Annotated in this window: 98 protein-coding genes, 5 tRNA genes and 4 pseudogenes (1 of these 107 running past the window's edge); 32 read left to right on the top strand and 75 right to left on the bottom strand. The window is 57.4% G+C overall.

Going from position 1 to position 115,343, the window contains the following annotated elements; all coding sequences use genetic code 11:
* The 14 genes from PLO63_11440 to PLO63_11375 form a co-directional block, all read right to left on the bottom strand.
* Positions 1-760 carry the 5' portion of a hypothetical protein gene (locus tag PLO63_11440; GenBank protein HOI74745.1) on the bottom strand. 437 nt of this gene lie to the left of the window's left edge, so 760 of the gene's 1,197 nt are visible here — the first part of the coding sequence; the start codon lies at positions 758-760; its stop codon lies beyond the left edge, outside the window.
* Between the two features lie 12 nt (positions 761-772).
* Positions 773-1,909 carry a thiolase family protein gene (locus PLO63_11435; protein HOI74744.1) on the bottom strand — a complete coding sequence of 379 codons (1,137 nt, stop codon included), beginning with the start codon at positions 1,907-1,909 and terminating at the stop codon, positions 773-775.
* A 17-nt stretch (positions 1,910-1,926) separates the two neighbouring features.
* Positions 1,927-2,385 (bottom strand): Zn-ribbon domain-containing OB-fold protein, encoded by a 459-nt coding sequence (locus PLO63_11430; protein HOI74743.1) that lies wholly within the window; start codon positions 2,383-2,385, stop codon positions 1,927-1,929.
* A 134-nt stretch (positions 2,386-2,519) separates the two neighbouring features.
* Positions 2,520-3,482, bottom strand: a complete 963-nt coding sequence (locus PLO63_11425) for a 3-keto-5-aminohexanoate cleavage protein (GenBank protein HOI74742.1) — start codon at positions 3,480-3,482, stop codon at positions 2,520-2,522.
* A 334-nt stretch (positions 3,483-3,816) separates the two neighbouring features.
* The gene (locus PLO63_11420; GenBank protein ID HOI74741.1) at positions 3,817-5,475 is read right to left on the bottom strand and encodes an ATP-binding protein; all 1,659 of its coding nucleotides are present in this window, start codon (positions 5,473-5,475) and stop codon (positions 3,817-3,819) included.
* Between the two features lie 160 nt (positions 5,476-5,635).
* Positions 5,636-7,501 carry an acyl-CoA dehydrogenase gene (locus PLO63_11415; GenBank protein ID HOI74740.1) on the bottom strand — a complete coding sequence of 622 codons (1,866 nt, stop codon included), beginning with the start codon at positions 7,499-7,501 and terminating at the stop codon, positions 5,636-5,638.
* A 205-nt stretch (positions 7,502-7,706) separates the two neighbouring features.
* Complete coding sequence (locus tag PLO63_11410) at positions 7,707-8,159, bottom strand: MaoC/PaaZ C-terminal domain-containing protein (GenBank protein ID HOI74739.1); 453 nt, start codon at positions 8,157-8,159, stop codon at positions 7,707-7,709.
* Between the two features lie 9 nt (positions 8,160-8,168).
* The gene (locus tag PLO63_11405; protein HOI74738.1) at positions 8,169-8,642 is read right to left on the bottom strand and encodes a MaoC family dehydratase N-terminal domain-containing protein; all 474 of its coding nucleotides are present in this window, start codon (positions 8,640-8,642) and stop codon (positions 8,169-8,171) included.
* Positions 8,643-8,725: 83 nt separating this feature from the next.
* A complete protein-coding gene (locus tag PLO63_11400) occupies positions 8,726-9,907 on the bottom strand; it encodes a CaiB/BaiF CoA-transferase family protein (protein HOI74737.1) in 1,182 nt (393 codons plus the stop codon).
* Positions 9,908-9,920: 13 nt separating this feature from the next.
* Positions 9,921-11,063 carry an acyl-CoA dehydrogenase family protein gene (locus tag PLO63_11395; protein ID HOI74736.1) on the bottom strand — a complete coding sequence of 381 codons (1,143 nt, stop codon included), beginning with the start codon at positions 11,061-11,063 and terminating at the stop codon, positions 9,921-9,923.
* 141 nt (positions 11,064-11,204) lie between these two features.
* Entirely contained in the window at positions 11,205-12,413 is a 1,209-nt protein-coding gene (locus PLO63_11390; GenBank protein ID HOI74735.1) for an acetyl-CoA acetyltransferase, read from the bottom strand.
* A 19-nt stretch (positions 12,414-12,432) separates the two neighbouring features.
* Positions 12,433-15,147, bottom strand: a complete 2,715-nt coding sequence (locus PLO63_11385; protein ID HOI74734.1) for an SDR family NAD(P)-dependent oxidoreductase — start codon at positions 15,145-15,147, stop codon at positions 12,433-12,435.
* Between the two features lie 69 nt (positions 15,148-15,216).
* The gene (locus tag PLO63_11380) at positions 15,217-16,488 is read right to left on the bottom strand and encodes an SDR family oxidoreductase (protein HOI74733.1); all 1,272 of its coding nucleotides are present in this window, start codon (positions 16,486-16,488) and stop codon (positions 15,217-15,219) included.
* An 86-nt stretch (positions 16,489-16,574) separates the two neighbouring features.
* On the bottom strand, positions 16,575-17,216 hold the full coding sequence (locus tag PLO63_11375) for a helix-turn-helix domain-containing protein (protein ID HOI74732.1): 642 nt from the start codon (positions 17,214-17,216) through the stop codon (positions 16,575-16,577).
* A gap of 371 nt (positions 17,217-17,587) precedes the next feature.
* Between PLO63_11375 and PLO63_11370 the strand changes: the two genes are divergently transcribed.
* From PLO63_11370 to PLO63_11360, 3 genes are all read left to right on the top strand, one after another.
* Positions 17,588-18,685: a FlgO family outer membrane protein gene (locus PLO63_11370; GenBank protein HOI74731.1), complete on the top strand. Its 1,098-nt coding sequence runs from the start codon at positions 17,588-17,590 to the stop codon at positions 18,683-18,685.
* A 455-nt stretch (positions 18,686-19,140) separates the two neighbouring features.
* Positions 19,141-20,145: a hypothetical protein gene (locus PLO63_11365; protein HOI74730.1), complete on the top strand. Its 1,005-nt coding sequence runs from the start codon at positions 19,141-19,143 to the stop codon at positions 20,143-20,145.
* A 34-nt stretch (positions 20,146-20,179) separates the two neighbouring features.
* Positions 20,180-20,482, top strand: coding sequence for a hypothetical protein (locus PLO63_11360; GenBank protein ID HOI74729.1), 303 nt, complete (start codon positions 20,180-20,182; stop codon positions 20,480-20,482).
* A gap of 165 nt (positions 20,483-20,647) precedes the next feature.
* Here the strand turns inward: PLO63_11360 and PLO63_11355 are convergent.
* The 3 genes and pseudogenes from PLO63_11355 to PLO63_11345 form a co-directional block, all read right to left on the bottom strand.
* A pseudogene (locus PLO63_11355) lies at positions 20,648-20,727 on the bottom strand.
* 216 nt (positions 20,728-20,943) lie between these two features.
* Positions 20,944-21,855 (bottom strand): hypothetical protein, encoded by a 912-nt coding sequence (locus PLO63_11350; protein ID HOI74728.1) that lies wholly within the window; start codon positions 21,853-21,855, stop codon positions 20,944-20,946.
* Between the two features lie 83 nt (positions 21,856-21,938).
* Entirely contained in the window at positions 21,939-23,321 is a 1,383-nt protein-coding gene (locus PLO63_11345) for a hypothetical protein (protein ID HOI74727.1), read from the bottom strand.
* Between the two features lie 1,076 nt (positions 23,322-24,397).
* Between PLO63_11345 and PLO63_11340 the strand changes: the two genes are divergently transcribed.
* Positions 24,398-25,468: a tyrosine-type recombinase/integrase gene (locus PLO63_11340; GenBank protein HOI74726.1), complete on the top strand. Its 1,071-nt coding sequence runs from the start codon at positions 24,398-24,400 to the stop codon at positions 25,466-25,468.
* 25 nt (positions 25,469-25,493) lie between these two features.
* Here the strand turns inward: PLO63_11340 and PLO63_11335 are convergent.
* The 9 genes and pseudogenes from PLO63_11335 to PLO63_11295 all read right to left on the bottom strand — a co-directional run bounded on the left by PLO63_11335 (position 25,494) and on the right by PLO63_11295 (position 33,174).
* Positions 25,494-25,569 (bottom strand) — tRNA-Glu (locus tag PLO63_11335).
* Positions 25,570-26,039: 470 nt separating this feature from the next.
* Entirely contained in the window at positions 26,040-28,289 is a 2,250-nt protein-coding gene (locus tag PLO63_11330) for a hypothetical protein (GenBank protein ID HOI74725.1), read from the bottom strand.
* Positions 28,290-28,311: 22 nt separating this feature from the next.
* The gene (locus tag PLO63_11325; protein ID HOI74724.1) at positions 28,312-28,863 is read right to left on the bottom strand and encodes a prepilin-type N-terminal cleavage/methylation domain-containing protein; all 552 of its coding nucleotides are present in this window, start codon (positions 28,861-28,863) and stop codon (positions 28,312-28,314) included.
* 15 nt (positions 28,864-28,878) lie between these two features.
* Positions 28,879-29,304: a type II secretion system protein gene (locus PLO63_11320; protein ID HOI74723.1), complete on the bottom strand. Its 426-nt coding sequence runs from the start codon at positions 29,302-29,304 to the stop codon at positions 28,879-28,881.
* Complete coding sequence (locus PLO63_11315; GenBank protein HOI74722.1) at positions 29,301-29,780, bottom strand: type II secretion system protein; 480 nt, start codon at positions 29,778-29,780, stop codon at positions 29,301-29,303. Before PLO63_11315 ends, PLO63_11320 begins: the two co-directional genes overlap by 4 nt.
* 409 nt (positions 29,781-30,189) lie before the next feature.
* Complete coding sequence (locus tag PLO63_11310) at positions 30,190-31,287, bottom strand: AAA family ATPase (GenBank protein HOI74721.1); 1,098 nt, start codon at positions 31,285-31,287, stop codon at positions 30,190-30,192.
* 107 nt (positions 31,288-31,394) lie between these two features.
* Positions 31,395-32,219 (bottom strand): type II toxin-antitoxin system HipA family toxin, encoded by an 825-nt coding sequence (locus tag PLO63_11305; protein HOI74720.1) that lies wholly within the window; start codon positions 32,217-32,219, stop codon positions 31,395-31,397.
* Between the two features lie 108 nt (positions 32,220-32,327).
* Positions 32,328-32,636 (bottom strand): annotated as a pseudogene (locus PLO63_11300) (HipA N-terminal domain-containing protein).
* Positions 32,629-33,174: a helix-turn-helix transcriptional regulator gene (locus tag PLO63_11295; GenBank protein ID HOI74719.1), complete on the bottom strand. Its 546-nt coding sequence runs from the start codon at positions 33,172-33,174 to the stop codon at positions 32,629-32,631. The pseudogene PLO63_11300 and the gene PLO63_11295 overlap by 8 nt, the downstream one beginning before the upstream one ends.
* A gap of 105 nt (positions 33,175-33,279) precedes the next feature.
* Between PLO63_11295 and PLO63_11290 the strand changes: the two genes are divergently transcribed.
* Positions 33,280-33,558 (top strand): type II toxin-antitoxin system Phd/YefM family antitoxin, encoded by a 279-nt coding sequence (locus tag PLO63_11290; protein HOI74718.1) that lies wholly within the window; start codon positions 33,280-33,282, stop codon positions 33,556-33,558.
* Between the two features lie 2 nt (positions 33,559-33,560).
* Entirely contained in the window at positions 33,561-33,860 is a 300-nt protein-coding gene (locus PLO63_11285) for a type II toxin-antitoxin system RelE/ParE family toxin (GenBank protein HOI74717.1), read from the top strand.
* 97 nt (positions 33,861-33,957) lie between these two features.
* Here the strand turns inward: PLO63_11285 and PLO63_11280 are convergent.
* The 8 genes from PLO63_11280 to PLO63_11245 form a co-directional block, all read right to left on the bottom strand.
* Positions 33,958-34,044: transfer RNA gene (locus PLO63_11280), tRNA-Leu, on the bottom strand.
* A gap of 129 nt (positions 34,045-34,173) precedes the next feature.
* A complete protein-coding gene (secG, locus tag PLO63_11275; GenBank protein HOI74716.1) occupies positions 34,174-34,545 on the bottom strand; it encodes a preprotein translocase subunit SecG in 372 nt (123 codons plus the stop codon).
* A 15-nt stretch (positions 34,546-34,560) separates the two neighbouring features.
* Positions 34,561-35,319 carry a triose-phosphate isomerase gene (tpiA, locus tag PLO63_11270; protein ID HOI74715.1) on the bottom strand — a complete coding sequence of 253 codons (759 nt, stop codon included), beginning with the start codon at positions 35,317-35,319 and terminating at the stop codon, positions 34,561-34,563.
* Between the two features lie 8 nt (positions 35,320-35,327).
* Entirely contained in the window at positions 35,328-36,338 is a 1,011-nt protein-coding gene (gene gap, locus PLO63_11265; protein HOI74714.1) for a type I glyceraldehyde-3-phosphate dehydrogenase, read from the bottom strand.
* Between the two features lie 163 nt (positions 36,339-36,501).
* Positions 36,502-37,050: an AmmeMemoRadiSam system protein A gene (amrA, locus tag PLO63_11260; protein HOI74713.1), complete on the bottom strand. Its 549-nt coding sequence runs from the start codon at positions 37,048-37,050 to the stop codon at positions 36,502-36,504.
* A 48-nt stretch (positions 37,051-37,098) separates the two neighbouring features.
* Positions 37,099-37,929: an AmmeMemoRadiSam system protein B gene (gene amrB / locus PLO63_11255; protein HOI74712.1), complete on the bottom strand. Its 831-nt coding sequence runs from the start codon at positions 37,927-37,929 to the stop codon at positions 37,099-37,101.
* Between the two features lie 43 nt (positions 37,930-37,972).
* A complete protein-coding gene (gene cysS / locus PLO63_11250) occupies positions 37,973-40,282 on the bottom strand; it encodes a cysteine--tRNA ligase (protein HOI74711.1) in 2,310 nt (769 codons plus the stop codon).
* Between the two features lie 62 nt (positions 40,283-40,344).
* Positions 40,345-40,758 (bottom strand): DUF1178 family protein, encoded by a 414-nt coding sequence (locus tag PLO63_11245; GenBank protein ID HOI74710.1) that lies wholly within the window; start codon positions 40,756-40,758, stop codon positions 40,345-40,347.
* 91 nt (positions 40,759-40,849) lie between these two features.
* On the opposite strand from PLO63_11245, the gene PLO63_11240 reads away from it, so the two are divergent.
* Positions 40,850-40,926: transfer RNA gene (locus tag PLO63_11240), tRNA-Pro, on the top strand.
* Between the two features lie 20 nt (positions 40,927-40,946).
* Here PLO63_11240 and PLO63_11235 read toward each other — a convergent pair.
* The 8 genes from PLO63_11235 to rfaE1 are packed head-to-tail and all read right to left on the bottom strand — an operon-like array spanning position 40,947 to position 47,026.
* A complete protein-coding gene (locus tag PLO63_11235; protein HOI74709.1) occupies positions 40,947-42,158 on the bottom strand; it encodes a type II secretion system F family protein in 1,212 nt (403 codons plus the stop codon).
* A 15-nt stretch (positions 42,159-42,173) separates the two neighbouring features.
* Positions 42,174-42,953 (bottom strand): 23S rRNA (guanosine(2251)-2'-O)-methyltransferase RlmB, encoded by a 780-nt coding sequence (gene rlmB, locus PLO63_11230; protein HOI74708.1) that lies wholly within the window; start codon positions 42,951-42,953, stop codon positions 42,174-42,176.
* 23 nt (positions 42,954-42,976) lie between these two features.
* On the bottom strand, positions 42,977-43,735 hold the full coding sequence (pyrF, locus tag PLO63_11225; GenBank protein ID HOI74707.1) for an orotidine-5'-phosphate decarboxylase: 759 nt from the start codon (positions 43,733-43,735) through the stop codon (positions 42,977-42,979).
* Complete coding sequence (gene rpoZ / locus PLO63_11220) at positions 43,716-43,991, bottom strand: DNA-directed RNA polymerase subunit omega (protein HOI74706.1); 276 nt, start codon at positions 43,989-43,991, stop codon at positions 43,716-43,718. The genes pyrF and rpoZ overlap by 20 nt, the downstream gene beginning before the upstream one ends.
* Positions 43,992-44,009: 18 nt before the next feature.
* The gene (gene gmk / locus PLO63_11215) at positions 44,010-44,630 is read right to left on the bottom strand and encodes a guanylate kinase (protein HOI74705.1); all 621 of its coding nucleotides are present in this window, start codon (positions 44,628-44,630) and stop codon (positions 44,010-44,012) included.
* Entirely contained in the window at positions 44,623-45,504 is an 882-nt protein-coding gene (locus PLO63_11210) for a YicC family protein (protein HOI74704.1), read from the bottom strand. Before PLO63_11210 ends, gmk begins: the two co-directional genes overlap by 8 nt.
* Positions 45,501-46,040: a DUF4416 family protein gene (locus tag PLO63_11205; GenBank protein HOI74703.1), complete on the bottom strand. Its 540-nt coding sequence runs from the start codon at positions 46,038-46,040 to the stop codon at positions 45,501-45,503. The genes PLO63_11210 and PLO63_11205 overlap by 4 nt, the downstream gene beginning before the upstream one ends.
* Positions 46,037-47,026 (bottom strand): D-glycero-beta-D-manno-heptose-7-phosphate kinase, encoded by a 990-nt coding sequence (gene rfaE1, locus PLO63_11200; GenBank protein ID HOI74702.1) that lies wholly within the window; start codon positions 47,024-47,026, stop codon positions 46,037-46,039. The genes PLO63_11205 and rfaE1 overlap by 4 nt, the downstream gene beginning before the upstream one ends.
* A gap of 236 nt (positions 47,027-47,262) precedes the next feature.
* On the opposite strand from rfaE1, the gene PLO63_11195 reads away from it, so the two are divergent.
* From PLO63_11195 to rimO, 3 genes are read left to right on the top strand one after another with little or no spacing between them, the layout of a single operon-like run.
* A complete protein-coding gene (locus tag PLO63_11195) occupies positions 47,263-48,012 on the top strand; it encodes a lysophospholipid acyltransferase family protein (protein ID HOI74701.1) in 750 nt (249 codons plus the stop codon).
* Between the two features lie 4 nt (positions 48,013-48,016).
* Positions 48,017-50,296 (top strand): DNA translocase FtsK 4TM domain-containing protein, encoded by a 2,280-nt coding sequence (locus PLO63_11190; GenBank protein ID HOI74700.1) that lies wholly within the window; start codon positions 48,017-48,019, stop codon positions 50,294-50,296.
* A gap of 45 nt (positions 50,297-50,341) precedes the next feature.
* Positions 50,342-51,688 (top strand): 30S ribosomal protein S12 methylthiotransferase RimO, encoded by a 1,347-nt coding sequence (gene rimO / locus PLO63_11185; protein HOI74699.1) that lies wholly within the window; start codon positions 50,342-50,344, stop codon positions 51,686-51,688.
* 66 nt (positions 51,689-51,754) lie between these two features.
* Here the strand turns inward: rimO and PLO63_11180 are convergent, their stop codons facing one another.
* Positions 51,755-52,132, bottom strand: coding sequence for a prepilin-type N-terminal cleavage/methylation domain-containing protein (locus tag PLO63_11180; protein HOI74698.1), 378 nt, complete (start codon positions 52,130-52,132; stop codon positions 51,755-51,757).
* Positions 52,133-52,189: 57 nt separating this feature from the next.
* Positions 52,190-52,573 carry a PilZ domain-containing protein gene (locus PLO63_11175; protein ID HOI74697.1) on the bottom strand — a complete coding sequence of 128 codons (384 nt, stop codon included), beginning with the start codon at positions 52,571-52,573 and terminating at the stop codon, positions 52,190-52,192.
* 195 nt (positions 52,574-52,768) lie between these two features.
* Between PLO63_11175 and PLO63_11170 the strand changes: the two genes are divergently transcribed.
* Complete coding sequence (locus PLO63_11170; GenBank protein ID HOI74696.1) at positions 52,769-53,452, top strand: glycosyltransferase family 2 protein; 684 nt, start codon at positions 52,769-52,771, stop codon at positions 53,450-53,452.
* 71 nt (positions 53,453-53,523) lie between these two features.
* Positions 53,524-54,378, top strand: a complete 855-nt coding sequence (locus PLO63_11165; GenBank protein HOI74695.1) for a UbiA family prenyltransferase — start codon at positions 53,524-53,526, stop codon at positions 54,376-54,378.
* A gap of 101 nt (positions 54,379-54,479) precedes the next feature.
* Here the strand turns inward: PLO63_11165 and PLO63_11160 are convergent, their stop codons facing one another.
* The 11 genes and pseudogenes from PLO63_11160 to PLO63_11110 all read right to left on the bottom strand — a co-directional run bounded on the left by PLO63_11160 (position 54,480) and on the right by PLO63_11110 (position 67,157).
* A complete protein-coding gene (locus tag PLO63_11160) occupies positions 54,480-57,857 on the bottom strand; it encodes a type II secretion system protein (GenBank protein HOI74694.1) in 3,378 nt (1,125 codons plus the stop codon).
* A gap of 6 nt (positions 57,858-57,863) precedes the next feature.
* The gene (locus PLO63_11155; GenBank protein ID HOI74693.1) at positions 57,864-58,304 is read right to left on the bottom strand and encodes a type II secretion system protein; all 441 of its coding nucleotides are present in this window, start codon (positions 58,302-58,304) and stop codon (positions 57,864-57,866) included.
* A 46-nt stretch (positions 58,305-58,350) separates the two neighbouring features.
* Complete coding sequence (locus PLO63_11150; protein ID HOI74692.1) at positions 58,351-58,833, bottom strand: prepilin-type N-terminal cleavage/methylation domain-containing protein; 483 nt, start codon at positions 58,831-58,833, stop codon at positions 58,351-58,353.
* A 20-nt stretch (positions 58,834-58,853) separates the two neighbouring features.
* Complete coding sequence (locus PLO63_11145; protein HOI74691.1) at positions 58,854-59,462, bottom strand: hypothetical protein; 609 nt, start codon at positions 59,460-59,462, stop codon at positions 58,854-58,856.
* A gap of 290 nt (positions 59,463-59,752) precedes the next feature.
* Complete coding sequence (locus PLO63_11140) at positions 59,753-61,348, bottom strand: hypothetical protein (protein ID HOI74690.1); 1,596 nt, start codon at positions 61,346-61,348, stop codon at positions 59,753-59,755.
* Entirely contained in the window at positions 61,338-62,483 is a 1,146-nt protein-coding gene (gene rffA, locus PLO63_11135) for a dTDP-4-amino-4,6-dideoxygalactose transaminase (protein ID HOI74689.1), read from the bottom strand. The genes PLO63_11140 and rffA overlap by 11 nt, the downstream gene beginning before the upstream one ends.
* A gap of 250 nt (positions 62,484-62,733) precedes the next feature.
* Positions 62,734-63,207 carry a class I SAM-dependent methyltransferase gene (locus tag PLO63_11130; protein ID HOI74688.1) on the bottom strand — a complete coding sequence of 158 codons (474 nt, stop codon included), beginning with the start codon at positions 63,205-63,207 and terminating at the stop codon, positions 62,734-62,736.
* 119 nt (positions 63,208-63,326) lie between these two features.
* The gene (locus PLO63_11125) at positions 63,327-64,238 is read right to left on the bottom strand and encodes a lysylphosphatidylglycerol synthase transmembrane domain-containing protein (protein HOI74687.1); all 912 of its coding nucleotides are present in this window, start codon (positions 64,236-64,238) and stop codon (positions 63,327-63,329) included.
* A gap of 103 nt (positions 64,239-64,341) precedes the next feature.
* Positions 64,342-65,685 (bottom strand): 3-deoxy-7-phosphoheptulonate synthase class II, encoded by a 1,344-nt coding sequence (locus PLO63_11120; GenBank protein HOI74686.1) that lies wholly within the window; start codon positions 65,683-65,685, stop codon positions 64,342-64,344.
* Positions 65,686-65,694: 9 nt separating this feature from the next.
* Complete coding sequence (locus PLO63_11115; GenBank protein HOI74685.1) at positions 65,695-66,747, bottom strand: 3-dehydroquinate synthase family protein; 1,053 nt, start codon at positions 66,745-66,747, stop codon at positions 65,695-65,697.
* Positions 66,748-66,876: 129 nt separating this feature from the next.
* Positions 66,877-67,157, bottom strand: a pseudogene (locus PLO63_11110) (transposase).
* Between the two features lie 79 nt (positions 67,158-67,236).
* Here PLO63_11110 and istA point away from each other — a divergent pair.
* Entirely contained in the window at positions 67,237-68,529 is a 1,293-nt protein-coding gene (istA, locus tag PLO63_11105) for an IS21 family transposase (GenBank protein HOI74684.1), read from the top strand.
* Positions 68,526-69,305, top strand: coding sequence for an IS21-like element helper ATPase IstB (istB, locus tag PLO63_11100; protein ID HOI74683.1), 780 nt, complete (start codon positions 68,526-68,528; stop codon positions 69,303-69,305). Before istA ends, istB begins: the two co-directional genes overlap by 4 nt.
* Before the next feature lie 62 nt (positions 69,306-69,367).
* On the opposite strand, the pseudogene PLO63_11095 reads toward istB, so the two are convergent.
* From PLO63_11095 to PLO63_11030, 14 genes and pseudogenes are all read right to left on the bottom strand, one after another.
* Positions 69,368-70,338 (bottom strand): annotated as a pseudogene (locus PLO63_11095) (IS5 family transposase).
* 135 nt (positions 70,339-70,473) lie between these two features.
* A complete protein-coding gene (locus PLO63_11090) occupies positions 70,474-71,217 on the bottom strand; it encodes an SDR family NAD(P)-dependent oxidoreductase (GenBank protein ID HOI74682.1) in 744 nt (247 codons plus the stop codon).
* 30 nt (positions 71,218-71,247) lie between these two features.
* The gene (locus PLO63_11085; GenBank protein ID HOI74681.1) at positions 71,248-72,432 is read right to left on the bottom strand and encodes an ATP-grasp domain-containing protein; all 1,185 of its coding nucleotides are present in this window, start codon (positions 72,430-72,432) and stop codon (positions 71,248-71,250) included.
* Entirely contained in the window at positions 72,416-73,396 is a 981-nt protein-coding gene (locus PLO63_11080; GenBank protein HOI74680.1) for a glycosyltransferase family 2 protein, read from the bottom strand. The genes PLO63_11085 and PLO63_11080 overlap by 17 nt, the downstream gene beginning before the upstream one ends.
* 114 nt (positions 73,397-73,510) lie before the next feature.
* Positions 73,511-74,791 carry a tetratricopeptide repeat protein gene (locus PLO63_11075; GenBank protein ID HOI74679.1) on the bottom strand — a complete coding sequence of 427 codons (1,281 nt, stop codon included), beginning with the start codon at positions 74,789-74,791 and terminating at the stop codon, positions 73,511-73,513.
* A gap of 1,683 nt (positions 74,792-76,474) precedes the next feature.
* A complete protein-coding gene (locus PLO63_11070; protein ID HOI74678.1) occupies positions 76,475-76,849 on the bottom strand; it encodes a type II secretion system protein in 375 nt (124 codons plus the stop codon).
* A 236-nt stretch (positions 76,850-77,085) separates the two neighbouring features.
* The gene (locus tag PLO63_11065; GenBank protein ID HOI74677.1) at positions 77,086-78,423 is read right to left on the bottom strand and encodes a sigma-54 dependent transcriptional regulator; all 1,338 of its coding nucleotides are present in this window, start codon (positions 78,421-78,423) and stop codon (positions 77,086-77,088) included.
* 19 nt (positions 78,424-78,442) lie between these two features.
* On the bottom strand, positions 78,443-79,663 hold the full coding sequence (locus tag PLO63_11060; protein ID HOI74676.1) for a type II secretion system F family protein: 1,221 nt from the start codon (positions 79,661-79,663) through the stop codon (positions 78,443-78,445).
* A 19-nt stretch (positions 79,664-79,682) separates the two neighbouring features.
* Positions 79,683-81,386: a GspE/PulE family protein gene (locus PLO63_11055; GenBank protein ID HOI74675.1), complete on the bottom strand. Its 1,704-nt coding sequence runs from the start codon at positions 81,384-81,386 to the stop codon at positions 79,683-79,685.
* Positions 81,387-81,404: 18 nt separating this feature from the next.
* Positions 81,405-82,967 (bottom strand): AAA family ATPase, encoded by a 1,563-nt coding sequence (locus tag PLO63_11050; protein HOI74674.1) that lies wholly within the window; start codon positions 82,965-82,967, stop codon positions 81,405-81,407.
* Positions 82,968-83,048: 81 nt separating this feature from the next.
* A complete protein-coding gene (pilQ, locus tag PLO63_11045; GenBank protein ID HOI74673.1) occupies positions 83,049-84,692 on the bottom strand; it encodes a type IV pilus secretin PilQ in 1,644 nt (547 codons plus the stop codon).
* Between the two features lie 40 nt (positions 84,693-84,732).
* The gene (locus PLO63_11040) at positions 84,733-85,248 is read right to left on the bottom strand and encodes a hypothetical protein (GenBank protein HOI74672.1); all 516 of its coding nucleotides are present in this window, start codon (positions 85,246-85,248) and stop codon (positions 84,733-84,735) included.
* A 38-nt stretch (positions 85,249-85,286) separates the two neighbouring features.
* The gene (locus tag PLO63_11035) at positions 85,287-85,829 is read right to left on the bottom strand and encodes a hypothetical protein (GenBank protein HOI74671.1); all 543 of its coding nucleotides are present in this window, start codon (positions 85,827-85,829) and stop codon (positions 85,287-85,289) included.
* A gap of 4 nt (positions 85,830-85,833) precedes the next feature.
* Entirely contained in the window at positions 85,834-87,738 is a 1,905-nt protein-coding gene (locus PLO63_11030; GenBank protein ID HOI74670.1) for a hypothetical protein, read from the bottom strand.
* A 50-nt stretch (positions 87,739-87,788) separates the two neighbouring features.
* Between PLO63_11030 and PLO63_11025 the strand changes: the two genes are divergently transcribed.
* From PLO63_11025 to PLO63_10995, 7 genes are all read left to right on the top strand, one after another.
* Positions 87,789-88,187, top strand: coding sequence for a hypothetical protein (locus PLO63_11025; protein HOI74669.1), 399 nt, complete (start codon positions 87,789-87,791; stop codon positions 88,185-88,187).
* A 240-nt stretch (positions 88,188-88,427) separates the two neighbouring features.
* On the top strand, positions 88,428-89,144 hold the full coding sequence (locus tag PLO63_11020; protein HOI74668.1) for a cytochrome c biogenesis protein CcdA: 717 nt from the start codon (positions 88,428-88,430) through the stop codon (positions 89,142-89,144).
* Positions 89,145-89,181: 37 nt separating this feature from the next.
* Entirely contained in the window at positions 89,182-89,685 is a 504-nt protein-coding gene (locus PLO63_11015) for a TlpA disulfide reductase family protein (GenBank protein ID HOI74667.1), read from the top strand.
* Between the two features lie 14 nt (positions 89,686-89,699).
* Positions 89,700-90,662: a methionyl-tRNA formyltransferase gene (gene fmt / locus PLO63_11010; GenBank protein ID HOI74666.1), complete on the top strand. Its 963-nt coding sequence runs from the start codon at positions 89,700-89,702 to the stop codon at positions 90,660-90,662.
* Positions 90,659-92,005: a 16S rRNA (cytosine(967)-C(5))-methyltransferase RsmB gene (rsmB, locus tag PLO63_11005; GenBank protein HOI74665.1), complete on the top strand. Its 1,347-nt coding sequence runs from the start codon at positions 90,659-90,661 to the stop codon at positions 92,003-92,005. The genes fmt and rsmB overlap by 4 nt, the downstream gene beginning before the upstream one ends.
* A 59-nt stretch (positions 92,006-92,064) precedes the next feature.
* Positions 92,065-92,138: transfer RNA gene (locus PLO63_11000), tRNA-Gln, on the top strand.
* Positions 92,139-92,144: 6 nt separating this feature from the next.
* Positions 92,145-92,219, top strand: a tRNA-Glu gene (locus tag PLO63_10995).
* Between the two features lie 89 nt (positions 92,220-92,308).
* On the opposite strand, the gene PLO63_10990 is transcribed toward PLO63_10995, so the two are convergent.
* The 4 genes from PLO63_10990 to PLO63_10975 all read right to left on the bottom strand — a co-directional run bounded on the left by PLO63_10990 (position 92,309) and on the right by PLO63_10975 (position 99,572).
* Positions 92,309-93,085, bottom strand: coding sequence for a FecR domain-containing protein (locus tag PLO63_10990; GenBank protein ID HOI74664.1), 777 nt, complete (start codon positions 93,083-93,085; stop codon positions 92,309-92,311).
* Positions 92,988-95,744: a filamentous hemagglutinin N-terminal domain-containing protein gene (locus PLO63_10985; protein HOI74663.1), complete on the bottom strand. Its 2,757-nt coding sequence runs from the start codon at positions 95,742-95,744 to the stop codon at positions 92,988-92,990. The genes PLO63_10990 and PLO63_10985 overlap by 98 nt, the downstream gene beginning before the upstream one ends.
* 25 nt (positions 95,745-95,769) lie before the next feature.
* Positions 95,770-97,368: a ShlB/FhaC/HecB family hemolysin secretion/activation protein gene (locus PLO63_10980; protein ID HOI74662.1), complete on the bottom strand. Its 1,599-nt coding sequence runs from the start codon at positions 97,366-97,368 to the stop codon at positions 95,770-95,772.
* A 215-nt stretch (positions 97,369-97,583) separates the two neighbouring features.
* Positions 97,584-99,572, bottom strand: coding sequence for a DEAD/DEAH box helicase (locus PLO63_10975; GenBank protein HOI74661.1), 1,989 nt, complete (start codon positions 99,570-99,572; stop codon positions 97,584-97,586).
* 268 nt (positions 99,573-99,840) lie between these two features.
* Between PLO63_10975 and PLO63_10970 the strand changes: the two genes are divergently transcribed.
* The 8 genes from PLO63_10970 (at position 99,841) to alaS (ending at position 110,194) form a co-directional block, all read left to right on the top strand.
* Positions 99,841-101,088 (top strand): MFS transporter, encoded by a 1,248-nt coding sequence (locus PLO63_10970; GenBank protein HOI74660.1) that lies wholly within the window; start codon positions 99,841-99,843, stop codon positions 101,086-101,088.
* Positions 101,089-101,201: 113 nt separating this feature from the next.
* A complete protein-coding gene (gene feoB / locus PLO63_10965) occupies positions 101,202-103,475 on the top strand; it encodes a ferrous iron transport protein B (GenBank protein HOI74659.1) in 2,274 nt (757 codons plus the stop codon).
* Positions 103,476-103,538: 63 nt separating this feature from the next.
* The gene (locus tag PLO63_10960) at positions 103,539-104,033 is read left to right on the top strand and encodes a phosphatidylglycerophosphatase A (protein ID HOI74658.1); all 495 of its coding nucleotides are present in this window, start codon (positions 103,539-103,541) and stop codon (positions 104,031-104,033) included.
* Between the two features lie 51 nt (positions 104,034-104,084).
* Positions 104,085-105,341 (top strand): competence/damage-inducible protein A, encoded by a 1,257-nt coding sequence (locus PLO63_10955; protein ID HOI74657.1) that lies wholly within the window; start codon positions 104,085-104,087, stop codon positions 105,339-105,341.
* Entirely contained in the window at positions 105,334-105,936 is a 603-nt protein-coding gene (thpR, locus tag PLO63_10950; protein ID HOI74656.1) for an RNA 2',3'-cyclic phosphodiesterase, read from the top strand. The genes PLO63_10955 and thpR overlap by 8 nt, the downstream gene beginning before the upstream one ends.
* A gap of 69 nt (positions 105,937-106,005) precedes the next feature.
* Complete coding sequence (recA, locus tag PLO63_10945) at positions 106,006-107,079, top strand: recombinase RecA (GenBank protein HOI74655.1); 1,074 nt, start codon at positions 106,006-106,008, stop codon at positions 107,077-107,079.
* Entirely contained in the window at positions 107,076-107,567 is a 492-nt protein-coding gene (locus PLO63_10940) for a RecX family transcriptional regulator (protein HOI74654.1), read from the top strand. The genes recA and PLO63_10940 overlap by 4 nt, the downstream gene beginning before the upstream one ends.
* Complete coding sequence (alaS, locus tag PLO63_10935; GenBank protein HOI74653.1) at positions 107,564-110,194, top strand: alanine--tRNA ligase; 2,631 nt, start codon at positions 107,564-107,566, stop codon at positions 110,192-110,194. Before PLO63_10940 ends, alaS begins: the two co-directional genes overlap by 4 nt.
* Positions 110,195-110,405: 211 nt before the next feature.
* On the opposite strand, the gene PLO63_10930 is transcribed toward alaS, so the two are convergent.
* Together PLO63_10930 and PLO63_10925 are read right to left on the bottom strand one after the other, a co-directional pair.
* Positions 110,406-110,897, bottom strand: coding sequence for a flavodoxin family protein (locus PLO63_10930; GenBank protein ID HOI74652.1), 492 nt, complete (start codon positions 110,895-110,897; stop codon positions 110,406-110,408).
* A 108-nt stretch (positions 110,898-111,005) separates the two neighbouring features.
* Positions 111,006-111,971: an MBL fold metallo-hydrolase gene (locus tag PLO63_10925; protein HOI74651.1), complete on the bottom strand. Its 966-nt coding sequence runs from the start codon at positions 111,969-111,971 to the stop codon at positions 111,006-111,008.
* A 354-nt stretch (positions 111,972-112,325) separates the two neighbouring features.
* Here PLO63_10925 and PLO63_10920 point away from each other — a divergent pair, with 354 nt between their 5' ends.
* The 3 genes from PLO63_10920 to PLO63_10910 form a co-directional block, all read left to right on the top strand.
* Positions 112,326-113,663: a response regulator gene (locus tag PLO63_10920; protein HOI74650.1), complete on the top strand. Its 1,338-nt coding sequence runs from the start codon at positions 112,326-112,328 to the stop codon at positions 113,661-113,663.
* A 413-nt stretch (positions 113,664-114,076) separates the two neighbouring features.
* A complete protein-coding gene (locus tag PLO63_10915) occupies positions 114,077-114,892 on the top strand; it encodes a mechanosensitive ion channel (protein ID HOI74649.1) in 816 nt (271 codons plus the stop codon).
* A gap of 140 nt (positions 114,893-115,032) precedes the next feature.
* Positions 115,033-115,343: hypothetical protein (locus PLO63_10910; protein HOI74648.1), on the top strand; the 311-nt coding region annotated here is incomplete at its 3' end.

The raw sequence follows: 115,343 nt of genomic DNA, 5'->3' as shown, positions 1-115,343 counted from the left end.
CGAAATTGTGCCGGTTCGCCGTGGCGTGAACCCAGGCCGGGACGGGGGCGATCTTCTCCGCCTTCCCTTCCGCGGCAAAGATGACCGCCGCGGCTCCGTCGGTCCGGGGGCACATGTCGCTCATCCGGAGCGGATAGGCGAGCATGGCGTTCTGCTCCGAGCCGACGATCAGGTCGACCAGCTTCTCCGGCGGGATTCCCTTCATCCACTCCTGGTGAAGGTGCGCATACGGATTGTTCAGGGCATGGAGCCGCTCCCTGACGGCGACCCGCGCCCCGTCGCGCTCCGTGGCGCCGTAGTTGTGCATGTACTTGCTGGCCTCGATGGCCAGGCCGGCGACGGCGCCGCCGAGGGTCGGCCGCTCCCAGACCGGATGAAAGGCGGTGATGATCGCACCGGTCGTATCCGATTCGGAATTCTTCTCCCAGCCGATTGCCAGGACCCTGTCGAACATGCCCGATGCAACGTGATAATAGGCGCACATGGCGACGGTCGTCCCCGTCGTGCCTCCCGTGCATACCTTGATGACCGGCTTCATCACGGCGCCGGATCCTTCCGCGGACCACATGTCGACGTAGTTGATCCCCTCGAAGTGGTCCATGTTGCCGATGACGATGGCGTCGATATCCCGAATGGTCAGTTCCGCTTCCGCGAGCGCGGTGACGACGGCCTCGTTGATCAGCTCCACGCCGTTGACGTCTTTCCGTGAACTTCGCTGATAGGTCTGACCAAAACCGACAATGGCTACCCGTTTGCCCATAAAATATCCTCCTTACGCTCCCACGACATACACGCAGTGAGCCTGGCCACAGGGACCGTTGACCCCGTGGGCAAGTGCCGTCTTTGCTCCCTTCACCTGCCGCTTTCCCGCTTCTCCCCGGACCTGAAGGGTTGCTTCGATCAGCCTCACCATCCCGGCCACGAACACCGGATGGCTGGAGATGACGCCGCCGGACGGATTCACCGGCAGATCTCCCTTCATTCCCGTGACGTTCTCCCGGATGAGCTCGTAGCCCTTTCCCTCGGGTGCGAACCCCAGTCCCTCGTACCACATGAGTTCCATATAGGAGTAAGCGTCATAGAGCTCCGCCACGTCCAGGTCCTTGAGCGGCTTCTTGATGCCGGCCATCTTGTAGGCCTTCTTCGCCGCCTCTTTCAGGGCCCTGGACTTCGCCAGATCGCGGTAGCCCAGTGTGAAGGAATCCGAGCAGTGTGCCACACCCTGGATCCAGACGGGATCTTTCTTGAACCGCTTCAGCCCCTTCTTGTTGGACAGGACCACGGCCGCGGCCCCGTCGCCGATGGGCGAGCAGTCGAAGAGCTTCAGCGGCTCGGCGATCTTCCGGGAGGCCATGACGTCCCCCACGGAGATCTTCATCGGCAGCTGGGCGTAGGGATTGTTCTTCGCGTTGCCGTGATTCTTGACGGAGACGCGGGCGAAGTCCTCCTCGGTCGCCCCGCTCATGTCCATGTAGCAGCGCGCCTGCAGGGCGGCGGCCGACGTTGCATCGATCCCCAGGCCACGCTGGTAGATGGGATCGAACATGGCGTTCGTGATCAGGTTCATGATGCTCTCGGATCCCTTCATGTGGGAGACGACCAGCGTCGTGTCGAACGAACCGGACAGCGCGCGCATCATGCCGTAGAGAACGCCGAATGTCCCGTCGCCCTCCACCGTGGAGACGTCCTTTCCCCAGGAACCGGCCGCTTCCTGGACGGCCATGGACGAGATGGTCCGGCCGTCCCAGAAGTCGTTGGACACGGTGACCACGTTATCGATGTCGCCGACCTCCGCACCGGCATCGGCCAGCGCCCTGGAGGCCGCTTCAAACACCATTTCCTCGAACGTATCGATCTTTCTGCGGGTGCAGGTGGTCTGACCTACACCGACAATTGCGATTTTGCTCATATCTCCTCCATGACTCCCTATGCCGGCGTAAAGTGTTTGATATCGGCGATTGTGCCTTCACGCTGCTCGGCAAAGACCGCCTTCACCTTCATGCCTGTTTTCAGCTTCGCAAAGTCCGTGTCGCCGATCAGGTGAAGAATGGCGCCGTCGGCCCCGTCGAGCTTGATGAGCCCGTAGGCCAGCGGGGCTTTCCGAGGCTGCATTTCATGCTCGTAATGGACCACCGTGAAGGACTCCAGGACTCCCGTGTCGCCGACCTTGACCCACTCTTCCGTCGGGACGAAGCAATCTCCGCATGATTTCACCGGGGGAACGTAAACCCGGCCGCAGCCGGGGCACCTGGTGCCCCAGATTTCCTTGTTATCCCGGATGGCGACGAGGAAACGGCTGCCCGTTTTCCCGACGTTCCAGAGATAGGGAACCTTGATGCGGCCCGAATAGACCATGTTTTGAACGTTGTCTTTCCTGTCGGTCATAAAAAACCTCCATCCTGCGGCGCGGCCGGGGTTCCGGGGAACCCGGGCGGCCGCATCAACTGAGTATGAATACGGCGCTCGCGGACCCGTGCGACGCTTCAAGCCCGCGAAGGCGCGCCTTCACCGCATCGCTGTCACTTCTTGGGCAGGCCGAGCATCTCCCGGGCCTGGGCGACCGTCGCCACCTCGCGGTTCATGATCTCGGCCATCTGCTTGACCCGCGCGACGAGTTGGGCATTGCTCTTCACCCTCTCGCCCTTCCTGAAATGCAGGTTGTCCTCCATGCCGACACGCACATGGCCGCCCAGCATGATGCCCATGGCGTTCATGGGGATCTGGAAAACTCCCGTCCCGATCACGGCGAACATCGAGTCGGAGGGCATCTCGTTGATGAAAGACAGGACGTTGGCGGGGGTCGGATAGGACGACGTCTGGAACCCCATGACGAACTGGATCATGAAGGGGGGATCGATGTTGCCCTCGCGGATCAGGTCCTGCAGGACCCAGTACTGCCCCGGATGGTAGATCTCCACCTCCGGCTTGATCCCCTTCTCCTTCATCGTTTTGGCGTAGAGATTGACGTCGGTGTAGGAGCAGGGAATGCAGGCGTCGAACATGTAGCCGTCGCGCGGATTGGCGAGGGGCGGCTTCCGGTCCTTCAGCGGGATCTTGAGCATGAACGGTCCCAGGTTCAGGCTCGCCATGTCCGGGGGCTCGGACGCGAAGAGGCAGCACATCCGCTGTTCCGTCGTCAGCCAGGGCCCGCCGCCCGTCGTGTTGTTGATGATGATGTCGGGGCAGCGCTCCCGGATCAGCTTGTTGACCCGCGCATAGTCCTCGGCATTGGACGAGGTCATCGAGAGATTATCCGGTACGCGGGCATGGAGGTGGACGGAGACGGCCCCGGCCTTGTACGCCTCGTAAACCGCATCGGCCTGCTCTTCCGCCGTCTCCGGCAGGTTCTCGTTCATCTCCTTGCCCTGTACGCCGCCCGTCATGGCGCAGGTGATGATCATCGGGGGCAGTTTCCCCATGGCGGTCCTGGTCATCCACTCGTACGGATTCCGATAATCCCAGATGTAATCCTCCTTCTTCATACGGCACCTCCGGTCGTTTGATTTGGTCGAGCACGCTCCGTCGGCTGGCGCCCGGAGCCTTGCGGGATACACCTTGACGACCCTTTGAAGAGCAAGGGGCATGCCGTTGACAAGAAGAGGCCCGCGATGCGCTTCGTTCCGCGGATGCTCGAGTGGATGCGGGTTTGCAGAACCGGTCCTTTCGGGAATCGGAAAGGCGGTGCTGTATGAAATTAACCCAGCCGCACCGGCTTCAGGCTGGGCGGCACCGGCCAGACAACTGCAACGAATCGATTATACTGGAATTTGGTTTGCTCGGATGAATACGGCCCAGAAAGTGGATGAAAACGGATCGCTATGCCACAGGAAGGGTGATCCGGAAATTCGTCCCCCTTTTCTCGTGGCTTTCGACCTCGATCATGCCGTTGTGATCCTGGATGATCCGGTGGGAGACGGCAAGGCCGAGACCGGTGCCGATTTTCTTGGTGGTGAAGAACGGATCGAAGATCTTGTTGAGGTGGCTGACGGGGATGCCGACACCGGTGTCCTTGAAATTGATCACGATCCGCCTGTTTCGCTCGGGATGGGTCTGCACGGCCGCCGTGCTGACGACGATCTCGCCCTGCCCGCCGATCGCCTCGATGGCGTTGAGCGTCAGATTCAGGAACACCTGCCGGAGCCGCTGCGGATCCGCATTGATCGTCATGGAGCGGCAATCGAAGTCCTTCCGGATCGTGATCTTTCTCTTCACCGCCTCCTTGTTCAGGAGTGCGATCGTGGAGGCCAGGAGGTCCACGACTTCCACTTCCTCCATCTGCAGCGGCAGGGGCCTCGCGAGATCGAGGACCTCCCGGAGCATCTTTTCCAGCCGGTCGACCTCCCCGATGATGCTCTGCAGGTCCTTTTTCTGGGGACTGTCATCCTCGTATTCCATCTCCAGATTCTGAACCGTCGTGGCGATCCCCGACAGGGGGTTGCGGATCTCGTGGGCGATCACGGAGGCGACGTGGCCGAGGGCGGCGAACTTCTCCACCCGCACCAGGTAGTCGTCCATCCGTTTCTTTTCCGTGACGTCGGTGACTTCGGAGACGACACCGAGCGTTCCGCGGTTCTCGTCCACGATGGCGAAGCAGCTCAGGTTCAAGACCAGCCGTTTGCCGTCTTTGCGCTGGTAGGTCCGTTCGTAATGGCTGATGTGCTCCTGGCGCTTGAAGACGTTGTAGAGACGGGTTCGTTCGTCATCGTCGAGATCCGACAACTCCTGCGCGAGAATCTTGCGGGCATCGTCCTCCGAGATCCCCAGGATCTCCTCCGCCCGGGGATTGAAGTGGAGAATGTTGCCCCTGATGTCGCTGATGACGATGCCGTCGACGGAGCACTTGATCACGCCTTCGAGAAGGACCTGCTTCTCGTGCAGCTTGTTGTAGAGGCGGGCGTTTTCGATGACGATGGAGGCCTGGTTGGCGAAGATGACGAGGGCCTCGATTTCGTCCTGGGTGATCTCGATGCGCGTCCGGTAGCGGTCCGCGCCGATGAAGCCCAGGATTTTCCCCTTGTGCTTCAGGGGCACATAGATGAGGCTCTGCCGCTCCTGACCCTGGCGGATATGAATCTGGTTGATGGCCTGATCCAGGGCCGTGGCATCGGGATCGTCCGAGGCGTTCTGGATGAACAGGGGAACACCCGACCGGATGACCCTTGTTTCATAACAGTCGTGGCGGTCCATGCTCAGGGGGGTTCTCCGGGCGTGCCGCTCCCCGTCTTCCGTGAAGCCCTTCACGCACTGGCACCTGAGCTTTGCCCCGTCCTCGCTCAGGAGCATGATGACCGCCCGGTCGAAATGGAGGGCCGCCATCGCGCGATCCAGGATCTCGTGAAACACCTGGTCGAGATCGGGGGCTTCGGTCAACAGGGAGGTGAGATCGTGGATATGGCTGAGGAGGGTGTTTTTCAGGTTCAGCTGGTCGGATAATCCATGGTTTTGAGCCGCGCGCTCCGTCTTCAATCCCCTCATGGCACACCTCGACAGGGAAGACGCTGAAAACGAATGCAGAGCGGGAAGCCTTCACCGGGAAGGCTTCCCGCCCTCTCTGAAACCTGGAACTGCCGTTAAACCGATACCTCACTGTGGACCGGACGGCAACCCCTGAGAACAGATGAACACTGTATGCGGGTTAGACCGCAAAGCTTTCCTCCGGAATGTCGAGCATGGAGAGATCTTCACTCTTGATCGCCTTCACGGTCGCATCCACTTCCGGCAGGACGTGGTTGATGAAGTATTTTGCCTCCTCGACCTTGCCGATGTAGAAAGCCGCCTCGGAGTCGCTCCCGGCCAGGGCCGCAAGCTTCGCTTTATCTTTGACATCGACCTTCTTCGCGGCACAGATGGACTCCAGCTTTTCCTCGGCAATGCCGGCTCCCCACAGAAGGAACCAGGCCATGACGATCTTGCTCATCGCCATCATAAACGGGTAGGCGTTGCTGATGGGGACCATGAATTTCCCCGATTTGACGCTGCCCCCGAAATACATGGCCATCTCGGCCAGGGTGTTCACCGCCTGCTGCACGTCGGCGGCCAGCGGCTTCAAGGTTTCATTCGCCTGGTACTTCGCCACGGTCGCGTTCATCTCGCCGAGGAGGCTCATGAAGTAGAGGCCCTTCTTCTGGCCGAGCTTGCGCCCGACCAGGTCCAGTGCCTGGATGCCGTTCGTCCCCTCATAGATCGAGGCGATCTTGATGTCCCGCATGAGCTGCTCCACGGGATACTCGGCGCAGTAACCGTAACCGCCGTAGGTCTGGATGGCGATTTCGGTGACCCGGAAGGCGATATCCGAGCAGTAGGCCTTGCAGAGAGGCGTCAGGACCTCCATGATGCCCTTGTACTTCTCGCGGTCCGCCTCCGATTCCATGCCCTCCTCGCGGTCCAGGCAGTAGGCCGTATAGTACAGCATGGCGCGCATCCCGTCGACGTGCGCCTTCATCCACAGGAGCATCCGCCGGACGTCGGCGTGCTGGATGATCGGGACCCTGGGGGCCTCCGGATTCTTCATGTTGAGAAGCGAAGAGCCCTGCAGCCGCTCTTTCGAATACTGGAGGGCGTGCAGGTAGGCCATGGATGCGGCGGCCAGTGACTGGAGTCCCACGCCGATGCGGGCCTCGTTCATCATCTGGAACATGACCTTGATTCCTTCGCGCTCCTTGCCCAGGAGCTCCGCGTAGCAGTCTCCGTTATCGCCGAAATTCATGACGCAGGTGGAGCTGCCGTGCAGTCCCATCTTGTGCTCGATGCCGCCGATCGAATAGTCGTTCCGGCGTCCCATCGTCCCGTCGTCGTTGACGATGTACTTGGGTACCAGGAAAATGGAGATTCCGCCCGTCCCCGGGGGATCTCCTTCAATCCGGGCCAGGACGGGATGGATGATGTTTTCCGTCAGGTCATGATCGCCCCCGGTGATGAACTGCTTCGTCCCCTGGAGACGGAACGTGCCGTCGGGCTTCCGGATGGCCTTGCACTTCAGGTTGCCCACGTCGGACCCTGCGGAGGGCTCCGTCAGGGCCATCGTGCCGCCCCAGATCCCGGCGTACATCTTTTCCATGTACTTCTTCTTCTGGGCGTCCGTGCCGAAAACTTCAATCAGGTGAGCGGCCGCTTGTGCCGGCTCCGGATAGACGAAAAAGGAGAAGTTATGGATGAACCACTCCTTGGCCGCCACCGTGATCGAATAGGGAAATCCCTGGCCGCCGGCGTCCTGTGACACCCCCATGTTGATCCAGCCGCCATCCCGGTATACGTCGAAGCAGCGCTGGAAGGACGGTGGCACATGGACCTGGCCGTCTTCCAGCCGGCAGCCTTCCCGATCTCCCGACACCAGGGTCGGGAAAACGACGTCCAGCGCCAGGCGCTCCGCTTCCTTCAGCACCATCTCGAACGTTTCCTGCGAAAAATCCGCCCACTTCGACATCCCGCACAGGTCTTCCGTCTTGAGCATCTCCTGCAGGACAAATATCTGATCCCGTCGATCCAAAATCAAACTCGCCATATTACCTCCACAATACAACAGGCTTCCCGGCCGTCGGCAATTTGCTCCCGTTCCGTTCCGCAGCCGCGGACGGCCGCCGGGCGAATCCATTCTCCGGATACGGCATACGGCGGTTGAAAATCAAATTGCTCCCGGGATCGTCGTATCTGAATAAAAAGGCGTCACCGCTCCCGGATGCGGCACGGGAGCAGTGACAAGGGGGTTCTCAGGAAACGGCCGCCACGAACGATCCCATGATCTTGACGTTGCCGGTGGCATCCGCCGACTGGATCTCGCAGCGGATTCTCTTCTCGCCGGCTTCCTCGAATTTTTCGACGACCGTCCCGGTCACGATGATCGTCGCCCTGTCCTTGGAGCCCGGGTCATCCAGGTCCATGGGTTCCGTCATGGCGGAGAACCGGACGCCGAACTTGCGCAGGTTCTTGTCGTCGATCCACTCCGTGATGGCGCGCCCCGTGATGCCCATCACGAGCATCCCGTGGGAGATGATCCGCGGCATGCCGAACATCTTGGCGAACGTCTCGTCGTGGTGCAGGGGATTGAAGTCTCCCGAGGCGCCGGCATAGCGGACGATATGCGTGCGCGTAATGGGGTCCGATGTGAACGTCGGCATCGCGTCGCCGACATTGATGCTCTCGTACGTCAATGCTTTCGTCATAGCCTCCTCCTATCTCTCAACCAGGGTCGTACGATTCCGGATCACGACCTCGCCCCGCTGATTCTTGATTTCCGTCTCCAGAACCGTGAATTCCATGAATTTCCCGGGCTTGCCCTTCTTTTCCTTGTCGTACATGTCCACCACCTTGGTGACTCCCGTCATGACATCGCCCGGGTAGATCGGCGCCAGGTATTCATACTCCTCTTCGCCGTGAAGCAGCCGGCCCAGGTTGATGTTGATCGCCTGGATCATGGGCATCAGTCCCTCCCCACCCCACAGAGCGAAGCACGTCTGGAAGGTAGGTGAGGGAATCACGTCCTTGTAGCCCGCCGCTTTTGCCGCCGCGCTGTCAGCATAGATCTGCTTGATCTGGCTCTTACTTTCCTTCTGCGAGATGGCGATGGCGAACTCGGCGATCTTCCCCCTTTCCACTTCGTAGACGTAGGGTGGAAACTCCAGTCCCAACTTCGATTTGTCTGCCATGTGAACCTCCCATTCTGTTTGATCTTCTTGGGTGTTTTGTTACCGACGGGAATGGGAGGGCGAGGACGCCCTCCTTCCCCTCGCTATGAGAAGAGTCCCGTCTTTTCGAATCCGTCGATCTCCTCCTCGCCGTACCCCAGGCCGAGAAGGACTTCCCTGTTGTTTGTTCCCGCCTTCACCCCGGAACGGCGGTAATGGGGCGGCGTTTCAGAAAACTTGATGGGACAGGCGGGCTGCCTCACGGCGCGGCCGTCGGGCAGGGCGACCTCGGCCACCCAACCCCGATCCCTTGCCAGGTCGCTGTCGAATGCCTCCGACAGGGACCGGACGGGCTCCATGCAGGCGTCCGTCTCCGCGAAAATCGCTTCCCATTCCGACAGCGTCTTTTTTGCAAAGATCGCCCGGATCTCTTCCTTTACCTTTGCACAATCCGGCGGCACGACACCGCCGGCAACCAGGTCCGGACGGCCGATGGCCCGGCAGAAGGCGCTGAAGAACTGGGGCTCGATGCCCCCGAAACCGAGATAGCCGCCGTCCGCCGTCCGGTAGAAATCGTAGAGGGACCCGCCGTTCAAGATGAAGCCCTCCCTCCCGACCTCCTCTCCCACCGCCAGGCAGGCCGCGGCGGCCATGGCATTGAAGGCGGCCGCCCCGTCCGTCATGGAGATGTCCAGATACTGGCCTTTCCCGGTCTTCAACCGGTGGATGACCGCGGCCAGGATCGCAATGATGGAGTGATTGGAGCCCGACGCCACATCGGCGATCTGCATGGGCATCGGAACGGGTCCTTCTTCCTTTCGTCCCGCGTAGCCCATGAGTCCCGAGAGGGCCAGGTAGTTGATGTCGTGGCCGGCCCTGTCCTTGAACGGGCCCGTCTGTCCGTATCCCGTCAGGGAGCAGTAGATCAGGGCGGGGAACTTCTCCGCCAACTGACCGTAGGCCAGTCCGAATTTCGCCATGACCCCGGGACGGAACTGCTCGATCATGATGTCATGGCTTTCCAGCAGGCGATGGACAACCTCGATTGCCCGGGGATCCTTGAGGTTCAGTGTCAGGGACCGCTTGCCCCGCCCCAGGTAGGCCGAGGCGACGGACAGGTCCGTTCCCGGCAGGAACGGCGGCAGGAAGGCCGTCAGGTCCGGCCGGCTCCCGGAGACAACGGACAGGACATCCGCCCCCAGGTCGGCGAGGGTCATCGTGGCGTACGGCCCCGGCAACAGCGTCGTAAAATCCAGAATTTTAAGGCCTTCCAGGGGTCCCGACATGGAATCGCGCCTCCTACAGGCCCATGAACCGGGCGATGATGGTCTTCATGATCTCGTTGGTGCCGGCAAAGATCCGGGTCACCCGGAGATCCCGCCAAGAGCGGGAGATGGGGTATTCGTCGCAGTAGCCATATCCTCCGTGAAGCTGGAGGCATCGATCCGCGACGCGGTTGGCCATGTCGCTGATCCAGTACTTGGCCATGGACGTCTCGATGATGATCTGCTTCCCTTCCATGTGGTCGGCCACGAGCTTGTCAACGAAGGTCCGGCCGATCTTGATTTCCGTGGCCATCTCCACAAGCTCGAACTGGTTGTGCTGGAACTTGGAGATCGGCTTTCCGAACACCGGCCGCTCCTGGCAGTACTTGATGGTGTATTCCAGCATGAACTCGGCGGCGGCAACGGCGCCGATCGACAGGACCAGGCGCTCCTGCTGGAGCTTCTGCATCAGCTTCAGGAAGCCCGTACCCTTGTCTCCCAGCCGGTTGCTCTTCGGGATCCGGCAGTCCGTGAAATACAGCTCCGACGTATCCTGGCTGTGCCAGCCCGCCTTCTTGATCTGCCGGCCCTTCTCGAACCCGGGCGTTCCGGCTTCGACGAGGAAGAGGTCGACCGCCTTGTGGGGGTTGCTTTCCGCCGGGTCCTTGGCGGCCACGACGCACAGGTCACAGTTGATCCCGTTCGAGATGAAGGTCTTCTGCCCGTTCAGGATGAAGGAGTCCCCGCTCTCCGCTGCGGTCATCTTCATGGCCGCCAGGTCGCTCCCCGCGTTGGGCTCCGTCATGGCCACGGCGGTGATGCAGTCTCCGGTAACGCAGCCGGGGAGATATTTATGCTTGTGATCCTCGGATCCAAAGGAAAGGATGTAGGGAACGATGATGTCGCTGTGCAGGGAGGCGGTGAGCCCCCAGAAATTCGCCCGGGCCATTTCCTCGTTGACGATCACCGAGTACAGGAAATCCGCCCCCGGTCCGCCGTACTCCATGGGAACCGACGTACCCAGGAATCCCTGCTGCCCCATCTTCTGCCAGGCGCTCCGGGGAACAATGCCGGCCTCCTCCCACTCCTCGACATGCGGAATCAGCTCGTTCGCAACAAACTTCCGCAGGGTGTCGCGGAACATCTTGTGTTCATCCGTGTAATTGAGAATGTCCATACGTTGTCTCCTTGACGAAATGCCGATGATTCAGAAAGCAATGTGGATTGCTGCGGATACCGTGTCTTTCGTGTCCGGGTTGCCTGCCCGGGGCTCGGGGACGGACCCCTTCACCCCGGGCAGGGTGTAACGGATGGGAACTTATTTACCGAGCTTGCCGATGATGGAGATGGCGCACACGTTCTGGTGGGGGAATCCGCCCAGATTGTGCGTCAGGCCGTAACGGGGATCCTTCAGCTGGCGCTCCCCTGCCTTTCCCTGCAGCTGCAGGTACATCTCGTAGATCATCCGGAGTCCCGAGGCACCGATCGGATGGCCGAAACACTTGAGGCCGCCGTCGATCTGCGCCGGAACCTTGCCGTCCCGGTCGTACATGCCGTCCAGGGCGTCCTTCCAGGCCTGGCCCGGCTCGGAGATGTGGAGATCTTCGTAGCTGACCAGTTCCGTGATGGAAAAACAGTCGTGGAGCTCGATCATGCTGATCTCTTCCTTCGGATTGGTAATACCGGCCTCTTTGTATGCAGCGGTGCTGCACTTGCTCGCCGTGACGAAATGGTCACCGGCCCACTCGTTGAAGCCGCCTTCATAACCGTTGCTGACGGATAACTGGACCGCCTTGACGGTGATAATGTCCTTCTTCCCGAGTTTCTTGGCGATTTCCGGGGTCGTGACGATCGCACAGGCCGATCCGTCGGAGACACCGCAGCAGTCAAACAGGCCCAGGGGCCAGGCAATGATCGGGGCACCCAGGACCTGGTCCATCGTAACCGCCTTCCGCAGGTGGGCCTTGGGATTCAGGGCACCGTTGGCATGGCTTTTCACCGACACGTGGGCAATGGCCCGCTTGATGTCGTCGTTCTTGATCCGGTTCTTGGCCACATAAGCCGATGCGAGCTGGGCGAACAGGCCCGGCGCCGTCGCATTGGGAAACCACTGCCAGACCAGGCTCCCCGCCGTAGCACCCCACGCGGGAAGTCCACCGTACCCCGTGTCCTTGAGCTTTTCGACGCCCAGCGCCAGGCAGATGTCATAGGCACCCGAGGCGACACCGTACACCGCCCCGCGGAAAGCCTCTGTTCCCGTGGCGCAATAGTTCTCCATCCTGGAAACGGGGATGTTGGGCAGGCGAAGGGCAACGCTCATGGACGGCGAGCCCTTGCCGACATTGACCTCGTCCATACAGACGCCGAACCAGGCCGACTGGATTTCCTTCTTCTCGATCCCGGCATCGGCGATCGCTTCCTGAAAGGCCTCGACCATCAGGCCCTCCGCTCCCATATCCCATCGCTCTCCAAACCGGCTGCAACCCATACCGATGATCGCGACTTTGTCTCTAATTCCCGTAGCCATGGTAGTACCTCCCCAATCGTTAGAATTTGAACAGTTTGCCGATGAGCTGGGATTTCATCATGTCGCCGCTCACCTTCAGTTTGCCGGCGGAGAAGGCCTTCATGCCGTCCAGCTTGCCGGTGATGAGGTCGACGAAGTCCGCGTCGGCCATGCCGATGGTAGTGGTAGCGCCGTCGACCTTTCCCGCCGATACCGTGCAGGCACCGTCCTTCACGGTGACGAACCAATCACCGCCCGTCGGGCCGGAGATGTTGAACTGGAAGACCACATCCTTACCGGCAGCCGCGGCTGCGTTGAATGCGGACGGCATCTTGTCGAAGATCCCCTTGACGTCCATGGCACCACCAGCCTTGGGCGCCTCGCTGCCAGCCGGTGCCGGCGGCATGAGGAACGTCATGATGGCCGCATTCAGCTCTCCGTAGTACTTCGCACCGGCCATGTTGTTGATCTTGTCCCAGTTGTCGCGGATGTCCTCCGGCGTCGGCACTTTCCCGGCTTCGCCCAGTGTGACCCCGGGGCCGGTCATGATGGCCGCGCGGCTGTAGTATCCGGCGCCCACGTTGAAAATGCTTCCGTTCTCCTTGCAGTCCTCGGAGCAGAGATAAATCGTGAGACCGGCAACATAATCGGGGCTCATCTTCTTGAACATCTCCGGCGGCATGACGTCTTCCGTCAACCGGGATGCCGCGATCGGCGCGACCGTGTTGACAAAAATGTTGTACTTCCCGCCCTCTGCCTTAAGCGTGTTCATGAAGCCGACCAGCCCCAGCTTGGCCGAGGAGTAGTTCGTCTGGCCGAAATTGCCGTACAGGCCCGCCGCGGACGTCGTCATGACGATCCGGCCGTACCCGTTCTCCCGCATGACCTTGAAGGCGGGACGCGTCACGTTGTAGGCGCCGTTCAGGTGGACCGCCAGGACGGCCGCCCAGTTTTCCGGCTCCATCTTGAGAAGACCCTTGTCGCGCAGGATCCCCGCATTGTTGATCAGGATGTCGACCTTGCCGAAAGCATCGAGGGCCGTCTTCACGATTCCCTCGCCACCCTGAGGCGTGGCCACATTGTCGTAATTGGCAACGGCTTCGCCGCCCAATGCCTTGATTTCATTGACGACCAAGTCTGCAGGCCCTGCCGCACCCGCACCAGAGCCGTCCCGGGCGCCGCCGAAGTCGTTCACCACGACCTTCGCACCACGGCGACCCAGTTCCAGTGCATAGGCCCGTCCCAAACCGGCGCCGGCGCCCGTCACGATGGCTACCCGGCCCTGGAAGTCGACCTCGGGAATCCAGTCGGTCTGGGGCACAGGCTTCCAGAAATACTGGGAGAAGCCTCGCGCCTTGTCGGCAACCCTTCTGCGGAAGGACAGCGTCACGGGCATTCCGACCTTGAGGTCGTTCAGCTCGCAGTCGGTGAAGTCGGCCACGAAGCGGCCGCCGCCCTCAAACTGCACCAGGCCGTAGATCGCCGGCGGGTCGACCGACACCGCCAGAAGGTCGCCGGTGAAGCTCTTGATTCGCGCCGGAACACCTGCGAACTCGTAATCGTCCATGGGCCCCACGTGGCCGCAGGCGGGGTTTACGCAGATGTCCGCCGGCGGGAACTGGGGCGTCCCGCAGGCCGTACACTTGCCGCCGACCATGCCGAGGATCATCTTGCGGTTCCGCCACAGGGCCGTCATGGCCGTCTGGACCGGCGCCTCCGCCCGAATGCCCGTCTCCGGATCGATCAGCTCGCGGAACTTGAGGAACTTCATGTAGTTATCAGTCGTCTTCTTCTTGGCCAGCGAACCCTTCACGCCCGCCCTCGCGGCGAGCTTCGTGATGTTCTCCGTCACCTTGAAGTACATGGCGTCGCATCCCTGGCCGAAGCCGGCCACCAGGATTCCGTCGCCCGGCTTGGCCGTTTCGAGGGCCGATACGAACATCAGAAGGGCATGGGCCGTGCCGGTTTCCCCGCAGACCTCATGCATCGTGTCGACGAGCTTGTCTGCCGAGGCGCCGAGCTTCTTCGCGATGGACCGGTGCTCAGCCTTGAAGATGCACGGGAAGACGAGTTTCTGGACGTCGTCCATGGTGATCTTCAGCTTCTTCATGAGGCCGCCGACCGCCTCGGGGATGAACTTGGAGTAGCCTTCCTCACGGAGCCAGCGCTCTTCCCAGGTGTAGTCGAACTCAGACCAGGAACCGCGGAAATGGTCCACGAAGTCGTACGTGACGCTGTAGGAACCCTTGAATTCTGCCACGACATCGTCGCTGCCGACCATCAGGGCCGCCGCGCCGTCGCCGAACCACATTTCATAGAAGCCGGCCGTCCTGGTGTGGCGCTTGTCCGAAGCGGCGACCAGGATGGTCTTCCTGTTGCCCGCTTTCGCAACGTCAAGAGCCGTCAGGAGGCCTGTGGTCCCTGCCCGCTGGGAGGACGTGAAGTCCGCCGTGTTGATGTCGCTCCGCAGATTCAGTGCCGTCACCAGGATTCCCGCATTCTGCCGGTCACTGAAGGGGAGAGTCGTCGAGCAGAGATAACCCGCGTCGATTTTCTTCTTGTCCTTGCCGATCAGGCAGTCCTGAGCCGCCGCGACCGCCATGGTGAGGCTGTCTTCATCGTAATTGCACATGGAGCGCTCGCCCTGGGCGACGCTGATCAGCGCCGGCGCGAACCAGCCCATGGCCTGGTAGATTGCCATCCGGTCCAATCTCAGGCGGGGGATATAGGCTCCAAATGATGTAATACCGACCATTGTCTTACCTCCTTCATTCACGTGTATTGCGTTCGCATTTTCGAATCGTTCGTCCCGAAGGATCCCGCCTCAGAATTTGAACAGCTTCTCCAGGAGCTGCGATTTCATCAGGTCGCCTTCAATCTTCAGCTTGCCGGAGGTGTAGGCCTTCATGGCGTTCATCTTCCCGTTCATGAGATCGATATAGTCGCCGGCGGCCATCTTCAGCGTGCAGCCGGGGCTCGCATGGGTTCCAGCCGCCACGGTCAGGGCACCGCCCTTGATCTCCGCGTACCAGTCGCCGCCGCCGTCGCCGGAGATGCAGTACTGGAACACCACGTCTGTTGTGGCCGCACCCGCCTGGAAGGCACCGGGCATGGCAGCGAAGACATCTTTCACCGCGGCAAATCCACTGCTGCTCTTCGGGGCTTCCTTCTTCCCCTCCAGGGCCGCGAGGACGTCACCGAGAACGAGTTCGTTCAGGTTGCTGTATTCCCTGGCACCCTTCAGATCGGCGATCTTCGCCCAGTTGACGGAGATGTCTTCAACGGAGGGGATCTTCGTTCCGCCGCCGAGAACAACGCCCGGGGCCGTCATGATGGCGGCGCGATTGTAGAAGCCGGCGCCGCAGTTGTAGACGTGGCCGGTGTCCCCACACTCTTCCGAGCAGAGGTACAGGACGATGGGGGACACGTACTCCGGTTTCAGCTTGTCCAGCATGTCCGGCGGCAGGATGTCTTCCGTCAGCCGCGAAGCGGCGATCGGGGCAATGGTGTTGACCTTGAAGTTGAACTTCCCGCCTTCCAGCTTCAGGGTGTTCATGAAGCCTACGAGACCCAGTTTGGCCGAGCTGTAGTTCGTCTGGCCGAAATTGCCGTACAGTCCCGCTGCGGAGGTCGTCATGACGATCCGCCCGAATCCGTTGTCTTTCATGGCGCCGAAGGCCGGGCGGGTCACGTTGTAGGCGCCGGTCAGATGAACGTCGAGCACGATCTGCCAGTTCTCCGGCTCCAGCTTGAGGAGACCCTTGTCCCGAAGAATGCCTGCATTGTTGATAAGGATGTCCAATTTCCCGAAGGCGTCGATGGCCGTCTTGACAATGTTCGCACCGCCCTCTGCGGTGGCGACGCTGTCGTAATTGGCCACGGCTTCTCCGCCCAGTGCCTTGATCTCATCGACGACCTTGTCCGCCGGACCCGCGGCGCCTGCGCCGGAGCCGTCACGAGCCCCGCCGAAGTCGTTGACGACCACCTTGGCCCCGCGCTTGGCGAGCTCCAGGGCGTACACGCGGCCCAGGCCGCCGCCCGCGCCGGTTACGATGGCCACGCGGCCATCAAAACGAATTGCGCTCTTTTCTCCCATAATCAGTCTCCCTTCTGTGGAATACGTGCTGCAAGAGTTCTGTTATATCTTCCGAGCGGCCCGTCCGGAGGGCGGGTCCGCCCTTGTCATTCCACTGCGTAGTCCACCTCATGGGCGAACGCCGACAGGTGGATAAACTTCAGGGTCTGCTTGACCAGCTGGATGTAGCCCTCCCGTTCCATGCTCACCATGGGACGGAACAGGTTCTCTCCCGAGACGAAATTGTGGATGGAATTCATCAGGGCCAGAATCTCCATCCTCACCTGGGGGGAGAGATTCCGCTTGTCTTTCGCCAATCCCATGGACCGGGCTACATCCGCCGTGAATTCGGGGATCTTGAAGTCGAGGCCGTCGCCTTCCCGGGTCTTGCCGAAATAGCGGAACAGGATCAGGTTGGAGCATTCGGGGTGATCGAAGAGATAGTCCGTCATCATCTCGATGGAGATGGCAAGGCGGTCGTTGCGGGGCAGGCCGTGGATGATCTTTTCGACCTCGATCAGCTTCCGGCTGAGGTCGCTGCAGATATCGAGGACGACGGCCTCGTAGAGATCGCCCTTCTCCCCCCAGTGATAGTGAAGCGTGGACATGTCGATGGCGACTTCCTGGGCGATCATGCGGGTCGTCGTGCCATGGAAGCCATACTGCCCGAAGAGCCGGCGGGCCACCGCCAGAATCCTCCCCTTCATCGACTGGGGGTCTTTCCGGGCCTTCTCCAGGATTGTGGCCATTTCAGGCTCCCATCAACAGTTTCCAGCGGACCGTTCCATTGGCATGTTCCATCTGGCTATTCCATATGCTTGTTCCATCAAATGATGGGCAGACTATGACGAAAGAAATTTCTTGTCAAGGGATTTGTGGGGGAATGTGTGGCGGAATTTCGTCAACGATCGATCTGTTTGTATTCATTACTGTATTATGAAATGTGTTGGATGGAGCACCCATGGGACTCCTCCCGATCGAGGCGCCCCTCGGGGAGGCGATTCATCACTTTTCCATGGGATCCGGCGCAAATGAGGCTCAAAACGCCGCCTTATGCGGTTGACAATCCCCGCAGCCTTTCATATTGTGCTGCAAATTCCACACGACAGGAGCGGACCCCATGAAAAACCGTTTTAAAGGCTGCCGTCGTATCCTTCTTATTTTCGTTTTGCTGGCCCTCGTTTTCCCGACCCTCCCTGCGCTCTCATACGAGCGGGAGATCGCCAACCTCTCGTCGATCCTGTCGGCTGAAATCGCGAAGTCCGGGAAGAAGAGCATTGCGGTGGTCGACTTCACCGACCTCCAGGGGCGGGTGAACGAACTGGGGAGATTCATCGCGGAAGAGATGTCGGGAAACCTGACGTCCCATTCCCAGGGCTTCGACGTCCTCGACCGGAATCACATGAAACGGATTCTCGAAGAGCAGAAGCTCTCCCTGACCGGCCTGATGGATCCCGAGGCGATCAAGAAGATCGGCAAGCTGGCGGGAGCGGAAATCATTGTCACCGGGACGATAACCCCGTTCGGCGACAGCATTCGCGTATCCTGCAAGGCCATCGACACGGAAACGGCAAGAGTGACCGGGTCCGCCCGCGGGGACATCGCCAAGACCGTGACCATCGCCGACCTCCTGAAACTCGGTGTTACCGACGGCTCACAGCCTTCCGGACGTTCCGACCGACCGGCCGGAAGGACGGACAGAACCGTCCGTCCCGCCGAGGAAAGGAAGAAGGTACCGGCGGGGAAAATCACATGGGATTTCGAAGCGGGCGACCTGCGGGGATGGCAGAGCACGGGAACCGCCTTCAGCACCCAGCCGACGTACGGCGACAACCCGACAGCCCGCCATCGCGGCCAGCCTTCCAACCACCAGGGAGACTACTGGATCGGCGGATATGAAAACCGGCGCTTCCCCTCCGATCCGCCCGGTCGCACGCAGGGAGACGGACCCCAGGGGACCCTGACCTCCGATCCATTCACCATCGACACGCCCACCATCAACTTTCTCATCGGCGGCGGGTGCGACATCAACACGGTGAGGGTCGAGCTCGTCGTGAACGACCAGGTCGTCCAGAGAGCAACGGGACGATGCACGGAGACCATGGAGCGCATGACCTGGGACGTCCGGGCATACCAGGGCCAGGCCGCGCAGTTCCGGCTGATCGACCACTCCAGTGGCGGCTGGGGGCACATCAACTTCGACGACGTGAGATTCTGACGGCATGACCGGCCCGTTTCCGATTGTGAAGGCATAGCCTGGAACGGCCGCCCCATACGGATCGGGACGGGAGGAGACCCCTCTCCTCTTTTAAAGGCCGGTGTTGAGAATCCGGGTGGGAGAAGGGTGCAAAGGGGTCAGCAAGGACAGCACGGAATCACTGTGCCTTTGAACCATAGCCATCTTCTCGCTTGAGGGTTGCAGGGATAAATCTTACCGGGGGGCCAGCCGAAAGGTTGGCCCCTTTTTCTATAGGGTCATAGAATATAAATTCTTAATATGTTTAGGGATATAACAAACATTTATGCCATCTTTGCCATATTGACAAAGTGAATGGTGTTCCGTAACCTGAATACGGATCATTCCACTAATTCTTTTCGTAGGTCAAGAAGGGATCCTTCTTGACTGACCCTGAACGGAACGGGCCAGCCCAGAATAAAAGAAAGGATCTCACCATGACAGCCCTGCTATCGCCGTCTTACCTTCTGAGCTTTTCAATGTCTGTCACATCGCGGGTTGCCGGTTGGGGAATGTTCATTATCCTTACTCTCGTCGCCTTCTCCATGGCTTCTCCCTATGTGAAAGTCGATAAAGAAAAACAACGCTACGTCAAAGCCGTTTTATCCTTGGAAAATAAGATAACCAAGCCCGTCCGCACAACCCTTCCAATTAAGTTCGAAGGCCATGATGTGACAGGATGGATCATTCTCGCAGGCTCGCTCGGTCTCAGCCTCTGGTTCAACGGCCTGTCCTACCGCTTTCGGAATCAGGCCGAATATCTCCAATACAAGCAAAGCATGGAGGAGATAAAGAAGAAGAGGCACGTCTCCGAATTCGCCATGCAATCGTCCTCCATCGGCGAGAAGCTGGATCAGCTCAAGACGGCGACAAAAAAAGACCGGGAACAGATCATTCGGGAATTTGCCGAGACGAAGCGCAAGCTCGATGAAATGGGCCGGGACCTTGCATTTCTGGCCATTGACATCGTCGATTCGACGGGCATGAAGGTGGATGAGGAGAAGGCCGTTGTGCAGCACGATTTCATGCAATACAGGAATTTCGTCAGTCAGATTCTGGAAGAAAACAAGTGCCTGAAGTCGGCCTGGACGCCTGACGGTGTCATGACCTGCTTCCCCACGGTTGACGGAGCCGTTCAGACCGCAACAGCCGTTATCAGCGGCCTGGAAGAATTCAACCGGGACGTGAAGCAGATGAAGCGTGATTTTATGGTTCGGTGCGGCGTGAATGCGGGCTTCGTTATCTTTGATGACTCCATGCCACTCGAGATGATCAGCGATCGTGCCATCGACATCGCGGGCCACATGCAGAAATATGCCGAACCCAACACAGTGAATATCGCAAAACCGGCCATCGAGCCGCTCATGGAGCGTGGAGGCTTCTCAGCGTCGGGTAAGGTGGTTGATGGTTATGAAGTCTACTCATGGCAGAAGTCGAACTGATCAGGGCCTGACAAAAAGGAGACAAATAACGGAGATGGAGGCACAGGTCCCGAAAGAGGTAGATTTGTCTATAAATCAGGCTATTTCCATGAAGAAACTTCAGCAGATCCTTTTTATCAGAGAATCCGTGGAACAGATAATCTCGGGACTGACAGCCATACATAACTGGCGGAAGTTCATAGAACATAATGAAACGTATGCGAATATGGTATTACAGTTCTTCACTCTGAATGCGGACTGGATGGCTCGTGAACAGTACGAGGCGGCGAAGGTGGATGCACAATATTTCATGAGATTAGTAAACTTGGCAATGGCACATTGGAGTAAAGATAATTAACATAATAAAACCACTCTGGATTTTACGAGTCCCCTTGAAAATGCCAGGGGCCAGCCGAAAGGTTGGCCCTTTTTTTCCTTCTTGGTGTGGGACTCGTGTGGGGACAAGATGGAACCAACAAAAAATGGGTTGCGAAAACCACCCGCAACCCATTGATTTTGTTATTGGCGTCCCCACAGGGAGTCGAACCCTGGTTACCGGCGTGAAAGTTCGTCGGGAACGCCTTATTCCGCCATTTTATTGACCTTTTAACCCCGCCTATACCCCTTAAAACCGATCAATTCCCGACCAGATTCACGACCATTTCTTTTAGTACAATCAATACTTTCAAGATTCATTATAATAATGAGAAACACAATTCTTATACCAAGTATAATGCTAAAGCTCTGGTGCGACCAGACCACTTAACTGTCCCCTATTGCGAGTTGTTTATCATCGATTCTTTTAACTTATTCAGTTACCTATCCAATGTTATCAATACGATCATCGTCTTTCAATGTGCCTAGTACAACGATATAGCTTGGAGTGCCTACATATGAGAACAGTTGCACGGTCGAATATAGTAGTCTTTGTTCTGGCATCACGTGGATAGAGATCTTGTGTTGCAGGTTTGGGTGCAGTTTGTAAGGCTCGTCAGCAGTACCAACATAGCGACCTAAAGTATTTGGTTCATACATCATTGCGCGAACCAGCTCATCTTTGTTCTTGAGTCGTTGTAATTGGTCCTGTGCATAGCTGTTTGCGTAAGCAATTTTAGCTATCATTCGTGCAAAGGCAACAGCATCATTGTTAGTCACTTTAAGTTCTATTCTTTGTGCACTGTGCTTTTTACCGAACTTTTTAGGGTCTGCACCAAAGCTTGCGGTGGCTAGGCCAGCTAATTTAATTGGAGACATTGCTGGGTCCGGGTAGCTCGGGGATTCAAAAATAGGAAACGGTAACAAGATAGGCGCCTCATTTCTTGGAGCATCAATAACCACATCTTTGCCGTTTATTGTTAGCTTTACTGGGATCGTTTCTGGAACATCCTTGTGCTTTGTTCTAGATGGCATACCTATGATGTAGCGGACCATCTGCATGGGGCCGCGCAGTACAATCGTTTCAAAATCATGGGTTATTTTGCGACATCCCTCACACGAACCTCCTGGAATAGTAATGGTTCCACCGAGAGCATATGCCAGAATATGCTCTCGACTCAACTGCTCTGTAGATCCGCAGTAAATGCAAGCATTAGTTGGTTTCGTCCTCAGCATTGAGAAGTCAGCTATGCCTTCAGAATCGACTATTTCCACATTTGGGGTTTCTGACTTTGTGATAGATTCCCAATTCACCTGCCCATCACGGATTAATTCAACTTTGGTAGTATTGCTCATCGATGCCTATGTCTCCGCTCATCTTAATTAATATTATCGTGAAAAAATATAATTTTTTCATGGGGAAGTTATGGAATGAGAAACTAGTTCCTGAATTCCCCAATAGATAATTTTTGAAACTGAATAAGCCCTCCTGTTTGGGGGCTAGCTTTAAAGCAAATTCCGACGGGTCCTGGCACTGGTTCTTTGCTTTTGATAAATGTTGTGACATATAAACCATTTAGAAATACTTTAACATTCCTTCCGTTCTGATCGATGATCAAACTATTAATATTGGGGTCTCTCTCTATTGTCAATTTTCTCCATGTCGTCCAATTTTCTTCTGATTCATAAACAAAATACAAATTCTGAGAAGTATTGATGGCAAACCATACTCCTATTCCTTGAAGTTCCAAGACTTCAGCTCCTTGCAGGCCAGCAATACGAGCCGATACTAGATAATTAGTGCCATATTTGCTGTTTGTTACGGCGCATGCATATGAATAACGGCTAGGAGAAGGAGAAGCTTTTAGCTCAAAATAACCTGGAATGTTATTGCTCACATCAATTAATCCAGATACATTCGTAAATTGCCCTTTTGAAATGATCGACATTGTCTTTTTGGCTTGACTTATATCTCTAGGTATTTCTTTGGAATCGCGTCGCAAAGGGACAATTTCAACTGTAGGTCCTGACGATTCTGATATTATCAACACTCTATTGTTTTGCGATATAGGTTCTAGAGATGTTGTAGTGTTCTTATCAAATAACGTTTTCGACCACCCACTAATCAGTGTATATAATTGTGGTACAGTGAATATTGTAGAAATAAGAATAACAAACAAGAGGATAGTAGCTATCAGTTTATTTTCTTTAACCCATCTTTTCCCATCTTTACGAAACCATACGACATATTTGACGAGTGGAGGTGGCTCACCGATTATCAATCCGTCATTTTTTCTTTCAAACTCATCCTTATTATGATCGGGAAATGCCGATACTGGAGCACTTTTCATTTTGCCAGCTTTCAACAGCGAATATTGCAAACACTCCGTATAATGTATAGGCTCAACATACTGCCAAGACCACCTCCAATCATCAGGTGATGCACCTTCGTTTGAGAGTTCATTATGAGCTAAGTTCCTGTCGATATCATCAGAATATTTATATAGTCCTGTTGCAAAAAGACCAAAACGATCAAACAATACTTCGGGGCAAAAATTTGAAAAGTGTTTATTTTCACCTTCGGGGCCAGACACAGAAGTTTCTTGCTCTTGAGTAGTCGGCCAAACGTCTGTTTTTTGCCATCGTTCATTTAGCAGCTTGTCTTCTTTTGGGTCGATTTTGGTACTCCCTGCTTCTCCAAGCAAAGACAGACTTTGATAATATCGAGGGCATCGATAAACAGACGCAAAAGGGCAACGTGGATCTAACCCTTTTGGGTCGCTGATTCCTATATACCATTTTAGGTTTGGTTGTATGATCATCTAACAATTAAATATTTCATTGAATTATCCAAAGCTATTCCTGCGGCTCGTAGGAAGGACCGGGCGAGCGTGGCTTTGATTAACTTCTGGCATTAAATCTTGGTGATGGGCGTAGGCTCTCGTTTCATTAACACGGGACCTATAGCTAGTTGCAATAAAAATATTAGTTAATAAGTGTGTTGTCAATAGAGAAAACAATCTACTCAGTAGATATTGAATGCCGCTTGAAGGAAAGTATCCCTTCAAAATGATCAGGTGATCAATTCCAGCAAGTGCATTTCACTCATATGCGCCCCTTTCATCTGAACCATCTTTTAGCGCCTACCTCCTGGCACATCTGATGCCTGCCAGACAAAAAAAAATTCAATTTCTGTCCGGTTCTTTTTCAACTTCCTGTGGGAAAATTCCATCCCATGAACGGGAGCAATCACACTTCATTCAAACAGGCAATCAAGACACATCCACCGCAAATGCAGTACCACAGCGAACGGATAAACCTTGCCTGATGATCAATTCATGCCTGCGCGATGGCTCGCCGGTAGAGCGAGCGCGAGCGCAGGCAAGCGCATGCACAGGCGGGCGAACGCCACCAAGGTTGGGGGCAATCTACAATGCTCGTCAGAGGGAAAGGAAGAATGGATTCCGCACCGAACAGCATCGCTCAATCGGTTGATAAAGGCAGCATGGCGGAACCTGTAACACGCCATGCTCCAGACCCAGGGACAGGGATGTTCCGACCATTGCTCCTCATAAAGGTAGAGAGTCAGGCAGAAAGCATTCAAAACCCCACCAACTCTCTACGCGAAATAGATGAGAATAATCAATACGTTTTGAGAGTGGTAGAGAGTTGTAGAGAGTGTGCACAGTGTATAGGGGGGCCTATTAGTAGGATCACGCAATGGATGCATTGAACGAGAATCTAGGCAAGCGATTGACCGCCCAGGAGGTGGCTGACTACCTGGGCGTTGACGCGGAGACGGTGAGGCGATATTATCGCAGCCTTGGCGGAATAAGGCTAGGACGCCTTATCTTGTTCTTTGAAAACTTGGTGATCCAAGAGATAAGGGAAAATAGCCATGCCTTACAAGAGGAAGAAGAAAAACAAGGTGGAGTGGATAGCCGATGTGATGCGCCACGGAAAGAGGTATTATCGGGTGTTCAATACCAAGGCCGAGGCGTTGGCTTGGGAGTCCGAAGTAAGAAAGGCTCCCGAAAAAGACTTGATGACCCCTTCGGAATCCTTGACGCTTCTTGAATGGGCGACGAAATACCTGGAATATGCAAAGGCCAAATTCACACACAAGACCTTTGACGAGAAGAAGAGAATCTTCCGCAGATTCTTCAAACAGGTGAATCCATCGTTACCCGTTGAGAGTCTAAAACCCGTCCTGGTCCTGAATTACCTGAGGATGCAGGCGACAAAGCGTTCCGGCTATGCGGCTAATAAGGAACGGAAGAACCTCCTGGCCGCCTGGAATTGGGGCGTCAAATATCTCGATCTCCCTTCACCGAATCCCTGTTCGACGGAGCGTTTCCCGGAGGAGAGGCATACCCGCTACATCCCCCCGGAGAACGATTTCTGGAAGGTCTATGAGGCTATGGACGAGGGGCAGGATAAGGTTATGCTCCTTGCCTATCTTCATTTGGCTGCCAGGAGATCGGAGTTGTACCGGCTTCGATGGGAGGATGTGGATTTTACCGGTCAGAGGGTCAGGATCGGGACGAGGAAGCGATCAGGAGGCAGTCTTGAATACGATTGGCTTCCTATGACCGATGAGCTTTTTAACGCCCTGGTCCGTCATCGGCAATCGGCAAAGACTGAGTGGGTTTTCCCGAATCCGGAAAGGGGAGTTCCGTTCATTGTCCGTCAGCATTACATGAGGCGGATTTGTCTCAAGGCTGGTGTGAAGCCGTTCGGGTTGCACGCTATCCGGCATTTGACGGCCAGCATCCTGGCGCAGGAGGATGTCCCGATGGTGACGATTCAGCGGATTCTAAGGCACAAGCAGCTGACGACCACGGAGCGATACATCCGGGGGCTTGAGCCGGTCCGGCCGGCCCTGGAAATTCTGTCGAACAGAAATTCACGACCAACGGTCCCGACCATCGTTCACATCCCACAAAAACAAAAATCTGAGGCCATGTAACCGCCTCAGATTCCTTAAGAAATATTGGCGTCCCCACAGGGAGTCGAACCCTGGTTACCGGCGTGAAAGGCCGGTGTCCTAGGCCACTAGACGATGGGGACATCCTTTCCGGTAAGAGGCGCCATATATCCGGATGGACTGAGGTTGTCAAGAAGCAATTGATCGGCCTTTCGGGAGTCCACAGAGTCAGTGGATTGATCTGAAATCTATGCCTAATCCTCACCAACATCTCTGATTATGATATTCATGACTCAACGATCAATTGTATGGAATAAAGACAAAATCAACTTCACGGTGGGGGCGCGATCATGGCAGATCGGCATACCGATCGTATTGAGGAAATAATCAATCGATCCCGTATGTCCGATTCGGAGGTCTTCTCGAACAGGGTCATGAACAAAAGGTTATCCGTCCGGCCGACAAAATCATGAAGTTAAAAAAAAGGATCCATACCAAATGGACCCCTTTTCATGGAGATACCCTGACCAAAAGGCAGTTTATCAAGCTTGATGTGAAAAAACAGAATCGCGTAGTTGGTCTGCCAATCCGTTCAATGGACGACCGCCCAGTGTCACTGCTCGACAACGCCGGGATAGAAGCCTGTCTGTCCTCCTCCGCTCAGGGATCCGAAGAGATAAAAAGCGATGTCGTCGAAGTAGGTATTGATCGCCAGTGTCCCCAGGGCATGAAGACCGAACTCCGGCGGGAAGGTCGTCGCTGTGTAGGGGCCCGCATCCGTCCATTTGTTTGTTCGGATGATGCCGTAGGCCTCGTTTCCGGTCGTGCCCCCCATGAGGCGAATGTTCGGATCCCCGTTCTGCGACGTGTTTAGCGTCGCGTTCCACTGGACGATCGTGAAGTAGTCCGTAGCGGCCGTCCAGTCGGTGCCGACATTTGTCACGGGCCAGTACAGGGCATAGCTGGGATCGCTCAGGAGCACGGTATTTCTCGGGTTGCCGAGCCTCGCGTTGTCCGTCGCGCTGGTGCTTGCGGTGCCGTAGGCCGATTCATCCCCAAAAAATACCCATATGTAATTGTCCCGGTCCCGGAAACCCCATGACGCGTCCGTCGAGGCTCCCTTGACGGTCGCCGGCAGAGAAAACCCGGCCTCGATGTTGTTCAGGAGAAGAACAATATTGTTGTCGCTGTCCTTGATCTGACGAATCACAACGGCCTTCCCGCTACCCCCGGTGATGGTCTCTCCGATGCTGATCGCCGTGGCAGGCGTGCCGGTCAGCTTGATGGACCCCGCCTCCAGGATCCGGACCAGGATGGTGGACCAGGGCTTCAAGAGCAGCGTGTTGTCAACCACGCGGTCGCTGCCCGTCTCGCTCAGGGTCTTGTAGGCGAGCCAGTAATCCGCCCCGTTCGCCTGGTTGCCGTTGCGGGTCCAGAGAACGATCATCGGCTTATCCGCAAGTGTTTTTTCATCGGGAAGCATATAGTCGGATATTCCGTCGGACTTGTTCCCGGTATTTGTGTTCGTCCGGACAAACGAAACACCGTAATAGGTCTCCTGCTGGCCGGGATTCTTGGCGCGCATAATCACACCCGTCGCATAGGTTGCCGGCCGGTCGGTGAACGCGCTCCCGGTTGCGGTGCCTGTCGCGATCTTGACCTGGGCATCATAGCTCAGGTAACCGCCCGCCGCACTCCAGGCCGTATAGAAGGGACTCGGATTACTCGGGGCGGACACGTAGGCCTCCACCGTGGGCTGGTTTCCCTTGCTGGACCCCCCCGTGGTCTGGGTCACGTTCAGGGCGTCGTTGCCGTTCACGTCGACGACATCGAACTGTCCCGACGCCGTGGCTCCCGTCTTGATGAAGTCGTCGGGTGGGATCTTGTTCAGCGGGTTGATCCCCGTGTAGCCGCCGCCCGGCAGGGCCTCGACGGGCAGGGTGTAAGTCAGCAACCGGCGCGCAAAGATATTCGAAGAGGTATCCCCTACTGTCCCGGTGGATTTCAACCGGATCACCCTCTGGAGGACGACCCTTTCGCTGGCCCCCAGATTTACAACGGTCGTCCCCGTGTTGTTCAATTTCACAATACCCGACAGGGTGCGCGTGTTCCGGTCGAGGGTCTTGTAATAATACAGGTCAGAAGACAGGATCGTTCCCTGTGTCCCGGACACGGTCATGATCCGGAAAGCGCCTCCCTTAGCCGGAAAGAGGGCAAGATCGTCCGCCGCCCCCAACACCAGGGTCGCCGGCATGGGCTGGCCCGTTACCGTGGTTGTCAAAGACGCCATCGGGAAAATCCGGCCGTTCATCGGCGTCAGGGCGGCGCCTGTGAAGCCGATACTCGAGCGGTCCGTTGCGACCGTGTAGCCCGTACAGGTCGTTATGTTGTAGTTCAGCGCGGCGCTGTTGTAGACGGCCAGTTTGCCGGTGGTTCCGGAAGCCGTCGCCGCCGTCATGATATCCAGCGGCACGGTGCCGAAGGGCGTTCCCGTGGAGCCGCTATCGGTCTTGTAGTAGAAGGATTCAATCGCAAGGCCGAAGCCCCCGGACTGTCCGCTCAAGTTGAACGACTTGCCGTTCAGGGCCGTCAGTGTATCGTCCCTCGCCTCGCCGGTCGCGTCATGGAGATACCGGCTGGCCACATAGCGGAGGCCGGATTCCGCCATGTAGTAGGCCTTGTGGTCCAGGTTGGCCGAGACCTCGTTGAGGGTGGCCGATGAGAACATGGGCAGGATGGCGGCAGCCAGGATGGCCATGACAATCATGGTCAGCACGAGTCCCACCAGGATGAAGCCGGACCGGTTGCCCACCGGGCGCCGTTTCGAGGCTGCTTTTCTCTTAATATGATTCAGGAAGCTCATGGTCCGCTCCTTTGCATTTCCGTTAACCGACCGGGGCGTTGACATTCCCCGTGTTCCTGGGATTGACCGTCGTTGTGAATTCCAGGTAACCACCCCCGACATCCTGCCGGGTCAATCGGAGCAAGATGTCGATGCGGGCCAGCAGGTTGACCGCATCCGTTCCCAATACCCAGGCCGATCCGTCGGATTTCGAATAGGTCATCGCAAGGCTGGCAACGTTATCCACCAGGGTATCACCCGATGCCAGGGCCGTTGCCCCCTCGGCAAGCTTCACGGTCGTCCCGACGAGGCCGATGGTCCGGGTATCCGAAACGGCTCCCATCGGAGCCGTAAACATGATGCTCGATCCGCCCGCTGTCGTCACACCCTGGATCTCGATCATCTCCCGGGTCATCCGCGACAGGGCCAATTGAGCCTTCTGGGTCATCGAGCTGTTATCACGGGCGAACACATATCCTTCCACAGCCCGGACGATACCCATCCCTGCAACGGCGGAAACGATCCCAACCAGAAGCAGGACCAGGATCACCTCCAGGAGCGTGAAGCCGCTTTCCCTTTTCTGCTCTTTCTTCAAGGCCTCATCTCCTTGTCACTGGGTGAAAAGGGCCGTAACCGATTGATCTCCCTTGCGAAGGGTCACCTTGATGATATTCGGGTCGGTCCCGGTCTCCGTTCCGCCGTCTGCCGGAAATGCCGTGCTGACCACGGTCGAGCTGTCGATATCGGAGCCGTACCTGGCATTGACTTTCGTGGCGGTGTCGATCTGCGACGCGAAGGTGGCCAGGTTGAACGGTGTCGTTTTCAGGGCCGCCTGGTAGTCGGCCGTGACTCGCTCCATAACCTTGAAGACGGTAAACTCCTGTTTCACCCATATGACCGGGATGCCGCTCTTGGTGATTCCCGTCCCCATATAGACAACCAGGAGAGTGCCAAGGATCGCCGCTATGACGAGGGTTACGATCAGCTCGACCAGCGAGAACCCGTCCTCTCCATGAAATCGCCTGAAGCCGCTCATGGTATGAACCCCGTATTCTTCGTGATGGTGATGTCTTCCGATCCTCCGTAGGAAACCGTGATCGTCCGGTTCACGCCCTGGAGGGCGGTTGCAGCGGCATCCGTATAGGGCCTTCCGAATTTGTCGAAGCTGACGATGACACCGCTCGTCACGGATGGACCGTTGGCCGCAAAGGTGGCGCTGTCCGCATCCTGGCCGGGAAGAACAACCCGGTTTGCAACCGATCCGTTTTTGAACATGTAGTAGCTCTTCGAACTGTCAAAATGAATGCCCCAGACGGCGTTGGTGCTCATGGCCCGGGTCTGGGCCAAACGGATGTGGGTCTTGATGCTCTCGGTGGTGCCATTAAGGCTGTACGCGTCCGTCGAGAAGCCCCTGACAGCCACAACCGCTGCGATAATACCAAGGAGCATCAAGACAGCGATGATTTCTATCATCGTGAATCCCTTGGCTATTATCTTCGTTGAGCCATTCATCTTGCGCCTCATGAGGACTATACCTTTAGTTATAGGTACAATATGTAAAGGCAAAAAGTAACAGTTTTTTATTAGGTGGCATAATTTTCTGCTTGAATCAATTTATGATCATGAAAGGTCATGTCGAGGATCTGTCCAGCCGTTCGTCCCATGGCAGTTTTTCTGAAGAGTGGTACTTCTTTCCTGTGATGCCGTGTCGGGCAATATAGCGAACAAAAGGCGGTACATTCTGAATCCGCATCCTGACCTGTTTTGGGGTGGTGATAGCCGGGATGGAAAAAAGGACCGGAGATACCCAAAATCCTCAGCGCATGTCTGCAACATGCTCCGATGATCTGCCCCCCACGGCCCGCTCTTTACAGTGGATGATGCAACGGAGTTAACGGGGAGTCCATGAACCGGTGGAACCTTATCGGGTGAGGTGATTTGCCACGGTGTTCCTGTCGATGGTCAGGACGGGCTTTTCTTCCTCGTTCTTTATGATTCCTTCCGCCCGGTAGGGATCGAACTCATAGCCTGCGATGATCCGCCCGAACACTTCCCGCAGGGCCCGCGCGCCGATGCGCAGATCGTCCAGAGCGTGGGTAGCGATCAGGTCAAGGGCGTCGTCGGTAATCCGGAGGTCGATGCCCATGGAACCGAAGTATTCCCGGGCATACCGAAACGGGGAATCGTCAGCCTGTAGCATGATCTGCTTCAGGTCGCTCTTGCCGAGGTTGTCCAGGACGGCGATGGTACTAAAGCGGGAGATGAACTGCGGATACATCCCGTACGTGAACAGGTCGGAAAGCTTCAGGGAGTCCTTCAGGGTAAAGCTGACTTTGTAGCGGATGCCTTGGGCTCCGAGCTGCGCGGTCTCCTTGAATACCCTCTCGTCGCCGTGTTTCGCGATCAGGTCGTAAACTTGATCATAGAGCTCCTCGAAGGCACCGCCGCAGATGAAGAGCATCCGGGAGGTATCGATGGGCAGCTTGATCTTGCGCTTGCCTTCTTCATCGTACAGTCCCGTTTCCAGGAGAATCGTCTCCCCCTCGAGAAGGGTCAGCAGGGACTGCTGGATGCTGATTCCCGTCGGATTGACCTTCCCCGATATCTTGGACGATATCTTGTCGATCTCGTCGATGCAGACCGTCGAGTTTTCGATGTATTCCTTCATTTCCTCCGCCGTGGCCTTAAACCCCGTTGCGGCCATCACCTCGTTTTCGAGATTCTTGAACAGGCGGATGGTGTTGATCGCCCCTTCCTGGTCCAGCAGCATGTTGGCGTTGGTAATGGTCATGATCTTGAACGGATCGAGTCCTTCATGGTCGTTGTAGAACTGTTGAATCGACTTCATGATGGTCGTCTTCCCGGTGCCGCTGTTGCCGATCATCAGCACGCTTCCCGACCGGAGCCCTTCGATGTGCTTGTAGACCGCCACGGAGACCTTCCGGAGAACGTCTTCCTGCCCCAGTACCTTGCCGGACAAATACTGAAAGATATCAACAGGGAGATATGCTTTTGCCATGAATGCTCTTCCTTTCCGATCGTGAAGAAATGGATTCTTTGGGCGGATGAAAACCATAGGCGAATCCTTCCGACAAGTCAATTCTGCCAACCCGGACAGCATACGCTTTATGGAATCCTGCCCGCTCTCTTCCGGATCAGGTCAACGATTTTCTCAACGATCGCCTTGCCCTCCCGTGCCTTCCGATAACCTTCGGCAAGCTTTTCCGCCTCCAGAGCAGTCCTCCCGGCCACTCGCCGGACCTCACCCAGAACAAACCGCCTCTTGATTTCGAGGCTGTCGGCCATGCGCTCCCAATGACGAACCTGAAGCCAGTCCGGTCTGTTCTCTCCTCCGATCTTCATGGCATACTTATCCGCCAGGTCCGGATAAACCTGTGTAGAAAGCAGGTCATAAAACGGAGCCAGTTGCGGCCCTTTTTCCAGGTGCAGAATGGCCAGATTCTTGGCGTGGGCGTCGGCGTTTCCAATAACGGTGTTAAAGACAATCCACGACAGCAGGGCTTTCATATCGGCCGCCGGTTGCACGCTTCTGGCGCGAACCAGGGAAGAACACTCCGCCAGGGACGGGCCGCCTTCCGCTTCGTATTTCTGGTCTGGAAGATAACCAAGCGCCTGGCAGAAATCCTCCTGGTGCAGTCTTGTTACGGTGCCGTCCGGCTCTTTGATCCGGTCGTAACGATCGACCACCAGAAGAATGTCCGCTTCCCGACGGATCGAGACGGCGGGAACCGGCAGGCCGATTTGGGCGGCAAGGGTCATGCAAAATGCTTCATTATCGACGGTACCTTCCAATCCCGGAATCGGCGGCTTCAGGATGTGCGTACTGGGGCTGCTTCCCGTGGCAATGGATATCCCTTCGCCGCTAATGAAAACGGGAAGCTTGCTCTGCGCGCCGGCGAGGGAAAGACGGATTCCCTTTTCGCCAGCCAACAGCGGTTTCCGAGGCAGTTCCTGGATGATCCGTTGCAACGCTCCGGCATCCAATTCCTCATACCCGGGAGCATCCGGAGGTTTTTCGCCTGAAGGCACGAGGGATACGGCCCCGGCACACTCCCCGCCGATTCTCTCCAAGAGGCCGTAATCATTTGCTTCCGAAATACCGAGTCGACGGGCAATCAGCCTGCGAATCTCTCCCTCCGGCAGGAGATTTGCGAAGAACGGCCTGCTCGCGTCATCGGCATAGACTTCTGTTCGAAGCGGCATAGACAGCGATATCGGAATTGCGAGAGGATCCCTGACCCAATCGTCTGCATACATGAATGCAAACCTGTGGCTCCCATCGAGCCAGAGCCGGCCGATCAGACGATTCCGGAAATAGACATCCAGGCCGGGTTCCCATTCAGGCATTGGTCCGTATCCTGTCCGTCAGATGGATCTCGATGCCAAGACAATGGAGCACCTGGAGGACCTTTCCAAGTTGCACCGTTTCTTTTCCGTTTTCGAGGTCGGAAAGAAACCGGTAATTCACGTTACAGAGCCCCGCGGCATCGACGAGAGTCAAGCCATCCCCCTTTCTTTTTTTCCGGATGGCAGCCCCAATATCGGCGGTGAACATTATAACAGTCTTCATAGACACCTCGCGCATGATTCCCGTACGGGAATATTTCATGGAGTGATGAGGCCTGTCAAGAGTAATATTCCCGTTCGGGAATTTATACCAGAATTCAGCCTGAAACAATGTAGAATATTCCCGATCGGGTATAATACTCTTGAATTGACACCAAACGACACCTCTGATGTCGAGGCGGTGGCGAGACGGAAACGGCGAGCGTCTGCTCCTGTCAAGCGACATTGGATTTTGATCCTCCATCGGCATCCGGTTTTGACCCATCCTCCCGCATAGAAGCTTTCTGTTCAGAACATTCCGAACCTGAAAATTCTTCAATACACGGCCTACCTCCTATTCACCCTGGTCTAAATTAAACCAGTTGACGGACCATTTTAGAGGTGCTATTTACGGGGAAAATAACGGACCACTCAGGAGGTTTCCATGAGTCCCAATGTGAAGTATTCGGAAGACATCGTGCCGATCAGCGATCTGAAGATGAATCCAGGTCGGATCGTCAACCAGGTGGACAAGACAAGCCGACCTGTCCTTCTGACCAGCCGCGGCAGGGGCATTGCCGTCGTCCAATCGCTCAAAGACTATGAAGCTCAATCCGAGGAACAGGCGTTTCTGCGAGGGGTTGTACAGGGCTTGATGGACCTGGAAGAAGGTCGGGAAATGAGCCTGGAAGATGTTAAGAAGCGCCTTGATCTTGGCAAATAACCATGCCGCACAAGAAACGAATCACCTTCGCTGCATCTGCGGTCAGGGATCTGGAATCCATTTCGTCCTGGTATACCAATCAACAAGTCCCCGCCGTGGGCGAAAAGCTTCTCAAGGAAATCATCTCAAAAATTGAGAGGCTTGCCGACTTCCCGGAGAGTGGTCGCATCGTACCGGAGTTTGGCATTGCCAACCTGAGGGAAATCGTCTTTCCACCTTTTCGAATTGTTTATCGCCTCGATGAAAACAGGGTAAGAGTTGTTCGCGTCTGGCGGAGCGAAAGGCTTCTCAAAATGCCTTAAAATGGATGACTAAAGTGTTGACCAAAACGTTGACCAAACACCCTCAAAAGAAAAGAGGGTCAACCCCTAACATGAGTCAACCCTCCGTTTTCATTCATGGTGCCGAAGGCGGGATTTGAACCCGCACGGGCGTGGCCCACTACCCCCTCAAGATAGCGTGTCTACCAGGTTCCACCACTTCGGCATGATTCGCATTTTCACTTCTTCTCCGGGCTGTTATCCCGCCCGGAGCCTTTGTTTGACAGGGTCGCAACACTACAGGGTCCGCCGGTTTTTGTCAACCCGAAAACCGGTTCGCGGACACGCAAGCCGGCTACTTCGCGGCCGGTGCAGACGCGGGCGGAGCCGCCGGTACTGCCGGTGCCTGGGCTCCCTGTGTCGCGGGCGGCGCCGGAAGCACCGGGGCCGGCTGGGCCTTCTCCGCGGCCGGCCGGGCACCCTTCACAACGGAAGTGGCTCCCTGAAAAGCCGGGTGGGAAAGCACGAGGGACGTCAGCATGAAGACGACGGCCACGGCGGTGGTCATCTTGCTCAGGAATGTCCCCGGCCCGCTGCTGCCGAAAACGGTCTGGCTGGACCCCCCGAAGGCGGCTCCCATGTTGGCTCCCTTCCCCGCCTGAAGAAGCACGACGGCGATGAGAACGAAGCACATCACGATGTGAATGACGCTGATCAAGGTCTGCACGGAAGAAAACTCCTTTTATCCTCTTTGATAACGCACGATCCGCGAGAAGGAATCGATATTCAGGCTCGCCCCCCCGACGAGGGCTCCGTTGATCTGCCTGCTTTCCATCAGCCGGTCGATGTTCTCCGGCGTGACGCTCCCGCCATAAAGAATCCTGAGACCGGCGGATTGTTCCTCGCCAAAAAGCGCCGCAACACGGCATCGAATGAAGGAGTGAACCTCCTCCGCCTGATCCGGAGTGGCCGTCCGCCCGGTTCCGATGGCCCATACGGGCTCATAGGCGACAACGCAACGGCCTATATCACCGGCTTCCAAATTCTTCAACCCCGCATTTATCTGCCCGACAATAACAGGGAACGCGTTCCCCGCCTCCCGCTGGGCCAGGGTCTCGCCGACGCACAGGATGGGGGTCAGTCCCGCCTTCAGGACCGCGATCAGTTTCCGGTTGATCCAGGCATCCTCTTCGCCGAAGAGCTTCCTCCGCTCTGAGTGGCCCACAATGACGTATCGGCAGCCCGCATCGGCCAGCATCGCGGCGGACACCTCCCCCGTGAAGGCGCCCTTCGGCTCATCACTGACGTTCTGGGCGCCCAGGCCGACGGGGGAACCCTCCAGTTCGCGGGAGACGGGCCAGAGGGCCGTGAAGGGCGGTGCAATGACGACATCCCGGTCCATCGGCTCCGGAAGCCGTTCCCGGAGCCGCCGGGCATACTCCACCGCCTCGCCCACGGTCATGTGCATCTTCCAGTTCCCGGCGATCAGCGGTCTCGGCATCCCATCCCTCACATTTTTTTACCGATGTAGACGGCCAGGTCCCGCATGCGGCAGGCATAGCCGCTTTCGTTGTCGTACCAGGAGAAGACCTTGACGAAGTTCCCGTCGACGACGTTCGTCAGCGGGGCATCCACGATGGACGAATAGGGGCTGCTGGTGAAGTCCACGGAGACAAGCTCTTCTTCGCAATAGAGCAGGATCCCCTTCAGCGGGCCCTCGGCGGCCTCCTTCAGGGCTCCGTTCACCTCGTTGACCGTGACGTTCCGTCCCAGCTCCGCCACGAAATCCACCACCGAGACGTTCGGCGTGGGAACGCGCATGGCCAGGCCGTCCATCTTGCCTTTCAGGTCCGGGATCACCTCGGTGACCGCCTTGGCGGCGCCGGTCGTCGTGGGCACGATGGACATGGCGGCCGCCCTGCCCCGCCGCAGGTCCTTGTGGGAGCCGTCCAGCAGGCGCTGGTCCATGGTGTAGGCATGGACCGTCGTCATGAGTCCCCGTTTGATCGTGAACCGGTCGTGGAGGACCTTCACCACGGGGGCCAGGCAGTTGGTCGTACAGGAGGCGTTGGAGATGATGTGGTGCTTCGCCGGATCGTAGGAGGCCTCGTTGACGCCCATGACGAAGGTTCCGTCGATCCCTTTGCCCGGAACGGCAAGGATGACCTTTTTCGCGCCCGCATCGAGATGCCCGGAGACCTCGTCCTTCTTGCGGAACTTGCCCGTCGACTCGAGAACGATGTCCACACCGAGCTCTTTCCAGGGAAGATCCGACAGAGGGGACGTTACGTTGGTGACAACGATCTTCCGGCCGTTGATCACCAGGTCTTTTCCATCCACAACAACATCGGCCCCGAACCTGCCGTGGACCGAATCGTACTTCAGGAGATGCGCCAGGTTTTCCGGCTTGGCCCGGGAGTTGATTGCTACGATTTCAATGTCGTCTTCATACCCGAGACAGGCCCGGACGAGGTAACGCCCGACCCTGCCGAATCCATTGATCGCTGCCTTTACCGCCATGATCGCTCCTCTCCAATCGTTCGTATTGCCCGGCAATCCGGATCGGGGCCAGGATTGCAGGCGTCCGGGTTTCCCAACGGCCCCTTCTCGCCCGGCGGGCGGATGATACCCGCCGGAGCGGGCCAAGTCAACCCGTTTCTTCCGGATTGGCAATCGAGCAAAATCAGGACAAATCTCCAAAGATTTCCGCAGAGAACACAAAAATGCGGGTCGATTCGTCCCGCCAGGCGTCGGCCGGAAGACCGGCTTTATGGCAGGTCTCCCTAAGGAATGTTTCCGTATCCCACCGGTACTCCACGGCCACCTGGGGCAAGAGCAGTCCGGACCTGGGTCCCCGAACGATGTAGAGCCCGTGGACCCCCACGCGGATCTCGCCGGCGTCGCGGATCTCCCGGAGCGGCGTCAGGACGGAGATCTCCACGGACAGGTCCTTCAACTCCTCCTTTTTGAGTGCGGGGAAGCGCGGGTCTTCAAAGGCCGCCGCCAGGGCCATCCGCTCGATCGTCTCGTGCAGGGGCTTGACCGGCTGGATGTAACCGATGCACCCCCGGAGCCGGCCCCGCTTCTTCAGGGTCACGAAGGCCCCCCGTTTCTCCCGGAGGATCGGGGTCGGCTGCTTCATCCCGGGCAGTTCTTTTCCCTCCAGTTCGGCCTTGATGGTCGAGAGGGCCAGATGGAGGAGATCCTTCTTTTCCTGCTCTGTCAGTTCCATGGTCTTCCCGCTTTCCGGGGATTCTCCAACAGCCCCTTCCATGATGGATCAGGAAGCGGCATAGAAGACCGCCGAGGCGTACCCGACCACCTCCCGCCGGTCTCCCGTCACATCCCCCGAATTGGCATATTTCAAAAGTTCTGCCCGTTCGGCCCCCAAGGCCCGGGCGGCCATCATCGTCGCCGCTGCCGGCCCGCCACCGCAGGCCTCGCAGCTCCGGCGGGCCAGATCCCTGAGGAGCCCGTCCGGGTTGAAGTTCTTCAGGTGTTCGAGCATGACGGAATCGAGACGGACGGCCTCGCTATGCGAATGAAAATGGGAGAGATCGGAGCTGCCGACAACCAGGGTCCGCCGGCCCGCGACGGCTCCGGCGATCACCTCCGCCAGCCGCCGGCACGTCCGCTCGTCCTGGGTGCCCATGACCAGCGGCACGAACGAGAACTCCCCGAGGGCCACCTGCAGAAAGGGAAGCTGGATTTCCAGGGAGTGTTCCCCGGCGTGTGCTGCGGGGATCTCGGCGACCGGCCCGTCCGCGTCCAGGACCGACTCCGCCAGTTCCTGGTCCACCGGTACCACCCCCAGGGGGGTCTCGTAACCGGCTCCCCGCCAAAGGGCGACACCGTCGAAGTGCATGCGATGGGAAGGGGAAATGACGATCACCTTTTCGTAGGGCGCATTCCGGATCAGTTTGTACGCGTGGGCCGCTACCTGGCCGGAATAGACGTATCCCGCGTGCGGGGCCACGAGGCCGACGATGCGGCCCGGGATCTCCCGTTCGGGTACGTTCCGGAAGTACGTCTCGATGTCTCCCCGCAGGGTCTCGGGCCGGCCGGGGTACCAGGAACCGGCCAGGATCGACCGCCGGACTTCCTTTTTCATGGCAATATCCTCCCGAAGGGACGGCTCCGGGCGCCGCCCCCGATCACCTGAGCCGCCAGACCACACCGTCGGGCGTGTCGGAGACCTCCACCCCCATCTCCAGGAGAAGCCCGCGGATCCGGTCCGCCTCCGCCCACTGCGAGGCCCTGCGCAGGGTCTCGCGCTCCTGGATCATCCGGTAGGCCTCCTCGGGGAGCAGCTCTTCCTCGTATTTCATGACCCCCAGAACGCCGTCCACCTTCCGGAGGACCTCCAGCACCCGGTCCCTCTCCTTTTCGGTCAGCAGCCCCTGGGAGAGGGGAATGTTCATCCGGCGGACGAACTCGAAGAGGACTGCCGTCGCGACGGAGATGTTCAGGTCGTCGTCCATGGCGGCGGCAAAGCCTTCCTTGATGTCGTAGATGTTCTGGTCCGTGTCCGGGAAACCCGCCCCCGGCGTGAACCGGAGGAGCCGCTGGATGAATCCGTCGAGGCGGCGTACGGTGTTCCGCGCCGTGTCGAGGGCTCCGTAGGAGAAATTCAGGGGCTTCCGGTAGTGGGAGCCAAGGAGGAAAAGCCGGATCTCCCGGCCGCCGTATCCCCGCGCCTCCAGCTCTTCGAGCGTCACGATGTTTCCCTGGGACCGGGACATCTTCTTCGCCTCCACCATCACCAGCTCCGTGTTCAGCCAGTAATTCGCCGGCGCCTTGCCCGTAAAGGCGCGGCCGATGGCGTAGACATTCTCGCAGTGGGGAAAGACAATGTCGGAGCCGCTGGCGTGGATATCGAAGGTCTCCGCCAGGTACTTCAGCGAGATCGCCGCACACTCCAGGTGCCAGCTGGGCCGGACGTTCCCCCAGCGGGTCTTGTAGTAGATCCCTCGTTTCAACTCGCCCAGGGTGGACCGCTTCAGGAGGGTGAAGTCCACCGGGCTGTCCTTCTCGTACTCGTCCAGGTCCACCGTCTTGCCCTGCTTGACCTTGCCCAGGTCGATGTTGGACAGGCGGCCGTAGGCATCGAGCTTGGAGATGTCGAAGTAGACGGAGCGCAGTTTTTCGTAGGCATATCCGCGCTCCACCAGCTTCTCGACGAGCTGGATCATGGCGTCCACGTTTTCGCTGGCCCTGGGGAAGGCCTCGTCGCGGGTGATCCCGAGCCGGTCGAGCCCCTGGAGAAACGCCTGCATGCACCGCTCCGTGTAGGTCGCCAGCTCCATGCCCGCCCGCTCGGCCCCCCGGATGGACCGGTCCGCCAGGTCCACGATGTTCATGACGTGCTTGACCTGGTACCCCTTGTACGCCAGGTAGCGGCGGATCAGATCGGAGACGACGAAGCGGCGGTAGCTCCCGATGTGGGGCACGTCGTGCACGGTGGGACCGCAGGAGTGCATCAGGACGAGGTCCGGCCGGATCGGCCGGAAGAATTCCTTCTCCCGTGTCAGGGTGTTGTAGAATTTCAGCGTCGTCTCTTCCCGGTCCACGAACAGGCTGGTGCTTAAATACCGCTCCCCCCCGTCGGGGACAATGACGACGACGACTCCCTCCTCCATCTCCCGGGCCTTTTCCAGGGCCACGAAAACGGCGGCGCCGGAGCTCATGCCGCAGAAGATCCCCTCTTCCCGGGCCAGCCGGCGGGCCGTCTCGAAGGCGTCCTCGTCGAGGATGTTTACCTTCTCGTCCAGCATCTTCCGGTCGTAGATGCCCGGCGTGTAGGACTCCTTCATGTTTTTGAGCCCCTGGATCTTGTGCTGGAGATAGGGTTCGACGCCGACGATGCGGACGGCGGGATTCAGCTCCTTGAGGCGCCGGGACAGCCCCATGGCCGTGCCGCTCGTCCCCAGGGTGCACACCACCGTTGTTACGGAACCCTCCGTCTGGCTCCAGATCTCTTCGGCGGTGCCCTGGTAGTGCGCCAGGATGTTGTCGGGATTGTTGAACTGGTCGGGGGCGTAATATTTGCCCGGGTTGTCGCGGACCATCTGGTAGCCCCGCTCGATGGCCCCGTCCGTCCCCAGGCCGGCCGGGGTGAACATCAGCTCGGCCCCCATGGCCTTGAGGATCCGCTTTCGCTCCTCGCTCACCGCCTCGGACATGACCAGGCAGATCCGGTAACCCTTGATGGCGGCGATCAGGGCCAGGCCGATCCCGGTGTTGCCGCTGGTGGCCTCGAGGATGATCTTGTCGCGGGTCAGCTCGCCGCGCCTCTCCGCCCCCTCGATCATGGCCAGGGCGGTGCGGTCCTTGATGGAGCCGCCGGGATTGAAACTCTCCAGTTTCGCCAGGATACGGACCCTGGGGTTGGGGTTCAGGCGCCGGATTTCGACGAGCGGAGTATTGCCGATGAGATTGAGAATGTCAGGATAGGATCGGTCCATGGGGATTTCCGGTGATGGCGATAGCGCCCGGACCGGCGGACGGCCCGGTGCGGGCGGGACTCTCAACTGTCGAGCTTCGGCACCGGGATCTTCAGGAATTCGATGCCCTCTTCCCGGAGGGTGTCCTCTTCCTGGGGGGTTGTGGTGCCCTTGATATTCCGCTTCTCCTCGTCGCCGTGATGGATCTTCAGGGCCACTTCCGCGAACCGGTTCCCCACGTCGTCGAAGTTCTTGTTGAGAAATTCATGAAACATGCGGAAGGCCTGCGCCGGTGTGATCTCCCGCGAGTCGCGTGTTTCCGGCCGTGATTCCTTCCCGACGAAGGCACGGCTGGACGGAACAATGGAGACCTCCACATCCCCGCAGACCGGGCAGGTGATGAAGTTCCCGTCTTTCTGCTTTTCGAAGGCCGTCCGGTCCTGGAACCAGCCTTCGAAGGTGTGGTTGTTTTTGCAGCGCAGGTCGTAAATGATCACGGTTGATTCCTAACTTACCGGGATTACCGGAATCCGGGCGGAAAAAAGGGGTGGACATTTATACCCGGATTGTATATGGTGCCGCCCGTGTCGGGATGTGGCCCAGCCTGGTAGGGCACTGCATTCGGGATGCAGGAGTCGCGCGTTCAAATCGCGCCATCCCGACCATTTCTTTTCTCTTCCTTCTCCTAACCCCCCACCACCGAGGCCATCTTGAAGATCGGCAGGTACATGGCGATGATCATGCCGCCGCACACCCCGCCGAGGAAGACCATCATGAAGGGCTCCAGGAGGGCGGTCAGGGCCTCCACCGCAGCATCGACCTCATCGTCGTAGAAATCCGCGATCTTTGCCAGCATCGTGTCGAGGGCGCCCGTCGCCTCTCCGACGGCGATCATCTGGACCACCATGGGCGGGAAGATGTTCGCCTCCTCCAGGGGCTCGGCGATGGTCTTGCCCTCGCTGATGCTGTGCCGGACCTTGACCAGGGCGTTTTCGATGATCTTGTTGCCCGCCGTCTTGCTCACGATGCTCAGGCCTTCCAGGATGGGCACACCGCTGGACATCATGGTGGAGAGCGTGCGGGTGAACTTGGCCACGGCTACCTTCTTGATCAGCGGTCCGAAGACGGGAGCCTTGAGAAGCATGGCGTCGATGGTGAGGGTCCCCTTCTCGGTTGCGTAGAACCGCTTGAAGGCGTATCCGATCGCCACGATGATCGCCACACCGACCCACCAATAGTTCTGGGTGAACTGGCTGGCGTTGACAAGAAACTGGGTCGGTCCGGGGAGTTCCCCCCCCATGCCCTCGAACATCTTCTGGAAGACCGGGATGACCTTGATGAGCAGAAGCGCCACGACGCCGACGGCGATGACGAGAACGGAGGCGGGGTACGTCATGGCCCCCTTCACCTTCGCCTTCAGCTTCATCGACTTTTCCATGTAACTCGAAAGCCGCTGGAGAATCACGTCGAGGATACCGCCGCTCTCCCCGGCCGCGACGAGGTTGACGAAGAGCTGGTCGAAAATTTCCGGGTATTTCTTCAGGGCGTCCGTCAGGGTCATGCCGCCCTCGATGTCCTCCTTGATGGCCCGGATGATCGTCTGGAAGGTCTTGTTCGCCTCCTGCTGCGCCAGAAGATCGAGGCACTGCATCAGCGGAAGGCCGGCATTGATCATGGTGGCGAAGATCCGGCAGAAGACCACGACCTCCTTTTCCTTCACCTTCTGTTTCAGGAAAGGCAGGTACTCCAGCAGGTCCTTGGGCTTCGCCTTGACGGTAATGGACTTGAAGCCCTGGCGCCGCAGCAGGGTTCGGACAGCCGCCGGATCGACCGCTTCCAGTTCCCCCTTCTTGACGGCACCCGCCCTGGTCGTCCCCTCCCAAACATACGCAGGCATAGTCCCTTCCTTTCTTCAGATGGTTGGTGTACCGACCTGCCTCCGGCAGGGATTCCGCCGGCGCGAGACCTCGTACAGTAAGATCCCCGCCGCCACGGAAACATTCAACGAATCGAAGTCCCCCGTCATGGGTATCGACAGCAGGAAGTCGCATTTCCTGCGAATCAGGGGCCGCAGTCCCGATCCTTCACTTCCCATGACTACTGCCGCATCCCCTTCAAAGGACGCGGCATCCAGCTCTCTGCCGCCCGTTGCATCCGTCCCGTAGATCCAGAAGCCCATCTCCTTGAGGGCATCCAGGACCTGGGCCAGGTTCCCGATGCGGGCCACGCGAATTCTCCCCGCCGCCCCGGCGGATGCCTTCATCACCGCCGGCGTGACCGGCGCCGCCCGATGCTCCGGGATCACGATGCCGGAAGCCCCGAAACAGCAGGCCGTCCGGATGATGGCGCCCAGGTTCTGGGGGTCGGTGATGCCGTCCAGAACCACCACGAGCCGGTGTCCCCGGTTGTCTTCCCCTCCGGCCGCCTCCTCCAGGGAGGCGTATCGAAAAGGGCGGCACAGGGCCGCCACGCCCTGATGGCCTGTCCGTCCCGCGAGCCGGTCGAGCTCCTGCCGATCCGCAAAACCCGTTGCGATGCCGCGCTCTCTTGTCAGCTTCAGCACCGGCTCCACAGCCTTTGCACCGCGGCCTTTCGCGATCAGGACCCGCTCGATGGCCGGCTCCCCGGAGCGAAGCGCTTCCAGGACGGGATTCACCCCGTAAATCACCTCGATGTCCCGCGGCAGCGCCATCCCCGCTCCAAATCCGGCATGCTCTACGCCGGCCGTTTCGACAACCCCTCCCCGATCTGCTGGACGATTCGATCCGCCTCGGCGGCCGGGTCCCGGGCCAGCCGGATGGGCCTCCCGACGACGACAAAGTCGGCTCCCGCCCGGACGGCCTCCTCCGCGGACCAGGCACGCTTCTGGTCGTCCCCGGAAACCGCGTCGGCCCCCCGGATTCCCGGGGTGACAATGACAAAATCCTTTCCACAGGCCTTCCGGATCGCCGCCGCATCGTGGGGCGACGCCACCACGCCGCCCGCCCCGGCATCCCGGGCCATCCCGGCCAGGCGGAGAACCATGCCCTCCACGCCGAGGGAGAAGCCGATCTCCTCGAGGTCCTTCCCGTCCAGGCTCGTCAGTACCGTCACCGCGAGGACGACCGGGGGATCCTCTCCCCGCTCGCCGGACCAGCGGCGGACGGCCTCCGCGGCATCGGCGATCATCCGCCTGCCCCCGGAGGCGTGGACGTTGAACATGGACACTCCCAGGCCGCAGGCCGCTTCGGCCGCCCGGGCCACCGTATTGGGGATGTCGTGGAACTTCAGATCCAGAAAGACCTCCGCCCCCTCCTGCCGGATCCGGTGGACAATCTCCGGCCCCAGGGACGTGAAGGCCTCCTTGCCGACCTTGAACAGGCCCACGTGGTCCCGGAGACGGCGGACCCACGACAGGGCCTCGTCGATCCCGTCTCCGACGTCGAGGGCAAAGATCAGCCGGCGCCTTGCCGGGTCACTCGGAGTAGTCGTCATCTCCGATAAATTCCGTCTGGTGATCCATCGGGATCTTGAAAGATTCCTTCAGGGCCTGCATCAATTCCGGGTGGGCGAACATCACCTTGCCCGCCGCAATCTCCCGCAGGGCCGCCACGATCTCCCGGTTGTTGCGGATGTCCGCCAGCGGCGCGGAGCCCTTCAGGAGCTGCCGGGAGCGCTTCGCCGCCAGGATCACCAGGGCGAACCGGTTGCCGGCGTTCTGAAGCGCGTCTTCAACGGTTATTCTTGCCATGAATCTCTATTTCCTCCGTTATTCTGGGATGAGTTTTTCAATTCTGCCGGTCCAGCGGGCCGTCCGGCACTGCTCGGCCCTGTAGATGGACCGGATGTTCTCCACCGCGTTTTCCACCAGGTCGTTGCAGACGACGTAATCATAGCCGTATGCCTCCCGGATCTCTTCGACGGCACGGCTGAACCGCCGCTCCATCGTTTCCCTTGCTTCGCTTCCCCTCCGGGAGAGGCGTGACCGCAATGCGTCCAAATCCGGCGGCAGAATGAAGACATAGATACCACCGGGGAAGTTTTTTTTCAATGCCCGAGCCCCACGGGTGTCGACGTCCAGCAGGAGGTCTTCCCCCTTCTCCAGAAACTCCCGCATCGTCTTCGCCGATGTGCCGTAAAGGTTGCCGTAGTTCTCCTCCCACTCGGCGAACTCACCCTCGGCGATGCGGCGCCGGAATTCCTCCTCCGGGATGAAATGGTAGTCCCTGCCGTCCACCTCGCCCCGGCGGGGCGGACGGGTCGTATAGGACACGGAAAAGCGCACCCCCGGGGTCTGCTTCAGGAATTCCCGGCAGACCGTCGTCTTCCCCGCTCCCGAGGGGGCGGAGACCACCAGGAAGATCCCGGATGTCCCGGTCCCGTCACTCAATGTTCTGCACCTGCTCCCGGATCTTCGCCAGCTCCGTCTTGATCTCGATGACCTGCCGGGCGATCTCCGAATCGCCGCTCTTGGAGCCGATCGTGTTGGCCTCCCGGTTCATCTCCTGGATCAGGAAGTCGATCTTGCGGCCCACGGCATCGCCCGCGGCCAGCATCTCCCGGAACTGGTCCATGTGGCCGCGGAAGCGGACGATCTCCTCGGTGATGTCGGTCTTCTCCGCCAGGATGGCCACCTCCTGCACCAGGCGGGCCTCATCGGTGATGACCCCTCCCGCCAGCTCGCGAACCCTCTCGGAGAGCCGTTTCTGGTATTCCGCGACCAGGACGGGCCCCTTGGCGGCAATGGTGTCCAGCCAGCCGGCCAGCAGTTCGAGCCGGTTTCTCAGGTCGCTGCAGAGGATCTCTCCCTCCCGGTCGCGCATCTCCAGCGTCGAGGCGACCGCCTTTTCCACCACCTCCGACACGGCTTCCCCCGCCTCGGTCCAGGCATCCGTGTCGTCCTCCCGCGTGAAGGCGTCCCGGAACGAGGCGATCATCTCCAGCGTCACCGGCCCCTCCAGGCCCATCTTCTCCCGGATCTCCTCCAGCATGCGCCGGTAGCCCTGCACGGCGGGCCAATTGACCCGCAGGTTTCCGTTTTCGGGATCCGTCTCCCCGTTCACCCGGATCGTGACCTCGACCCGTCCCCGGACGAAGCGCTCGCCGACCTTGCGCCGGATCTCCAGTTCCAGGGCCGACAGGGCCGAGGGGAAACGGACCGTCACCTCCAGGTAGCGGTGATTCAGGGACTTGATCTCCGCCGTGATCTTTCGGCCGCCGCGGACGATTTCCGCCCGGCCGTACCCCGTCATGCTTCGAATCATGAGGATGCTCCCATCTGTTTAAGTTGCAGGACATACCGCTCGCGGAGGGTCCGGAACATCTCCCGGGTCTCCTCCGACGCGTAGTCCGGATACGTCCAGGGCAGGGTCTGGAACCGGCGGTCCCGGTACATCAGGGTCAGGTCGGCGTAAACGCCGTCCCGCAGGTAAGGCCGGTGCGTGTAGCCCTTACAGGTGGCCAGGATCAGGTGCGCCAGCGAGATGTATCCCGGATCGATGTTGACGGTTCGCCGGTCTCCCTCGGCCAGCCGCTCCTCCAGGGAGTTGGACCGGAGCTTGACATCCGGAAGGCTCTCCGGGGCAGCCAGGCGCTCAAAGGATACGAAGCGCCTCTTGAGGGGCGACCCGAATTCCTCCTGGTAATATTCGGTAAACGAGAAGGTATGGCAGGGTCCGATGAAATCGGGAGTGCCGCAGACCTCGGCGAGGCCCCGGATCGCCTCCGCGATCCTCTCGTCCTGCGTGGAGAAAAAGCTCGCCACCAGCTTCACCGGTTCCGCGCTCCTGGGCCGGCTCATAGGACTCTTTTCAGCTCCTGCTGGGAGACCGTGGCGGTTCCGACCTTGCCGACCACGATTCCAGCCGCATAATTCGCCAGGAAGGCCGCTTCCCTGAAGGTGGCCCCCGAGGCCACGGCCAGGGCGAACACGCCGATGACCGTATCTCCCGCACCCGTCACGTCGAAGACTTCCTTGGCCTGGGTCGGGAAAAACGTGTGGCGAATCCGGCCGTCCCGCTCAAAGAGGCTCATCCCCGCCTCGCCCCGGGTTACGAGAAGCGCCTGGAAACCGTAGCGCTCCAGCAGGGCGTTGCCCACGTTCACGAGATCGGAGCCGTGGATATGCTCGGTCCCGAAGGCACGGGCGGCCTCATGATGATTCGGCGTGATCACGTCGAAGCCCCGGTAGAGGCTGAAATCGTTCTGCTTTGGATCCACGCAGACCACTGTGTGTCCGCCCGCGAGGGCCTGCCGGATGCCGTCCAGGAGCTCCCTGGTCACGACTCCCTTGTTGTAGTCGGAAATGACGACCGCCCCCAGCTCTCCGCGGAGGCTCCGGATATAGGAAAGAATCCGCTCGATGCTGGCCGCCGCCACGGACCGTCGACTCTCCCGGTCGAAACGCACCACCTGCTGGGAATGGGCCACGATCCGCGTCTTCAGCGTCGTCGGCCGCTCGTCTTCCTGGACGACACCGCCGATATCGATCCCTCGCTTCCGGAATTCATCCACCACCCGGTCGCCCATGGGATCCCTGCCGACCACGCCGGCACCGAATACCTGCCCCCCCATGGCATAAACGTTGTTCAGGACGTTGGCGCATCCCCCCAGGAGAAGGTTGTCCGACTGGACCTCCACGACCGGCACGGGGGCCTCCGGGGAGATGCGGGACACGCGCCCCCAGATGAAATGGTCCACCATGATGTCGCCCACCACCAGGACTTTCGCCCTGGGGAAGCCCTCGATGATCGATACCGCCCTTTTTTTCGTCAGGATGCCCTTCACACTGAACCTCGGGAATCGCCGGGAACTGCGCCGGCCCGGCTTGAACCGACGGATGCTATGTTTCCGGAGCCGGTTTGTCAATTCTTTTATTCTGTTCCATGGTTTCCGCCGACGGTTCCCGGCCGCAAAACCAATTCCGTATTGACTTCACAATGGGAGTAGGTCATAATGCTAAAGTATTCGAGTAATAAAATCAAGTAAATACACATCTTCTTCAAACGGGATCCTTGCAGACCATGACCTCCAACATCTTGCGTTCCGCAATCCTTGTAGCACTCGGCGTTGCCGTAACCGGGTTTTTCTCCACCTGTGCCGTCGTCTTCTCCCTGCTGTCACCGGGAGAGAACATGGTCCACCGCCTGGCCCGGATGTGGTCCCGGACGCTCCTGGCCATGTCCAGCGTCAAGGTCCGGATCATCGGTACGGAAAACGTTCTCGAGGACAGGCCGCAGATTTTCATGGCCAACCACCAGAGCGACTACGACATCTTCGTCGTCCTCGGCCACATCCCAAGCCAGTTCCGCTGGATCGCCAAGAAAGAGCTCTTCAAGATCCCCGTCTTCGGCAAGGCCATGCGCAACGCCGGTTACATCGAGATCGACCGCCAACACCACGAAAAGGCCCTGCGCAGTATCGACGAGGCGGCGGAAAAGATTCGGGAGGGGAAATCGGTCATGTCGTTCCCGGAAGGGACCCGCAGCCGGGACATGACGCTCAAGCCCTTCAAGCAGGGGGCGTTCCACCTGGCCATCCGGTCGGGCGTCCCGATCATCCCCGTCTCCCTGGTCGGCACGGGCCGTGTCATGCAGAAGCGGTCCCTGCAGATCAACCCGGGAAACGTCATCATGGTGATCGACAAGCCCATTGAAACAAAGGACTACACCATCGAGACCCGGCACGAACTCATCGAGCGGGTCCGGAACACGATCCTGCGCAACTACGAAACCTACAACGCCTCCGAGGACACGACGAGGGGGGCGGCCTGAATCCATGACGGGCAAAGCTCGGGATAACAACCGCAGAAAGAGGGAAATCTTAGGCGTTGTCGGCCTCGCCCTTTCGTTCTTTCTCTTTCTTTCGCTCATCTCCTATTCCCCGGCGGACCCATCCCTGACCCAGTACGTATCGGACGATCCGGCGGTGCGGAACATATTCGGGGCCGCCGGCTCCTATACCGCCGATGCCCTCATCCGTCTCCTGGGATTCGGGGCCTTCCTGATCCCCATCCTGGCGCTCGTCGCCTCGTTCCGGTTCTTCCTGGATGAAGCCTTCCGGATCCGGGCCGTTCCGGCCCTGGGGGCGGCGGCCCTGCTCCTGGTTTGCTCCGGCCTCTCGAGCCTGCTCCTGTCGAAGATCAGCGTCTTCGGCATAAGGCTGCAGGCCGGCGGCCTCCTGGGAGGAGTCCTCACGGATGTCCTGATTTCGGTGCTCAACCGGGCGGGAACGTTCCTTCTCTATCTTTTGGTTCTCCTCATTTCCCTGATGGTCGTCGCGGACGTCTCCGTGGCGACCCTCTGGCGAGGCCTGAAATCCGCCTCCCTGGCCGTGTGGAACATCCTGCGCCGCACCGGCCGGGAAACGTCCGCCTCCCCCGTGGTGAAGGAAGCGGAGCCCGTTGAAGAAAAGAAGGTCAGCGACCTGCCGGAGCCGATCATCGAAGCGCCGCTGCCGGCGGAAAAACCGAAGCAGAAAAAGACCGAGCAGACCCATTTCGATTTTCTCGAACGGGTGGGAGACTACCAGCTTCCCCCGCTCTCCCTCCTCGACCAGGCGGACAAGCGGGACTCCCGGGTCAAGCGGGACAGCCTGATCGCCAACGCCCGGATCCTCGAAAAGAAGCTGGCCGACTTCGGCGTCGAGGGCCGCGTCGTGGAGGTGAAGCCGGGGCCGGTCGTCACGATGTACGAGCTGGAGCCCGCACCCGGGGTGAAGATCAACCGGATCACCAACCTGACCGACGACCTGGCGCTGGCACTCCGGGCCCCCAGCATCCGCATCATCGCGCCCATTCCCGGCAAGGGGGCCATCGGCATCGAGATCCCGAACCACGAGCGGGAACCGGTCCGCCTCCGGAACGTGCTGGACACGGAGGCTTTCCGGGAGGCGAAGCTCCGCCTGCCCATCGCCCTCGGGGATGACATCGTCGGCGCCCCCGTTATGGCCGACCTGGCCCGGATGCCCCACCTCCTCATCGCCGGCACGACGGGCTCCGGGAAGAGCGTCTCGCTGAACGCCATGATCTGCAGCATCCTCTTCCGGGCGACCCCCGACGAGGTCAAGTTCCTCCTGATCGACCCGAAGCGCCTGGAGCTGTCGGCCTACGAGGGGATCCCCCACCTGCTCCACCCCGTCGTGGTGGACCCGAAGAAGGCGTCCATGGTCCTGAAGTGGGCCGTCGAGGAGATGGAGCGGCGCTACCGCGTCATGGGCGAAGTGGGCGCCAAGGGCGTGGACGGCTACAACCGGATGATCGAGAAGGCAAAGAACGAGAAGGCGAAGCGGCAGGCCTTCGGGCTGGAGTCCGCCAAGGCAAAGCCGGAAGCCGCTCCCGAGATGGAGGAAGCCATGCCCCCGGAGGCGGAGGGCCAGGCCCTGGCCGCCATCGCGAAGGCCCCGGAGGAGCACGTCCGCCTCTCCTACATCGTCATCGTCATTGACGAGCTTGCGGACCTGATGATGGTGGCCCAGCGATACGTGGAGGAATCGCTGGCCCGGCTGGCCCAGATGGCCCGCGCCGCCGGCATCCACCTGATCCTGGCCACCCAGCGGCCCTCGGTGGACGTCATCACCGGCGTCATCAAAGCCAACTTCCCCACGCGCATCTCCTTCCAGGTCTCCTCGAAGGTGGACTCCAGGACGATCCTCGACCAGCTCGGAGCGGAGAGCCTGCTCGGGGCCGGCGACATGCTCTTCATGCCGCCGGGGACCTCCAAGCTGGCCCGCATCCACGGACCCTTTGTCTCGGAGAAGGAGATCGACCGCATCGTCATGTTCATCAAGAAGCAGGGGCAGCCCAGCTTCGATCCCTCCATCACGGAATACCGGCCCGAGACGTCCTCCGTCGAGAGCGACGAGGACGTGGACGAGAAGTACGACGAGGCGGTGGCCCTCGTGGCGGACCTCGGGCAGGCCTCGATCTCCCTGGTCCAGCGCTACCTGAAGGTGGGCTACAACCGGGCCGCCCGGATGATCGAGCGCATGGAGGCCGAAGGCATCGTGGGACCCGCCGACGGCGCCAAGCCCCGCAAGGTCCTCGTCAAGAAGCTCTAACAATCAAGACGGATTCTCTTGCCCTCCCGAGAAGGAAAAGACGAATTGGATTTGCATAAAAAGGAGTCCACCCCCTTTTTCCTCCTGAGCCTCGGCTGCCCGAAGAACGAGATCGATGCCGAGGTCATGGCGGGGCTCCTCCGGGAGGCGGGATACCGGCCGGTGGAGCGGCCTGAGGACGCCCGCCTGATCCTCATCAACACCTGCGCCTTCATCCTCCCGGCAAGAGAGGAGTCCATCGAGGCGATCCTGACCCTGGCGCAGTACAAACAGAAGGGAACCTGCCGCCACCTGGTCGTCACGGGCTGCCTTCCCCAGCGCTACGGCCCGGAGCTGGCGCGGGACCTGCCGGAGGTGGACCTCTTCCTGGGAATCGACGAGATCCCCCGGATCGCCCGGCATATCGAAAAACTCGTCGCCCGGACCTCGCCTGACCGCCTCGCGGCCTCCCGGCGCCCGTCCTTCCTGATGGACGCGGCTCTTCCCCGCATGGTTTCGGGACCGAGACACACCGCCTACCTGAAGATCGCCGACGGCTGTTCCAACTGTTGCGCCTACTGCGCCATTCCGCAGATCCGCGGGCCCTACCGGAGCCGCCGCCTGGACGACGTCCTCCGTGAAGCGGAGCACCTGGTTCAAAATGGCACCCGGGAGATCATCCTCACCGCCCAGGACACGACGGCCTGGGGCAAAGACCGCAAAAGCGGGGAGCGCCTGCCCCGCCTGCTCCGGGAGCTGTCCCGCATCAGCGACCTGCACTGGCTCCGCCTCCTTTATACCTACCCGGCAGGCCTCACGGACGGCATCTTAGAGGCGGTGGCAGAGGAAGAGAAAATCTGCGAATACCTGGACATCCCGATCCAGCACATCGACGACGGGATCCTGGCCGCCATGAACCGCCGGGGCGGGAGCGCGGAAATCCGGAAGGTAATCCGGCAGGCCCGGGAGATCATCCCCGGGGTCGCCTTGCGGACCTCCCTCATCGTCGGCTTCCCCGGCGAGACGATCCGCAGGTTCAACGCCCTCGTGGATTTCGTCCGGGAGACCCGGTTCGACCACCTGGGCGTCTTCGTCTATTCAAAGGAGGAGGGAACGCCGGCGGCGGAGATGCCCCAGCGGATATCGAAGAAGGAGAAGGAGAGGAGATGGCAGGTCCTGATGGAGGAGCAGGCGGAAATCTCTGCTGAGATCAACGCCTCGCTCGTCGGGACCATGCAGGAAGTGCTGGTGGAGGGACCGGGCGAGAACCCCGATTATCCCCTGGTCGGCCGCTGCCGCCGGCAGGCACCGGAGATCGACGGGGTGACCTGCCTCAAGAAGAAGGGCATGAAGACCGGGCAGTTCCGGACGTTCCGGATCACCGGCTCGGATGTGTATGATCTCTTCGCATAAGCAAGGGGGAACAGGCTTTCCTGTTCCCCCTTGCTCCCGGCAAACGTAAGAACTTCTGCCCTCTTTTCAGGGCCTGTTCCATGTGCCCGTTGCCGTCGTGCCGTCGTAATTAGCGGTGATGCTGCTTGATACTACGTCCCAGTCGTCGCCGTCGCAGGTGACCGTATAGACGACTCCCGTGGCACCGCTCAACGCCACCTTGGTGCACGCCTCCGCCGGGCCGGCAACATGATTCGGGGAGGAAGGATTGACCAGATGTTGCGAAAAGCCCATGGATATTGCGGATTGTGCGCTGGCCACAGCGGCCTGGGCAGCTTTTGTTTTTGCCTCCGTCTGCATGTTAAAAAACTTGGCAGTTGCCACCGCCGCAAGAATCCCCAGCACCACCAAGACCACAATCATTTCGATCAGGGTGAAACCTTTCCGCTTTTCCAATAACGTCATCTTTTCGCTCCTGATTCAGGACAAGGGAACAACTTGAAATGAACTCTCTTCCCCCTGTTAGAGTTTGAACGTTCCGACTTCACGGATGAAATCGTCCAGCTTCCCGTGGTCCAAGACTCCCATCCACTTGAATCTCACCCCCCGGCGGCGATATCGCTCCTCGCTCTCCTGCAGTGCAACGTCAGATGCCGTCTCGAAATGGACCTTCTCCAGAAAAACGACATTGTGAGCCAGGAGTTGAAGAATCCCCGAATCCTCCAGGTCTTCCTTCGGCCCGTCGTAAACAAAGGCCAACCCGCCCCGGCTGATGTCCAGGACCTGCACCTTCCGTTCACTGTCCTCCCCCGGAGCAATAAGGACCATCGCCCTGCCCGTCACGGAGAACCGGCTTTGCAAGCGCCTCTTGAAAATTCTCCGGATGCCGTCCGACAAACCTCTCATTGGCGCTCCCTCTTTTGTATGGTTTTCTGCAAGAATTGGAGATATCAACATCAATACGGCGATTGACAAGAACAAAAGCACCCTGTAGGTGTTTTTCACAGCAACCGGGCATCGATTCAGCAAGAATCAAGATTGGATTACAAATCCTCCCATTTTTCTCATGTTACAACACAAAACCCTACATCAGGAGAATCCATGAAACTGTCCGTCATTGTCCCCTGCTTCAATGAGACCCATACAATAGAAAGCATAATTGATGCCATATGGAGTTCACCGCATCCGGATAAAGAGATCATCGTCGTGGACGACTGCTCGACCGATGGAACCAGGGAGAAGCTGAAACAGATCGAGGATCGCATCGACCGGATCATCCTCCAGCCGGCCAACCGCGGGAAAGGCGCCGCCATCCGGGAGGGAATCAAGACCGCGACGGGGGATATCGTCCTCATCCAAGATGCCGACCTGGAATACGACCCCCAGGAATACCCGAAACTCCTGAAACCGATCCTGGATGGTAAAGCCGATGTCGTCTACGGCTCCCGCTTCCTCGGCGGCGAGGCACACCGGGTCCTCTATTTCTGGCACCGGATGGGCAACGGCTTCCTCACCCTGCTCTCCAACATGCTGACTGACCTGAACCTGACGGACATGGAGACCTGCTACAAGGCCTTCCGCCGCGAGATCATCCAGTCGATCGCCATCGAGGAGAATCGCTTCGGGTTCGAACCGGAAATCACCGCCAAGATTGCCAGACTCGACTGCCGCATCTATGAAGTCGGCATTTCCTATTACGGGAGGACGTACAAGGAAGGGAAAAAGATCAACTGGAAGGACGGCTTGCGGGCGCTTTACTGCATTGTAAAGTACAATCTGCGTTGATAACGGCAAGAGAAGATCAGGGCAGAAGCCTGCTCGCCCTTCCTTTTCATGCTTCCCTCGAAGAGGCAGCCATGTGGCCGAAAATCATCCTCCTGCTGAAGATCAGCCGTCCCCCCTTGTGGATCGCACTGCCCCTGGTCTTCTGCATGGGCCTCGTGTACGGAAAGCACGGGCCGGCATCCGATCCCGCCTTCCGGTGCACAGCCCTGACGATCCTCCAGATGATTCTGCTTTCGTTTCCCGCCTGCTTGTTCACCTTCGGGCTGAACGATGTCCACGATTACGCCTCCGATCTTGGAAATCCACGAAAGGGTGGAGTCGAGGGAGCCCTGGCAGATCCGCGCCACCACAGGCTGGTCGTCCGCACCGCCATCACGGCGGGCCTTGCCATCCTGCTCGCTTCCGCCGCCACGGCAAATCCCGCGAACATCTTCTTCACCATGGCGTTCCTCGTCCTGGCCTACACCTATTCAACGCCCCCCTGGCGCCTGAAGGTTCGACCGCCTCTGGATGTGATCTCCGCCGGTATCATCGGCTTCATGGCCCCCTTCGCCCTTGGATTCAGCTTCGTGGACAACGCCCTGGCCCTTCCACTCCAGGCATACTACTTCACCTTCTGCGTCATGGGTTTTCACGCCTTCAGCACGATCATGGACTACAGCGTGGACAAGGGCATCGGCGACAGGACCTTTGCCGTCGCCTACGGGAAGCGGACTGCCGCCCTGTTCCCGGCCGTGATCTTTCTTTGCAGCCTGTTCATGGTCAGTGTTCCCTACGTCAAAGGCTTTTTCATCGCCTGTTCGGCCATCTCCGTCTTCGTGACGGTGTTCCCGTCGGAGAAGCTCGCCAGGTATTCCTTCCTGGCCATGTTTCTGGCCGTCGCCGCATCGGTTGTCCTCTGGGTTACGCCTTTCCTCTTCAAATAGTTGAAAAAACGAAGAAAGGGGGATGGAATTGAATTCCATCCCCCTTCTCTCTATGTTCCGATTACAGGGGCCTGTTTTCCAACCTGCCTCAGTCTTTAATGCTACTGCTGGATCGGCGGCAGGAAGCCTGTCCCGGACTTCATGTCTATCTGAACCGCAAAGTCGTCGTAATAAGTCGAGGTACCGGCGCTGCTGGAAGTGATCAGGGTTATATGATCGCCGGGGTTAGCGAAATCGGCCGCCGTACTCGAACTGGTCCAGTTCGGTGAAATCAGAGCCCATGTCTTGATGATGGAGTGGTAGAGATCTGAACCGGCCACTCCATCGAAGAAACTGGGGCCGAGGCCGCCATAGTAGTTTGCAGAATTGGTATCCAGGGCAGTCCAGGGTACAGTGACCGAGGCGCTGCTGTTATTCCCAATCAATGCAAAGTAGTCATTGCCTCCTGCCGCGGGAAGACCTGCTTTTCTGGTGGACCAGTCATCCGGCGGCCAGCTTACGCTGTTCCTCTTGTTGCCGATGCGATTTGGCGAGCCGTCAGCTTGTATTGTATTCCCTGCGACCGGGTCTTTGCTGTCACTGTAATAGATCATGATATAGTTGCTTTTCTGCAGGCTCGTACTCCCGTTTGCCCTCGCAACGGCGTCACTGCCCCCCCCAACCAAGTACAGATCATCGTTATTAAATTGTCCGACCACATTGGTCAAGATCAAGTATCCCTGCGTGGTGGTCGTTCCTGCGGCACCCCAGTTTGTCGTGATCACGGGCGTCCCGATGACACGGGCTGTCTTTAGACCGGTAATGTCCTTGATTTCATCACCATACTTGAGGTGACTGCCATCTGCATTCACCCTTCCATTTAGAAACCTAACCTCATAACCCTCGATCAGGCGAACCATGAGGGTGGTCCATGGTTTTAAACGCAAAGACGTTCCAGAACCGGTCGTAATGCCATCTGCACTCGTTATTGTTCGATAAGCTATCACTTTAAAACTACCGATTTGCGTTGGATGGCCGTTACGCTGCCAAAGGACAATAGCCGGATCAGAATAACGAGCTTCAGTCCTCCATAAAAGCCCAGATTCTATCGTCTCAGAAGTCGGATAGGTAGTGAGTGGCCGCAAGTCAGGATTGATTCCATCATTCTGTCCCCAACCACCACAATTCCACCCGAAAAACCACACACATGATCTTGTTTGCCTTTGCCTGAGGAATGAAGCACCATATGTATGCACATCTCTGTCAGCTTCTTGTGTTCCCTGATTGTTCCTCACTCGGAATCCGAGGCCGGCCATGAAATACGGCTGCTGATTGTTCACTTTCACCTGGAGGTCGTAACTGAGACAACCGCCGGCATCGTGCCATGCCTGCGCGAGGTTTACATCGGTCGTCGTCCAGTCCCAGGCGTTAACGGCCCAGAGGCCATCGTTGCCCCAACCGATGAGCCCCATCAACCAATCCAGGATGCCGCTACCTGTCGTGGTCGGATCAATCACGGAACTGACCCTCATCGCCCCGTCTTCATAGACATGCGTGCCCATCTGCCCGTTCGTGAAGGAGAAACGGGTTACGTCGCTAGCGCTGTTAAAGGTATTAATCTCTTGTTTTTTAACAAATTTCCCGCCCCCATCCAACCAGCCAATGGGAACGCTGTATGTGATCTGCCTCGTACTCCCGCTGTAATTGCCCGTAGAGGTGAGAAGCAGGTATTTTGCGAGGATAATCTTCGACGCGGCAGTTATGTCATTAGTAGCATTATTCAATGAAAAGGTCGGCCATTCTTTGGACGGGTCTGCCAAGGTGATTGTGTACAGCGTATTGCCTACCCGTTTTTCATAGTTGAAAACCACTGAACCGGTTGCCGAAGTCGTGAAATTGCCGTTCAACAAAGGAAAAACGTCGGCTCCCTTCGACTGCAGAACCAAATTGCCACCACTGGCGAATGAAGTGCTGGAAGGCAGGGCCACCGGCAGAACTTCATTATTCCCGCTCATGGCAGGCGTACCCGAGAGGGTGCTAAACGTTACCGTTGTCCCCGAGCTGGCCCGGGATCCATAGGAATGGAAGGTGTTGGTTCCTAACAGCAAATAACCGCCACCGGCGCCTGTCTTCAGTTGGTCTGGTGCCGTCCCGCTGATTTGGGTTGTCAGGGTGCTGCCAGACACGGATTGGGCAACCGTCCAAAAGGGGGAGACAACCGTTGTGAACGAACCGCGATTGTTCAGGAGTGTGTAAGTCTTGTTGTTTATGTTGGATAAGACGGTTTCTCCCGCCGCTGTATTGTCGGCAGCGAGATACTGTCCCGCGGCATAACGGAATCCCGATTCTGCGAGAAAGTATGCCTTCCGCCCATGATCCGAGCCTGCCTGATTCATATAGGAAGCGGAAAACATGGGAACCATGGCGGCCCCCAGCGTGGCCATGACCACCATCGCGGTAATCAGGCCGATCAACACGCTGCCCTTCTGGTGAGCTCGCAGCAAACGCGTGGATGCCCCCTCCGTCCACCCTGCCCTGCGTACGGCAGCAACTACTACCAGCGAACTCAAGAGAAGAAACGGAATGGCCCAGGGAGCATAGACAATCAGGAATGTCAGGGCCGCAACAGGAAGCAGGATCATCCTCACTGCCCACATTGCAAAGGGGCGATCCTTGATCATACCGGCCGCCGCCGGGCCGTGGATATAATACTGATCCGCCAGCCATTTTCCCCCGCTCCAGGTCAGCAGGAAGCGGTCCCGGAAATCCCTGAGCAGCATGACCATGGGATGTGCCGCATTCCCGAATGCCGCCGTGGCGACAAAGCACCCGTAATTTGTTTTCAGTGCGAGGGGTTCGACACCCGGCGCCGCCCCACCCTGATTCTTGTTGTTTCTTGGACTCACGCGATTCATGAAACTAAGGACAGTGCCATCCGGCCGCGCAATCTGAACATTGATGTCGATGGCCGATAGATTGCGGATGTCGCTGGAGGTTCCCGGTACCGGAAGCGGCCAACTGCTTGCCGGAGTGGCACCGGTGTAATAGGTGAGAGTCAAGCTGTTGACGTTATCAACAAGGATATCGCCGCCTGTCACGTCGGTTCCGCCGGTGGCTGATATTTTTATCGCCTTGGCTGATGCATCCAAGCCGATCGTAACGTTTCTATCCACATTTTTCACGGGCAGCAATATCGAGCTCGCAGCCGCAGTCAGTCCCGTCATTTCGACGATTTCCCGTGTTACTCTGGCCATGGCCAACTGAGCCTTTTGTGTCATTTCCGCGTTGTCCTTCACGATCATGTATCCCTGAACGGCCTGAACCATTCCCAGCCCGCCGACGGCAGCGAGAATTCCCACCAGAATCAGGGACACGATGACCTCGATCAGGGTGAATCCGCGCATCCCTCTTCTCCCTCCGCACCATCGTGCCTGCTTCAACGAATCTATTGCACCATGAAGCATGCCGCTCACAGGATTTTCTTTTCTTGTCGTCGCCATGATTCATCACTCCGTAAATAGAGCCGTTAAAGTAAGGCCCCTATAGTCAATGGTTACCTTCAATAATTTATCGCTGGCAGCACCAGTCGTTTCCTGACCACCTGCCTGCGGTAATGAAATCCAGTCATTCTCTACAATTGTATATGCGTGGCCTGAAGCGGAATACAGTGTTTGCTGCGAATTTTTAGCCCCGATGCGCTCTTTGAATGTGTTCAGAGGAGAACCGCTCTGTGCCTCTGACAATGTTTTCTTGTAGTCGGCCGTCATGTTCTCCATGATCTGATTGATATAGGCACCGTTCTGAGCCAAGAGAACCGGGTTGGCGCTCTGCACCACCCCCGTTCCCATAAAGGATACCAGCAACGCCGCCATGATCGAAAGTACGACGAGCCCAATAATCACTTCAAGCAGTGTAAATCCTTTACTTTTCTTCCTTCGCTCCTTCATATTTGTCTCTCCCTCGCATGGCGCCCATTAAATTCATCATGAGTAATCAAGGAATAAATCCCGTATTTTTCGTAATTTGGAAATTTCCGCCGTTGGTCGTTAACGTGATCGTTGATGCAATCAAATTTCCTGATGTATCAACGGGACTTCCATAAGCATTGAACCTGATGTTCTGAGGCGCCGATGTGATCGTTAGCTTTGATTTCTTGTCATCCAGGTTCACCGTCGGATCCTTCTCACCGAGAAACAATACCGGTGTTGAAGGAGATGCCCCATCGTATAAATAATATGTCGTCGTTGTAGAGAAATTCACCCCCCATATCGTACCGGTGCTCATCGCCCTTGATTGGGCATACCGGAGATGGTTCTTGATCACTTGAATTTGGGAAGTAAGGTCCGCATCGCTCGTTGTGTTCATCCTGACAATGACGAAAGCAAGGAGAATGCCAAGAATAATGAGAACCGCGATAATTTCAATCAACGTGAATCCCTTATCTGACGCTTTGTTTCCTCTTTTCATAGCACCCATCCAAACCCTCCATTCAGCATTCAAGCGGTAACTCCATGATTATTCTTCCCGCCATTTTCCTTCGAAAAATCCTTCACTTGAAAATATAGCAGCCCCCCCATGAATACCGCCGTAAGCGACAGCATGACTGATAAATATGCGAAGGGAGACCATGCAGATTTCATGAAAGGCAGGATAGCGGTCAGAACTGCTATAATGAAGAGTGCCGTTCCAGCTTTGGCACATATCACTGCCCTTTGTCCTCCGATCATCATGATGACAGCAAGCCCCAGAAGCCAGGTACCGGCAAGAATGCTCATCCATGGAAGCATCTTAATCCCATGATTGATCAGTGCGTCGGCACCAAGAAGTCTCAGGCCTGCCAGCAGGACGAGACCCAAGATCCAGTAGAAAGCACCCGTCAGCCCATAGCATGCAGCGCAATCCTCATTCGTTTTCGGTTTGGACGTTATCCCCGCAAGCTGCCCTATTCCTCCCTGATTCCACAAGAGATGCCTTAAAATCCGCACTGGAATTGAGAGGCTTTCTTCACGTACCTTCTTCATAACCCGGTTGGTAAAATCTCCTTGGACCTCAATAATGCGAGACCTGCTTGTTTGGATAAGTTGAAGAAGCCTATCATTATCCATTTGAGAATTACCTCACAAATAATTATTTAACGTATATACAACTACTAAATGAAAAAAGTCACACACTCCATAAATTTAAATGATCATCTAACGTTATCCCGTAAGCCTTTTTTCAACGGCTCTCTAATGTCCCAACTTTCATTTAAAAAAGTGCGTGTGAGATGATTGTTGAAAGTATGATCGAATCACCTCTGAATAGCCCATATACTACAACGGAATGCCTTGAAATATTTTGATTCTTGCTTTCAACAAACATCACTTCTCGCTTGTCATGCATTTTAACGCATGCTCTATCTCTTTCTTCTGACCTCTATGACATGCCCATGGAAGGCCCCCCTGCTAAACTGACCCAAAAACTCCACAGACAAGTCTTTCCTTTGTGTAACATCCCGGAACATGCTCAAGATGTACTGCCCCCCAAGCCAAGGATAACTGTAGACAAGGACGAAATGGTCCGGGTACTCGAAACCAAGCCTCTCTACTCTCAGCACATTCCCGATGTATCTCACATTAGACAGGGGTTTGGTGACGTACCGGTTCACAGGATACTGAGTCAGGAAATAATCCGGCAAGCTGACGAAAACCGGAACATCACGAGGCACTCTCTTTTCAAGCAAATCGATATATTCCTGCGCAACCAAGTACCCGTCGATGTACTCCTCGGACCGCTCAGCCATGGCGATATTTGGGAAGTGCAGCGAAGGATACAGAGCACCGCTCCTGTTGACCAGAAACACGGAGATTATGAGGACCAAGATGATTATTAGAATGCCCTCGTTGCGCAGGACTCTATCAATCATATAAAATATAATGAATAACATGGAAGGTATCGCATAGGCAAAATACCGTGTTAAAAAACTGCTATCATCCTGCTGTATTAGATTGTAAAGCACGAAATAAAAAAAGAAAAAAACAATAATGAGAAAAGAATGGAAGTAGATAATCTGCTTCTGTTGGCCATTTATACGAGCGTTCTTGTTGAGAAGTTTCAAAATCAACATGAATGAAATGAAAATACTTGCCCCATAAATAATAATCATATCAGGGACTATTGATATGTACGCTTGATAGATTAAGATGCTTTTATTTATCATGCCTGAAACAATATCTGAATGACTCTGGTGGTAGGTCATCGAAAGCCTGCTGTCACTAACGACCATAATGGCCTTGACCGCTACAAGAGAAGGGGCCGTGAGAATAAGAGCGTCCAGAAAACGCCTGCAGAGATTTTTCTCCTGACAACACAAAACCGTCAGGACCAACGCCCCGACGCCGATCAACGCGCTGCCCTTGATCAGGCAAGCCACGACGAGAAACAGGGTGGAAGGCAAGATTCGGCTCTTGAAAAAAAGGGTAAATGCCAGAAGAGTAAAAAAGAGTACCGGTACTTCCAAATACATGAACCCAAGTTGGGCCAATACTATGGGATAGACAAGACAGGCGAGTGACAGGAGCAGGGCAGAATATTTTCCAATAAGGGCGCTGAGCATCCGCGTCAACATGACCGCGATAGACGCAGCCATGAGCCATTGCATGACTCTCAAGATAACCCAGGCCGGGGTGCCGCCACCTGTGACCTTCAAAACCAAGGCAGTGACCAGGGTCATTAAAGAAAGGGCATGCGCCGTCGGCCCCCCATCATGGTAGCGGGGCTGCTCCATGAGATGCACATAATCGAAGCCGTTATCGACCAGAAATTGAGCTGCGGGAAAAATGCTGAACGCCTCGTCCCAGACCGGCTGGATGCCAAGAAAAGGCCATTTCAATGCCAAGATAAGAAGAAAGAAAGTCGAGAAAAGACGTCCGTTCGACTTGAGTGCCCCGTCAGCAATGCTCGAAGCCAAGTTGCCCAGTTTGTTACCTGCGGAGGACAACTTAGCGTCCATAAAAGCCCCTCACTGCGTCGACCACCCGGGAGACCTGTGCAGGCTGCATTTCATAAAACATCGGCAGACGGAGCAGGCACTCACTAGTGCGGTCTGTAACCGCCATGCTTCCGTGGGTGCGACAGTGCCTCATCCCCATGGGCGAAGAATGCAGCGGGATATAGTGGAATACGGAAATGATGGAGCGCTCCTCCAGCCAAGTAATCAGTCTGGCCCTTTCCGCCAAGGATCTTGTGATAATGTACATGATGTGACCGTTACAGGTGCTATCGCCGTCTACTGAGGGTAGCCGTATAGCACCACTTTCTTCCAGATCGCGCAGGCCTTCCATGTACTGCTCCAGCAACCTGCACCTGGCGGCTATGATCTGTTCGGCCATCTCCAGTTGGGCGAACAGGAACGCGGCGATGATATCGCTTGGCAGGTAAGAGGAACCTATGTCCGCCCATGTATACTTGTCTACTTGCCCCCGGAAAAAGCGTCTTCTGTCGGTGCCTTTTTCCCATATCATCTCAGCGCGATCCGCAAGTTCTGGGTCGTTGACCAGCAAGGCCCCGCCCTCACCACTGATGATGTTCTTCGTCTCATGGAAGCTCAGGCACCCCAAGTCACCCAAAGTACCAAGACACTTTCCCTCATACGTGGACAAAAGGCCTTGGGCCGCGTCCTCCACGACACGCAATCCCTTTTCGTTAGCCAAGGCCAGTATTGCGTTCATGTCACAGGGTGTACCTGCATAGTGTACGGGCACGATGGCTTTTGTCTTCTCCGTTAGCGCATCGTTCAGCAGGCATTCATCCATATTTAAAGTATCTTCACGGATGTCCACAAACACCGGAACTGCTCCACGCAGGACAAAAGCGTTGGCCGTGGAAACGAAAGTGAACGAGGGCATGATCACCTCGTCTCCCTCGCCTATACCGCAGAGCATGGCACTCATCTCCAGGGCTGCGGTGCAGGAATGAGTCAAAAGTGCCTTGTGTGACCCGATTGCTTTTTCAAGCCACGCTTGGCACTTCTTTGTGAAATACCCGTCTCCGGATATGTGGCCGTGAGTGATGACGGCTTGAGCTACATAGAAAAGTTCCTTGCCGACGATGTAGGGTCTGTTGAATGGTATCTTGTCGTTTTCCATATATCGCCTCATAGATCATACATCTGAGATTTGCTCTAAATATTATCTCGAAGATCAAAAGGATTTCGCTCTATTCAGCAGCTTTTCGTTGAAATGTATGATCACTTTTTTTGACATTCCATTATGTGGTGAGTATAGGGCACTCTCAGCAGATCATGTCGCAACGTTTGAGATAAACGCTTAAAATGTGGTAGTGCCAAGGCCGCGTATTCATTAGCTTTTCTAACATTTAGGCCCCTGTCCTGTCCAATCATCCACCGAGCAAAGAAGTGCTGGTCCCTGATTTTGCATGGATCAATTGTAAGGCATCGCCCCTGTCATTTATTGCTGCAGCTGCAAAAGAAAAAAATGCCGAAGCATTTACATCGTCAAGATGATGGAGAACACCAAGCCCCATCACCAAGTCAAATCCACTTAATTCTTTATTGTATATGGATTCCAAAGGCATGCAATAAAAATATGCTCTATCTCCATACTTTTCTCTTGCAGCATCTATATATCTTTGATCGATATCAATGCCATAATATTCAACATACTGAGGTAAATACTTTAGAATAGATGCGGGACCGCACCCTATGTCCAAAATACGCATCTTTAATTTTGGTTTTATATAGCCATAAACAATCTCATAATTTGCTTTTTTGCTTCCTAGTAGTCCTACGCCTAAATTATAAACCTTAGGCAATGACAGTAACGAACGCCAACCGGATGTCAACTGTGTCATAGCTAATAATCCATATATTTATGACATAGTACTAATAAATGATTTATACCTGTTTTATGAAAGAACATTCTGTAAAACGTTTTTATCAAATCTAATACTCCACATATCGATCAATTATTTTATTTTTCATTCTTTTTTGTGATTCTAGTTATATTATAGAACAGAAAGTGAATTATTCCTAGAATAATAATCATTAATCCATATAACCTGATTATCAAAGCGCCAGATTGAGCTTCAACTATAGACATTTGTTTTGCCATCCCCAAATATAGAGAAATGCTAACTTCAGAAATACCGATGGCCCCTGGTATTAAGCTTAAGATGTTGATAATTGATACAACAGCAACCATAGCCAATGTTTCAAAAAAGCCAATTTCAATTTTAATGCTATTTAGAGTTATCTGCCAGCCAAACCCTATAATGAACCAACCTGCGATCGTCAACAACATAATAATGGATAGAGATTTAAGAGAACCGACACTATTAATAATCGTATTAATTACATAATACTTTCTGATGCGCCTTATTTTCATCATCGCAACAATACCAACAACCATGATAAATATAATCAATAGACATCCCGCAATTAGTAAATATTTATAATTACCAGAATAATTATTATATATAGCCAGCATGGCTATCATCGATACTACAAGAAGATCCATTGTACGCTCAGTCAATAAAGTACTATAGCCTACTGTTCTGTTTATAAATCCATCGTTTTTTAACCATTCAACCTTAATGGCCTCACCAGACAATAAAGGTGTCATCGTTGATATGCTTAATGATATTGCATTATAAAAATACAACTCACCGGCTGGTACTTTCATGTTAAGATTTCCCAGTAATATTGACCAACGATAACTTCTAATCAGCCAAAATATCATTACAGATAACACACCAGCAAAAAAATATGTTGATCTAACATTTTGCATAATTCTACCAATGTCGTACCAATAAAAATTTTCTGCGATATACCACAGACACAATAGCAGTATCGTTACACTAAATAGTAGTGTCAATCTCTTCATTGTTTGGGATTTAAATCGTTTTCCTTTTGTCTCCAATGTTGCATACCTTGATAAAAAAAGGATCCAATAATTCACTTATACAATCATATATTATTATTTCGCCTCACAGGTTTAGAAGATCTGCAATTTCAAATGCGAGTTCAACCGCCTGTTCAGCGTTAAGCCGAGGGTCGCAGTTGGTTAGATAATTAAGATCCAGATCTGAATCGCTGATTTGCCTACTTCCACCAATGCATTCAGAAACATCTTCACCCGTCAACTCCAGATGCACACCTCCCGCGATGCTCCCTTCTGCGTGGTGAATATGAAAAAATTTGCGAACTTCAGTTAATATATCATCAAATTTCCTTGTTTTTTTAAAATGATTATTAACGTAAGTGTTACCATGCATTGGATCACAGCACCACAATACTTGAAATCCTTCTCTTCTGATTGCACGAACAAGTGGCGGAAGCAATACATCAATTTCATCGGCACCGAATCTGGTTATAAGAGTGAGTCGACCCGGATCATTGTTCGGATTCAGTATTCTTATAATCGTTCGTATTTCGTCAATCTCATAGTTTGGGCCAATTTTCACGCCGACAGGATTACATATACCTCGCATAAACTCTACATGAGCCCCATCTAATTGACGCGTACGATCACCAATCCAGAGCATATGCGCACTGGTGTCGTACCAATTACCGGTGGTTGTATCAATTCGCGTCATAGCCTCCTCATATTCAAGCAGAAGACCTTCATGCGAGGTATAAAGAATTATTTGGTTCAACTGAGGGGCATTGCTGTCGATTCCAATCGCAGACATGAATTTAATAGCCTTTTGAATTCCTTTAATCAAACCGACATATTTATTATTTGGCGGAAACGTGTACCAGGTTTCCCGGTGCCATGCATTTGCCCTATCTATCGCCGCATATCCACCGCGAGTGAACGCCCTGACTAGATTTAAAGTTGCTACTGCCCTAAAATAGCCTTCTAATAGCCTGTGAGGATCTGGGGTTCTTGCATCTAGGGTGGGTTCGCGACTGTTTACCATATCTCCACGGTAAACTGGTATCTCCTGATCACCAATTTTTTCTATATCAGAAGATCTAGGCTTTGCATATTGGCCCGAAATTCTGCCAATGTTAACAATCCTTTTTTCACCAGCATATGCTAATATTATAGACATCTGTAGGATAACTCTGAGGAGATTATGAATAACTGGACCGTTACATTTGTCGAAATCCTCTGAGCAATCACCACACTGCAATACAAACACTTTCCCTTCAACAGCATCAGCTAATTGACGGATCAATGTCCTCGTCTCTCCGGCGAACACAACGGCTGGAAGGCGAGAAAGCGTTTCAAGCGTTTCTTCAAGTACATGCACATCTGGCCACCGGGGTTGCTGCCTAGCAGTATATGAACGCCAACTTGACTTGCTCCACACCGGAACGCTCATAAAAAGACCTCACTTATTGTAAATACTCTGATAGTATTTCCAAGATTCCCAACACGCTTCTTTCGACACGGGAACATCTGTAATACTGATTCCTGGGGCTCTTACAAGAGCGGCTCGGATCTCCCGTCCTCTGCTTTTCTTATCTTGCACTAATAGATTTAAAAATATAGTCTTTTTAATGTTGTTATAATGAATATTCGGATAATAACGTGATACATAGTTACAAATACTTTTTAATAGGCCTTCTTCCATGCCGATGTATTTATAACTTAGATAGGCTTCTGCAACTATACCAGCTGCAATGGCATCACCATGGGTTATCATGCTTTCTTGGTCAGACAAAAGAATGCTTTCAATAACATGACCAATTGTATGACCAAAATTGAGTGCTTTACGATATCCCCCTTCTTTAGGATCAATACATACAATTTTGCTTTTTATCATTATTGACTGCTTAATTAGCTCTTCTGAAGGTATTTTTGTAGGATCCGTCTTTTCTAGTCTATCCCACTCGTTAACACCGCTAATTAAAGCATGCTTCATCATCTCAGCATATCCAGATCTAAGTTCTCGCTTCGACAACGTATTAAGAAAAGATGACGATATTATTACACAGTATGGCATTTTAAATATTCCAATATTGTTTTTTATGTTTTCATAGTTTACCCCCAACTTTCCTCCATATCCCGCATCAACTTGTGCAAGTAGTGTTGTTGGGCAGTTAATAAATCGAACACCTCTTTTAAACGTTGTCGCACAAAATCCACCCATATCGCATATAACCCCACCTCCCAGATTGACTGTTAAGGCATTGCGATCTAAACCGCCATTTGTCATTTCATGCCATATTCTTAGACAGTTATTAATATTTTTATTATTTTCTCCGGCGGGAACTGATGCGACAATATGTCGCGGCAGGTAGGGGGCGATTTTCGGATAGCATACAGTATTCGTGTTTTCATCGGTGATAACAATAATATTATTTGCATGTGTCTCGTCTATTATTTTTTTTAATAATAATCCTGGTTCGTTTGTAATTCTAATGTATTCAGGAATGTACATAGCGAATTAGTCGTCCCTGAAAAAAGATTCAATTAGCCCAGACAGGGCTTAAGCATACCGCTCTTTGACAAGTCTGTCCCTCTCTCCGGCCAAAATCAGGCAGAAGAAAAAGGATAAAAAGAAAGCTCCAAGGAGCTTCATCAGGTTGAACCCACAGCCGGACAGGATGGCGTTCATCCGATCCCCATCTTTCCCTTTCAGGTGGTTGCGTTCGAGGCGGTGATCCGATTTCAGGTGGCCGAAGATCGGCTCGATGGCGGATCGCCGGGCGTACCATCGCCAGATGCCAGGCTTCATGCTCCGTTTCTTCTTGCCGGCCAGGTGCACTGTCGCGTGTCGGTGATTTCTTTGTCGGCACCTCGATACCCTCGGCCGCAATAAGCATGCAGCGGCTGCCAGCCGGTGATGCGTTTGACTGTCAGCGGTCATGCAATAATGACCCCCTACGGTCACTGAAAAATGACCCCCCAACCGAAAGGGGGATCGCAAATGAGCATTGCCGAAGTCATAATCCTCCCGATGACGGCATCGGGAGGGGACGAGATGATCAAGGGGGACCAGTGGCACGAGATCCACACGCGGCACAGGCTTCATGAGTCCAAGAAGTCGATTGCCCGGACAATGGGTCTGGACGTGCGGACGGTGAGGAAGATTCTCAGCCAGAAGGAACCGGTTGCCTACACGAGAACGAACGTCATGAGCAGCATCCTGAACCCCTGGAAGGAGCACATTCGGCAGAGGGTCGCCGCCGTCGGGTATTGCGCGCAATCCATGTACGAAGAGCTTCAGGGGATGGGCTACTCCGGCGCCTACGAAGCGGTGAAGCGGTTTGTCCGGCCTCTCCGGCAGGAAGCCAACCTGGAAGCGACGATGCGCTTCGAGACGCCGCCGGGCCGCCAGGGACAGGCAGACTGGGGACAGTGCTGGACGCTCCTGGACGGGAAGCGTGTCAGGGCCCACCTGTTCGTCCTGACCCTGAGCTACAGCCGCGGGATGTTTGTCCAAGCCGCCACGGACGAGAAGCTTCCCACGTTCATCCGCTGTCACCTTGCCGCATTCGATCACTTCGGCGGTATTCCCCACGAGATCCTTTACGACAACCCGAAGACGGTCGTCGTGTCCCGGGATTTCGAAGGCCGCTCCATCCGCTGGAATGCCGCCTTCTGGGATTTTGCCCGGTATTACGGGTTCCGTCCCCGGCTTCATCGGCCCTACCGCCCCCAGACCAAGGGCAAGGTGGAGTCGGGCGTCAAGTACGTCAAACGGTTCCTCAGGGGGAAGGCCTTTGCTTCTCTCGATCACCTCAACGAGTCGCTCCTGAACTGGATTACAACCGCTGCGGATCAACGGATCCACGGGACCACCCACAGGAAACCGGCGGAGTTGTTCCTGGAAGAGCGGGACCTGCTGCTCGACCACCACGGGAAGCCGCCCTACACGATCCAGGAACGGGTCGTCCGGCAGGTTTCCCGGGACTGCATGGTCGCCTTCGAGACGAACCGGTACTCTGTTCCTTTCCGGTATGCCGGCAAGCAGGTGGATGTTCAAGCTGTCGATGACCGGATCCATGTCTATCATGACGGTCAGCTCGTCGTTTCCCATCTCCGCTGCGAAGGCTCCTTTCAGAACCGGATCAACAAGGAACACTACTGGGGCCTCTTCCGGCGAAATCGTTTGCCGGCCACGCCGGCCTGGCACCCCTTCCGTCCTTCTCCAGAAGAAGAGGTGGAGATCCGGGACATGGCCTTCTATGAGGCCGTTGCCGAAGGAGGTGCCCGATGACTCCGCTCGCCCGCATTCAGGAGAACCTGCGGCACCTGAGGCTTCACCGGATCCAGAACCTTCTGGAGAACAGCCTGGAGGAGGCCTCCCGGAACAATCTCTCCTACACGGACTTCCTGGATCAGATGCTGTCCCAGGAGGTCGCCGCCAAGATGGAGAAGAACGTGTCCATGCGCACCACCATGGCCCGGTTCCCCTTCGTCAAGACCCTGGAGAGCTTCGACTTTGCCTTTCAGCCCTCGATCGACAAGAAGAAGATCAAAGAGCTGGCTTCCTGTCGCTTCATCGCCAACGGCGAGAACATCATCCTGCTGGGACCGCCGGGTGTCGGGAAGACCCATCTGGCCGTTGCCCTCGGACTCAAAGCCGTCTCGGAAGGATACCGGACCTACTTCACCCAGGCGACGCCCCTGGTGGCCTCGTTGACCAAGGCCTATGCCGAGAACCGCTTCGAGGAGAAGCTCAAGCTCTACTGCCAGTCCAAGCTCCTGATCATCGACGAGATCGGCTACATCCCCATCGACCGCCACGGTGCCCACCTGTTCTTCCAGCTCATCTCTCGCCGCTATGAGAAAGGGGCCCTGATCCTGACTTCCAACCGGAGTTTCAGTCAGTGGAACGAGATCTTCGGGGATTCTGTCATCGCCACGGCCATCCTGGACCGGATCCTCCATCACTCCACTACCGTCAACATCAAGGGAAACTCCTACCGCCTGAAGGAAAAGGTCAAGGCGGGGCTCATCCAGCAGCCTCCGCCCAACGAGGAACCATCATAAACCAGGGGGTCATTTTTCGATGACCACAAAGGGTCATTTTTCGGTGACCATTGACATTTGACCTGATCAAGCGACTGTTTCAGGGTGTGGCCGTCAAAGGGATTCCCGTGAAGGGCATCGATCGCCAGAACCCAGTTTTTGATGGAACTGGTGACCATGGCCACCTTGCAGCCGAACTCGTAGCGCTTGTGGGCCTTGCCCTTGGCGATGCATTCCACCTCCGGGGCATGAACACTGTAGACTTTGTGGGTGTCGTTCCTCTTCTGGGTGAAGATCTGCTCCGCAAGAGTCAGCAGGCGGGAAAGATCCTCATCGGGAACCTGGCACTTGCGCCGGATGTCCCGGATGACCCGGCCCAGGAAAGTTTGCAGCTTCCGAGTTTGCTTTCTTGCTCGCTTGAACTGGCGGGCATGGGCGTAGCGGCCCTGCTTGATGAAGGCCTCCTTGCCCAACCGCTCGTAGTTTTGCCGGAGATCGATGTCTCTCTCCTTAGCAGCTCGAACCAAGGCTCGTCGGGTCTTTTGATAAAGCCGGGCATCATTGGGAAAGGCGACGGCTTTTTCCTGAACCGTCGTATCGTCGTTGACTCGTTCCACACCACATGACGCGGCGTGAGCAGTTTGCCCCGTTTGGCCGTCTCCAGGGTTTCCACGTGCAGCTTCTCCAGCGTGTCCGGCCCCAGACGCTTCCGCCAGCGAACCATGGAAGAGGGATCCAGAGGTAATCTGTGCTGGAAGTACTCGAAACCGCAAAAGTATTGCCAGTATGAATTCTCCAGGAAGCGTTCCACCACCGACTCATCGCTCTCGTTGAAGGTGTGCTTCAGGTAGTGCAGTCCGACGATCAGCCGGGTCGGAAGTCCGGGGCGGCCGACGTTCTCCACGAACAACTGCCCGAACTCGGTGTCAAAGAACGACCAGTCGATCTGACGGGCAAGCTGGAACAGAGGGTGCCCGTTGTCGAGAATCTGGTCCAGGCGCGATTGGAACAGATCGCCTTGAGCCTCTTGGGCGGACAGATTTTTCTGTTGCATAAAATCACCAGCTTTTGAGGGATTTGTTTTAATTTCTGGTGATTTTATCATAGAACAACCAATTAATAAAGCATTAATTACAATATATTACAGTTTTTCAGGGACGACTAAATTATATCATTTGTAATTAGCATTCTAGTCCATCAACGATCCACCACTAATATTAATTGTAGCACCCGTAATATAATCTGATCTATTAGATGCTAAGAATACCGCTAGTTCACCAACCTCCTCTGGTTCACCTAATCGTCCTAACGGAATCGCTTTCCTTAATCTTTGTCTTGCTTCAATGGTCATACTCTTTGGCAAATCAGTATCTATTGAACCAGGCGCAATAGCATTCACACAAATATTATACCTTGCGTAATGGAAAGCGAGGTGCCGCGTTAACGATACCAGTCCTGCTTTTGATACTTCATAGCTCGGTGACGCATTTGGGTGTGGGAGTTTCGCCATTTGTGATGTGATATTTATTATCTTCCCGGCCTTTTTTGCACAAAAGATGGGCAGTACGGCTTGTGAGAGATAAAATGCACCATGCAGATTAACATTGATCACACGATGCCACTCCTCCAAGCCAAGATGATCAACAGGAGTTCTGGTTATTATTCCAGCGCAATTCACTAACACATCTATTGTACCAAATAGTTCGATGGTACGTGTAACGATACTTTGAGAAAAGGATGGTTCAGCTATATCTCCTGGTAATATGTCGACATATTTGCTAATTTTGCAAATTTCTTCTTGCGCACGCAGAAGTCGCTCCCGATGTAAAGCAACAAGGAGTAGCGAGGCGCCATTCTCAGCATATTTTCTCGCTATAGCACGTCCAATTCCCCGTGATCCTCCTGTAATAATAGCAACTTTATTCTTTATCATTACATATATCCCCACATAGTCAATAAATAATCAATTTATTACTGCAATAATTAGCTCCGGAAGATATTCAGCCGTTCTTATCATTTCTTCTTTAGAGCTTAATTGAATGAATACGATTCCAAATTTTGTTGTGTTCACATCAGTAACCAAATCGCCAGGTTTCCACCACATTTGCTTATCGATAATCATATTTCGAATCGAAGAATGAATTAATATGTTTTTGAGTGTGCCCGTGCGAGACGCCATGACACAATGTCGAATAAAGAAACCTTTAGGTTCGGAGTGCGTCAACCCGGAACAATCCAATCCAGATGAAGCCCTTACTATCCATGATGGGTAATCTATACCCGTTGCATGTTCGACAAGCTTAATATATAGGTCTCCCGGTGCACGGCGACAGATTTCGATAATTATAGGGTCATCACCACGAAGAATATATTGCATGTGAAATATGCCCGTCTTTAATGACAAAATAGATGATATTTTCTCCGCCACAGCACATAATTTCTTTTCTACTTCCTTTGGAACAATGCTTGGAACAGACGCAGCAGAAACCAAATATGGATTTAAATAATAATGTTCATTGTCCGAAAAGAAAAATACTACTCGTCCATCTACCAAAAAAACAGAAAAGCCATGTCGAGTACCAACAATGAATTCCTCAATAACAATTCGCTTTATTTTTGATATTTTAAATGCGCTATCAATTGCCTTTTCTGCATCATCCATTTGCCTAATCTCTGATATACCTTTACCCCCTGTCAAGTCCACAGGTTTAACAATAACTGGGAGCGTTAGTGTTTCAGTCCATAATAAAGCATCCTTCTTCCTTTTAAAACCCTTTGCAAGAGGTGTCGTGATACCAGCTTTTTTTGCAAATTCTCGATATCGATCTTTGTGATGAATTATTTTCGCAACGTTATATGTATCATGGCCTGGCAATCCCAATTTTTCTGCAGCATATGATGATGAGAGAGCTGAAAAGTCATTGCAGCAAGCGCAGATAGCGGACACATTTAAACTAGCTGCCAATCGAAGGATTGCCTCACGATCAGAAAAATCGGCAGAATAGTATTCATCCGAATATTTATGTCCTAATTCGTCTGGACGATTACCACTGGTAATGACATAATAACCGAGTTTCTTTGCAGATAGTATTAATGGAATATCGGCGTAACCACCACCAGCAATTAGTAGTTTATTTTTTCTCATCATTAAACACATTACATAGAAACGATAATGTAGTCCGTTCATTCACCACATACGGTGGTCTTCCCTTGACTTGATTGAGTATTTTCCCAATATATACGCCTACTACGCCCATTCCAAACAGGATTACGCCCGATAAGAAAAACATTGATACCATAACACTAGTCCACCCAGCGATAATCTGCCCGAGTATAAAGTATCGAATAACGAGCCACACCCCATAGCAGAAAGCTGCGAAAGACATTACAAATCCACTCTTAATAAATAGTATAAGTGGTTTTTCAGAGTAAGAGACAATCGTATCGATTGCAAGGGATAAACGTCTGTCGTAATTATAGCTAGACTTTCCCTCTGTACGTTCGTCATGTTGTATCTCGATTGCTGTCGTTTTAAAAGCAAACCAACGAACGAGTAGTGGAAATATTCGTGGTTGTTCAGGTAATGATTTAACGGCATCTACCGCTCTTCGAGAGTAAATGCCAAAGGATGATTGAGTTTCATCACTTTTTTGATTGGTCATATAGCCGAAAAGGCGATGATATGCTCTTGAGAATAATCGTTTAAAATAACTGTCACGTCTATTTATCCTCTGACCAGCAACGATATCATATCCTTCCTGAGCTTTTTTAAAAAGACGTGGAATTTCTTCAGGTCTATCTTGTAGGTCGCAATCCATTATCACAAGCCAACTACCTCGTGCCACATCGACACCCGCCATTATTGCATTGTGTTGTCCAAAGTTTTTCGTAAGTCTTATGCCAATGACTCTTGAATCATTTCTCGCCATTTCGCTTATTAGATCCCACGGGTTTCCAGGACCACAATCGTCAACAAATATTATTTCAAATGATGCTGGAATTATTACCATAGAAGCCACAAGCCGCACATATAGGTTGATTAAAGTGCTATCGGACCCATATACGGGAATCACAATAGATATATCTGGATTATTGATTTTCTTCTCTGTCATCCAACATCCTCCTCATTAAACATCATATCATATACGGAGTCTCATTTTACTTCAAGCAACTGTAACTTGACATTCTTTTCTGTGATCGAATCCATAATAACATAAATGCCGTTCTCACTTATCATCATTGGTAAGCTGCTTTATATAATCATCAACCTTGACCTTTAGTATATTTTCATTATCTGGGATTTTCATACTAGCTATTTTGAAAAATAGTAATGCCTCATTCTTCTTGCCTAATAAGGCAGCAGAGATTGCTAATTGATATATTTCTTCGTATGTGGCTTCTGGCGAGAAAGGATTAACGTATTTCATTAGAACAATATAAGCCTTTTTATATTCTCTAATATTATAATATGATGCATACAGATTCCAATATACTTTGTCAGATTGCTTTTGGGCCCCCATAGCAAGTGCCATTTTATAATGTACAATAGCTTCATGATATTCTTTCGTACCAAATAATGCATCACCCATCAATGCATATCCCTGATATTGCTCTGGGTAATACTTAATTATCTGTTTTGCGTACTCCAACGCTTCTCTATACTCGCCGCGTGTAACCGAAAGACTTGAAAGAATGTGATTAACTCTAAAATTAGATGGATCTTCAGAGCGCATTCTTTTAGCCTCGTTAGATATTTCTAAAATGCTAGTTGCAGATTCGTTTGCGTAAAGAGTTTTCCAGTAAATAAATGGATCGATGAGTTTCAATTCGTATTTATCCGCGACTTCTCTATAATGGTTCCTATTGACATATAGTACTTCAGCGTGATCAAAAAAAACTGGGCAGTATTGTTCCTGAGTATTAATGATATCCTTAAAAGATGTCCTGTTGAGTGAAACCGTTATGAATGAAGGATCGTACTTCTTAATAAATGACGCAAATGCATGTTTATCAGTAAATGAGTGTTCAACGAGTGCCAAATCAAGATCATTAAAAATCGACATTTGCATATCCATATATATTCGATATCTATCACTTAAGGTCCATTGTAAATAACCACCTGTATTGGGATCATTGAGTATATTACCACTGAGAGAATGCTGATTTAAAAAACGACTTACACCTGTAGGAAGATTTGACGGTGATAGAGGGTAGTGTGGACGATCTCCTAAAACACCATGATAAATGCAATAAGGCATAATTACTAATACTACAGGAAGTAAGACACAAATGACCCTGCTTGGAATAACAAATGCTTTTGATAACAAAGGGATTATATGGCGAAGTAGTGGTAAGGACAATAATGTGAATTCACATGTGAATCTCGAATGCCTAGTCAACAAGAAAATTGCACCAACAACGAGAATTGCATGACTAATGCGCAGTTCCCTTTTATAAATTCCAAAAAGCAGAAAACCAATAGTGGTAATAACAATCAGGTTTTGCATGGTCGTCAATAGCCCCTGCGCTGAAATAGGAGCAAAGACTAACAAAGATTTTAACGGAATCCTGAAAAGTTCCCTTACGTACAGGTGTTGGTAGGCAGCACCTTCATAAGTAACACTGAAGGGGATGTGCACCAACTCAAATATTCCAGGAGTAATGAATATAGAATAGTATACGGCTATTAAATACCATTTATATTTTCTTTCGTCTGATGATATGATCGATTTCGATTTTACCTGCGTCCAGTAAACCTCCACTACATATGCAGTAACTATCAGAAACATCACTGGATATTCGATACCGTGAACATTTGACCAGATGATTCCAATTAAAGGGAGACAAACACACATTCTTTTATAATACTCAATGATGGATATGAATAATACTATAAATAGATAAGAAAAAAGATGTGGACGTACTGCCAATTCTCGGTTCATCAGAACGATAGTGCAGCACACGAAAGCAAGAAGACCGAGAAATAGAGTTGTTCTATCCTGCTGATTAAAGAACAGGATCTTAAAAATTAAGAATGCCGTTAATGAATAGAGTAAGCACCGGAGAACAATCAATCCATAATAATCCACAAACTGATAAACAGAATAAACAATTACCTGAAATAACCAATAGTAGTTGTAGTATTCTTTGCTTGGTGAAATGTACGAAAAGAATGAATTATGAGCAATTGATCCATTATTACAGAAAAATCTGCCTCCAGACAAATGATACCACAAATCTGAATCATACATCACAATTGGCCAAGCAATGAAATGGCATATTAAGAGTAGAAAAAATAGAACAATTATTAAAGCTAAATAGTATTTAAAATACTTCATATCCCAAATCGCAAGAGAGTGTCAGATAACTTAACTAAATGACACTATACATTTTCAACAGGGCATCTGATCGCAGTAGAGGATAGCATGCTGGATTATAGTATTGCCCCCGTTTCTGGCCTGCATAATCCACTTTTTCTGAATGTTTTTGCAATGACAGATAGAACCGCTTGACGGTGGGCTCGTCCATTGGGAACGATGCCCGGCTTTCGATCTTCTTCTTTAGGGTGTTATTCAGGGATTCAATAGTATTGATCGTATAGATGATTCTCCGGATTTCATCCGGGACGGAAATAATGGGAACCATTCTAAACCATTGGTCCGCCAGGATTTCAATACTGTGGGATATCGGTTGTCACATTTCTCTGTAAAGCTCTCAGGATTCACTCGTGCCTGTACTTCTGCAGTAACTCGGTAGATAGTTTCAAAATCGCCGTCAACAGCATTGCGGTCTTTCAGCAATTCAACGCGGAGGGCGCCCCAGACCATGTGAATGATGCAGGGTTGGTCCTCTGTTCGGTGTGATGTAGCCTCCATGACTTCGAGAAAGCCCTTGGGCCCGTCTGCGAAGGTAATAATAATGTTACGGGAGCCTCGCTTTGTTAGATCTGTCACGATATAAAGTCATATATTAGCACCTTTGCTCTGCACATGTGTCGATGTCATCACCATGAGCAATTCTCCTGTGCAATTGGCATCTCATCCTAACTCAAGCCATTTACACAAAATTACCTTCACCCTCAAATGCACCCCCCTAAAAAAAGAGTCGGTCGATTTGACCGACTCTTTTTTTATCGCCTCAATGTAGCAGAAACGAAATCATTTGGACATCCCTGCTACTCATTGATTAGACTACGGCTTCGTCCATGTTCCAGTTGCACTTTTAGTATCATAATTAGCGGTAATGTTGCTGGAACTTATATCCCAATTTCCACCTGTACATGATACGTTATAAGGTACGCTTGATGGAGCATCCAATTGCACTGACTGGCATGCAGCAGACGGACTTGCTGAATTCGGTGCACTTGAATTCAGCAGGTAATTGGCATAAGCCATCGATATTGCCGACTGTGCGCTAGCGACAGCCGCTTGGGCGTTTTTCAACTTCGCCTCATCCTGCATGTCGAAGAACTTGGGAATCGCCACCGCCGCCAAGATTCCGAGGATCACCAAGACAGCGATGATCTCGATCAGGGTGAAACCTTTCTGATTTCTCTTTTTCAGCATCTTCATTCCTCCTTGGTTGTTTTTTTATGACACTTGGAACTGCCTTTCGTTTTGTTTTCCTTCCGCATCTGGATGTGCCGCTCCGTCACCCCCTTTCGCAGGCTTTCTCAATATAAAAAGTGTTCGCATACAGTGTGCCAGTGCAGGTGTATTGCCGAATCGGTCACATATCGACCAGTTCTGCATCCCTATGTTCAATGACCCTCTCGCTCCCCCTCAATCATTGAAACGGGCATCTACAAATTTTGTTGTTTCTTCATGGAGGCTACGTCGATTCCGTATTTCCTGACACGGTGCCACAGGCTGCGCTGGTTGATGCCCAAGAGTTCTGCCGCCCGCACCTGAACACCTCCCGTCCGGGTCATGGCCTCGATGATCATTCCCTTCTCGATCTCTGCCAACCGGTCATCGAGGGATTCACTTCCGTCTTGACGTGAAGTGATCATTACCTCCCCCTTCAATTCCACGGGAAGGTGAAATGGCTCAATGTCCCCCTCGGCAATGACCACCGCCCGCTCAATTGCATTCTGCAACTCCCGGACATTGCCCGGCCATGAATACCCGAGGAGCTTTTGCATTGCCTCCTGGGAAACGTGGATGGTTCGACCCGCCCGTTCCAGAAAGTAGTCAACCAAGGCGGGAATTTCCTCCAGCCTCTCGCGGAGCGACGGGAGGCGGATCGAGAACACGTTGATCCGGTAGTAGAGATCCTCCCGGAAGGTTCCGGCCCGGACCATCTCCGGAAGGTCCTTGTTCGTGGCGGCGATGAAGCGGACGTCCACTTCTATTGGCTTCGTTCCGCCTACCCGTTCAAACATCCTCTCCTGGAGGACCCGTAGCAACTTTGCCTGGGTAGCCAAGGGCATGTCGCCGATCTCGTCCAGAAAGATCGTCCCTCCGGTGGCCAGTTCGAACTTTCCCTTCTTTTGAGAGACGGCACCGGTGAAGGAACCCTTCTCGTGTCCGAAGAGTTCGCTCTCCAGGAGCCCCTCCGGAATGGCCACACAGTTGATCGTGACAAAGGGCTTGTCTCTCCGGGCGCTGTGCTCGTAGATGGACGCGGCGATGAGTTCCTTTCCCGTGCCGCTTTCCCCGGAGATTAGGACAGTGGAGTCGGTGGGGGCAACCTTCAGGACTTGGCCAAATACTTCACGCATGACTGCACTCTGGCCTATTATGCCGGGAAAACGCTCCCTCGCCTCGACCTTGGACAACAGGTTCGTGACTTGAGAAAGAACTTGTTTGTACCGGTGGACTTCGTCTTTCGATTTCTCTTCTTGTTCTGTGCTTGCCGACGGGCCTGGAATGATGTCGAGCTTTTCCGTATTCCTTACAAACTCCTCCAAGGGCTTGAGCAGTATCCAAAGGATAAGGAACGCACAAAAATAAGCAAGGCAACCAATCGTGGCAGCCCATGCAACAATGGATATGAGCGTAACGGATTCGCCCCCGATTCCTCGCATCATCAACCGATAGGTCACGATGATGCCGATGACCGAGATGCCGCTGAATATCAAAGGGATCAGGACATATAAGCTGACATGGATCCTCGCTTTTCCGTCCGGTTTCTCCATGAATAATAACGTATAGGGCTTATTTGACCATCTTCGTCAGGTCCCACATGGGGAGGAAGATCGCTAGGGCAAAGAAACCAACAACGGCGGCCAGGCCGACAACGAGAATTGGCCCGATGAGATCGGAAAGGCGCTTCACCTGGTAGGCCACCTCCTCGTCATAATGGACGGAAATGACTTTCATCATCTCCTCAATGTTGCCCGATTCCTCGCCGATGGCCACCATGTCGACCACCATTGGTGGAAAATACTTCGCTTTGCGAAGAGGGCCGGCGATTCCCTGACCCTTTTGCATCATATCCTGAATGTTCTCGAATTCCCTGGCGATGGCTGTGTTTCCGATTGTCCCGATGAGGACCTTCATGGTGGTCATGATCTGAACGCCGCTTGACTGGAGGATGGAGAAGATGCTCGCGAAGCGCGACATGGCCGCTTTGTTGAAAAGAGGACCAAAGAGTGGAATCCTGAGCAGAAATGCATCTCTCGCCAGACTTCCCTTCTCTGTTCTAAAGTACTGGCGAAGCCCGACGATGATCGCGATCACGGCAACAATCACGATGTACCAGTAGTTGTGCAAGAACTGGTAAAGCATCATGGCGACTTTCGTCGGAAACGGAAGCGCGACCCCTGCTTTTGCAAATATGCCGACGAATTTCGGGATGACAAAGGTGAGAAGGACAACGAAGGCTACGCTCAACGCGATGAGGACGATGACCGGGTACTGCAGCGCAGCCTTGACGTCCGATTTCACCTTGAATTCGTGTTCCAGGATGTAACTCAGGCGCTCCAGGACGTCCGGGACGGTCCCGCTGACCTCGCCGGCGTTGATCATGCTCCGGTAGAGGGGCGAAAAGATCTTGGGCTGTTTCTCCAGAGCATCGACCAGCGTGGAACCCTGCTTGATGTCCATGGCCATCTGGGCGATGGCCTTCTTCAGGTTCGGATTCTGGGTTTGGGCTTCCAGAACCTGGAGCAGGCGGATGATGGGGATTCCTGCCAGGAGCATGGTTCTGAACTGCTTGGTGAAGAGGATCAACTCAGGGGCAGACACGGAACCGAATTGGCTCTTCAGGCGGGCCAGGAACCCTTCCTCGGAGAACGTGTCCGCTTTGCTGATTCGGGCTGGGATGTATCCCCCAGCAACCAGCATGTTGTTGGCCGACTCCGGGGATTCGGCCTCGATGACTCCCGAGACGGTGGCCCCGTTCTCGTTGATCGCCTGGTAGGCGAATTTGGGCATGACGCTCCTCCCTTGCTGCTTACACCATAACCGAAGAGGCGGCCTCTTCGAGGGTCGTGATTCCCGCCAGAACCTTGGCGGCGGCGTCTTCCTTCAGGGTCCGCAGCTTTCCCGCCTCCATGGCGGCCCGGGTGATGTCCTGACTGGACTCCTTCCTCAGGATCATGTCCTGGACCATGTCGTCGTTCGCCAGGACCTCGAAGACGCCGGTACGGCCTTTATAGCCCGTGTTCATGCACTGGTAGCAGCCGCGGCCTCTCATGAAGTTTGCATTCTGGATGTTCTCCAGCCCCCAGGCTGCCAGGGCCTTCTGGGTGGGCTGATAGGGCTCCTTACAGTAGGGGCAGACAGTCCGGACGAGGCGCTGGGCGAAGGACACCAGGAGCACCGAGGCCACGAGGAACGGCTCGATGCCCATGTCGATGAACCGGGTGATGGCCCCGGCGGCGTCGTTCGTGTGGACGGTGCTGAGGACCCGGTGCCCCGTCTGGGCGGCCTGGACGCCGATGGAGGCCGTCTCGGAGTCGCGGATCTCGCCGACCATGATGACGTCCGGGTCCTGCCGCAGGATGGAGCGGAGGCCGCTGGCGAAGGTCATGCCGGCCTTGCGGTTGAGCTGCACCTGGCGGATGTTGTTGACCCGGTATTCGACGGGGTCCTCCAGGGTAACGATGTTGATGTCGGGCTGATTGATGTCATTCAGGATCGCATAGAGGCTGGTGCTCTTCCCGCTTCCTGTTGGCCCCGTGCTGAGGATCATCCCGTAGGGCTTGCGGCTCATGCTCTCGATCTTCAGGCGGTCGTCGTCGCTCATGCCCAGTCGGTTGAGGGTGTAGACCCCGGCGCTCATGTCCAGGAGGCGGAGCACCACGTTTTCCCCATAGATCGTCGGCATGGCGGAGGCCCGGACGTTGATCTCGCGGTTTTCCATCTTCAGCGTGAAGCGCCCATCCTGGGGAACGCGCGTCACGGTGATGTCCATTCCGGCAAGGATCTTGATTCGTGCCGAAATGGGAAGAGACAGCGACTTGGGCGGTGAGGGGACCTCCTGCAGTTTTCCGTCGATGCGGAAGCGGAGAGAGACATTGTTTTGCTGGGGACTGATGTGAATATCGCTGGCTCCCTCACGGACAGCCTGGCTGAAAATGGAGTTCACCAGGCGGATGACCGGGGCCTCCACGGCCATGTCCTGGAGGGAGGCCACCCTGACGTCCGACTGGTCCGGCTCTCTCTCTGCCTGTATCTCCTCCGATTCCGTGTCGATGGTCTCCAGCACGGTGCTGAGGCCGGTTTGTGAGCCGTACACATTGTTGAAGAGCTGGTTGTATTCCCGCTCCGAGCAGATGACGGGCTCCACTTCCGAGTTCGTCATGACTTCCAGGGAGTCCAGCACGTTGATGTCGAGGGGATCCGTCAGGGCGACCGTCAGGAGACGGCCCCGTTTTCGAAGCGGAATGACCTGGTTCTTCTGGGCGAAATCCGACGGGATCTGGGAGGAGAGGGCCGGCTCGACGGGATACTGGTCGGGGCGGTACTGCTCGATCTTCAACTGCCGGCTCAGGACGTCGATCACCTGGCTCTCGTTCACGATCCCCTGGCGGATCAGGTACTGGCCCAGCTTCATCCCCGTCCGCTTGTGCGCCGCAAGGGCGGTGGCAAGCTGCTCCGCCGTGAGGATGTTGTTCTCAACCAGCAATTCACCCAATTTCTTTTTCACTCTCATGTCGGACCCCTTTTCCTTTTATAGCTGAGAGAAAAATACCGTATCGGATTCCCACTTCCCGCTCAACACCTTGGCATGTGACCGGAGCGGGGTGGGGAGTTTCCGGATCTGTGCGATCGCCGCCGCCTCGTCGATGAACCGCTCTCCCAGAACGATCGAGAAGACGGTTCCCTCGCGGCTGTTCCAGTGGGCGATCATCCTCAGGCTGGGAACCTGTCTCTGGCGTTCCCGCATGATCCCGTAGGCCTGCTCCAGGGTCGAGGCGCTTGCAACCTGGACCCAGACGCCCCTGGCCGTGGTCGGGTTCGCCGCCTGCACGGCCGGGAAGAGAAGGACTTTCCCGGCGGGTACCTTGTTCAGATTCTCGATATCCGGGTTTGCCTTCTGAAAAGCATGATAGAGGCTGAGATTCCACTGGCCGTAGACATCGCTCAGGATCCACCAGACCGTCCCGCCCTGGCTGATGGCGATCCGGCCGAGGGTCTCCGGCAATTTCTTCTTTACAGCGGGAGCGGGGGAAGGAACGGCCGGTTCGGCGGGCCCCACCTTTTGTGCCGGGGCGGGCGGATGGACGGCCACCACGGCTTGCGCCGGCTGCGACACCTCCGGCAGGCGGACGGCAGCCTGCTTCTTTGCGGCGCCGAACGTTCCGACGAGGTCGGGAGCCTGAATCAGGAGGCCGCCCAGAACCAGCAGCACTAAGACAGCCAAGGCCGCCTTCAGCGGCTTCCCCCGGAACCGGTCATACATGGCCAGCCGCCGGGCACAGGCCCAGACGAGGGGCCAGTTCGCCTTCTCCCGGTTCTGGATAATGAGCGCCAGGAGAACCTCGTGGCAGAGCGTAATGATCTTCCGGGGAAACCCTCCCGTGGCAAAATGCACGGCCCAGAGGGCCGGCCTGCTGAAGAGCTTTGGCGCCCCCTCCTCGCCGCCGGCTCTGGCGATCCGGAAGGCGACCATGGCCTGGGTCTGGCGGAACCCGAGGGGCTGCAGGCGGTAGAGCAGGTTGATGCGGTCCGTGAAGTTGGGATGATTCTTCAGGATCTCTTCAAACTCCCGCTGGGCGAAGATGACGGTCTGCAGGAGCTTGAACTCGTTGGTCTCGTAGTTGAGAAACTCCCGGAGAATCTCGATGGAGGTGGACGACAGCTTCTGTCCCTCGTCGATGATCAGGACGGTGATTTTCTCTTGGTCCACTCCCTGCCGGTACAGGTAATTCTTGATGTTTTCCCGGAGCTGCCATTCCGTGACCGGCCCGTCGGGAATTTCAAGCCCGAACGACGCGGAGATCGTGGACAGGCACTCGACGGCGGTTCCGAACGCGGGATCGAGCACAAGATGCGTGGTGATCCTGTCCCTGTCTTCCTCGGACGATCCCAGCCTCTGGATCATGCGCCGGCAGAGGGTGGTCTTCCCCGTCCCGACATCCCCGATGACTACGTTCAGGCCGCGGCGCAGGCGGATGGACAGCTCCAGCCGCTGGAGGCACCCCAGGTGCTGGTCGGACTCGAAAAAAAAATCCGGCTCCGGCGAATTGGAGAAGGGCTCTCTCTTGAGATGCAGGATCCTGAAGTAGTCCATAGTGCAATACCGCCCGTACATTGCGGTACGAGCGGTCCCTGGTTGATCATTGGTTGAATGGCGATGCCGATCTGCTATGCATTACTTGCCGACCGGGGTTGCATCCTTGACGTCCACCTTGACGGATCCCTTTGCGTCGGCCGCCTGGTACTGCGGCAGGATCCTCGGCGTGATGAAGACGAGCAGCTCTTCCATGGCATTGGTCTTGTTATCTCCCTTGAAGAGCCATCCTAGGACCGGAACGTCCTTCACCCAGGGAAGCCCCTCGTCCGAATGGGTGATCCGCTGCTTGCTCAGCCCCGAGATGACGATGGTCTCCTCGTTGCGGACGATCAGGTTCGTCTCGGTCTGCTTCTTGATGATAAAGGGGTAGCCCGATTTCGTGGTCCGGGTGAGGTCCACCTCGTTCTTCTTCACGTTGATGGACATCTTCAGGTGGACGTCATCGATGACGTGGGGGGTGATCTCCAGCCGGAGCACTGCGTCCTCCCAGTTGATGTTGGTGGTCGTGCTGCCGCCGCTGGTGGTTGTCGTCTCGTAGGGGACTCGCTCGCCGCTCTCTGTGTATGCCTTCTGGTTGTCCAGGGTGGTGATGGACGGGCTCGAGAGGATGTTGACCTTGCCGTCCGTCTGGAGAGCGTTGAGCTGAAGCTCCAGGATGTTGCCGCCGATGGTACCATAAAGCAACCCCAGGGCGCCGTAGCCGGAAGCGTTGGCGAGTGCCGAGCCGGGGAAGTTGAGGCCGAGTCCCTGCCCGGAAAGCCCGTAACTGCCGACGTCGCCGCCAGGACCGCCGACTCCGAGGGGATTGTACCCTCCATCGATTGGGTTAAAAGGCGCCGTGCCCGTTGTGTTTGTTCCGCCGGGCGTCACCCACATGCTCCTGCTTCCCAGTCCGCCCGTGTATCCGCCGCCCCACTGCACGCCCAGCCTCCGGGCCGCGTCCTTGGTGGCCTCCACGATGTGGGCCTTGATCAGGATCTGCGGGGTCGGCTTGTCGAGCCGCTTGATGATGGGGATCATCTTGGTCAGGTCGTCCCGGATGGCCTGGATGATGAGGGAATTCGTGTGGCTGTCCACCTTCACGGAGCCGCGGAACGTCTTGCCGTCCTTTTCCCTGGTCAGGAAGGTCTCGAGGTTGTCCTTCAGGTCCTTCGGCGACGCATAATCAACCGGCACGACGACGTTGAGGAGCGGCTCGACCCGCCGGATGTCGCTCTCCTGGGTCTTGCGCTTCAGGTCCTGCTCCTTGTCCGCCTCCGTCATGACCCGGATGACGTCCCCTTCCCAGACATAGCTCAATCCATGTGTGTTGATGATGCTCTCGAAGGCCCGGTCCCAGGGGGTGTTCTGGAAGTCGACGGTGATGTCGCCCTTGATGTCGTTCTTGACAAGGATGTTCTTGTTGGCCGCCTTGGCCAGCGACCGGATGACCGCCTTGATCTCCGCCTGGCGCATCTTCAGGTTGACCTTCATCGTCGGGAGATGGCGTCCCGCCGTCGAGCGCACCCGCTCGTCCGCGAGACGTGCCTCCTCCTTCGCCACCAGGGCGTTGAGATCGAACTCGCGTGCCCTCTGCGTCGGCGAGTTCCCCGTCGACTGGTCCGACAGGGTCCGCCACTTGTCGAAGAAGGGATCCTGCTTGACTTGAATATCTTTCGAGCAGGCCGACAAGGCAAAAGCGGCAAGCAGGATGAAGGCGAACCCGAACAAGGAGCTTCTCATCCCGGGAGCAAGGCTCCTCGGAGCTTTTTCCGCGATCCGATCATTCCTGTATGAGAACATCAAACTTCACTCCTTCCAGTTTTTTTTCGATGACCACTTTGGACTTGTCGATTGCCCTCAATACGTATCCTTCTTCCACCAGCGGTTCACCCGCAATATATTCAACCCCGTTGATGATGGCCACCCGCCTCCTGCCCGAGTCCAGGTAGCCGGTGTAGGCGAAGGTGATCGCCTTGCCGGCCGTCGCCGCCTTGTTCTTCATGATGCCTTCCTGGAGAGAGGCATACTCGGTATAGAGCCCCCGGTCCATGAAGGGATCCCGGCCCCACGGCGTCTCGGCCCGGACGGCGGCGTATACCTCGAGCTCGCCGGCTGCCTGGGCCGCCATTCCGGTGGTGGTCTCCGTCACGAACTTCTGGATGTCCGCCGTTGTGGCTGCTTGTTTCGCGGGACCTTTCATGCCCAGCCTGGGACCCAGGATCTCGTATGCTGCATAGAGAATCGCCAGAGCCATGACGGCCAGGATAACGATCTGTCTCGTATTCAGTTTCGGCATCGTCCGACTGCTCGCTTCCTTTGAAGGTTAAAAGGTTGTCAATTCAACGCCACCATCAGGTTCATCTTGAGCTCCAGGGCCGTCTGGGCCGGCCGGACCTCAATTGCGTCGAACCGCTCCACGTAGGACAGGCCTCCCAGGGCCGTGAAGAAATTCCGGAACTGGCTCATCCCCCCGCGGACCACGACGACCACCGGGGCGATCTTCGCGTCACCCGCAACGGCACCCAACTCCGGGTTCACCGACATGACCTCGAGCTGGGCGGCCCGGGCCAGCCCGCGGATGGTAACCGGAACCTGGTCCACCTGCTCCTTCGACAGCCGGGTCCGGCCCGGCAACGGCAGGGTCGTGGGGACCTTCTTCTCCGCCAGTTGCTTCTCAAGCGTCTTGTAGATCGGCCCCAACTGCTCCTGCTCCTCGACCTTCAGCTTCAGGGCCTGCTCCTTCTTGTCCAGGGAAGTTACGGCGTACCCCATGGGAAAGAGGCCGGCGACAATGAAGAGAATGACGACCCCGAGGCAGATCAGAAGGAACCGGATGCTGCTCTTGGGAATGCGGAAGGATTTCTTTGTTTCGTCCATGCGATCACCCGATCTGCATATTGATGATGAAATGGAGGACCCGCCCTTTTCGGAAAGGCTCGAGATCCTGCTTCTTGACCGACACGTTCTTGAAAAGCGGCGAGTTCTCCAGGGCCACCCGGTAGCGGAACAACTGCGACTCGAAGGTTGAGGGATCTCCGAAGACCACTCCCTCAAGAATCATATCCTGCCCCGATGCAGCCGAAGCGGCCGGGGCGCCCGCCGGGGGCGGGGGAGGAGGCGGAGCCGGCTGGGCCGGTGCCTGTCCGGCCGCGGTAGGCGCGGCGGCCGCCGGAAGCACCAGACCCGACTTCACGGAGACGAGACGGATTTCTTCCGGTGTCAGGGCCGTCAGCTCACCCAGAACGGCCATCCCGAGATAGCGCTCCGAATAACCGCGGAGGACCTCCCGGCGCTGTTTCATGGCACCCAGCATATCCGTCACCCTGGCCTGGTCGACAACGGGGGAATACTGGGCCAGCTTGGCTTCCATCTTGGCGACGGCGTCCCGTTTCTGGCTCATCTGCTGGAACTGAAAGCCGAAAACGATGGCGCAGACGACCAGGGCGGCGACGAACCCGATCAGGACAACCCGGTTGATCCTCACCACCTGCTCGGCTTCCTCCCGCTCCCGGAAGGTGAACATCGCATTCGGGGTGTGGGCGTTGTCGGAGAGGGCCGCGCCGAGGGCCGGCACAAAGGCCATCTGCTCGGAGAGGCTGAGTTTCATGCTGGAGGGAATGTCGGCGACTTTCGGGTTCAGCGGATCGAAGATGTCCCGCTCGATGGCGAGCTGGTTGCCGAGATAGTCCAGCATCGTCCTGTCGATGTTGATGACGCCGGAGATGAGGACCTGCTCGATCCGTTCGCTACTGACGTTGCTGACGAAGTGCTCGAACGTCCGCTCGACCTGCCTGGCCAGCCGCTCAAGCGCCGGCTCGAGCATCTTGAACACATCCTGTTCGGTCAGCCCCGCCCCGGCCAGGTCCCCGGAGGGGGAGTCCCCGCTCATCCCGAATACGATGCGGCGGGCCTCCTCGAAGGTCATGACCTTGGTGCCGGTGGCGGAGGACGGATCGGGCCGGCGCTCGTCGTTGAAGGTCTCCATGAGCGCCTCGACCATGCTCCGGACACCCGTCTTGATGCCCCGGGACATGACGAGGTTTCCCTTGGAATAGACGTCGATGCGGGAAAACTCGTTGCCGATGAAGAGGGTGGCGACGGTGCCCTTGCCAGCGGCGACCCATCCCGTGCGGAAGATGTTCTGGATGGCGAAGGGTGTGATGACCATGCCGTCCAGGGAGATGCCCGCCTGGCTGAACAGCTTGCGCGTATCTTCCACTTCCTTGCGGGGAACCGTGTAGGCCATGACGGCATACTTGGGGATCCCCTGCTCGATGACCTCTCCCTGGAGCTCGAAATCAAAGATGAACTCCTTGTCATCAAAGGGGTGCTCCTTGCGCATGCCCCAGTAGACGGCGTTGTCGATCTGCTTCTTGGCGACCTTGGGGATCCGGAAATGGCGGACTTCCACCTCCGCGGCGGACATGATGAGCCAGACGCCGCAGTTGTCTTTTGCCGAGCAGCCGAACTTCGTCAACTCATCCCGAAGGAAAACGGCATATTCCGGCGTCCCCTTCGTCAGGCCGAACGGATAGGCGACCTTTCGGGCATCCAGGAGCTTCCATTTCCCGTCGGAGGAACGGATTGTCTTGACGAACCGGACGAATTCGTGACCGGCGTCGATGCCGACGTTCATGGAGCGCGTTCCCACCTTTTTCTGGGAAAAGGCGATGACGTTCTTCTGCGGCTCCTGGGCCGACGGGGGGGGTGGAGACGGCGCCTCATCCTTTTTCTTGATGACGTCGAGGAGTTTTTCCGTGGAGGTAATATCGTCGTTCCGGGCCAAGGGATGCCCTCCTGAATCCGGGCGCCATACCGCCCTGTAATGGAAGGTTCATGGTAGGCTCCCCGTCAGGAACGGGAGCCAAATCGCGCAATTCTGTCTTTCCGGTACCCCTCGAGGAGCTTTCTGGCATCGCGCAGATACTCCCGGGGATAATGCCTCAAGACGCGAACTCCGTACTGAATCTCCGGGGGCGGAGGGATGATACCCTTGCGGATGTAATCTCCGACTGTCTTGGGAGAAACACCCAGGGCTTCCGCAGCATCCACTACCGTGTTAAAGGCCTGGCCATTGATGATGACCATAAAGAAGTGCTGATCCCCCGATTCATAATAAACGATCCGAAGGTTCGTATCTACCGGACCTTCCGAACCGTGTCAATGCATAACATATATAAAAGATTTGAATTGATCGGGAATATCGTAAAAGCTACTTATGTTTTGCTTACCTAAAGGTTTTTATACGTCATGTCAAGTATTATTCTTTTGACAGATTCCACTGAGGCGAAACAACGTTTTTCGTCAATCGATTGACACGTCCTGAGCATTTCATCAATGCATCAAGCAGGTTATGAATATTCGGGCAGGAATCCCGAAGGAACCGCTTTTCCTTTGCCGCGGGAAAAAGTATAAAGGGTTCGTTTTCCCTGAACAGGTATTCCAGGACAAACCGAAAGGAGCGGCCGCCCCCCGATGGAACAAATCCTGTCCGACTGGCTGTCGGCCTCCCTGCAGGGTTCCTACCTGGTACCGCTCCTCGCCGCATACCTGGGCGGGATCCTGGTCAGCTTCACACCCTGTGTTTATCCTGTTATCCCGATCACCGTCGCCTACATCGGGAACCAGGGAGCGGGATCGCGACGTCGGGCCCTGCTTCTGTCCCTTGTCTATGTGGCGGGCATGTCCTTGACATACAGCGGGTTTGGCGCTATGGCGGCCCTGTCGGGCCGTCTGTTCGGACAGTTTCAGTCTAGTCCCTGGATTTCCTTTGCCGTCGGGAATCTCTGCCTGCTGATGGGGCTTTCCATGCTGGACGTATTCTCCCTGTCCGTCCCGGTGCCTGGGTGGGTCGGGAAACTGCAGGCCGGCGGACGGATCCGGGGTATGGCCGGCGGCCTCCTGATGGGCGTGACGGCCGGCTTCATCGTCGGCCCCTGCACGGCGCCGATTCTGGCCGTCCTGCTCGGTTACGTCGCGACGCAGCAGAATGTCCCCTTCGCCATGGCCCTGCTTTTCGTTTTCTCCTTCGGCATGGGCACGCTGCTGATTCTGCTGGGGACGTTCTCGGCCCTGCTGGCGGGCCTGCCGAAGTCTGGCCTGTGGATGGAGCGGATCCGCAAAATCCTCGGCTGGATCCTCATCGGGAGCGGGGAGTATTTCCTGATCCAGGCCGGTATGTTCTGGGGGTGACAAGAATCGAATGAGAACGTTTGATAGATATAAAAGGTTGCAGAACCCGCTTATTCTGCTTCTGTTGGCGGGCATTCTTCTCCTGGCCTCCTGCGACGCCCCGCCTCCGCCGGTCCGGACCGGCCCCGGCCCCGGTCCCGCGGCGGGCCAGGCCCCGGATTTCACGCTCCAGGACGTCAATGGACAGAAATTCCGACTCCGCGACCAGCAGGGGAAAACGACCCTGATCGTCTTTTCCACGACCTGGTGCTCCACCTGCCGCTCCGAAATTCCTTACTACAAGGAGCTTTACGCCCGCTTCCAGCCGAAGGGACTGGTCATGGTCGGCATCGACATCCTCGAGTCGAAGAGCAAGGTGTCCCGCTTCGCCTCACAGTACCAGCTCCCCTACAGGATGCTCCTGGACGAGACCGGGCAGGTATCGGAGGCGTTCGGTGTCCGGGGCGTTCCCTCCCTCGCCATCGTCAGTCCGGACGGGGGACTCGCCTGCATGCCCTGCCGGAACCCCGAGGAAACCCTGGCCTCCCTGTTGGGGAAATGAGAGGAGACCGGACGATGACGAAGCCTGCCGTCCTGTTCATGGGCACCCCTGAATTCGCCGTCCCTTCCCTGGATGCGCTCGTCCGGGCCGGATACCCCGTCGTCGGGGTCGTGACGCAGCCCGACCGCCCCAAGGGAAGAGGCAAGCACCTCGCCCCTCCGCCGGCGAAAGAGAGAGCGGAGGAACTGGGCATCGAGGTTTTCCAGCCCGATCGGGTCCGGGACGCATCCTTCCTCGACACGCTCCACCGCCTGCGCCCGGACCTGGTGGCCGTGGCCGCCTTCGGCCAGATCCTGCCCAAGGCCGTCCTGGAAGCCCCCCCTCTAGGCTGCCTCAACGTTCACCCCTCGCTGCTCCCGAAATATCGAGGCGCGGCGCCGATCAACTGGACCCTCATCCGGGGCGAGCGCGTCACCGGCGTCACCATCATGTTCATGGACGAGGGGATGGACACCGGCGACATCCTCCTCCAGGAAGAGACCCCCATCGGCGCGGAGGAGAACGCCGGGGAGCTCCACGACCGCCTGGCCGCAAGCGGAGCCGGCCTGCTCGTCCGGACGATTGAGGGCCTGCTGGCCGGAACGGTCCACCGGCGTCCCCAGGAATCGCACCTCGCAACGCTCGCGCCGAAGCTGACCCGGGAAGACAGCCTGATCCGCTGGGAGCGGCCCGCCTCGGAGATCGTCAACCTGGTCCGCGGCCTCGCCCCTGCGCCCTGCGCCTGCACGTGGCTGGACGGGAAGCAGGTGAAGGTGTTCTCGGCATCCGCACAGGAACAGCCCGTGACGGAGCCTCCCGGGAAGATCGGATCCCTCCGGGACGGCGGGCTTGAGGTCTCCGCCGGGAACGGCATCGTGATCCTCAGGGACATCCAGATGGAGAGCAAGAAACGCATGCCCGTTGGGGATTTCTTCCGGGGTTACCGACCCCGGAGCGGATTCCTGACGGATTCCCCGGAAGCGCGGCCCGCGGAATGAAATCCTCGCCCCGCCGTGCCGCCGTCGAGATTCTCACGCGCGTCGACACCACCGGCGCCTTCGCGGAGCCGCTCCTCGACGAGGTCCTTTCCAGCCAGGTTTTCGACGAACCGTCCGACCGTGCCCTCCTGACGCAGCTTGTCTACGGCACCCTGCGGATGAGGGGCTACCTGGACTGGATCATCCGCTCGCTCTGCGAAAAGCGGTCCCCTGCCGTCTCCACGCCTGTCCGGAACATCCTGAGGACGGCCCTGTACCAGATCCACTTCACGGACCGGATCCCCGATTACGCGGCGGTGAACGAGGCCGTCGGCCTCGCGAAGCGGGTGGACGCCCGCACGGTGCCCTTCGTCAACGGCCTGCTCCGGAACGCCGTGCGCCGGAAGGATGAAGTTCCCCTTCCTTCCGGAACGAAGGACCCCGCGGGCCGGCTCTCCATCGTTCATTCCCACCCGGTGTGGCTCGTCAAGCAGTGGATCCGACAATACGGCATCGAGGAGACCGCGGATCTCTGCCGGGCCGGCAACGGGATCCCGCCGCTCGCCGCCCGCGTGAACGCACTCCGGACGACCCGGCGCGACGTGCGCGAGGAGCTGGCGGCGGAAGGCATCGCCGCGGAGGAAACGCCCTGGTCTCCCGACGGCCTGCTCCTTCCCCACACGGGCCATCCGATCCGTGAGCTATCATGCTGGAAGGCCGGGAAGATCACCATTCAGGACGAGGCTTCCCAGCTGGTGGCCCGCCTGTTCGACGTGCGGGCGGGAGACAGGATCCTCGACCTGTGCGCCGGTGCGGGAGGGAAAGCGACCCATCTGGCGGAGCGGACGGAGGACGGGGCGTCGATCCTGGCGGTGGATTCCGGCCCGGAGAAGCTCCAGGAACTGGAGAAGAACGCGGCCCGGCTGGGCATCCGCTCGATCCGGACACACCTGGCGGACGCCACGGAGGACCTCGGGGAGCGTTTCCGTGAATCCTTTCACATCGTCCTGGTGGATGCGCCCTGCTCGGGCCTGGGCACGCTGCGCAGGAACCCGGAGATCAAGTGGCGTCTCCGCCCTTCGGACATCCCCCCGCTGAGCGGCCTCCAGGGAAGGCTCCTGGACCGCGGCGCCTCCTGCGTGATGCCCGGCGGAGCCCTCGTCTATAGCACCTGCACCCTCCTGAGGCAGGAAAACGAGGATCTCGTTGCGGATTTCATCCGCCGGCACAGGGACTTCCAGCAGGTGCGGGCAAGTGTGGAGATCCCGGAAGAACTCGTGGATGCACAGGGGTTCTTTCGCACCCTTCCCCATCGCCATGGAACGGACGGTTTTTTCGCCGCGATCTTCCGGAAGGCGTCCTGAATTTCGCCTTGACAAGGTTTTGGTTTTTCAATAAATGGCTCTTTCCCCAGGAAAAATGCTGGGGGATCGTCTAGTGGTAGGACACAAGATTCTGGATCTTGCTACCGAGGTTCGAATCCTTGTCCCCCAGCCAGAATATGGTCCCATCGTCTAGTGGTTAGGACGCTGGCCTCTCACGCCGGAAACTGGAGTTCAACTCTCCATGGGACTACCATCATACAAACAAGGGGTTGCGACGATGATCGCAACCCCTTGTTTATTCAGCCGGTTTTCCCAAACAGGATCCTTTGCACCGTCTCCCGGTCAGCGCATCGTACAGTTGCAGGCCGCGCTTCCCGGATCGCCTCCCCCGCCCGCCCCTTCCATTGAGGGGGGCGTCGTAAAGTCAAGGCCCGGGTTCTCGGGCAGGATCACGGGCATCGACAGGGCATCCCGGACGTATGCGTACTGGCCCGCCCCGACATTCACCGAACCGCCTTCATTGCTGACGGAAATCACTCCCTCGACGACGAAGAAATAGGTCCCGTCCCGGAGGGATCCGCAGTCTCCCTTGCAGACACGGCAGTCGTAAATCGTGCCTCGCACCCCGGCCGTGGCGTTCTCCGTGACCATCCGGTAGCTGTTCTGGCTGCCCCTCCTGCCGATCAGCCCCACGACGGAGCGGGCGCCTCCCTTGACCAGATCGAAAAAGGCGGCGTCTTTCTGCGGTGCGGCCTGCTCGAAGTAGAACCGCGAAATCTTCATCTGGCTGTTGGGACGGAGGGTGATCACACTGTTGTCGAGGAAGCGGATCCGGGCATGGGTCTTCTTTTCAGTCATCAGGATGTCGCCTTGCTCGACGATGGAATTGACTGACAAGGCCCATGTCTTCCCGTCGGCCTTCTTCGCGAACAGGGGTCCGCTCAGGTGCGTCACCGTCCCCGCCTTCACGCCGGCAAAGGAATCCGTGAACGACAGCAGGACAAGGGACAGGACAAACAGGCTAATTGCAATACGTCGTGCCCGTTCCGCCTTGTGCCCCATCGCCGGTTTGTTGCGTTCCTTCTCCACGTTCTTCACCTTTCTTGCGGTCTTCTTCATCTTCTCCCGGCGTACCGGCCGTCTCCGTAACCGTTGCGAGGGCCGTGACTGTATTGCCTGCCGTAGCATTGGTGCCCGCGGCCGCCGCATCCGTCAGGGTCGTGACGGAAGTCGTCGTTCCTGCTGCCGGAGTCACCGGAACGACAGGGGGGGGGGCCGTCCCTTCCGCCAGCCCGGTGATCTTCGGGTACTGGCCCGCGCTGAGCTGCCACGTGTTCACGAAGTCCCAGCCGACGTACGTCGCCTGGGTCTGCATCTCCGCGGTGGTCTTTCCCGTGCCGCCGGCACTGGTTGACAGGGCACCGGGTATAGTAGTGTCCCAGTAACTGCTGGTTACGTTTGTGTAGGAAGTGTCCGCATTATGTGCGATCAATCCGCCACTGATGCCGCCGCTTACGGCTCCCGCGCTGTAGCTGTTGGTGACCGTTCCGCTGGCAGAATAGACCGAGCCGATCAGCCCCCCGACGAAATCAATCCCGGCCACATCAGCGAGGCTGTAACAGTTAGTGACGCTTCCCGTAGTCAGAGCCACCAGCCCGCCGACGGTATTGTCTAATCCCGTCACCGATCCGGTCACGTAGCAGTTGTCGATGCTGCCGCCGGTGTGCGCCACCAGACCGGCGACCTGGAAATTTCCGGTGATATCGACGTTTTCCATCCCGACGTTCCGGATGACTGCCGCCGCGGTACAGCCCCCGAAGAGGCCGATGTAATTCGATGCGGGCCGGTTGATGAAAAGGCCGGTGATGGTGTGGCCGAGTCCATCAAAGATACCCCGGAACGACTGCGCCTCGATCAGGCTGTCATCGCCCAGGGGCAGAAAACCGGCTCCTGCATTCCAGCCGGTCGTGACACTGGCATCGATGTCCGTCCCGAGGGCATAGTATCCGGCCAGGTTGTTGTTGATGTTCTGGAGGTCCGTCACGGTGTTGACCAGCATGTAGGCCATCGGCGTGACACCGGTCACGTTGGCCGTATAGTCCGTCGGCGTGCCGTAACCGGCCGGCGGGTTGTAGTAAATCGACACGAGCCCGCCGCCCGTCATGTTTGCATGGCCGAGTATGTCAAAACTGACGTCTCCCGTTCCGTCTCCATTCGAATCGGCCCGGAGGACCAGGCTCCCGCCGCCGGTATTGGTGATGACGTTCTTCACTACGACGTCGCTATGGGCACTCAGGGTGAGCCGGTTCGCGCTCGCCCAAGTCACCGTATCTTCAACGGAGATGTACCCCATATCCGCCCCGAGGCCAGCGGTCTGGATGGTGACACTGGCCAATTCGAGCTGTGCCCCCAGGTCCGCCCCGGTGATGTCACCGCCGACAGACATAATGAAGTAGTTGGTCGGGTCCAGGAGCAGCGTGCCCGTCGTCCCCAGCGGTGCCCGGACATCCGTCAGTCCCCTGTATACAAGCGTCTGCCTGCCCGAGACCTCGACGCTGCCGCCGTTGCCGCCGCCTTCCCCGCCTCGGGCGCTGATGAAGCCGTAAAACGACGTCGTGTCGTCGGCCCAGACGACCACCTTGCCGCCGTTGCCTGCCGCCAGGGCGTCCGCCCGGATGACGGCGCCGCTTCCGACATGGGTCGTCTCGGCGTTCGGGACGGCCGCGTTTGCGCCCTGGTAATCGCCGCCGACCAGGATGGAGCCGCCGCCGCTTCCTCCCGAGGCGTCCACAAGGGCGGCACCGGTGATTTCGACATGATCGCCCAGGATCGCGATGTCGCCTCCATTACCGTCCGTCCCCGTCGCCGTGACGGTGCCCGAAACGGCGGTTGTCCCATCGTCGCTCCGGATTTCAATCTTCCCTCCCCCGGCGCCGTTGGCCGTTGTGACGCTCCCGGCACCCAGGGTGACCCCGTTCGTCGCCCTGAAGACAATCCTGCCGCCCTCTCCGACCGTTGCGCTGTCCGCGCTGACCAGGCCGTTCTGATAGATCAGCCCGCCGTACATTCCGGCCCTTCCGCCCTCGGCGAGGATCTGTCCCAGGTTCAGCGCCGTATCCGCGGGGGCGCTCACGACGACGGCGATGTCGGAGCTTAGCGAGTCGACCATCTGCACGCTCTGCCCCGCCGCCAGCATGACGTCTCCGCCAGGGGAATAGATGAGTCCGCTGTTTTCGACATTCGGCGCGATCAGGTAGACCTTCCCGCCGGGAGGCGTCGAGATGGTGCCCTGGTTCTGAATGGCCGCCGCCGAGGCTCCGGCGGTGAAATTGTATTTTCCCGCGAGGAAATCCTGGTCGCTGAGACCCAGGGTCGAGGCGATGAATCCGTTGACGTCGATCCGGGCCCCCGGCCCGATGAAGATGCCGTTGGGGTTGATGAGAAAGACCATGCCGTTGGACTGCAGGAGGCCCATGATCAGGGAGGCGTCTTGTCCGACGACCCGGTTCAGGACGGAGCTGGCGCTGCTCTGCTGTACGAAGCGGACGGCCTCGCCGGCACCGATCGAAAACGCCTGCCAGTTGATGATCGAACCGGGGCTGTTGGTGATGGTCAGCGTGCTCCCCTGGGGTGAGAAGCCGACCTGCCCGTTGACGACCTGCGGTCCGGTCGGGAACGCCACGGCGGCGTCCGCGCTGAAGAAAAGCAGCACGGCCGTGATAAAAAGGCTCCCGGCCATCCGGGCGATGGTTCGTATCCTGCGGCGTTTCGTCTTCATGTCATGCTCCTTGCCCGTTCACCCTTCAGAACAGAAAGCTCGCCGAGAGGTGCCACATGCCGCTCCAGCGGGTCGTGCCGTCCTCGGGAGGTTCCATCACGATACCGTAATCGATGGAAACGGAAAAATGCCTGCCGTCGGTGATGCGCAGCCCGGGACCGATGCTCGTGGCCTCGACGGCGACCGTATCGCCGGCGACCGGCTTGTTGCGCCGGGCCTGGCCGTGGTCGCAGAAGGCCAGCAGGCGCGCCTGGACGGCGGAGACGCCGGCGAGCCGAAGCAGATCCGGGGAGTACACCTCGATGCTCCCCGAATATCCGTAGTCGTTGGCGTACGCCCGCTCCTGCAAGCCGCGGACGGAGGCTGCCCCGCCGAGCCCGAACTGCTCGCCCGACACGAGCGCATTCTGCGTATACTGGCCGTTGAAGACGGCCCGCACGCGCCAGTCTCCCCCCGGCATCAGCATGAAATTCCCGCCGTAACGAAGGATCGTGTACTCCATGGACGAGCCGGCGCGGGCGCTGGCGAAATTGGCCTCCCCGTCCCGGCCGTCCAGACTCCATGACAGGTTCTGAACACCCGTCAGGTAAAAACCGGCGGTATGCTTCATCCGGGTGAGCGTCCCCGCATAGGTGAGGCTCAAGGGATGAACGGTCACGTTGTGCCCCAGCTGGTACCCAAGATACTGGACGTCGTTCTCGAACGCCTTGTATTCCAGCCCCAGGATCAGCCTGTGCTCGTAGTCGCCGATCCGGGTGAGGTTCTGGTTGTACCGGAGCGCCAGCACGGTCCCCTTGCCGCTGATGCCCATGTTGTAGGTGGCGACGTTCACGGAGCCGGAGTCCACGTTGGAATGGGCGGCGATGATATCGATGGAGGATCCCGGCGAATAGAGCGGCATGTGGTAACCCAGGCCGAATATGTGGACGTCGTCCAGGTTTTCCGGTGACGTGATGTATTGCAGCGTCAGGACATGGTCCAGGTTCGCAACGTTGCCGTGCTGCAGGAGAAATCCCATCCGCGAGCGGCCGGTGTGCTTATCCCCGGAGTTGTCGAGGGAGACGCCCGCCCGCCAGGGCTTCTCGTCCTTCACGGTGACGGTCGCATCCACTTCCTGTCCCTCGCCGCTCTTGAACTTCAGGTCCGTCTTCTTGGCGGGATTCTCGTTCGCCAGGTTGAGGCTCCGCGACAGGGCGTCGATATCGGGGGTTTTCCCCGGCTGCAGGGCCGGGAGGCTTCTCAGGATGTTTCGCTCGTCGAAGAATCGGTTCCCCTCGACGGCGATTCTGCCGATGCGATACTCGATGACCTGCAGGCGGATGACGCCGTCCTGCATCTCCTGCTCCGGCAGCACGACGGCCACCATGCTGAAGCCGCCGCCCCTGTATTCCTTTTCAAGCGCCTCCACGGCCCCCTGGACGGTTCCGAAGTCCCTGTCCTTCCCGGTGAAGGGGGCCAGGATGGCCTCCACCCTGTCCGCGGGAAGGATGGTGTTCCCCCGCACCTCGTACCCACGGATATCAAAGCGGGGAACGGCGTTTTCGGGATCGGCGGCAAATGAGGCGAGAGGATACGAAAAGAGAAGGATGATTACCCATAACCAACATCGAGTCGTTCGTAACATGAGTGCTCCGGAACGGCGGCCTGTGCGCCTGTGCTGTACTCTATCGTTCGTAAAAGGATTTCTTCGAGAATATGGTCGTCCGGCTATGGTTTGATTGGCGCAAGACTGCCGAAACTTTCCGGATATGTCAATAGGTGTTTAATAAGTGATAGGGTTGTCCTGCAGGAATCCGGCACACAGAGGATCGAACACTGCATTGTAAAATCGGGGGGGTCTTACTCCCACTCGAACACGACGGGCTCCCGGAGGATCGCCTCCCGCCCTTTTGCTGCCAGTTCCGCCGTCTCCGGGTGGCTCTCGCGGAGTGATGCGATTTGCCGCAGGTTGTCCGCCGTGCGAAGGACCAGCATGGCCAGGTCGCCGTCGTTGATCCCGGTCCTGCGGATGATGTCGTCCCAGGGGACGCCGCGGGCCCAGTCGTACACCACCAGGGCCGGCCAGAGCCGGAGCGGCTGGACAGGGAACCCGGCGGCCTTCATCCGGTCCAGGAGCGGCTTGAGGACCGATGCAACCTTTCCCACGGCCTCCCGGAAGGCTCGCGGGATCTTCTTCGACTCGAACTTCACGTCCAGGTCGCCGTCATAGACGAAGGGCGCGATGGCGGCGGCGAAGAGCCGCTCGTCCTTAGCCGGGAAGGCCTCCCGCCGAAGCCCCTCGGCGATCAGGAGCGGATGGTCCAGCCGCAGCTTCGAGGCCCACAGGCCGTTCTCCGTCAGCCGGTCGTCCTCCCCCACGAAGCCCTCCTTTTTCAGGAATTCAAGGTGCCGGATGAATCCCTCCCAGAGCCCGCGCCCCGGCTTCTTCCCGCGGGCGGCGGCCTGGAAGGCGGCGAAGGAGCGCTCGAAGATGACCCGCACGTCCTCCGGTGTCTGCGACAGGAGCAGGTTCAGGACCATGGAGAAGTCGTTGCGGATCCGGCTCTCGATGGGCTCGGCCTCCCGGAAGAGAAGCCGCCGGACATGGGAGACATCCAGGAACCGCCCCGGGACGAGGGCCAGGAAGCCGATCTTGTCCTGACCGCGCCGACCCGCCCGGCCGGTCATCTGGTGGAAGGCCGTCCCCGTCAGGGGATTGAAGGAGTGGCCGTCGAAGATGTCCGAGTTGAACAGGACGATGGTCCGGGCGGGGAAATTCACCCCGGCCGCCACGGTGGAGGTGGCGAAAATGGCCTCCAGGTGGCCCTGTTTCATCATCCGCTCGACAAAGAATTTCCAGGCCGGAAGCTGCCCGCCATGGTGGGCCGCCACGCGCCAGCGCTGGAGGTCGTGGAACTGGCGGTGCTGCTCCAGGTAGGGAAAGCGGGAAAACAGCTCCCCGACATCCTCCCGAAAGGCCTCTCCGGCATGAACGCCCGGACCGCTCCGGCAGGTTTTCAGGGCTCCGTCGCACTCGGACCGGGACTTGAGAAAGAAGATCGCCGGCAGGAGATGATATTCCCGGAGTACCCGGAGGATGTCGCCGAAATGGGGCGGCCGGCCGCGCCCCGCCGGCGAACTGCCGGCGACGGAGAACTCCGCCACCTTCCCATAGAGGCGCCGCTGTTCCAGAAACGGCATGATCCGCCCCGTAGGGTGCAGGAACAGGGGGAAGAGGGGAACGGGACGACCCGTCTCCCGCACGACCCGGCACGGTTTATCCCGCAGCGACGAAAGCCAGGAGGCGATCTCCTCGGCGTTGCCGATCGTGGCGGAGAGGAGCAGGAGGTTGACCCGTGCCGGCAGGTAGATCATGATCTCCTCCCAGACGACCCCCCGGTCGGGATCCCCCAGGTAGTGGGCCTCGTCGAGAATCACCAGGTCGCAGGGCAGGTCTTTTCCCTGGTGCATCGCGTCGTAAAGCTGGTTCCGCAGGATCTCCGTCGTCCCGACGATGATCGGCGCGTCGGGATTCTCTTTCGTGTCTCCCGTCAGGATTCCGACGTGATCCGCCCCGAATTGCTGGCCGAACTCGACCCACTTGGCATTCGTCAGGGCCTTGAGGGGGGAGGCGTACCAGGCGCGGCCGCCGCGGCGGAAAACGTCCTCGATGGCCTGCTCGGCGATCCAGGTCTTGCCGGATCCCGTGGGCGCCGTGACCAGGCAGTCGGACTGCCGGACCGCTTCCAGCGCCTCAAGCTGGAAGGGATCGGGAACGAACGGGGCCTCCGGGGGCCGGCCGATGCGCGAGAACACGCTCCGCAGAAGCGGGTCCGCATCCGGCTTCATCCGGACAGGCGCTTTCTGGGGTCCGCCCGGGCGGGCGACCCTTCGTTTTCGGGAACGGGACAGGGAAGATTGCATGGTCCTCCGGGATTGATCCGGTGATGGTCCTATCACAGGAGGGGGCACGCCGTAAAGGAACAGCGGCAACCTTTGGTTGACAGGAATGCCTTTTCCGCCTACATGTTGCGGCACCGGCACAGCGCGCCGGCCGCAGAGCCAGCTCCAAGAAAACGGCGGCCGGACGCGGTATTCCAGGCCGTCAGGAACACTCATGCAACGGAAAACAATCTACTGGGGCTGGTACGTGGTTTTCGGGGCCTTCGTCCTGATGGGGCTCAATCACGGCACAACCTACTGTTTCACCATCTTCGTCAAGCCCGTCACGGAAGACCTGTCCTGGTCGCGCTCGGCTATTTCCCTCGCTCCCTCCATCACAATGGTCGTCTACGGAATCGGGGGGATCTTCTCGGGCAGGCTCCTGGACCGGATCGCCCCGCGCTGGGTCATGACCTTCGGGGCCGTGACCCTGGCCACGGCCCTCTTCCTGACGGGATTCGTCCGGGAGCCCTGGCATCTGTACCTGACCTACGGGCTCCTCGCCGGCATCGGCACATCCTGTCTCGGGGCCGTCGTGGGCAGCTCCACGGTGGCAAAATGGTTCCAGCGGAAACGGGGCCTCGCCATCGGCATCGCCTCCGTCGGAATCGGGGTCGGGAGCATGCTTCTTTCCCCGCTGGTCGGCTATGCCGTCAAGCAATGGGGCTGGCCCTGGGGATTCTGGATCCTCGGCGGCCTCGTCCTCGTGCTCGGGGTCATCACGGCGCAGACCCTCATGGGAAAGACACGGCCGGAGGACTACGGCCTGCATCCCGACGGCGAGGCGCCGCCGTCGCATCCCGAAGAAACGCCCCCGCCGGCGGTGGCTCCGGGCATGCCCATGAATCAGGTTCTCCGCGACTCGCGCTACTGGGTTCTCAGCCTCTGCTATACCTTCGCCCTGGTGGCCCAGATCTCGGCGTTCATCCACCAGACGGCCTTCGGCATGGAGCTCGGCATCGACCTGATCAAGGCGGCCCTGCTGCCCGGGTACATCGGGCTGGCCAGCATCGGCGGCCGCTTCTTCTTCGGCTGGCTCTCGGACCGGCTCCGGGATGCAAAGTACGCGGCAAGCCTGGGCTTTCTTTTCATGGCCGCCGGCGTGGGCGTTCTCCTCGTGGCCTCCACCATGAACCACATGGTCCTTTACGCCCTGCTCTTCGGCTTCGGTTACGGATCCATCGCCCCGCTGATGCCGTATCTCCTGGCGGACCGGTTTGGAAGCCTCGTTCTCGGGGCATCCTACGGCATGCTCACCTTTTTCGTCGCCGGCATCGGCGGCAGCACGGGCGCCATCGTCAGCGGCATGATCTATGACCGCTTCGGATCGTACACGGCGGCATGGTGGATGGACCTGATTCTCCTGCTGGCGGCGGCGATCCTGGTGGCATCCCTGAAACCGTCCCGCCTGAAAACGGAATAATTCTTGACCCGCCGACTCCGCTGCATATATTTGCCGGGTGGAACAATAACTATTTCCCGGGGTTCCGAATGAGCGATCCCGGATTCACCAAGATCCCCGAAAGGCCCTGACGCATGAAGGAAGAAGGAGTTCCCCTTTCGACCCTCAAGGAAGGAGACATCGCACAGGTCCTCTCCCTGATCGGAGGGAACGCCTTCATGTCGCGCCTTGCCTCCATGGGGATCGCACCGGCGACGCGGCTGAAGGTGCTGCGCCGGAGCGGCGGGGGCCCGCTGATCGTCCAGGTCGGGGACGGCCGTGTTGCCCTGGGAATAGGAGAAGCGGAAAAGATCCTCGTTCAGATCCTTCCCGAAGCCGCCGGGGAGCCTCTCCCCGAAAAGGAGGAAAGCCGGCGGCTTCTCGTGGCCCTGGCGGGCCAGCCGAACATCGGGAAGTCCACCATATTCAACATCCTCACCGGGCTGTCCCAGCACGTGGGAAACTGGCCGGGGAAAACGGTGGAGAAGAAAGAAGGAGTCCACCACTCCGGCGAGGTTGAAATGCGGATCGTGGACCTCCCCGGGACGTACAGCCTCACGGCCTGCTCCGAGGAGGAAAAGGTCGCCCGGGATTTCATCGTCCACGAGAGGCCCGACGTGATCGTCCTCCTGGTCAATGCGGCCGGCCTGGAGCGAAGCCTCTATCTCCTCACGGAAATCCTGCTCCTGGGTCCCCCCGTCGTTATCGCCCTGAACATGCTGGACGTGGCGGAGGACCAGGGAATTTCCATCGACGTCAACGCCCTCCAGTCATCCCTCGGGATTCCCGTGGTTCCCATGGTGGCCGTAAAGAACCGCGGCGTCCGGGAACTGGTGAACAAGCTGATCGCCCTCCAGAAGGGGGAGGTTTCCTATCATCCCAGGGTCCCGGGCGTGTCCAGCGACCATCAGGCCATCTACCGGGAGATCGTCGACCTGGTGAGCAAGCATTTCCCCGAATCGCTCCCCGCCAACACCTGCGGCTACAACGCCCCGTGGGTGGCCATCAAGCTGATGGAGGGAGATCCCGAAATCACAAAACTGGTGGATGCGGAGGTTCCCGCCGAGATCCGGAGCCGGATCCAGGCGCTCCTGGTCCAGCACGAGGACGCCCTCCATGCCGTTGTCGGGGGTCGATACGACTGGATCGAGGAGGTCACCCGGGCGGCCATCTCCCGCTTCCGCATGGGCGAGGTCGTCCTGACGGACCGGATCGACCATATCCTGACGCGCCCCGTGTTCGGCATCCCCATTCTCCTGGGCGCCTTCGGCCTGATCTTCGCCGCCACGTACTGGATCGGCTTTCCCCTTCAGAAGCTGCTGGAAGGGCTGTTCTCCTCGGCGGCACAGAGCCTGGAAACCTGGATGGGAAGCGCCCATCCCTGGCTGAAGGGCATTCTCATCGAGGGGGCTTTCGGCGGGGCGGGAACGGTCCTGACCTTCGTCCCGATCCTGATCATTTTCTTCCTGTTCCTCGCGATCCTGGAAGATGTGGGCTACATGGCCCGGGCGGCCTTCGTCATGGACCGGTTCATGCACCTCATCGGCCTCCATGGGAAGAGCTTCATCCCCCTGTGCCTCGGCTTCGGCTGCAACGTACCCGCGGTGATGGGGGCACGGATCATCGAGTCCCGCAAGGAGCGGCTCCTGACCATGTTCCTTTCTCCCTTCATCCCCTGCACGGCTCGGCTGGCGGTCCTGACCTTCGTCTCCGCCGCCGTGTTCGGCCCCCGGGCCGCCCTGGTCGCCTGGTCGGTCCTGGCGGTCAACATTCTTCTCCTGGGGATCGTGGGCATGGCGGCCGGCCGGATCCTTCTCCGGGGAGAACCGATGCCCTTCATCATGGAGCTGCCCCTCTACCACAAGCCGAACCTGCGGACGATCGCCACTGTCGTCTGGTTCCGGACGGCCGCCTTCATCCGGAAGGCCGGGACGATCATCCTGGCGGTCTCCGTGGCGGTATGGATCCTGTCCCACTGGCCCGGGGCGACGGTGGAGGAGAGCGCACTCGCCTGGCTCGGACGGCTGCTGGAGCCGCTGGGCACCCCCCTGGGATTCGACTGGAAACTGATCGTCGCCCTCCTGACGAGCATCGTGGCCAAGGAAAACGCCATCGCCACCCTGGGCGTCCTCTACGGCGTGGGCGACGAGGGGCTGATCGGCATCCTGCCCCAGGCCCTGGCCCCGGCCTCCGCCCTGGCCTTCCTGGTGGTCCTGATGCTCTTCGTGCCCTGTGCGGCCACCCTGGCGGTCCTGCGCCGGGAAATGGACAGCCGGCAATGGTTCTCCGCGTCCTTCATTGCGATGCTGGCCCTTTCCATGACCATGGGCATCGCTTCCTTTCATCTGGCCCGATTGATCGGCCTGTGACCCGGGGCGCCGGTTGCGGCCGATTCTCGTCATTGACAGGCCCCGGGAAAAAGGCTAATCACCGTGCAGACCCATCCTGTTTCCCCTGAAGGCGGATTTCTGGTCGAGAAACTGATCAAGGCAGCGGCGACGGGCCTCGGCCTGGGACATGTCCCGGTTGCTCCCGGAACGGCGGGGACCCTTCTGGGCATTCCCCTGTTCCTGCTCTTTTCTCCCCTGTCCCCACCGGTATACCTGGCGGTCCTCCTCGGCTGCACCGGGGCGGCGTTCTGGATCACCGGACGGGCGGAGAGGATCTTCCAGGAGAAGGATTCCCAGAAGATCGTCCTCGACGAAGTCGTCGGTTTCCTGTGGACCATGAGCTTCATTTCCCCCACGCCGTCCCACCTGGCGGCGGGATTTTTGCTCTTCCGCCTTCTGGATATTGTCAAACCCTTTCCCGCCGGTTTCCTTCAGCGGAAGGCACCCGGCGGCTATGGAGTCGTCCTGGACGACGTGGCGGCGGGAATCTACGGAAGCATCCTCCTTCACCTGGCGATCCGGGTGTTCGGGTTTTAGCCCTCCGGAGCCCCGACCGTCCCGGACCGGAGACTCCGGACCATCAACGACATGAAGATCGCGATACTGACCATTGGCAACGAACTGACAGGAGGACGGATCCAGGACGCCAACGCGGCCCTCATCGCCCGGACCGCCCGGTCCCGGGGCTGGCAGGTCCCGGTCATGATGAGCGTGGGCGACAGCTTCGAGGCGATCGGGGGCGCCCTGAACCACGTGCTCTCCCTGGCCGATGCCGTGATCATCACCGGCGGGCTGGGCCCCACGGCGGACGACATCACGACGGCGGCCGTGGCACAGGCCTTCGGCCTCGGCCTGTACACCGACGAGGCGGTCCTGGCCCATATCCGGGGCATTTTCGAGAGATACCGCCTCAAATGGACCGAAAACAACGCGAAGCAGGCCGTATTTCCCGCCGGGGCGGAGGTGATCCCGAATCCGACGGGGACGGCCGCCGGGTTTGCCGTCCGGACGGACGGGAAGATCGTGGCCGTGATCCCGGGCGTCCCCGCGGAAGTGCAGCGGATGCTCCCGGAGGGAGTCCTGCCCCTCCTCGCCCGGGCCTTTCCCGGCGACACTCCCTTCATCAGGACCAAAACCCTCAAGTCCTTCGGCCTCTCGGAGGCGGCGGTGGACGAGGCCCTGGCCGACCTGGACTTTGCGGCCCACGGGGTCGATGTGGGCTTCTACCCGAACTTCCCCGAGAACCACATCGTACTGACCATCCGGCACAGCCGGGAGGAGGAAGCGGAAAAAATCCTGAGGGAGGCCACGCGGGAGGTCGAGAGCCGCCTCGCCCGGCACATCTTCGCCCGGGACGACGAGACCCTCGAAGGGGTCGTCGGCGCTTTCCTGACAGAACAGAAGAAGACCCTCGCCGTGGCAGAGTCCTGCACGGGCGGGCTGATCGCCGACCGTCTCACCGACGTCCCCGGCAGCTCCGTCTGCTTCGAGCGCGGCCTTGTGACCTACAGCAACGAGGCCAAGCGGGACCTCCTGGGGGTGCCGGAAGACGTCCTCCTCAGGCACGGCGCCGTGAGCGAGGAAACGGCACGCCTCATGGCGGAAGGGGTGCGGCGAATCTCGGGAACGGACCTGGGACTCGCCTCCACGGGCATTGCCGGCCCCTCGGGGGGAACGGAGGAAAAGCCGGTGGGAACGGTCTTCATCGCCCTCTCCGACGGCCGGGAGACCCGTTGCCGCCGCTTCTGCTTCCGCTGGCCTCGCCGCCGGAACAAGGTCATGACGGCCCAGACGGCCCTGATTCTCCTCCTGCGCTACCTGAAGGGGGAGCCGGACGATGCCTGACGGAAAGAGCATCCGGGCCTTCCTGGCCATCGACCCTCCGGAGGAGGTCCTCCGGCAGATCGGCAGCCACCAGGAGCGCCTGAAACGAAAGATCCAGGGAACGATTTCCTGGGTACGCCCCCGGGGGATCCACCTGACCCTGAAGTTCTTCGGGGATATCGCACCGGCCGACGTGGAACGGATCTCCCGGATCGTGGAGCCCCTCGCCATGGGGACGTCTCCGCTCCGCATCGAGGTCCGGAAAATGGGCGTGTTCCCCGGCTCCAGCCGACCCCGGGTCCTCTGGATGGGAATGGAGGGGGATATCCACCCACTGATCGTACTCCAGAAGTCCATCGAGGCGGCCCTGGAAGCGGAGGGATTCCCCCGGGAGGACCGCCCGTTCCGTCCCCACCTGACCCTGGGACGGATCAAGACGCCCCGGGGACTCGCCGGGCTGGCCGGGGCGATGGAGGAGGCAGCGGAGTGGACGGCGGGAGGGTTTGTTGCCCGGGATCTGTGCCTCTTCCAGAGCGACCTCTTGCCCCAGGGAGCCGTCTATACGAAACTCGCCTCCTGGCCCTTCGGGAAGGAACGGCGGCGGGACGATTCCTGAGTCCCGGCCGGACACGGATTGCATGAAATCGCGGCACGTTGCCGAATCAAATCCATAAGGGAGGAAACAATGACATCGGACTTCAATCGGGAGAAAGCGGTGGACCTGGCCATCAGCCAGATCGAGCGTCAGTTCGGGAAGGGCGCGATCATGCGCCTCGGCGGCGGCGAGCCTCCGGCGGATGTGCCGGCCATCCCCACGGGGTCCCTGAGCCTGGACATCGCCCTGGGTGTCGGCGGCGTCCCGCGGGGGCGGATCATCGAGATCTTCGGCCCCGAATCGGGCGGCAAAACGACCCTGGCCCTCCACATCGTCGCGGAGGCCCAGAAGCAGAACGGGCTGGCCGCCTTCATCGACGCCGAGCACGCCCTGGACGTCGTCTATGCCCGGAAGATCGGCGTCAACACCGACGACCTGCTCATCTCCCAGCCCGATACGGGGGAGCAGGCCCTGGAGATCGCCGAGACCCTCGTCCGCAGCGGCGCCCTCGACGTCCTGGTGGTGGACTCCGTGGCGGCCCTCGTGCCCAAGGCGGAGCTGGAAGGGGACATGGGGGACGCCCAGATGGGCCTCCAGGCCCGCCTGATGTCCCAGGCCCTGCGCAAGCTGACGGGAAGCATCAGCAAGTCGAAGACGACGGTCATCTTCATCAACCAGCTCCGGATGAAGATCGGCGTCTTCTTCGGCAACCCCGAGACGACGACCGGCGGAAACGCCCTGAAATTCTATGCTTCCCAGCGGCTCGACATCCGGAAGGTCACGTCCATCAAGGACGGCCAGGACGTGATCGGCATGCGGACCAAGGTGAAGGTGGTCAAGAACAAGGTGGCCCCGCCGTTCCGGGAGACCGAGTTCGATATCCTCTTCGGCGTGGGCATCTCCAGGGAGGGCGACCTCCTCGACCTGGCCGCGGAGAGCAGCGTCGTTGAGAAGAGCGGTGCATGGTACTCCTTCAAGGGGGAGCGCCTGGGCCAGGGCCGCGAGAACACGCGGAACATGCTGAAGGACAATCCCGCCCTTCTCCGCGAGATTGAAGACCTCGTGAAGGAGAAATTCGGGATCAAGACCGGTTCGAAGGCATCCGGTTCCGCGGAGAAGGGTGAGAAACCCGCCGGGAAAGCCGAAAAACCGCATCGGACATGACCGGAGAGGACCCGTCCTATGGGAAGGCCCTGCAGAAGGCCTTCCGTCTCCTTGCCGCTCGGGACCGGAGCGAGCGGGAGATCCGGATGCGCCTGAAAGCCGGGGAGTTCGATAACGGAACCGTTGACAGGGTCGTCAAAAGGCTTTATGAACTCGGGTACCTGGACGATGCGGCCGTCGCCCGGCGCTGGGTCCGCAGCATGGCGGCGGAGCGGCTGATGAGCAACCGCCGGATCGCGACCCGCCTCATCGACCGGGGACTGGCGCAGGACGTGGTCCGGGACGCCCTGGAGGAGGTCCGGCGGGAGCTGTCCGAGGCGGATGCGGTCCGGCAGATCCTTCGCAGGAAGGAAACCCGGGCGGCACTGCGGGCCGGGACAAAAGAACGTGAGAAAATCATCCGCCGTTTGATGGGACAGGGTTTCCCCCCCGAGGCGGTCTTCGACAACATCAGAGAAATCGGAAGCAAGGAGGAAGACATTCCATGACGGCAGCCGAAATCCGGACGAAGTTTCTGCAATATTTCGCGGAGAACGGGCACGCCATCGTGCCCAGCTCGTCCCTGATTCCCAAGGACGATCCGACGCTCCTGTTTACCAACTCCGGGATGGTCCAGTTCAAGAACTGCTTCCTGGGACTGGAGGACCGGGGGTACACCCGGGCGGCCAGCTCCCAGAAGTCGGTCCGGGCGGGCGGCAAGCACAACGACCTCGAAAATGTCGGCTATACGGCCCGTCACCACACCTTCTTCGAGATGCTCGGCAACTTCTCATTCGGGGATTACTTCAAGAAGGAGTCCATCTTCTGGGGATGGGACTTCCTGACTCGCGTCATGGGACTCCCGAAGGAAAAGCTCTGGATCACCATCTACCAGCAGGACGACGAGGCCTTCGAGATCTGGAACAAGCAGATGAAGGTCCCGGCGGAGCGGATCGTCCGGATGGGAATGGAGAGCAACTTCTGGATGATGGGCGAGACCGGCCCCTGTGGGCCCTGCTCCGAGATCCTCTACGACCAGGGGCCCTCCGTCGGCTGCGGCCGCCCCGAGTGCAGTGTGGAATGCGACTGCGACCGCCACCTGGAGATCTGGAACCACGTCTTCACCCAGTTCGACCGGGACAAGGAGGGAAACTTCACGCCCCTGCCAAAGCCCAACATCGACACCGGGATGGGCCTGGAGCGCCTCGCTGCGGTCGTCCAGGGAAAGATGAACAACTACGACACGGACCTCTTCCAGCCGATCATCCAGTTCGTGGCGAACCTGTGCGGCAAGCCCTACGGCAGCAATCCAGACAGCGACGTCTCCCTGCGGGTCATCGCCGACCACAGCCGGGCCGTGACCTTCCTCATCGGCGACGGCTGCCTCCCCAGCAACGAGGGCCGGGGCTACGTCCTCCGGCGCATCCTCCGCCGGGCCGCCCGGCACGGCAAGCTCCTGGGGTTGGACAAGCCCTTCCTGAACGAGATCGTGCCGGTCATCGTGAACCTCATGAAGGATCCCTACGACGACCTGGTGACGAAGGAATCCTACATCCGCAAGGTCGTCATCAACGAGGAGCAGCGGTTCATCACCACCCTCGACTCGGGGCTGAAGATCCTGAGCGACGAGGTGGCGGCTCTCAAAAAGTCCGGCGGCACCGTCGTCCCCGGCTCGGTGGTCTTCAAGCTCTACGACACCTTCGGATTCCCCGTGGACCTGACGGCGGACATCGTCCGCAAGGACGGCATGACCCTGGACACGGAAGGCTTCGAAGAGGCCATGGAGGCCCAGCGGGAGAAGGCCCGGGAGTCCTGGAAGGGCAGCGGCGAGCAGGCGGTGGCGGACGTCTACAAGCGCCTTGCCGTCGATGGCATCACGACGAATTTCATCGGATGGGAGGCGGTCACCGAGGCGGACTCCTACGTGACGGCCATCCTGAAGAAGGACGACCGGGTCGACGTCCTGGAGGAGGGGGAGAACGGCGAGATCTTTGTGGCCCAGACACCCTTCTACGGCGAGAAGGGTGGACAGATCGGGGACACGGGCGTCATCGAAGGCCCGGGCTTTCTCTTCGAGGTGTGGGACACCCAGACCCCCGTGGAGGACGTCCTGACCCACATCGGCAAGCTGAAGAAGGGCCGGATCCGGGTGGGCGACGAGGTCACGCTCAAGGTGGACATGGAGACCCGGCGGGCCACGGAGGCCCACCACTCGGGGACCCACGTCCTGAACGCGGCCCTTCGGGCGGTCCTGGGCGACCACGTGAAGCAGTCGGGCTCGCTGGTGAACCCGGAGCGCCTCCGCTTCGACTTCACCCACTTCTCCCGCATCGAAGACGAGGAGATGAAGCGGATCGAGGCGATCGCCAACGACATCATCCGAGGCAACCACCCCGTCGTGACGGCGGTCCTCCCCAAGGAAGAGGCCATGAAGACAGGGGCGGCGGCGGTCTTCGACGAGAAGTACGGCGACCAGGTGCGGGTCGTACAGATGGGAGACAAGAGTGCTGAGCTCTGCGGCGGCACCCACGTCGTCCGGACAGGCGACATCGGACTCCTGAAGGTCGTCGGCGAGTCCTCCGTGGCCGCGGGCGTCCGGCGCATCGAGGCCGTGGCGGGCCGTGAGGCGGTGAAGTACGTCGAACAGATCGAGGAGGAGCTGAAGAAAACAGCGGAGCTCCTCAAGGCGGGCCACGCCGAGGTGTCCGACCGGGTGGAAAAGATCCTGAAGCACCAGCGGGACCTGGAAAAGGAGATTGAGGCCCTGAAGGGAAAGCTGGCGGCCAAGGACTCAGCGGACCTGATGGACCGGGCCCGGGAGATCAAGGGCGTCCGGGTCCTGGCGGCACAGGTGGACGCCCCGGATGTGAAGACCCTCCGGGATTTCGGAGACAAGGTCCGGGACAAGCTGGGATCGGGGATCGTGCTGCTGGGCAGCCGCGTAAGCGACAAGGCGATGCTCCTTTGCATGGTGACGAAGGACCTGGCCGGGAAGTACCACGCCGGGAACATCATCAAGGAGCTGGCCCCCGTCGTGGGAGGCAGCGGCGGCGGCCGGCCCGACATGGCCCAGGCGGGTGGTCCGAAGCCCGAGAACATCGGGCAGGCCCTGGAAAAGATCGACGCGCTGCTGTAACGGGCGGCTGAAAAAGCTGCCGATTTCAAGCATAAAAAAGGGGGAAGCGGATCTGCGGTCTGCTTCCCCTTTTCCGTTTCTTCCTGATCATTCCAGGTATTCGGAGCTCCTGCCAATAAAAAAAGGGGCATCCAGGCCCGAAGGCCTTCCTGCCCCTTCCGTCAAACCGCTCTTCCCGGAACTTCCAAGGCGTTCCGAGCTGTATGCGAGCCTATAAGGCCTTGATCATCATCTTGCGGGCAAAATCCTTTGCGTCCGCCAGGTCCGCCGCATCGGGATGGGGATCGGCACCCCTGGCTTCCTCGCCCCAGGCCTTGTGCTCCGGCTTCTTCAGCAGCATCTCGATGATCCTGGGATCCACCTTGCCCCGGCAGCCGAAATGGCCCAGGACCGTTGCCTTCGCCGCGAGCCCCAGTGCGTCCTCGAAGGCCTGCCGGGCCAGCTGTCCGCCGCGAAGCGATCCGTGCGTGGAGAAGAAGGCCACCTTCTGGCCCGCCTTGAGATTCCGGATCAGTGGCTGTGCGGCTTCCGGAACACTATGGGCCTGAACGGGAAAGCCGATGAACAGGATGTCGTACCCGTCGGTGCTCTGTACTTCCTTGACGGGCTTGATTTCTTTTTCTGCTTCGATGGCCTCGAAGATGGCCCGGGCCACTTTTTCCGTGTTGCCGCTCAGGGAGTAATACGCAACCAGTACCTTCATTCCGACCTCCATGCAGAAATTTTCCCCTTTCGTACGGGATTGTCCGCGAAAATGCAAGCATCGCCGGCCAAGCCGGAAGGCCCGGACCGATCCGCCCCGGCTCCCCGGTCAGCGGGCCGTGTAGAACAGCTGGCTCCCCTTTTCCGACTGTGCGACCAGCCCCTCGTCCATGAGCTCCACCAGGTGCACATACGTCTCGTTGAGCGCCAGGTACTGATCGAAGTCCGGCAGGTCGTCGCCGAACAGGTCCGCCGACACCGACACGGCCTGCCGGGTCCCCTTCCGGACCGAAGCCAGGACAAGGGCCTTTCGTTCTTCGTGGTGGACAAGGATCTCCTCGACCCTCCCCGTAAGGTTGCTGAAGGGCTCCCCGTGGGCAGGCCAGACCCGTTTGACCGGCAGGGCCGAGATCTCCCGGAGCGAGGCCAGGAAACTCCGCAGGACCCGGAATTCGCGATCGAAGAGGTCGGGGCTCAGGTTGGGGGTGATGTCCGGCAGAACGTGGTCCCCGGACAGAAGAATGCCTTCCTCCGGGAAGAAGAAAACCACGTGTCCCCGGGTATGTCCCGGTGTCTGGAAGACCTGCACCGGCCGTCCGTACACCGAGTGGTTTTCCTTGAGGGCGGGGCAGGAATCCGGATCGAAGGGCACCTGGGAATTGCGGAAGTGCGCCATGAGCTTTGACATCATGGCGAGGGCTTTCTCCGGCAGGCCGTGGACGGCATAGAAATCCCGGAGCACCCGGACGAGCCGGTCCTGGTTCGCGTTTTCGCGGATGTAGAGGCGGCTGGTCTCGGAAAAGAGGATTTCCGCCCCCGATTCCCGTCGAATCCGCCCCGCCATACCCACATGGTCGGTGTGGTGATGGGTGATGTAGATGCGCTCGACATCCCGGATGGAGCAGCCCAGGTCCGCCAGGGATCGCTCCAGTTTCGCGAAGGCCTCGGGCGAGTTCATTCCCGTGTCGAACAGGGTCAACCGTCCCTGGTGAAGAAGCGCATAAATCTGGACGTGCTGCAGCCGGAAGGGCATGGGGAGCGTGATGCGGTAAAAATGGTCGGCAATTTCCTGCATGATTAGATCATTCTCCTGAGACAGGCCCCGCGGGGACCTGGAAATAAACAGGGCAAAAAAACCCCCGCCCGAAGAGCGTCCCGCCGTTTGTGACCCATCGACGGCCCAATGTCAAGAAGGCAAACATCCGCGGGAAAGACGGCTCGAAAACATATCAAAGCCGCTTTTTTATTGTGATGGGGCCCTTTTCAATGAACAGAACGTGCACCTTCCGATATTCATGATGGACCGCAAAGGGTTTGAAGTGATACAAATCCGCGGCAGGTGCCGGGGCTTCAAAGGGGTGGTATCGGAGCATCCCGACCGGCTGCAGAAACTTCTTCCGGAGGGACCGCCGGGGTGAAATCAGGGGCCATGAAGCGATGCCTGATCGTTGACGATCAGGAAACGAACGTCTATCTGCTGGAGTGTCTCCTGAAGGCAAACGGCTACAGTGTGGAGTCCGCCATCGATGGGGCGGAAGCCTTGGAGATAGCAAAACACAACCCGCCGGACATGATCATTACGGACATCCTGATGCCGGTTATGGACGGCTATGCCCTGTGCCGAGAGTGGAAGGCGAACGAAGCGCTCAAGCACATTCCCCTGATCTTCTACACGGCCACCTACACGGACCCGAACGACAAGACCTTTGCCCTGAGTCTCGGGGCGGACCGGTTCATCGTCAAGCCTCAGGAGCCGGAAGTGTTGATGCGAATCATCCAAGAGGTGCTGGACAACGCTTATGAGGCAAAGCAGGTGGCGGCAAGGCCCTTTGGGGAGGAGATGGAGATCTTCCGTCAGCATAATGAAATCCTCTTCAAGAAGCTGGAAAAGAAGATGTCGGACCTGGAGGCCGCCAATCAGCAGCTGCAGAAGCTGGAGGAGAGATATCGCCTGACGTTTCATCACGTAACGGACGTCATTTACACGATAGACAGCGATCTTCGCGTCTCCAGTGTATCGCCTTCCGTCGAAAAAATATGGGGTTATAAACCGGAAGACATCGTGGGAAGATCCGTCTCCGATTGGGTCCACATGGTGTCCCCTGAATCTTTTCAACGGGTTGTTGACGATATCATGAGGATCTTGCGGGGTGAAACAATCTCATCCGCAATCTATGACTTTGTTGCCAGGGACGGGACGATCAGGATCGGCGAAGTCAGCGGATCCCCCATCATCCGGGACGGCAGAATCATCGGTTTGATTTCCGTGGCCCGTGACATCACGGAGCGGATCCGCACCGGGGAGGCGCTGAAGGTTCGGGAAAAAGAACTGGAGAACAAGACCCATGACCTGGAAGAGGCCGTCACGGCCCTGAAGGTTCTTCTGAAGCAGCGGGAAGAGGACCGGACGGAGTTGGAGGAACAGCTCGTAGCCAACCTGCGGGAACTGACTCTCCCGTACCTGCAGGATTTGAAGGAATCCTCCCGGAATGAAGAGCTTCGACGGAAGGTGGACCAGATTGAAAAAAGCCTGAACGAGATCGCCTCTCCCTTTCTCCGTCGCCTGAAATCCCTCTACGCTACGCTGACACCCCGGGAGATTCAGATTGCCGACCTCGTGAAGGACGGCCGCACGACCAAGGAAATTGCCAGCATCCTGAACACTTCCGTTCGAGCCGTGGAGTTCCACAGGGACAGTCTCCGCCGGAAATGCGGACTGACGAACCGGAGGGCAAGCCTCCATTCTCACCTGCAGACGCTTGCTTGAAATCTTGTCATCCCACCTACCGAAGCATAACAGTCAACCTACTGTATTTCAAAAAGAATACTGCCCGAATATCAGTATAGTCCTGATAGATTACCTGAAGTAAATTCGTATTGGCATAAGGATATCGTTAAGCAATAAAAGTCCATTCATAGGTTTTCTCCCGAACGCACACCACCATTGCCCGGCGGGGCTGACGCTTGAAACGGGGGCCGCCGCCGGAAGAGCGACGCTTCATCCGGCCATCCCTCTGCCCGATCGACTGGTGTTTCACCGGTGGATGCTGAACCTGGAGTCGGAGGATCCTCGCCGGAGACGACATGAGTGGAGGAAAGCGCCGCCGTCAGAATTAGGGATTCGTCTTCTGGAAACGGGCATCGTCAAAGGGAGGAAGTCCTCCCGAAAGGAGGCAGCGCATGGAATCTCTGTGGCTCAAAATGGAGGAATGGGTTGCTTTTTATGGACTCAAGGTGATCGCCGCCCTCGTTATCTTCCTGGTCGGACGATGGATTGCGCAGGCAATCCAGGCATTGATGACACGGGTCATGACAAAGAGAAAGGTCGACCCGACCATCATCTCGTTCGTCGGTCACCTGGTGTACATTGCCCTGCTCACGTTCTTCGTGATTGCGGCACTGGCACAGCTCGGCATTCAGACAACGTCCTTCATCGCCGTTATCGGCGCCGCCGGACTGGCCATCGGGCTGGCCCTTCAGGGCTCCCTTTCGAATTTTGCCGCCGGCTTCCTCATGATCATCTTCAAACCGTTCAAGGCGGGTGATTACATCGAGGGCGGCGGAGCCGCCGGGATCGTCGAAAAGATCGAAGTGTTTACAACCACCCTCGTGACGGTGGACAATAAGGTGATCATCGTTCCAAATTCCAAGATGATGGGCGACAGCATCGTCAATTACTCGAAGAAGGAAACCCGCAGAGTGGACCTGGATTTCGGGGTGAGCCACAGCGATGGGATCGACCGGGCAAGGGCCTGTCTCCGGGAGGTGGTCGACGGCGACGCACGGATCCTCAAGGCCCCCCCCACAGACATTCTCGTCAAAGAACTGGCCGAGAACCGGGTCGTTTTCCAGGTGCGGGCGTGGGTGAAAGGGACCGACTACTGGGGTGTTTATTTCGATGTCATCGAGGCGGTGAAGAAGCGCTTTGAAGACCAGGGGTTCTCCGTTCCCTACCCGAGGACGGACGTGCATCTCTACGAACGTCGGCAGGTGTGACAATCCGGGATCGGCGGGAAATGGAACGGATGGATATCCCGGAACCATCCGGGCGGGAGATTCACACACCGCGATATACACGTGACCGGGTCCCCGCAATCGGGTCCGGTCTCCCGTGGCAGGAAGGGGTCTTCGCCAACATGATCGTCCGTCCCCCGGCAGTCACGTTTTCTGTGTTTCTGATCGTCAAGCAAGGGAAGAGGCTGAAGAGGAAGGATGCCCCCGTGCCCCCGCCCGGTGAGAGAGCATGCCCATTCTTCCTGTCATCTGTCCCCCTGAGTCAAACAGCTGCCCACATTGCACTTCTGAATGGAAGGCATAAGGGAGTTGGTCTTACATATAGGCAAGTCGCAAGACAGGGTTTCATTCATGAAGAAAGGAGACATCATGCATCACAGAAGAATGCTTCAGTTCCTGCTGGTCGTGCTCGCGCTGGTCTTCCTGTCGGCGT

Source organism: Syntrophales bacterium (genome assembly GCA_035363115.1).
Classification (GTDB): domain Bacteria; phylum Desulfobacterota; class Syntrophia; order Syntrophales; family PHBD01; genus PHBD01.
This window is presented reverse-complemented; position numbering and strand designations above follow the sequence as displayed.

Excerpts from the sequence above, each read along its gene's own strand:
- PLO63_10925 (HOI74651.1), bottom strand. The coding sequence starts at position 111,971 with ATGCAGGAAATTGCCGACCATTTTTACCGCATCACGCTCCCCATGCCC.
- rlmB (HOI74708.1), bottom strand. The coding sequence starts at position 42,953 with ATGGCGCTGCCGCGGGACATCGAGGTGATTTACGGGGTGAATCCCGTC.
- PLO63_11420 (HOI74741.1), bottom strand. The coding sequence starts at position 5,475 with ATGAGGGGATTGAAGACGGAGCGCGCGGCTCAAAACCATGGATTATCC.
- PLO63_11075 (HOI74679.1), bottom strand. The coding sequence starts at position 74,791 with ATGCAAAACCTGATTGTTATTACCACTATTGGTTTTCTGCTTTTTGGA.
- PLO63_11350 (HOI74728.1), bottom strand. The coding sequence starts at position 21,855 with ATGAGCAATACTACCAAAGTTGAATTAATCCGTGATGGGCAGGTGAAT.
- PLO63_10955 (HOI74657.1), top strand. The coding sequence starts at position 104,085 with ATGAAGATCGCGATACTGACCATTGGCAACGAACTGACAGGAGGACGG.
- PLO63_11050 (HOI74674.1), bottom strand. The coding sequence starts at position 82,967 with ATGGACTACTTCAGGATCCTGCATCTCAAGAGAGAGCCCTTCTCCAAT.
- recA (HOI74655.1), top strand. The coding sequence starts at position 106,006 with ATGACATCGGACTTCAATCGGGAGAAAGCGGTGGACCTGGCCATCAGC.
- PLO63_11210 (HOI74704.1), bottom strand. The coding sequence starts at position 45,504 with ATGATTCGAAGCATGACGGGGTACGGCCGGGCGGAAATCGTCCGCGGC.
- PLO63_11165 (HOI74695.1), top strand. The coding sequence starts at position 53,524 with ATGTGGCCGAAAATCATCCTCCTGCTGAAGATCAGCCGTCCCCCCTTG.
- PLO63_11025 (HOI74669.1), top strand. The coding sequence starts at position 87,789 with ATGGTAGGCTCCCCGTCAGGAACGGGAGCCAAATCGCGCAATTCTGTC.
- PLO63_11065 (HOI74677.1), bottom strand. The coding sequence starts at position 78,423 with ATGGAGAAACCGGACGGAAAAGCGAGGATCCATGTCAGCTTATATGTC.
- PLO63_11410 (HOI74739.1), bottom strand. The coding sequence starts at position 8,159 with ATGACGAAAGCATTGACGTACGAGAGCATCAATGTCGGCGACGCGATG.
- rffA (HOI74689.1), bottom strand. The coding sequence starts at position 62,483 with ATGGAAAACGACAAGATACCATTCAACAGACCCTACATCGTCGGCAAG.
- PLO63_10915 (HOI74649.1), top strand. The coding sequence starts at position 114,077 with ATGGAATCTCTGTGGCTCAAAATGGAGGAATGGGTTGCTTTTTATGGA.
- thpR (HOI74656.1), top strand. The coding sequence starts at position 105,334 with ATGCCTGACGGAAAGAGCATCCGGGCCTTCCTGGCCATCGACCCTCCG.
- PLO63_11125 (HOI74687.1), bottom strand. The coding sequence starts at position 64,238 with ATGAAGAGATTGACACTACTATTTAGTGTAACGATACTGCTATTGTGT.
- PLO63_11310 (HOI74721.1), bottom strand. The coding sequence starts at position 31,287 with ATGGCAAAAGCATATCTCCCTGTTGATATCTTTCAGTATTTGTCCGGC.
- PLO63_11390 (HOI74735.1), bottom strand. The coding sequence starts at position 12,413 with ATGGCTACGGGAATTAGAGACAAAGTCGCGATCATCGGTATGGGTTGC.
- istB (HOI74683.1), top strand. The coding sequence starts at position 68,526 with ATGACTCCGCTCGCCCGCATTCAGGAGAACCTGCGGCACCTGAGGCTT.
- PLO63_11340 (HOI74726.1), top strand. The coding sequence starts at position 24,398 with ATGCCTTACAAGAGGAAGAAGAAAAACAAGGTGGAGTGGATAGCCGAT.
- PLO63_11180 (HOI74698.1), bottom strand. The coding sequence starts at position 52,132 with ATGACGTTATTGGAAAAGCGGAAAGGTTTCACCCTGATCGAAATGATT.
- tpiA (HOI74715.1), bottom strand. The coding sequence starts at position 35,319 with ATGCCGAGACCGCTGATCGCCGGGAACTGGAAGATGCACATGACCGTG.
- feoB (HOI74659.1), top strand. The coding sequence starts at position 101,202 with ATGAAGGAAGAAGGAGTTCCCCTTTCGACCCTCAAGGAAGGAGACATC.
- PLO63_11020 (HOI74668.1), top strand. The coding sequence starts at position 88,428 with ATGGAACAAATCCTGTCCGACTGGCTGTCGGCCTCCCTGCAGGGTTCC.
- PLO63_11035 (HOI74671.1), bottom strand. The coding sequence starts at position 85,829 with ATGGACGAAACAAAGAAATCCTTCCGCATTCCCAAGAGCAGCATCCGG.
- PLO63_11360 (HOI74729.1), top strand. The coding sequence starts at position 20,180 with ATGGAGGCACAGGTCCCGAAAGAGGTAGATTTGTCTATAAATCAGGCT.
- PLO63_11080 (HOI74680.1), bottom strand. The coding sequence starts at position 73,396 with ATGACAGAGAAGAAAATCAATAATCCAGATATATCTATTGTGATTCCC.
- PLO63_11415 (HOI74740.1), bottom strand. The coding sequence starts at position 7,501 with ATGGCGAGTTTGATTTTGGATCGACGGGATCAGATATTTGTCCTGCAG.
- PLO63_11055 (HOI74675.1), bottom strand. The coding sequence starts at position 81,386 with ATGAGAGTGAAAAAGAAATTGGGTGAATTGCTGGTTGAGAACAACATC.
- PLO63_10920 (HOI74650.1), top strand. The coding sequence starts at position 112,326 with ATGAAGCGATGCCTGATCGTTGACGATCAGGAAACGAACGTCTATCTG.
- cysS (HOI74711.1), bottom strand. The coding sequence starts at position 40,282 with ATGGACCGATCCTATCCTGACATTCTCAATCTCATCGGCAATACTCCG.
- PLO63_11115 (HOI74685.1), bottom strand. The coding sequence starts at position 66,747 with ATGTACATTCCTGAATACATTAGAATTACAAACGAACCAGGATTATTA.
- PLO63_11090 (HOI74682.1), bottom strand. The coding sequence starts at position 71,217 with ATGATAAAGAATAAAGTTGCTATTATTACAGGAGGATCACGGGGAATT.
- PLO63_11380 (HOI74733.1), bottom strand. The coding sequence starts at position 16,488 with ATGGGAGAAAAGAGCGCAATTCGTTTTGATGGCCGCGTGGCCATCGTA.
- PLO63_11385 (HOI74734.1), bottom strand. The coding sequence starts at position 15,147 with ATGGTCGGTATTACATCATTTGGAGCCTATATCCCCCGCCTGAGATTG.
- PLO63_10940 (HOI74654.1), top strand. The coding sequence starts at position 107,076 with ATGACCGGAGAGGACCCGTCCTATGGGAAGGCCCTGCAGAAGGCCTTC.
- PLO63_11395 (HOI74736.1), bottom strand. The coding sequence starts at position 11,063 with ATGGACATTCTCAATTACACGGATGAACACAAGATGTTCCGCGACACC.
- PLO63_11060 (HOI74676.1), bottom strand. The coding sequence starts at position 79,663 with ATGCCCAAATTCGCCTACCAGGCGATCAACGAGAACGGGGCCACCGTC.
- PLO63_11190 (HOI74700.1), top strand. The coding sequence starts at position 48,017 with ATGACGGGCAAAGCTCGGGATAACAACCGCAGAAAGAGGGAAATCTTA.
- PLO63_11370 (HOI74731.1), top strand. The coding sequence starts at position 17,588 with ATGAAAAACCGTTTTAAAGGCTGCCGTCGTATCCTTCTTATTTTCGTT.
- PLO63_11425 (HOI74742.1), bottom strand. The coding sequence starts at position 3,482 with ATGAAGAAGGAGGATTACATCTGGGATTATCGGAATCCGTACGAGTGG.
- gap (HOI74714.1), bottom strand. The coding sequence starts at position 36,338 with ATGGCGGTAAAGGCAGCGATCAATGGATTCGGCAGGGTCGGGCGTTAC.
- PLO63_11315 (HOI74722.1), bottom strand. The coding sequence starts at position 29,780 with ATGAATGGCTCAACGAAGATAATAGCCAAGGGATTCACGATGATAGAA.
- PLO63_11365 (HOI74730.1), top strand. The coding sequence starts at position 19,141 with ATGACAGCCCTGCTATCGCCGTCTTACCTTCTGAGCTTTTCAATGTCT.
- PLO63_11160 (HOI74694.1), bottom strand. The coding sequence starts at position 57,857 with ATGGCGACGACAAGAAAAGAAAATCCTGTGAGCGGCATGCTTCATGGT.
- istA (HOI74684.1), top strand. The coding sequence starts at position 67,237 with ATGAGCATTGCCGAAGTCATAATCCTCCCGATGACGGCATCGGGAGGG.
- PLO63_11330 (HOI74725.1), bottom strand. The coding sequence starts at position 28,289 with ATGAGCTTCCTGAATCATATTAAGAGAAAAGCAGCCTCGAAACGGCGC.
- PLO63_11290 (HOI74718.1), top strand. The coding sequence starts at position 33,280 with ATGAGTCCCAATGTGAAGTATTCGGAAGACATCGTGCCGATCAGCGAT.
- PLO63_11140 (HOI74690.1), bottom strand. The coding sequence starts at position 61,348 with ATGGACGCTAAGTTGTCCTCCGCAGGTAACAAACTGGGCAACTTGGCT.
- rsmB (HOI74665.1), top strand. The coding sequence starts at position 90,659 with ATGAAATCCTCGCCCCGCCGTGCCGCCGTCGAGATTCTCACGCGCGTC.
- PLO63_10930 (HOI74652.1), bottom strand. The coding sequence starts at position 110,897 with ATGAAGGTACTGGTTGCGTATTACTCCCTGAGCGGCAACACGGAAAAA.
- PLO63_11320 (HOI74723.1), bottom strand. The coding sequence starts at position 29,304 with ATGAGCGGCTTCAGGCGATTTCATGGAGAGGACGGGTTCTCGCTGGTC.
- rpoZ (HOI74706.1), bottom strand. The coding sequence starts at position 43,991 with ATGGCAAGAATAACCGTTGAAGACGCGCTTCAGAACGCCGGCAACCGG.
- PLO63_11170 (HOI74696.1), top strand. The coding sequence starts at position 52,769 with ATGAAACTGTCCGTCATTGTCCCCTGCTTCAATGAGACCCATACAATA.
- PLO63_10990 (HOI74664.1), bottom strand. The coding sequence starts at position 93,085 with ATGAAGAAGACCGCAAGAAAGGTGAAGAACGTGGAGAAGGAACGCAAC.
- PLO63_11430 (HOI74743.1), bottom strand. The coding sequence starts at position 2,385 with ATGACCGACAGGAAAGACAACGTTCAAAACATGGTCTATTCGGGCCGC.
- fmt (HOI74666.1), top strand. The coding sequence starts at position 89,700 with ATGACGAAGCCTGCCGTCCTGTTCATGGGCACCCCTGAATTCGCCGTC.
- PLO63_11150 (HOI74692.1), bottom strand. The coding sequence starts at position 58,833 with ATGGGTGCTATGAAAAGAGGAAACAAAGCGTCAGATAAGGGATTCACG.
- PLO63_11375 (HOI74732.1), bottom strand. The coding sequence starts at position 17,216 with ATGGCCACAATCCTGGAGAAGGCCCGGAAAGACCCCCAGTCGATGAAG.
- PLO63_11400 (HOI74737.1), bottom strand. The coding sequence starts at position 9,907 with ATGTCGGGACCCCTGGAAGGCCTTAAAATTCTGGATTTTACGACGCTG.
- PLO63_11070 (HOI74678.1), bottom strand. The coding sequence starts at position 76,849 with ATGCTGAAAAAGAGAAATCAGAAAGGTTTCACCCTGATCGAGATCATC.
- amrB (HOI74712.1), bottom strand. The coding sequence starts at position 37,929 with ATGAAAAAGGAAGTCCGGCGGTCGATCCTGGCCGGTTCCTGGTACCCC.
- PLO63_11040 (HOI74672.1), bottom strand. The coding sequence starts at position 85,248 with ATGCCGAAACTGAATACGAGACAGATCGTTATCCTGGCCGTCATGGCT.
- PLO63_10985 (HOI74663.1), bottom strand. The coding sequence starts at position 95,744 with ATGAAGACGAAACGCCGCAGGATACGAACCATCGCCCGGATGGCCGGG.
- PLO63_11155 (HOI74693.1), bottom strand. The coding sequence starts at position 58,304 with ATGAAGGAGCGAAGGAAGAAAAGTAAAGGATTTACACTGCTTGAAGTG.
- PLO63_11205 (HOI74703.1), bottom strand. The coding sequence starts at position 46,040 with ATGAGCCGGCCCAGGAGCGCGGAACCGGTGAAGCTGGTGGCGAGCTTT.
- pyrF (HOI74707.1), bottom strand. The coding sequence starts at position 43,735 with ATGACGACTACTCCGAGTGACCCGGCAAGGCGCCGGCTGATCTTTGCC.
- PLO63_11085 (HOI74681.1), bottom strand. The coding sequence starts at position 72,432 with ATGATGAGAAAAAATAAACTACTAATTGCTGGTGGTGGTTACGCCGAT.
- amrA (HOI74713.1), bottom strand. The coding sequence starts at position 37,050 with ATGGAACTGACAGAGCAGGAAAAGAAGGATCTCCTCCATCTGGCCCTC.
- PLO63_11175 (HOI74697.1), bottom strand. The coding sequence starts at position 52,573 with ATGAGAGGTTTGTCGGACGGCATCCGGAGAATTTTCAAGAGGCGCTTG.
- PLO63_11130 (HOI74688.1), bottom strand. The coding sequence starts at position 63,207 with ATGACACAGTTGACATCCGGTTGGCGTTCGTTACTGTCATTGCCTAAG.
- PLO63_11145 (HOI74691.1), bottom strand. The coding sequence starts at position 59,462 with ATGGATAATGATAGGCTTCTTCAACTTATCCAAACAAGCAGGTCTCGC.
- pilQ (HOI74673.1), bottom strand. The coding sequence starts at position 84,692 with ATGAGAAGCTCCTTGTTCGGGTTCGCCTTCATCCTGCTTGCCGCTTTT.
- PLO63_11435 (HOI74744.1), bottom strand. The coding sequence starts at position 1,909 with ATGAGCAAAATCGCAATTGTCGGTGTAGGTCAGACCACCTGCACCCGC.
- PLO63_10975 (HOI74661.1), bottom strand. The coding sequence starts at position 99,572 with ATGAAGCCGGATGCGGACCCGCTTCTGCGGAGCGTGTTCTCGCGCATC.
- PLO63_11345 (HOI74727.1), bottom strand. The coding sequence starts at position 23,321 with ATGATCATACAACCAAACCTAAAATGGTATATAGGAATCAGCGACCCA.
- PLO63_11235 (HOI74709.1), bottom strand. The coding sequence starts at position 42,158 with ATGCCTGCGTATGTTTGGGAGGGGACGACCAGGGCGGGTGCCGTCAAG.
- PLO63_11120 (HOI74686.1), bottom strand. The coding sequence starts at position 65,685 with ATGAGCGTTCCGGTGTGGAGCAAGTCAAGTTGGCGTTCATATACTGCT.
- PLO63_11195 (HOI74701.1), top strand. The coding sequence starts at position 47,263 with ATGACCTCCAACATCTTGCGTTCCGCAATCCTTGTAGCACTCGGCGTT.
- PLO63_11285 (HOI74717.1), top strand. The coding sequence starts at position 33,561 with ATGCCGCACAAGAAACGAATCACCTTCGCTGCATCTGCGGTCAGGGAT.
- PLO63_11405 (HOI74738.1), bottom strand. The coding sequence starts at position 8,642 with ATGGCAGACAAATCGAAGTTGGGACTGGAGTTTCCACCCTACGTCTAC.
- PLO63_10970 (HOI74660.1), top strand. The coding sequence starts at position 99,841 with ATGCAACGGAAAACAATCTACTGGGGCTGGTACGTGGTTTTCGGGGCC.
- alaS (HOI74653.1), top strand. The coding sequence starts at position 107,564 with ATGACGGCAGCCGAAATCCGGACGAAGTTTCTGCAATATTTCGCGGAG.
- PLO63_10980 (HOI74662.1), bottom strand. The coding sequence starts at position 97,368 with ATGTTACGAACGACTCGATGTTGGTTATGGGTAATCATCCTTCTCTTT.